Origin of the sequence: Paraburkholderia sediminicola, assembly GCF_046027355.1 — a bacterium.
In the GTDB taxonomy this organism is placed as follows: Bacteria; Pseudomonadota; Gammaproteobacteria; order Burkholderiales; family Burkholderiaceae; genus Paraburkholderia; species Paraburkholderia sediminicola_B.
Window position 1 is genome coordinate 57,672 of record NZ_JAQQEK010000020.1, and the last position, 115,343, is coordinate 173,014.

At 62.6% G+C, this 115,343-nt stretch carries 96 protein-coding genes (2 of these 96 cut by a window edge); 64 read left to right on the plus strand and 32 right to left on the minus strand.

Features of this window, described 5'->3' with window-relative positions:
- The 4 genes in view from PQR42_RS29105 to PQR42_RS29120 are tightly spaced (at most 15 nt apart) and all read left to right on the plus strand, a layout consistent with a single transcriptional unit that may run on beyond the window.
- A protein-coding gene (locus PQR42_RS29105) for an ABC transporter permease (protein WP_408213492.1) crosses the window boundary here: on the plus strand, positions 1–628 show its 3' portion. It extends 89 nt beyond the left edge of the window; only the last 628 of its 717 coding nucleotides appear in the window; its start codon lies off the left edge, out of view; the stop codon is at positions 626–628.
- Positions 625–1,521: a glycine betaine ABC transporter substrate-binding protein gene (locus tag PQR42_RS29110; RefSeq protein ID WP_408389266.1), complete on the plus strand. Its 897-nt coding sequence runs from the start codon at positions 625–627 to the stop codon at positions 1,519–1,521. The genes PQR42_RS29105 and PQR42_RS29110 overlap by 4 nt, the downstream gene beginning before the upstream one ends.
- Positions 1,522–1,536: 15 nt before the next feature.
- Positions 1,537–2,190 (plus strand): ABC transporter permease, encoded by a 654-nt coding sequence (locus PQR42_RS29115; protein WP_408232767.1) that lies wholly within the window; start codon positions 1,537–1,539, stop codon positions 2,188–2,190.
- On the plus strand, positions 2,187–3,389 hold the full coding sequence (locus PQR42_RS29120; protein WP_408389269.1) for an osmoprotectant ABC transporter ATP-binding protein OsmV: 1,203 nt from the start codon (positions 2,187–2,189) through the stop codon (positions 3,387–3,389). Before PQR42_RS29115 ends, PQR42_RS29120 begins: the two co-directional genes overlap by 4 nt.
- 14 nt (positions 3,390–3,403) lie before the next feature.
- Here PQR42_RS29120 and PQR42_RS29125 read toward each other — a convergent pair whose 3' ends face one another.
- On the minus strand, positions 3,404–4,846 hold the full coding sequence (locus PQR42_RS29125) for an MFS transporter (RefSeq protein WP_408389271.1): 1,443 nt from the start codon (positions 4,844–4,846) through the stop codon (positions 3,404–3,406).
- A gap of 128 nt (positions 4,847–4,974) precedes the next feature.
- Here PQR42_RS29125 and PQR42_RS29130 point away from each other — a divergent pair, with 128 nt between their 5' ends.
- Entirely contained in the window at positions 4,975–5,844 is an 870-nt protein-coding gene (locus PQR42_RS29130; protein ID WP_408389293.1) for a LysR family transcriptional regulator, read from the plus strand.
- A gap of 6 nt (positions 5,845–5,850) precedes the next feature.
- Here PQR42_RS29130 and PQR42_RS29135 read toward each other — a convergent pair whose 3' ends face one another.
- Together PQR42_RS29135 and PQR42_RS29140 are read right to left on the minus strand one after the other, a co-directional pair.
- Positions 5,851–6,846 (minus strand): LysR family transcriptional regulator, encoded by a 996-nt coding sequence (locus PQR42_RS29135; RefSeq protein WP_408389273.1) that lies wholly within the window; start codon positions 6,844–6,846, stop codon positions 5,851–5,853.
- Positions 6,843–8,267 (minus strand): MFS transporter, encoded by a 1,425-nt coding sequence (locus PQR42_RS29140; protein ID WP_408389275.1) that lies wholly within the window; start codon positions 8,265–8,267, stop codon positions 6,843–6,845. Before PQR42_RS29140 ends, PQR42_RS29135 begins: the two co-directional genes overlap by 4 nt.
- Before the next feature lie 65 nt (positions 8,268–8,332).
- Here PQR42_RS29140 and PQR42_RS29145 point away from each other — a divergent pair, with 65 nt between their 5' ends.
- The 4 genes from PQR42_RS29145 (at position 8,333) to PQR42_RS29160 (ending at position 12,574) form a co-directional block, all read left to right on the plus strand.
- Positions 8,333–9,019 carry a helix-turn-helix transcriptional regulator gene (locus tag PQR42_RS29145; protein ID WP_408389277.1) on the plus strand — a complete coding sequence of 229 codons (687 nt, stop codon included), beginning with the start codon at positions 8,333–8,335 and terminating at the stop codon, positions 9,017–9,019.
- Positions 9,020–9,231: 212 nt separating this feature from the next.
- A complete protein-coding gene (locus PQR42_RS29150; protein ID WP_408389279.1) occupies positions 9,232–11,415 on the plus strand; it encodes an NHL repeat-containing protein in 2,184 nt (727 codons plus the stop codon).
- Positions 11,416–11,525: 110 nt separating this feature from the next.
- Positions 11,526–11,783 carry a hypothetical protein gene (locus PQR42_RS29155; RefSeq protein WP_132383474.1) on the plus strand — a complete coding sequence of 86 codons (258 nt, stop codon included), beginning with the start codon at positions 11,526–11,528 and terminating at the stop codon, positions 11,781–11,783.
- 191 nt (positions 11,784–11,974) lie between these two features.
- Entirely contained in the window at positions 11,975–12,574 is a 600-nt protein-coding gene (locus PQR42_RS29160; protein WP_408389281.1) for a LysE family translocator, read from the plus strand.
- Positions 12,575–12,594: 20 nt separating this feature from the next.
- Here PQR42_RS29160 and PQR42_RS29165 read toward each other — a convergent pair whose 3' ends face one another.
- The 7 genes from PQR42_RS29165 to PQR42_RS29195 form a co-directional block, all read right to left on the minus strand.
- Positions 12,595–13,830: a winged helix-turn-helix domain-containing protein gene (locus PQR42_RS29165; RefSeq protein ID WP_408213463.1), complete on the minus strand. Its 1,236-nt coding sequence runs from the start codon at positions 13,828–13,830 to the stop codon at positions 12,595–12,597.
- 97 nt (positions 13,831–13,927) lie between these two features.
- Complete coding sequence (locus PQR42_RS29170; RefSeq protein WP_408213460.1) at positions 13,928–14,203, minus strand: hypothetical protein; 276 nt, start codon at positions 14,201–14,203, stop codon at positions 13,928–13,930.
- Between the two features lie 156 nt (positions 14,204–14,359).
- On the minus strand, positions 14,360–16,090 hold the full coding sequence (locus PQR42_RS29175) for an FAD-dependent oxidoreductase (RefSeq protein ID WP_408213457.1): 1,731 nt from the start codon (positions 16,088–16,090) through the stop codon (positions 14,360–14,362).
- Between the two features lie 90 nt (positions 16,091–16,180).
- Positions 16,181–17,173, minus strand: a complete 993-nt coding sequence (locus tag PQR42_RS29180) for a DedA family protein/thiosulfate sulfurtransferase GlpE (RefSeq protein WP_408213454.1) — start codon at positions 17,171–17,173, stop codon at positions 16,181–16,183.
- Between the two features lie 341 nt (positions 17,174–17,514).
- A complete protein-coding gene (locus PQR42_RS29185; RefSeq protein WP_007178686.1) occupies positions 17,515–17,766 on the minus strand; it encodes a hypothetical protein in 252 nt (83 codons plus the stop codon).
- A 307-nt stretch (positions 17,767–18,073) separates the two neighbouring features.
- Positions 18,074–18,682 (minus strand): DinB family protein, encoded by a 609-nt coding sequence (locus PQR42_RS29190; protein ID WP_408389283.1) that lies wholly within the window; start codon positions 18,680–18,682, stop codon positions 18,074–18,076.
- Positions 18,683–19,084: 402 nt separating this feature from the next.
- The gene (locus PQR42_RS29195; RefSeq protein WP_408389285.1) at positions 19,085–20,785 is read right to left on the minus strand and encodes a methyl-accepting chemotaxis protein; all 1,701 of its coding nucleotides are present in this window, start codon (positions 20,783–20,785) and stop codon (positions 19,085–19,087) included.
- 299 nt (positions 20,786–21,084) lie between these two features.
- On the opposite strand from PQR42_RS29195, the gene PQR42_RS29200 reads away from it, so the two are divergent.
- Positions 21,085–24,621 (plus strand): ATP-binding protein, encoded by a 3,537-nt coding sequence (locus PQR42_RS29200; protein WP_408494317.1) that lies wholly within the window; start codon positions 21,085–21,087, stop codon positions 24,619–24,621.
- Positions 24,622–24,643: 22 nt separating this feature from the next.
- On the opposite strand, the gene PQR42_RS29205 is transcribed toward PQR42_RS29200, so the two are convergent.
- Positions 24,644–25,045: a RidA family protein gene (locus tag PQR42_RS29205; RefSeq protein WP_408219444.1), complete on the minus strand. Its 402-nt coding sequence runs from the start codon at positions 25,043–25,045 to the stop codon at positions 24,644–24,646.
- 383 nt (positions 25,046–25,428) lie between these two features.
- Between PQR42_RS29205 and PQR42_RS29210 the strand changes: the two genes are divergently transcribed.
- Positions 25,429–26,406: a chromate resistance protein ChrB domain-containing protein gene (locus PQR42_RS29210; protein ID WP_408387013.1), complete on the plus strand. Its 978-nt coding sequence runs from the start codon at positions 25,429–25,431 to the stop codon at positions 26,404–26,406.
- A gap of 216 nt (positions 26,407–26,622) precedes the next feature.
- Positions 26,623–27,963, plus strand: coding sequence for a chromate efflux transporter (gene chrA, locus PQR42_RS29215; RefSeq protein ID WP_408387018.1), 1,341 nt, complete (start codon positions 26,623–26,625; stop codon positions 27,961–27,963).
- 29 nt (positions 27,964–27,992) lie between these two features.
- Here the strand turns inward: chrA and PQR42_RS29220 are convergent, their stop codons facing one another.
- Positions 27,993–29,048 (minus strand): LacI family DNA-binding transcriptional regulator, encoded by a 1,056-nt coding sequence (locus tag PQR42_RS29220; protein WP_408219450.1) that lies wholly within the window; start codon positions 29,046–29,048, stop codon positions 27,993–27,995.
- Between the two features lie 224 nt (positions 29,049–29,272).
- On the opposite strand from PQR42_RS29220, the gene PQR42_RS29225 reads away from it, so the two are divergent.
- From PQR42_RS29225 to PQR42_RS29250, 6 genes are all read left to right on the plus strand, one after another.
- The gene (locus PQR42_RS29225; protein WP_408219453.1) at positions 29,273–30,265 is read left to right on the plus strand and encodes a substrate-binding domain-containing protein; all 993 of its coding nucleotides are present in this window, start codon (positions 29,273–29,275) and stop codon (positions 30,263–30,265) included.
- 116 nt (positions 30,266–30,381) lie between these two features.
- Positions 30,382–31,950, plus strand: coding sequence for a sugar ABC transporter ATP-binding protein (locus tag PQR42_RS29230; protein ID WP_408387012.1), 1,569 nt, complete (start codon positions 30,382–30,384; stop codon positions 31,948–31,950).
- Entirely contained in the window at positions 31,943–32,956 is a 1,014-nt protein-coding gene (locus tag PQR42_RS29235; protein WP_408387011.1) for an ABC transporter permease, read from the plus strand. The genes PQR42_RS29230 and PQR42_RS29235 overlap by 8 nt, the downstream gene beginning before the upstream one ends.
- The gene (locus tag PQR42_RS29240) at positions 32,953–33,984 is read left to right on the plus strand and encodes an ABC transporter permease (protein ID WP_408219462.1); all 1,032 of its coding nucleotides are present in this window, start codon (positions 32,953–32,955) and stop codon (positions 33,982–33,984) included. The genes PQR42_RS29235 and PQR42_RS29240 overlap by 4 nt, the downstream gene beginning before the upstream one ends.
- Positions 33,981–34,856 carry a sugar phosphate isomerase/epimerase family protein gene (locus PQR42_RS29245; protein WP_408387010.1) on the plus strand — a complete coding sequence of 292 codons (876 nt, stop codon included), beginning with the start codon at positions 33,981–33,983 and terminating at the stop codon, positions 34,854–34,856. Before PQR42_RS29240 ends, PQR42_RS29245 begins: the two co-directional genes overlap by 4 nt.
- A 136-nt stretch (positions 34,857–34,992) precedes the next feature.
- Complete coding sequence (locus PQR42_RS29250; RefSeq protein WP_408387009.1) at positions 34,993–35,619, plus strand: nucleoside/nucleotide kinase family protein; 627 nt, start codon at positions 34,993–34,995, stop codon at positions 35,617–35,619.
- Positions 35,620–36,104: 485 nt separating this feature from the next.
- Here the strand turns inward: PQR42_RS29250 and PQR42_RS29255 are convergent, their stop codons facing one another.
- A complete protein-coding gene (locus PQR42_RS29255) occupies positions 36,105–37,505 on the minus strand; it encodes a GntP family permease (protein WP_408219471.1) in 1,401 nt (466 codons plus the stop codon).
- A 312-nt stretch (positions 37,506–37,817) separates the two neighbouring features.
- Here PQR42_RS29255 and PQR42_RS29260 point away from each other — a divergent pair, with 312 nt between their 5' ends.
- From PQR42_RS29260 to PQR42_RS29330, 15 genes are all read left to right on the plus strand, one after another.
- Positions 37,818–39,299, plus strand: a complete 1,482-nt coding sequence (locus PQR42_RS29260) for a sigma-54 interaction domain-containing protein (RefSeq protein WP_408387008.1) — start codon at positions 37,818–37,820, stop codon at positions 39,297–39,299.
- An 87-nt stretch (positions 39,300–39,386) separates the two neighbouring features.
- Positions 39,387–39,647, plus strand: a complete 261-nt coding sequence (locus tag PQR42_RS29265) for a hypothetical protein (RefSeq protein ID WP_408219477.1) — start codon at positions 39,387–39,389, stop codon at positions 39,645–39,647.
- 226 nt (positions 39,648–39,873) lie between these two features.
- A complete protein-coding gene (locus PQR42_RS29270; protein ID WP_408387007.1) occupies positions 39,874–40,170 on the plus strand; it encodes a hypothetical protein in 297 nt (98 codons plus the stop codon).
- On the plus strand, positions 40,167–40,370 hold the full coding sequence (locus PQR42_RS29275) for a hypothetical protein (RefSeq protein ID WP_408219583.1): 204 nt from the start codon (positions 40,167–40,169) through the stop codon (positions 40,368–40,370). The genes PQR42_RS29270 and PQR42_RS29275 overlap by 4 nt, the downstream gene beginning before the upstream one ends.
- A 247-nt stretch (positions 40,371–40,617) precedes the next feature.
- A complete protein-coding gene (locus PQR42_RS29280; RefSeq protein WP_408387006.1) occupies positions 40,618–41,817 on the plus strand; it encodes a serine hydrolase domain-containing protein in 1,200 nt (399 codons plus the stop codon).
- Positions 41,818–41,952: 135 nt separating this feature from the next.
- Entirely contained in the window at positions 41,953–42,243 is a 291-nt protein-coding gene (locus PQR42_RS29285; RefSeq protein ID WP_408219482.1) for an H-NS histone family protein, read from the plus strand.
- Between the two features lie 614 nt (positions 42,244–42,857).
- Positions 42,858–43,382: a formaldehyde-activating enzyme gene (gene fae, locus PQR42_RS29290; protein WP_408387005.1), complete on the plus strand. Its 525-nt coding sequence runs from the start codon at positions 42,858–42,860 to the stop codon at positions 43,380–43,382.
- An 88-nt stretch (positions 43,383–43,470) separates the two neighbouring features.
- Entirely contained in the window at positions 43,471–44,508 is a 1,038-nt protein-coding gene (locus PQR42_RS29295) for an aldo/keto reductase (protein ID WP_408494323.1), read from the plus strand.
- Positions 44,505–45,944, plus strand: coding sequence for an NAD-dependent succinate-semialdehyde dehydrogenase (locus PQR42_RS29300; RefSeq protein WP_408387003.1), 1,440 nt, complete (start codon positions 44,505–44,507; stop codon positions 45,942–45,944). Before PQR42_RS29295 ends, PQR42_RS29300 begins: the two co-directional genes overlap by 4 nt.
- 121 nt (positions 45,945–46,065) lie before the next feature.
- The gene (locus PQR42_RS29305; protein ID WP_408387002.1) at positions 46,066–47,448 is read left to right on the plus strand and encodes an MFS transporter; all 1,383 of its coding nucleotides are present in this window, start codon (positions 46,066–46,068) and stop codon (positions 47,446–47,448) included.
- A 435-nt stretch (positions 47,449–47,883) separates the two neighbouring features.
- Entirely contained in the window at positions 47,884–48,453 is a 570-nt protein-coding gene (locus tag PQR42_RS29310) for a fimbrial protein (RefSeq protein WP_408387001.1), read from the plus strand.
- A gap of 93 nt (positions 48,454–48,546) precedes the next feature.
- The gene (locus tag PQR42_RS29315; protein WP_408387000.1) at positions 48,547–49,290 is read left to right on the plus strand and encodes a fimbria/pilus periplasmic chaperone; all 744 of its coding nucleotides are present in this window, start codon (positions 48,547–48,549) and stop codon (positions 49,288–49,290) included.
- A gap of 227 nt (positions 49,291–49,517) precedes the next feature.
- Positions 49,518–52,169: a fimbria/pilus outer membrane usher protein gene (locus PQR42_RS29320; RefSeq protein WP_408386999.1), complete on the plus strand. Its 2,652-nt coding sequence runs from the start codon at positions 49,518–49,520 to the stop codon at positions 52,167–52,169.
- 6 nt (positions 52,170–52,175) lie between these two features.
- A complete protein-coding gene (locus tag PQR42_RS29325; protein ID WP_408386998.1) occupies positions 52,176–53,270 on the plus strand; it encodes a fimbrial protein in 1,095 nt (364 codons plus the stop codon).
- A gap of 288 nt (positions 53,271–53,558) precedes the next feature.
- Positions 53,559–55,160, plus strand: coding sequence for a peptide chain release factor 3 (locus tag PQR42_RS29330; RefSeq protein WP_095422018.1), 1,602 nt, complete (start codon positions 53,559–53,561; stop codon positions 55,158–55,160).
- A gap of 106 nt (positions 55,161–55,266) precedes the next feature.
- Here PQR42_RS29330 and PQR42_RS29335 read toward each other — a convergent pair whose 3' ends face one another.
- The gene (locus PQR42_RS29335; protein WP_408386997.1) at positions 55,267–56,142 is read right to left on the minus strand and encodes a LysR substrate-binding domain-containing protein; all 876 of its coding nucleotides are present in this window, start codon (positions 56,140–56,142) and stop codon (positions 55,267–55,269) included.
- A gap of 367 nt (positions 56,143–56,509) precedes the next feature.
- On the opposite strand from PQR42_RS29335, the gene PQR42_RS29340 reads away from it, so the two are divergent.
- Positions 56,510–59,212: a GNAT family N-acetyltransferase gene (locus tag PQR42_RS29340; protein WP_408386996.1), complete on the plus strand. Its 2,703-nt coding sequence runs from the start codon at positions 56,510–56,512 to the stop codon at positions 59,210–59,212.
- A gap of 284 nt (positions 59,213–59,496) precedes the next feature.
- On the opposite strand, the gene PQR42_RS29345 is transcribed toward PQR42_RS29340, so the two are convergent.
- A complete protein-coding gene (locus tag PQR42_RS29345) occupies positions 59,497–60,042 on the minus strand; it encodes a hypothetical protein (RefSeq protein WP_408386995.1) in 546 nt (181 codons plus the stop codon).
- A gap of 131 nt (positions 60,043–60,173) precedes the next feature.
- Positions 60,174–60,962: an IclR family transcriptional regulator gene (locus PQR42_RS29350; RefSeq protein ID WP_168791891.1), complete on the minus strand. Its 789-nt coding sequence runs from the start codon at positions 60,960–60,962 to the stop codon at positions 60,174–60,176.
- Between the two features lie 308 nt (positions 60,963–61,270).
- On the opposite strand from PQR42_RS29350, the gene PQR42_RS29355 reads away from it, so the two are divergent.
- The 9 genes from PQR42_RS29355 (at position 61,271) to PQR42_RS29395 (ending at position 70,529) form a co-directional block, all read left to right on the plus strand.
- The gene (locus tag PQR42_RS29355) at positions 61,271–62,320 is read left to right on the plus strand and encodes a sugar ABC transporter substrate-binding protein (RefSeq protein ID WP_408219518.1); all 1,050 of its coding nucleotides are present in this window, start codon (positions 61,271–61,273) and stop codon (positions 62,318–62,320) included.
- A gap of 8 nt (positions 62,321–62,328) precedes the next feature.
- Complete coding sequence (locus PQR42_RS29360; protein WP_408386994.1) at positions 62,329–63,849, plus strand: sugar ABC transporter ATP-binding protein; 1,521 nt, start codon at positions 62,329–62,331, stop codon at positions 63,847–63,849.
- Entirely contained in the window at positions 63,839–64,894 is a 1,056-nt protein-coding gene (locus PQR42_RS29365) for an ABC transporter permease (RefSeq protein ID WP_408386993.1), read from the plus strand. Before PQR42_RS29360 ends, PQR42_RS29365 begins: the two co-directional genes overlap by 11 nt.
- A 25-nt stretch (positions 64,895–64,919) precedes the next feature.
- Positions 64,920–65,252 (plus strand): UxaA family hydrolase, encoded by a 333-nt coding sequence (locus PQR42_RS29370; protein ID WP_408494328.1) that lies wholly within the window; start codon positions 64,920–64,922, stop codon positions 65,250–65,252.
- 42 nt (positions 65,253–65,294) lie between these two features.
- The gene (locus PQR42_RS29375) at positions 65,295–66,614 is read left to right on the plus strand and encodes a UxaA family hydrolase (RefSeq protein WP_408386991.1); all 1,320 of its coding nucleotides are present in this window, start codon (positions 65,295–65,297) and stop codon (positions 66,612–66,614) included.
- 332 nt (positions 66,615–66,946) lie between these two features.
- Positions 66,947–67,987 (plus strand): aldo/keto reductase, encoded by a 1,041-nt coding sequence (locus tag PQR42_RS29380; RefSeq protein WP_408219534.1) that lies wholly within the window; start codon positions 66,947–66,949, stop codon positions 67,985–67,987.
- Between the two features lie 7 nt (positions 67,988–67,994).
- The gene (locus tag PQR42_RS29385; protein WP_408386990.1) at positions 67,995–68,825 is read left to right on the plus strand and encodes an amidohydrolase family protein; all 831 of its coding nucleotides are present in this window, start codon (positions 67,995–67,997) and stop codon (positions 68,823–68,825) included.
- Between the two features lie 44 nt (positions 68,826–68,869).
- Positions 68,870–69,613 carry an SDR family oxidoreductase gene (locus PQR42_RS29390; protein WP_408219540.1) on the plus strand — a complete coding sequence of 248 codons (744 nt, stop codon included), beginning with the start codon at positions 68,870–68,872 and terminating at the stop codon, positions 69,611–69,613.
- 67 nt (positions 69,614–69,680) lie between these two features.
- Positions 69,681–70,529 carry an ureidoglycolate lyase gene (locus tag PQR42_RS29395; protein WP_012428702.1) on the plus strand — a complete coding sequence of 283 codons (849 nt, stop codon included), beginning with the start codon at positions 69,681–69,683 and terminating at the stop codon, positions 70,527–70,529.
- An 83-nt stretch (positions 70,530–70,612) separates the two neighbouring features.
- On the opposite strand, the gene PQR42_RS29400 is transcribed toward PQR42_RS29395, so the two are convergent.
- The 3 genes from PQR42_RS29400 to PQR42_RS29410 all read right to left on the minus strand — a co-directional run bounded on the left by PQR42_RS29400 (position 70,613) and on the right by PQR42_RS29410 (position 72,881).
- The gene (locus tag PQR42_RS29400) at positions 70,613–71,965 is read right to left on the minus strand and encodes a pyridoxal phosphate-dependent decarboxylase family protein (protein WP_408386989.1); all 1,353 of its coding nucleotides are present in this window, start codon (positions 71,963–71,965) and stop codon (positions 70,613–70,615) included.
- A 58-nt stretch (positions 71,966–72,023) separates the two neighbouring features.
- Complete coding sequence (locus tag PQR42_RS29405; RefSeq protein WP_106281679.1) at positions 72,024–72,326, minus strand: ArsR/SmtB family transcription factor; 303 nt, start codon at positions 72,324–72,326, stop codon at positions 72,024–72,026.
- A 120-nt stretch (positions 72,327–72,446) separates the two neighbouring features.
- Positions 72,447–72,881: a PaaI family thioesterase gene (locus PQR42_RS29410; RefSeq protein WP_408386988.1), complete on the minus strand. Its 435-nt coding sequence runs from the start codon at positions 72,879–72,881 to the stop codon at positions 72,447–72,449.
- 269 nt (positions 72,882–73,150) lie between these two features.
- Here PQR42_RS29410 and PQR42_RS29415 point away from each other — a divergent pair, with 269 nt between their 5' ends.
- Positions 73,151–74,773, plus strand: a complete 1,623-nt coding sequence (locus PQR42_RS29415) for a methyl-accepting chemotaxis protein (RefSeq protein WP_408219553.1) — start codon at positions 73,151–73,153, stop codon at positions 74,771–74,773.
- Positions 74,774–74,885: 112 nt separating this feature from the next.
- On the opposite strand, the gene PQR42_RS29420 is transcribed toward PQR42_RS29415, so the two are convergent.
- The gene (locus PQR42_RS29420) at positions 74,886–75,089 is read right to left on the minus strand and encodes a cold-shock protein (protein WP_007178724.1); all 204 of its coding nucleotides are present in this window, start codon (positions 75,087–75,089) and stop codon (positions 74,886–74,888) included.
- A 218-nt stretch (positions 75,090–75,307) separates the two neighbouring features.
- Here PQR42_RS29420 and PQR42_RS29425 point away from each other — a divergent pair, with 218 nt between their 5' ends.
- Positions 75,308–75,583: a hypothetical protein gene (locus PQR42_RS29425; RefSeq protein WP_132383548.1), complete on the plus strand. Its 276-nt coding sequence runs from the start codon at positions 75,308–75,310 to the stop codon at positions 75,581–75,583.
- A gap of 101 nt (positions 75,584–75,684) precedes the next feature.
- Here PQR42_RS29425 and PQR42_RS29430 read toward each other — a convergent pair whose 3' ends face one another.
- Complete coding sequence (locus tag PQR42_RS29430) at positions 75,685–76,008, minus strand: HNH endonuclease (protein WP_408219559.1); 324 nt, start codon at positions 76,006–76,008, stop codon at positions 75,685–75,687.
- Positions 76,009–76,071: 63 nt separating this feature from the next.
- Positions 76,072–77,181, minus strand: a complete 1,110-nt coding sequence (locus PQR42_RS29435) for an AGE family epimerase/isomerase (protein WP_408387017.1) — start codon at positions 77,179–77,181, stop codon at positions 76,072–76,074.
- Between the two features lie 270 nt (positions 77,182–77,451).
- Between PQR42_RS29435 and PQR42_RS29440 the strand changes: the two genes are divergently transcribed.
- From PQR42_RS29440 to PQR42_RS29460, 5 genes are all read left to right on the plus strand, one after another.
- Positions 77,452–78,138 carry an MgtC/SapB family protein gene (locus tag PQR42_RS29440; RefSeq protein ID WP_408386987.1) on the plus strand — a complete coding sequence of 229 codons (687 nt, stop codon included), beginning with the start codon at positions 77,452–77,454 and terminating at the stop codon, positions 78,136–78,138.
- Positions 78,139–78,270: 132 nt separating this feature from the next.
- Positions 78,271–79,623 (plus strand): hypothetical protein, encoded by a 1,353-nt coding sequence (locus PQR42_RS29445; RefSeq protein WP_408386986.1) that lies wholly within the window; start codon positions 78,271–78,273, stop codon positions 79,621–79,623.
- Between the two features lie 280 nt (positions 79,624–79,903).
- Positions 79,904–80,212 (plus strand): hypothetical protein, encoded by a 309-nt coding sequence (locus PQR42_RS29450; protein WP_408219568.1) that lies wholly within the window; start codon positions 79,904–79,906, stop codon positions 80,210–80,212.
- A 191-nt stretch (positions 80,213–80,403) separates the two neighbouring features.
- Positions 80,404–80,562, plus strand: a complete 159-nt coding sequence (locus tag PQR42_RS29455; protein WP_408219571.1) for a hypothetical protein — start codon at positions 80,404–80,406, stop codon at positions 80,560–80,562.
- 445 nt (positions 80,563–81,007) lie between these two features.
- Positions 81,008–81,307, plus strand: coding sequence for a hypothetical protein (locus PQR42_RS29460; protein ID WP_408386985.1), 300 nt, complete (start codon positions 81,008–81,010; stop codon positions 81,305–81,307).
- Between the two features lie 91 nt (positions 81,308–81,398).
- On the opposite strand, the gene PQR42_RS29465 is transcribed toward PQR42_RS29460, so the two are convergent.
- Positions 81,399–82,307, minus strand: coding sequence for a dihydrodipicolinate synthase family protein (locus PQR42_RS29465; protein ID WP_408386984.1), 909 nt, complete (start codon positions 82,305–82,307; stop codon positions 81,399–81,401).
- Between the two features lie 25 nt (positions 82,308–82,332).
- A complete protein-coding gene (locus tag PQR42_RS29470; protein WP_408386983.1) occupies positions 82,333–84,045 on the minus strand; it encodes an IlvD/Edd family dehydratase in 1,713 nt (570 codons plus the stop codon).
- Positions 84,046–84,347: 302 nt separating this feature from the next.
- On the opposite strand from PQR42_RS29470, the gene PQR42_RS29475 reads away from it, so the two are divergent.
- The 3 genes from PQR42_RS29475 to PQR42_RS29485 all read left to right on the plus strand — a co-directional run bounded on the left by PQR42_RS29475 (position 84,348) and on the right by PQR42_RS29485 (position 86,214).
- Positions 84,348–84,779, plus strand: coding sequence for a hypothetical protein (locus tag PQR42_RS29475; protein ID WP_408205388.1), 432 nt, complete (start codon positions 84,348–84,350; stop codon positions 84,777–84,779).
- Between the two features lie 208 nt (positions 84,780–84,987).
- Entirely contained in the window at positions 84,988–85,599 is a 612-nt protein-coding gene (locus PQR42_RS29480; protein ID WP_408205387.1) for a flavin reductase family protein, read from the plus strand.
- A 180-nt stretch (positions 85,600–85,779) separates the two neighbouring features.
- Positions 85,780–86,214 (plus strand): cupin domain-containing protein, encoded by a 435-nt coding sequence (locus PQR42_RS29485; protein WP_132383565.1) that lies wholly within the window; start codon positions 85,780–85,782, stop codon positions 86,212–86,214.
- Positions 86,215–86,296: 82 nt separating this feature from the next.
- Here the strand turns inward: PQR42_RS29485 and PQR42_RS29490 are convergent, their stop codons facing one another.
- A complete protein-coding gene (locus PQR42_RS29490) occupies positions 86,297–87,760 on the minus strand; it encodes a polyhydroxyalkanoate depolymerase (RefSeq protein ID WP_408386982.1) in 1,464 nt (487 codons plus the stop codon).
- Between the two features lie 219 nt (positions 87,761–87,979).
- Here PQR42_RS29490 and PQR42_RS29495 point away from each other — a divergent pair, with 219 nt between their 5' ends.
- On the plus strand, positions 87,980–88,633 hold the full coding sequence (locus tag PQR42_RS29495) for a glutathione S-transferase family protein (RefSeq protein WP_408205385.1): 654 nt from the start codon (positions 87,980–87,982) through the stop codon (positions 88,631–88,633).
- Positions 88,634–88,717: 84 nt separating this feature from the next.
- Here PQR42_RS29495 and PQR42_RS29500 read toward each other — a convergent pair whose 3' ends face one another.
- From PQR42_RS29500 to PQR42_RS29510, 3 genes are all read right to left on the minus strand, one after another.
- Positions 88,718–90,691: a methyl-accepting chemotaxis protein gene (locus PQR42_RS29500; protein ID WP_408494333.1), complete on the minus strand. Its 1,974-nt coding sequence runs from the start codon at positions 90,689–90,691 to the stop codon at positions 88,718–88,720.
- A 264-nt stretch (positions 90,692–90,955) separates the two neighbouring features.
- Positions 90,956–93,514 carry a heavy metal translocating P-type ATPase gene (locus PQR42_RS29505; RefSeq protein WP_408386980.1) on the minus strand — a complete coding sequence of 853 codons (2,559 nt, stop codon included), beginning with the start codon at positions 93,512–93,514 and terminating at the stop codon, positions 90,956–90,958.
- Between the two features lie 127 nt (positions 93,515–93,641).
- Positions 93,642–94,292 carry an FMN-binding negative transcriptional regulator gene (locus PQR42_RS29510; RefSeq protein WP_408494335.1) on the minus strand — a complete coding sequence of 217 codons (651 nt, stop codon included), beginning with the start codon at positions 94,290–94,292 and terminating at the stop codon, positions 93,642–93,644.
- A 297-nt stretch (positions 94,293–94,589) separates the two neighbouring features.
- On the opposite strand from PQR42_RS29510, the gene PQR42_RS29515 reads away from it, so the two are divergent.
- Complete coding sequence (locus tag PQR42_RS29515; RefSeq protein WP_408386978.1) at positions 94,590–96,008, plus strand: DUF1254 domain-containing protein; 1,419 nt, start codon at positions 94,590–94,592, stop codon at positions 96,006–96,008.
- Between the two features lie 229 nt (positions 96,009–96,237).
- On the plus strand, positions 96,238–99,993 hold the full coding sequence (locus PQR42_RS29520; RefSeq protein ID WP_408386977.1) for a DUF748 domain-containing protein: 3,756 nt from the start codon (positions 96,238–96,240) through the stop codon (positions 99,991–99,993).
- A gap of 141 nt (positions 99,994–100,134) precedes the next feature.
- On the opposite strand, the gene pdxR is transcribed toward PQR42_RS29520, so the two are convergent.
- Positions 100,135–101,682 (minus strand): MocR-like pyridoxine biosynthesis transcription factor PdxR, encoded by a 1,548-nt coding sequence (gene pdxR, locus PQR42_RS29525; protein WP_408205379.1) that lies wholly within the window; start codon positions 101,680–101,682, stop codon positions 100,135–100,137.
- A gap of 129 nt (positions 101,683–101,811) precedes the next feature.
- On the opposite strand from pdxR, the gene PQR42_RS29530 reads away from it, so the two are divergent.
- The 8 genes from PQR42_RS29530 to PQR42_RS29565 all read left to right on the plus strand — a co-directional run bounded on the left by PQR42_RS29530 (position 101,812) and on the right by PQR42_RS29565 (position 110,480).
- Positions 101,812–102,909 (plus strand): ABC transporter ATP-binding protein, encoded by a 1,098-nt coding sequence (locus PQR42_RS29530; protein ID WP_408205378.1) that lies wholly within the window; start codon positions 101,812–101,814, stop codon positions 102,907–102,909.
- Positions 102,910–103,017: 108 nt separating this feature from the next.
- Positions 103,018–104,067: an ABC transporter substrate-binding protein gene (locus PQR42_RS29535; RefSeq protein ID WP_132383583.1), complete on the plus strand. Its 1,050-nt coding sequence runs from the start codon at positions 103,018–103,020 to the stop codon at positions 104,065–104,067.
- A gap of 119 nt (positions 104,068–104,186) precedes the next feature.
- Entirely contained in the window at positions 104,187–105,464 is a 1,278-nt protein-coding gene (locus PQR42_RS29540) for an ABC transporter permease (RefSeq protein WP_408205377.1), read from the plus strand.
- Between the two features lie 15 nt (positions 105,465–105,479).
- Positions 105,480–106,319: an ABC transporter permease gene (locus PQR42_RS29545; protein WP_408205376.1), complete on the plus strand. Its 840-nt coding sequence runs from the start codon at positions 105,480–105,482 to the stop codon at positions 106,317–106,319.
- A gap of 153 nt (positions 106,320–106,472) precedes the next feature.
- Positions 106,473–107,555 (plus strand): OmpA family protein, encoded by a 1,083-nt coding sequence (locus PQR42_RS29550; RefSeq protein WP_408386976.1) that lies wholly within the window; start codon positions 106,473–106,475, stop codon positions 107,553–107,555.
- Between the two features lie 192 nt (positions 107,556–107,747).
- Positions 107,748–108,383 (plus strand): response regulator, encoded by a 636-nt coding sequence (locus PQR42_RS29555; protein ID WP_408205374.1) that lies wholly within the window; start codon positions 107,748–107,750, stop codon positions 108,381–108,383.
- Between the two features lie 16 nt (positions 108,384–108,399).
- A complete protein-coding gene (locus tag PQR42_RS29560) occupies positions 108,400–109,410 on the plus strand; it encodes a histidine kinase (protein WP_408386975.1) in 1,011 nt (336 codons plus the stop codon).
- Positions 109,407–110,480, plus strand: coding sequence for a hypothetical protein (locus PQR42_RS29565; RefSeq protein WP_408386974.1), 1,074 nt, complete (start codon positions 109,407–109,409; stop codon positions 110,478–110,480). Before PQR42_RS29560 ends, PQR42_RS29565 begins: the two co-directional genes overlap by 4 nt.
- A gap of 124 nt (positions 110,481–110,604) precedes the next feature.
- Here the strand turns inward: PQR42_RS29565 and acnA are convergent, their stop codons facing one another.
- The 3 genes in view from acnA to PQR42_RS29580 are tightly spaced (at most 40 nt apart) and all read right to left on the minus strand, a layout consistent with a single transcriptional unit that may run on beyond the window.
- Complete coding sequence (gene acnA, locus PQR42_RS29570; protein ID WP_408205371.1) at positions 110,605–113,322, minus strand: aconitate hydratase AcnA; 2,718 nt, start codon at positions 113,320–113,322, stop codon at positions 110,605–110,607.
- A 40-nt stretch (positions 113,323–113,362) separates the two neighbouring features.
- A complete protein-coding gene (locus tag PQR42_RS29575; protein ID WP_408494340.1) occupies positions 113,363–114,814 on the minus strand; it encodes a bifunctional 2-methylcitrate dehydratase/aconitate hydratase in 1,452 nt (483 codons plus the stop codon).
- A gap of 25 nt (positions 114,815–114,839) precedes the next feature.
- Positions 114,840–115,343: the 3' portion of a hypothetical protein gene (locus PQR42_RS29580; protein WP_408205369.1), read on the minus strand. 3 nt of this gene lie beyond the right edge of the window; only the last 504 of its 507 coding nucleotides appear in the window; its start codon lies beyond the right edge, outside the window — the gene reads right to left on this strand; its stop codon occupies positions 114,840–114,842.

Here is a 115,343-nt window from a genome sequence, read left to right on the forward strand (position 1 = left end):
GCTGCATCAGTACGCGCCCGATCTCGTCTACTACACGAAGCGACACCTGCTGCTCGTCGGCTATTCGATGGCTCTCGCGCTGCTGGTCGGCATTCCCGCCGGCGTATTGCTGAGCCGCCCGTCGTTCGCGCGCCATGCCGAACGCTTCATGCAGATCTTCAACATCGGCAACACGATTCCCTCGCTGGCCGTGCTGGCGATCGCGCTCGGTATCTTCGGCATCGGCGATATTCCGGCGCTTGTGGCGCTGTTTCTCGCGTCGTTGCTGCCGATCACGCGCAATGCCTACGAAGGCATGAAGAACGTCTCGCCAGCGCTGCGCGAAGCGGCGCGCGGTCTCGGCATGACGGGCTGGCAGTCGCTGTTGCGCGTGGAGTTGCCTAATGCCATGCCGATCATCATCGGCGGCGTGCGCACGGCACTCGCGATCAACGTGGGCAGCGCGCCGCTCGCCTATCTGATCGGCGCGGACAGTCTCGGCACGCTGATCTTTCCCGGCATCTATCTGAACAACCAGCAGCAGCTTTTGCTCGGCGCGGCGGCCACCGCGATTCTCGCGCTCGTGCTGGACGGCATCGTCTCGGCCGGCAGCCGCTACCTGCTCGCGCGACGCGGGGTGACGGCATGACGAATCTGTTCAAACGCAGCCGCTGGATCGCCGCCGGCGCATTGCTCATCACGAGTATTCACGCGAGCGCGGCGACACTCGTACTTGGCGGCAAAAATTTCACCGAGCAGTACGTTCTTGCCGAGATCACATCGCAGTATCTGCGAGCGAAGGGCTACACGATCGACGCCCGCACCGGTCTCGGCAGCACGCTGTTGCGCAGCGCGCAGGAGAACGGCCAGGTCGATATCACGTGGGAATACACGGGCACTGCCGCGATCGTCTACAACAAGATCACCGAAAAGCTCGATCCGAAGACAATGTACGAACGCGTGAAAGCGCTCGATGCAAAACGTGGCCTCGTGTGGCTCAATTGCTCGCCGCTGAACAACACATATGCGCTCGGTCTGCCGCAGCAGCTGGCGCAGCAAACCGGCATCCGCACGATTTCGCAGCTCGCCGCGAAGATGGCGGCCGAGCCGAACAAGAAGCACGTGTTCGCGATGGATGCGGAGTTCGCCAATCGTCCGGACGGCCTGAAGCCGCTCGAAGCCGCCTACGGCATGCAGTTCAGCCGCGCGGAAACGCGGCAGATGGACCCGGGCCTCGTCTACACGGCGCTGCATAACAACCAGGTGCCGATCGGGTTGATCTACACGACGGACGGCCGCGTGAAGGGTTTCAACATCGTGCCGCTCGAAGACGACCGCCACTACTTCCCCGCGTACAACGCCACGCCGGTGGTGCGCAAGACGACGCTCGATCAGAACCCGCAACTCGTGCCGCAATTGAACGCGCTGTCCGACGCGCTGAACAACGACACGATGCTGGAAATGAACAAGCAGGTCGACATCGACGGCAAGCCGGTGCGCGAAGTCGCGGCGGAATTCCTGCGCACGCACAAGCTGCCCTGAGCGGAGATCTACTTTATGACTGTATTCGACTATCTATCGGCCAACTGGCCTGAATTGCTGCAACTCACCGCGCAGCACGTGTGGCTGGTGGGGATCGCGGTGGGTTGCGCGATTGCCGTCGGCGTACCCTTGGGCATCCTGATCAATCGGCACGAGTGGCTCGCCGCGCCGCTGCTGAGCATCGCGACGGTGGTGCTGACCTTGCCGTCCATCGCACTGTTCGGCTTGATGATTCCGGTGTTCTCGCGCTTCGGCCAGGGCATCGGCGCGGTGCCGGCGATCACCGCCGTGTTCCTCTATTCGCTGCTGCCGATCATGCGCAATACCTACCTCGCGCTGCGCAACGTCGACGCCGGCATCAAGGAAGCGGGCATCGGCATCGGCATGACGGTGTGGCAACGGCTGCGGCTCGTCGATTTGCCGCTCGCCGTGCCGGTAATTCTTGGCGGCGTGCGCACGGCCGTGGTGATGAACATCGGCGTGATGACGATCGCCGCAGTGATCGGCGCGGGCGGTCTCGGCACGCTGATCATCCGCGCGATCGGCCAGAGCAACATGATGAAACTGTTGGTGGGCGCCGTGCTCGTGAGCGTGCTCGCGATCGTCGCCGACCTGCTGCTGCAAGCGCTGCAACGCTTGCTGACCCCGAAGGGAGTACAAAAGACATGATCGAACTCGACAAACTGACCAAGACGTTTACGCAGAAGGATGGCCAGCAGGTGAAGGCCGTCGACTCGGTGAGCCTGACCGTCGGCGAAGGCGAAATCTGCGTGTTTCTCGGCCCGTCGGGCTGCGGCAAGACCACCACGCTGAAGATGATCAACCGTCTGATCGCGCCGACGTCGGGCCGCGTGCTGATCAACGGCGAGGACACTTCGGGTCTTAACGAAGTCGAATTGCGCCGCCACATCGGCTACGTGATCCAGCAGATCGGCCTGTTCCCGAATATGACGATCGAGGAGAACATCACGGTCGTGCCGCGCCTGCTCGGCTGGGACAAGAAGCGTTGCCGCGAACGGGCCACGGAGTTGATGTCGATGGTCGCGCTCGATCCGAAGCAGTACCTGAAGCGCTATCCGCGTGAACTGTCGGGTGGCCAGCAGCAGCGCATCGGCGTGATTCGCGCGTTGGCCGCCGATCCGCCGGTGCTGCTCATGGACGAGCCGTTCGGCGCGGTCGACCCGATCAATCGCGAGTCGATTCAGAACGAGTTCTTCCAGATGCAGCGCCAACTGAACAAGACCGTGATCATGGTGAGCCACGACATCGACGAGGCGATCAAACTTGGCGACCGCGTCGCCGTATTCCGCCGCGGTCAACTGGTGCAATACGATCATCCGGATACGCTGCTGGCGCATCCGCGCGACGAGTTCGTCGGCGCATTCGTCGGTCAGGACAGCACGTTGAAACGCCTCTTGCTGGTGAAGGCCGGCGACGCCGCCACCCAGCCGGAAACCGCGCATGCCGACATGCCGGTCGCGCGTGCGTTCCAGATGATGGACGACAGCGACAGCCGCTATCTGACCATCGTCGACGACAAGCAGCAGGCGCTCGGCTACGTGACGCGCCGCTCGGCGCGCGTGGGCCAGGGTGTGTGCGGCGATCATCTGTCCGCATTCAAGGCGACGGTCAGCGCGGACGAGCATCTGCGCATCGTGCTGTCGAAGATGTACCAGTTCAACTCGTCATGGATGCCGGTGCTGGATGCGGACGGCCGTTACGTCGGCGAAGTCACGCAAGATTCGATTGCGGATTATCTGAGCTCGGGCCGCTCGCGCCGGCAGACAGGGCAGGCCGCGATCGTGTCACCTGCCGTCGCCGCGGCGGAAGCAGCGGCCGCGCAAGTCGCAGCGGCTCAACACGCGTGATATCGACAGGCTAGTCAAGCTGCACGAGCGCCTTCGCTCCTTCGCGGAGCGAAGGCCGCCAAACCTGCCAGGCCCGCCAGCACCGCCGCGCTTGCGTACGTCACAAAGCCGATCCCCGCGACCCACCACAACGCGGTCGACACACGCGGCGCCAGAATCGTCGCCGCACCCGCCATGGCGACACCGAGCAGCCCGCCCGCTTGCCGCAACGCATTCAACACGCCCGAGGCCACGCCGGCCAATTCGCCGGGCACCTGTTCCAGCACGGTCGAAATCATCGGCGCAACCGACAACGCCGTGCCGCCGCCGAACACCGCCATCGCCGCATACGTGAAGGGCCAGGGCGCGCGCCATTCCAGACTGATGGCCATTGCCGGTACGGCGACAGCCGCGAGCCCGAGTCCCGTGGTCATGAACTGCGTGGCGCTGAAGCGTCCGTGCAGCTTGCCCGACAGCACGTTACCAAGTGACAGGCTGCCGGCGAGCGGCAGCAGCGTGAGGCCGATCTGCCGGGCGTTGAAGCCGAATTCGCCGTGCAGATACAGGCTCAGTACGAACAGCAAGCCGAAATAACCGACGTAGACCAACGTGCCCATCGCATTCATCGCGACGAACACGCGGTTGCTAAACCACGCGACCGGCACCATCGGATCGTGCGCGCGGCGTTCGACGGCGATCAGCGTCAGCGTGGCGAGCACGGCGAGCAGCGCCGCGCCCCACACCTCACGCGATGCGATGCCGCGCGACGGCAACTCGATTGCCGCGTAGCAGAGCGCGCCCAACGCGACGATGCTCGCCAGTTGCCCGCCCCAGTCGAAATGGCGACCGACGCTGCGCGTGGAGTGACGCACCACGACAAAAGCGCCGGCAAAGGCGACCAGGCCGGTCGGCACATTGATCAGAAACGCGCTACGCCAGCCGAACCCTTGCACGAGGATGCCGCCGAGCACCGGCCCGACGGCTGCCGCCACCGAAGCAATGCCCGCCCACACCGCGATTGCGCGGCCGCGTTCGACAGGGTCGTCGAACGTGCTTCGCACGATGGCGAGCGAAGCCGGCAAAAAAAGCGCTGCGCCGCTGCCCTGCACGAAGCGCGCGGCCACCAGCGCGCCGACGTTCGGCGCGAGTCCGCACGCCGCCGACGCCGCCACGAACAGCGCAAGGCCCCACAGATAGACGGCCTTGGCGCCGAAGCGGTCGGACGCGATGCCGCCCGCCAGAATCAGCGCGGCGAAACTCAGTGTGTACGCATCGACGATCCACGCCAGGCCGCCCACGGACGCGCCCAGGCTAGCGTGCATCGCCGGCAAGGCGACATTGACGATGGTGGTGTCGAGCACGGCCATGAACATGCCGCTCGCCACCAGCGCGAGCGTGAGGCGCGCGCGCCTCGCGGCCCGCGGCGCTTCTTCGGCACGTTGCTCAGGCCGGGCGGTTTCAACTGTGCATTCAGTCATCGAGCGTTTCCCTGACAAAGCTGTGAGTCGGTTTAATCGCCGAAGTCTAGTCACCCGCGCGGCTGCAACAAAGCAGTGATTTCGCATGCATCTGATGCAAAATTGCATGACGGAGGGAGCGACCAATGATGAACTGGGACAACGCCAGATTTTTTCTCGCCGTAGCGCGCGCCGGCACATTGCGCGGCGCGGCGCTCAAACTCAATGTCGATCAGGCGACCGTCGGCCGGCGCATCGTCGCGCTCGAAGAGGCGCTGTCGGCCACGCTGTTTCTGCGCACCCCGGCGCTATACGTGCTGACGCCCGCTGGCGAAACGCTAATCGGGCCGGCCGAAACGATGGAGCAGGCGGCTTTGTCGATTGAACGGCGGGTTGCCGGACTCGACGATCAACTGGCCGGCACGATTCGCGTCGCCACCACCGACTCTCTCGGCAAGCGCTTTGTGATGCCGGCCATCGCCAAAATGCGGCGCGCCCATCCGGGCATCGAGATCGTCTGCGTGACGTCCGCGCAGATCACCAATTTGACGCGCCGCGAAGCGGATGTGGCGATCCGCACGCTGCGGCCCGATGCGCCGGATCTGATCGCGCGCAAGCTCGCGCAACTGGAGGTCGGCATTTATGCGTCGCGCGAGTATGTCGCGGCGCGTGGCGAACCGCGCGAAGGCGAGGCTTTTGAAGGTCACGATCTGGCGATGTACCAGCAGCCCGCCTCGCCGTCGGCGTGGGCGGCGCTGTGCGGCGAGCCGACTTCGCGTGGCCGCCTCGTGTTCCAGACGCAATCGACCGCCATGCTGTTCGAAGCGGCGCTGGCCGGCTTCGGTATTGCGGAACTGCCGCGTTTTCGCGCCGACTATGAACCGGAACTGGTGCGTGTCATGCCGCATCGATCCGAACCGTTCGACGTGTGGCTCGTCGCGCACGCCGATCTGTACAAGACCGCGCGGATGCAAGTGCTGATCGCGGCCGTGGCGGACGAGTTCGCGCAGGCGCGTTAGTGCGTGTTAGTGCGCGGTCGTGTCGAGCGCGGCGTCGCGAGTCGAGTCGAGCACCGGCCACGGTGATGAATCGACCGGCGGCGCGGTGGCCGTTCTCACCATGCCGGGCGCGCTTTCAAATACCTCGACGAGCCAGTCGACGAAAGCCCGCACGCGCGGCGAAATCTGGCGGCTCTTCACATACGTCACTGAAACGGGCACCGACGCGGGCCTGCACTTCGGCAACACTTCGACCAACTGTCCCGACGCCAGATACGGCGCGGCAACCGCGCGCCCAGGCTGAATCAGGCCGAGGCCCTCGAGTCCGCAGGCGAGGTAAGTGTGTTCGTCATTCACCTGGATGAAGCTGTCCACTTTCACCTTGCTCGCTCGCGCCGCCACGCTGAAGTCGAAGTCCATGCGGCGGCCGGTTTGCGTCGACAGCCAGTGCACGGCGACGTGATCCGACAGATCGTCGAGATGGCGCGGCTCGCCGAATCGCGCGAGATACGCAGGGCTCGCGCAGGTCACGCGCTCGATCAAACCGAGCCGGCGCGCGAGCAGACGTGAATCCGGCAGCTCGCCTAACTCGATGCTGCAATCCACGCTCTCCCCGACCGGATCGAGCGAGCGGTGATGCACGCCGAGCGCCAGTTCCATATGCGGATGCTGCGCATGAAACGAGGCCAATGCGGGCACCACGATCGACGCCGCGATCATGCCCGGCATCGCCACGCGCAAGCGGCCGCGCAAATTTTCCGGCCGGTTGAAAAGCCCCGATTCGACTTCCTCGATCGCCGCGAGAATCTGCGCGCAGCGTTCGTAATAGGCGGCGCCTTCGGCGGTCAGCGTGACCTTGCGAGTCGTGCGCACCAGAAGTTGCACGCCGAGCAGCGACTCGAGCGCCTGCACGGTAGTCGTCGCGGTGGCGCGCGGCACTTCGAGCGATTCCGCGGCGCGCGTGAAGCTGCTCGTATCGACGATGCGCACGAAAATCCGCATGGCCTGCACGCGATCTATCACGATGCTTCTCCGGTTGGGCGCGGCTGCTGGCGCATCAATCCCGCCGCGAGTAGCGGCGCGATCGCAAAGATCGCGAACAGCCACAGCGCGGTCCGTTGCGCGCCCGGCAGGGCGGCCAGCGTGGTGAGACCCGCGCCGTTCGCGACGAGACCGGCGAGCGCCGAGCCCAGCGCCATCGCGAAGAGTTGAATGGTGGTGATCGAGAGCGATGCCAGGTTCTCCTCGCCGGATCGCGCGGCGGTGAACACGCGCGTCAGCAGATGCGGCCAGCCGATCCCGACACCCAGCCCGACGCCGACGAGCGCCGCGCAGAGTGTCAGCGTTCCGCTTACGCTGTCGAACAGGCCGGCTTGCGGCATCAGCCACGCGAGCGCGGCGAGACCGAGCGCTTCGACGATCGGGCCCGCGCGGCTCAAGCGTTGCGCGGCGACGGCGGAACGTCCGGCGCTGAACATCGAACCGCACGACCAGCCGGCCGCCATCAAAGCGGTCAGATAGCCGGCCGCGAGCGGCGAACGGCCATGAATCGTCTGCAAGAAATACGGCACGAAGATTTCACTGGTCACGCCAATGCCGAGCAGGCTCATACAAGCATATATGCCGCCGATGCGCGTGCGAATCGAATATGAGCCGCTCGGCAACAAGCGCGCACGCGTGCTGTCGCGTTCGAGTTTCGCGAGCAGCCAGACGAAGCCAAGGCCGGCCGAGACGCCGATGGCGTTCCACACAATGCTCTCGCTCAAGGCGGCAAGCGAAATCACCAAAACAGATGCGCTGAGCAGCACCACCTTGAGCAACGGAATGGGCGCCGCCGCGCCGGTCGCGTGCTTGCCATCCACCTCGTGATGCACGATCACGGCGAGCAGCAAGATGGCCGGCAGCAAGACCCAGAACGCGAGCCGCCAGTCACCGAGTTCCGCGAAGACGCCGCCGAGTGCGGGCCCGCACAACGTGGCGACGCCCCACATGCCCGACACCAGTCCCATCGCGCGAGGCCACAGGCGCTCTTCGAACACGACGCGAATCAGCGCATAGCTGAGTGCGAGCAATATGCCGCCGCCGAGGCCTTGCAACGTGCGCCCGGCCAGCATCCACGGCATGGACGGTGCGCTCGCGCAGGCCACCGTGCCCAATGCGAATACGGCGAGCGCGCTGAAGTAAGCGGCGCGGGCGCCGAGCACCGCGAGCAGGCGCACCGACAACACCGAACCCAGAATCGACGCGACCACGAATAAGGTGGTGTTCCACGCATACAGTTCGAGTCCGCCGATGTCGTGCACGACCGAGGGCAGGATCGTCGTCGCGACGTAGACGTTGGTGGCGTGCAGCGCGACGCCGCCGGCCAGACCCAATGCCCGCCAGCCGTTGCTGCCACTGAGAAGATCGCTCCATGCGGGCGCATTCGATTGCAGATTTTTCATGTCGTGGACAGCCGTGCGAGGCTGGCTTATTATGCAAGTATTGACTTGGATAATAATGGCGCTTCATGAGATATGCAAATGAAAGCTTGGAAAATTCACCGGGCGTCGCGTTGCCTGCGGCGACAGCCGCGCCGGTGGATCGCATCCTGAATCTGCTGAAAGTGCAGGGGCCGTTGTCGACGGCATCGATCGCGAGCGAACTCGGCATCACCGTCGAGGCGGCGCGCCAGCAGATCCAGAAGCTGCTGAGCGGCGGATTGGTAGAAGGACGCCAGGCTTCGCAAACGAGACCTGGGCGACCGAGTCAAAGCTGGGCCTTGACGGATGCGGGCAACGCGCGCTTTCCCGACACGCATCCACAATTGACGGTGCAATTACTCGGGTCGATTCGCCAGCTATTCGGCGAAGCGGGACTCGACAAGTTGATCGACCAGCGCGCCGTTGAAACGCGCGCGAATTATCTGGCGGCGCTCAAGCCGGTCAAAGGCCTCAAGGCGCGGCTCGCGAAGCTGGCGGAGATTCGCAGCGCCGAGGGTTACATGGCGGAGTTGCAGAAAGACGGACGCGACTGGCTGCTGCTCGAAAACCATTGCCCAATTTGCGCGGCGGCGCGAACCTGCCAGGGATTTTGCCGCACGGAGCTGCAGCTCTTCGCGGAGATCGTCGGGGAAGACGGATCGATTGAACGCGAGGAGCATGTGCTGGCCGGCGCGCGTCGCTGCGCTTATCGCATCCGCGTGAATAGCAAATAGCACCGCATTTGTGCGCGAGCTTATGCGCTTCGGATTGTTTGGACAATTCAACATTTAGCTAGAATTTTTTATCAATATATTTTTGATTTTTCTATGCGAGGATAAAATGCCAACATTTACGTGTGCGCGATTGCCCATCGATCCGCATGCCTGCGAATGCGCGCCCGACACGCCGACCGTGTGTGCTTCGCACCTTGCAAGGAAATACCGTCGTGACATTGTTCTCTCGCCTGGGCGTGGCAGCTGTTATCTTCCACAGTCTTATTCCGCTGAATGCGTCCGCGCAATCGCAACTCAATTACACCACTTCCTGGATCGGCAATAGCTTTGGTTTCGGCGACGGCAAATGGATGCAGCAGGATATCCAGGCCATCAGCGTCGGTGCCGACGGCACCGTCTACACCAACGCGCCCTGGGACGAAAGCGGAAGCGAAATCGCAGCCTACCGCGCGGGCGACAAGATCGCCGTCGCCGGTTCGACGCATGGCTGGGGCGCGGCCGGTGGCGACGCGGTCGCGGTGAATCACACGTACCTGTATGCGGCGATGTCGATCGGCAACGAGAGTAACGCCCTGGTCGGCGCGGATTATCCGGCAGCCAACCTGACGTGCTACGGCATCACGCGTCGCACACTCGCCAATCTTGCGACCGGCGCGCCGTTCAGCGGCGGCATCGGCAATAGCGCCAATGCGACGAAGAACAGTTTTCTGCCGCTCGATACGGTAGCGACCGGCACCGACGCGAGTATTCGCGGCATGGCCGCCACCGACAGCGAACTGTATGTGGCCGATACCTACGCCAACCGGATCGTCGTGTTTGACGCGAATTCGATGCAGCGCTTGCGCTCGTGGAACGTAACGTCGCCGGGACGCATTGCAGTGGATACCGATTCGACGCTGTGGGTGATGAGCGGTGTCTCTTCTGGAAACCTAACGATTCAGCACTATGCGGCAAATGGCACCGCGCTCGCCGGTACATTGACGCTGCCCGCGGGCGCCGTGCCGGCCGATATCGCGGTTACGCCGGCGGGGCAAATCCTCGTCGCGGACAATGGTCCGTCGCAGCAGATTCTTGTCTTCAACAAGGACGCCAACGGTCAACCGCAAGCCGCCGCGGCGATCGGCACGCGCAACGGCATCTTTCACGCGGTCAAGGGCGTCCCTGGCAATTGGCGTTTCAACGGCATGACGGGCATCGGCGTCGATCCCGCGGGCAATCTATATGTCGCGCAGAACGGCGAAGGGCCGCGACCGGTCGGATCGGCATCGGTTGGACAAGGCGCGGTGCTCGAAAGCTACGTGTACAGTTCGCACGCCTTCAATTGGCGCCTGTACGGCCTGACGTTCGTCGATAGCGCCGCGTTCGATCCCGCCACGCCGAATTCCGTCTACACAGGCTCGAAGCGCTTCACGCTCGATTACAACCAGCCTGTCGGCCACGAATGGTCGTACGCGGGTTTCACGCTCGATCGTTTCGACTATCCGGACGACCCCGCGTTTCATGAGCCGCGCGGCGTGCGTGGCGAGCCGATGGTGCGTCGAATCAACGGCCAGCCGTTTCTCTACACGCTCGATCCGGGCGCGCATTACTTGAACGTTTATCGCTTCGATGCCGCGCACGGTGAAATGGCGATTCCGTCCGGCCTGCTCGCGCAAAATCCGCTGCCGGGCACATGGCCCGCCGCACAGCCCACGTATGGCGAATGGCTGTGGCGCGACAGCAATGGCAACGGCAGCGTCGACGCCAGCGAGATCAGCAGCAATCCGTCGACCGGCAGCACCGTCGGCAATGGTTTCTGGTGGGTCGACACGCCGGGCAATGTCTGGCTCGCCACGCCGTTGAGCGGCATCCGCGAAATGCCGTTGCAGGGTCTCGATTCCGCTGGCAATCCGATCTACACGTACGTCAGTTCGAAGATGTTCGCGATGCCACAACCGTTCACGCGGATAGCGCGGATCGTCTACATCGCGGCGACCGACACCATGTACATCTCCGGCTTCACCAGCGCGATCCCATGGGATGCGACGCATTGGAAAGAGGCGGGCCCGGTGCTCGCGCGTTACGATAACTGGAGCTCCGGCACGCCGACGCAGCAGTACACGATTTCGCTGCCCTGGAACACCCAAAGCAATCCGCAAACGACCACCGTGGGCGTCGCGGTAGCGGGCAACTACATCTTCGTGGCGGAGCTGTACACGCAGAAGGTGGACGTGTACGACGCGCGCACCGGCCAGGCGGTCGGCTACATGACCCCGGGCGCGAGCGTCGGCAACACGAGCGGCTGGGTGGACGTGTATCTTGGTATCAGCGCGGTGCAGCGCGACAATGGCGAGTACGTCGTCCTGCTCGAGGACGACGCCCGCGCGAAAATTCTGATGTATCGATGGACGCCTTAACGCAGGTCGCGTTCGCTCCGTTCACGAATGGACGGCAACGCACGATCGGTATATAACAACATGAAAGGATGGCTTGTTCACCGCTGCATCAACAGGAGCGAAGTTTCATCATGACGCAAGACGTAACGCCTAAGCCACCCACGGGCGACCGGCCCGATCTGGAAAACCTCGACGCAGCGCTCAGTCACGTGGATCAGCAGGTATCGTCGGGCAGCATTGCGTCCGGCGCCGCGAAGGGCATTCTGTATAGCCTGATCGAAACGCTCGGCACGTTTGTCGGCGACCCCGATCTGCCGGAGCATGCACGTTCGGGTTACGAGGGGCTGCTGGAAGCCGCTCGCGAGCTACGCGCGAGGCTGGATCACTAAAGGCATCGGCGCGCTGCCCGTGGGCGGCGCGTTTCGCATCGGCATGCATGCCGATGTCGAACGGCTGTTGCTCCTGTTTGGTGTGACGGCATAACGCGGCTGCGATTCATCATCGCATTCGCCCGCTGCATTTCGGCGCCGCCGCTGTCTATGATAAAAAGGCGCACTGTCTCCAACATTGCGCCTTTTTTATGCTCTCTGCGTCTGCTATCGCGTTGCTGGCCGTCGGCATTGTCGTCGTGCTGATTACGCCCGGCCCCACCAATACACTGCTTGCCGCGGCCGGCTTGCGCCAGGGTGTGCGGCGCTCGCTGCCGCTGATCGCCGCCGAACTGGCCGGCTATCTCGTCTCGATCTCCGTGTGGGGGCATTTCCTTGTCCAGGCGGCGCATGCGCTGCCCTGGTTGCCCTCGCTGTTGCGCGTGGCGGCCGGCTTGTACATCGCGTATCTCGCCGTCGATATGTGGCGCGCGGCGGTCGCCTTGCCCGACTCGGCGCAGCGGGCGAGCGGCATGCGCACGTTATTCGTGGCGACGCTGCTCAATCCGAAGGGCTTGCTGTTCGCCGGCACGATCTTTCCGGCTATCGCTTTCGCGCACCTGCCCGCCTACGCCTTCTCGATGCTGATGTTCGCGTGCCTGCTGGTGCCGATCGCACTCGCGTGGATCGCGTTCGGCGCGGCGCTCGGCAGCGGCAGGCTCACCTGGCTCAATCCGGTGAAGATGCAGCGCGGCGCTTCGATCGTGCTCGGCGTGTTTTCCTTGTCGCTTGCTTGGGCGGCGCTGCATTGAGCGCGGCCCTGATGCGGCGTTCAGGCGGCCACGCTGTCGCCTAAGGCGTCGTCGACGCTTAGCGCGTCGAGCCATTCGGGCGGCGCGGAGGTGATTTGCAGTTGCGGCGTGCCGTGCCAATCCGCGCAGCGCTGCAACGCGCGGCGCAGATCGCCGGCGAGACGGGCGCTCAGACGCACGCCCGGTTCGATGTGCAGCGACTTCAACTCGAACACGCCTTGGGTCCGGTGCGCTTTCGCATCCACGCGGCCGACCAGCCGGCCGCGGCTCAGCAGCGGCAACACGAAGTAACCATATTTGCGCTTCGCCGCCGGCGTATAGCATTCGATCGCGTAGTCGAAGTCGAACAGTGCCGCCGCGCGCTTGCGATCCCACACCACCGGATCGAACGGCGACAACACCGTAGTGACCGTCGACGAGAGCTTGCCGCTTGCGGCATCGTCGAGTATCGCGGCGAAGTCTTGATGCACGTACGTGTCCTGCTTCCAGCCTTCCACGCGCACCGGGATCAGCTCGCCCTGGTCGGCGAGCGCATGCAGTTCGTCGCGGTACGGACGGCGCGGCAGCCGGTAGTAATCGGCGACCCAATCGGCGCGCGCGACGCCGAGCGCGCGGCAGGTGCGGCGTAACACGGCTTCGGTCACGGTGTGCGCGGGCGGCAGATCGCGCGCGTCGTCCCAATCCGGCAGCACGCGCTCGGTCAGATCGTAGACGCGGTGAAAATTGCGCCGCTCGGCCACCATCAGTTGCCCAATCGCGAACAGCACTTCCAGATGGCGTTTCTCCGGCTTCCAGTCCCACCAGCCGTTGCCCTTGCCCGCCTCGCGGGCGAAATCCGCGGAGCGCACCGGACCCGTCGTGCGAATGTGCGCGAGCAGCTTCTCAATGTCCTTGCGATGCTTCTTGTGCCACTCGACCGCGTACTTCCAGCCCATGCCGCTCGGATCGAGCATGCGATGGCGCAGCAGGCCGTAGTCTTCGATCGGCACGAAACAGGCTTCATGCGACCAGTATTCGAACAGCTTGCCTTCGGCGAGATGCTCGTCGAGCCATTGCTGCGGATAGGCGCCAAGCCGGCTGAACAAGACGAGATAGGGACTGCGCGCGACGACGTGAATCGTGTCGATCTGCAATTGCGCCATGCGGCGGATCGTGTCGAGCACGTCGGCCTTGACGGCTTTGCGGCGCGGCGGCGTCAGCAAACCTTGTGCGGCCAGATGCAGGGTGCGTGCGGCGGAAAGCGAAAGAGTCTTCACGCGGGCGTCGATCAGTGAGTGACTGCGATGGGGGCGGACACAAGGCCCGGCCTAGATTAGCAGCCGCTACTGTAGCGTGAAGCGCCCAAACTTGCCTTTACCACCCACGGCCGTGATGCCGATCCCAGCCGCGATGGCGGCCATGATCGTGGTGCCAGTGGCGGCCGCGATAGTAGTCGTCCCGGTAGCCGTAACCGTAGACCGGTTGCGGCGCGTATACGACCGGCGGCGGCGCATAGTAAACCGGCGGCGCCGCGTACACCGGCCCCGGCGTGTTGACGAACACGCCGACGTCCACCCGCGCCGAGGCGGCAGTCGATGCGCAGGCGGCGGCAAGGCCGAAGGCGGCGAAAACGATCGCGCGTTGGATCATGCTTGTCTCCAGTGTCGAAAGAACCGGTCATTCGCTGTCGAATGGCTGACGACAATATTACGAGACAGAAAGCAAGCCAGGTGCAACCAGTTGAAGGCGTGTGTAACAGCAGGTTACCCGCCGGCGGCTGCAAGGCCGGCGGGCGGTTCAGAGCATTCAGGCGCCCAGCGGGACCGCTTCTCCCGCCGACACCGCCAGCAGCTGATGGATCTGCGCGACCACGGCGGCGCCTTCGCCGACGGCCGCCGCCACCCGTTTGGTCGAGCCGGCGCGGGCGTCGCCGATTGCGTACACACCCTCGACCGTCGTCGCGAGATCGCAGACCGACGCGCCGTCGGCGCTCGTGCCGGTCAGCACGAAGCCTTTCTCGTCGAGTTCCACGCCGCACGTACGCAGCCAGTCGGTATTCGGATCCGCACCGGTGAAAAGGAACAGATGGCGCGTGTCGAAATGATCGGTGCCGTCGGGCAACGGCTTTTTCAGGGCGACCGACGACAAACCGCTTTCGTCGGCATCCAGCCGGCCGATCTCCGAGTTCGGATGCACGAACACATTCGGCAGCGAGCGGATCCGGTCGATCAGATAGCGCGACATGGTGGCTTCAAAACCGCTGCGCCGGATCAGCACGTGGACCTTCGCCGCATGCGTCGCCAGATAGACGATCGCCTGACCGGCCGAGTTGCCGCCGCCCACCAGCACGACTTCCTGGCGCTTGCACAGCTTGGCTTCGACCGGCGACGCCCAGTAGTAGACGCCGCGTCCCTCGAAGCGGTCGAGCCCTTCGAGCGCCGGACGCCGGTAGACCGCGCCGCTCGCGATCACAATCGCGCGCGCCGTGATATGGCCGCCGCACTTCAGTTCCAGCCGATGCGGCCGCTCCGCGCAATGCAGCGCCTTCACGTTGACCGGAATCGCGACGTGCGCGCCGAATTTCTGCGCCTGCACGAACGCGCGGCCCGCCAGCGCCTGGCCGGAGATGCCGGTCGGAAAGCCGAGATAGTTTTCGATCCGCGAACTCGCGCCGGCCTGGCCGCCTGGCGCGCGGCTGTCGAGCACGATTACCGACAGGCCTTCGGAGGCCGCGTACACCGCGGTGGCGAGCCCAGCCGGTCCGGCGCCGACGATCGCGACGTCGTATACATGCGCGTCGTCGAGATCGGGCAGCAAGCCGAGGCACGTGGCGAGTTCCGGCATGCTCGGATGACGCAGCACCGAGCCGTCCGGGCAGATGACCAGCGGCATGTCTTCTTTTTGCGCGGCGAATTGCTCGATCAGACGCAATGCGTCTTCGTCGCGTTCGTCGATCACGGAATGCGGATGGCCGTTGCGCGACAGGAAGCCTTGCAGCATGACGAGCCGGGCGTCGCTGCTATTGCCGATCAGGATCGGCCCGCCCGCGCCCTTTTCGATCAGCGACACGCGCCGCAGGATTAGCGCGCGCATGATGCGCTCGCCGAGTTCCGCTTCGGCGACGATCAACGCGCGCAGCCGCTCCGGCGGAATCAGCAACGCTTCCACCGAACCGAGCGCCATGCCGTTGACCAGCGCGGGTCGTCCCGACAATTGACCGACTTCGGCAAGGAAATGCCCGGCGCCATGTTCGTTGATCAGTACTTCGCGCCCGATGCCGTCGCGCTGATACACTTTCACGCGCCCTTCGAGCACCACGAACATGCCGGGACCGGTGAGGCCGGTCTCAAACAACAGTTCACCGGCCTTCCAGTGGCCAATCTCGCCGAACTTGCGCAGACGGCCGATTTCCGCGCAGGTGAGGGCGGGGAACATCTGATGCATGCGCGTCGAGAGCGACGAAAACGGCGCGTCGGCGACGACGTCCTGCTGTTGCCCTACCGCTTGTTGCACTTCAGGTTCTTGAGTCGAAAGCATTGAACCGCTCCTTCGGTGTTCATTGATGGATCGAACGAGAGGCGAAGCGGCGCGGCGCCCGAAGGCGCGAATCCAGGTGCGCTGCTTGCGCTACACGGCCTTCGGCGCGACGTCGTCGACCGCCACGTCGGGCGGCGGCGTGTTGGGCAGCGAATCCACCGCCTTGCCCGAGTCGCGCCAGGCTTCCATGCCGCCGCGCAGCGGCAGCACATCGGAGAAGCCGGCTTCGTTCAATTGCTTGGCCATCCATGCCGCGGAAATCTCATTCGGGCAGGAACAGTAAATCACCACTTTTTGATCGTGCGGATAGGTTGCGACGATCTCGTCGAGTTGCCGCTCGTCGGCGAATTGCGAGCCCGGAATGACGAACGGATCGAGCGCACGCTTCTCGTGCGAACGGATATCGAACAGCACCGGCGTTTTGCCGGCCTTCACGAGCGACGCCAGTTCGTCGACTTCGATGCGCGCGGTGGCGAGCTTCGAAATCAGCTGACGCCGGCGCATCCAACGATATGCGGCATACGCCAGCAGCAGGCCGACGGCGACCAGCGCGGCCGTGCGGCCAAGGCGCCCGGCCATGGCGAACAGCATGTCGATCTGCCTCGCGAACAACGCGCCGATGATCAGGCCGGTGCCGGACCACAACGCCGCGCCAATGCTGTCGTAAGTGAGAAACGTGCGGTAGCGCGTGCCCATGGCGCCCGCCATCGGGATCGACACGATCGACAGTCCCGGCACGAACTTGGCCACGGCCAGCACGCGCACGCCCCAGCGGCCGAAAAAGCGTTCGGTCTTTTTTACGCAGGTGTCACGCGAGAGTGACAGGCGGCAAATCGTTTTCAGCGTATTGCCACCGTACATACGGCCAGCGAAATACCACGCACTGTCGCCGATCAGCGTGGCGAATATCGACAGGATGAGCACCGGCGCCAACTGCGTGCCCACGGAACCGGGATGCATGGCGGCCATCGCCCCGAACAGCACGAGCGACGGCATCGCCGGAACTGGCAGACCGATCGAGGCGGCGAGCACGTTCACGAACACGAGCGCCGGCCCATATTGCTCGACGAGATCATGTAGCATTGGCTTACATCCGCAGCCCTTTCGGGCGCGGCGCAGGTAGGGAATGCGAAGGAGAATGCAAGGATTATGGACGCATTTTCAAGACGTGCAAACGCCCTGAAAAGATGCCCTTTACTTGGGTATGGAAAGCGCTATCTCAAGTACGCTGAACCGCTTGAAAGACGCATTAGTTGCGCGACTTGAACAAAACGGAAAAGGCGTGAATCTCGCGCGGCGTTGCTGAAGCGGAAATAATGCCCGATTGACGTGCGCAGACGCCCGCTCAGCAAGCAATTTGAGGCCGGTGATGCTGAAGCGGCACGCGGCATTCGCACTGAAAGTGCAATGCCGCGTGGCGGATTTCATTGACGATGATTGTGCTGTTCGCCCGGCAATTCGGCGCCGTGTGCGCGAATCGCGGCAATCAGTTCGGCTGGCGTGATTTCGTAGCGCACTTCGCGGTGTATGCCTGGCTTGCGCTCATCGACTTCGATCAAAAGAATGCCTTTGCCGTCTTCTGTCGATTCGAGGCGCAGCGAGCGAAGTTCGCGCGCCGTTGCGTCGTCGTATTCGGTGAGCAGGGCCATTGACCCGGAGGACCCGGTAGTGCGCATCGAAGTTGTCCTTGTTCCGTTGTTGATCGAACCATTGTACGGGCAGGATGGTGCGGCGTCTGTCTCGCCACCGTCACGCTTCAGGCAGTTGCCCGCATGGTTGCCGCGCATTTGCCCGTTCACCTGCCTGCGTGCCTTACGCCGCCAAGCGTGTTGACTGGCGTGGCCCGCCGGGCAACGCATGTTCGTGACGTCCCGCCGTAACAACCAGTTTAACGCGACTCCCGGCAACGACGGATGCATTTTTCGTGCCCCGTGACGGTGCGATTCTTCTTCTTGACTGTCACGCTGCTGACGCGCGCTCCGGTTAGGGGAAATGGGCGGCGCGCGGCGTGGTTCGCGCCTCGCGCATTCTGTCCAGATCGCAGATTTCGGCAACGCGCAGCGGTGCGTCGGCGGCGAGGAAAAACTCGTCGAGCTGCGGCGGGGCGGCCGGTGTGCCGCTCAGCATCGCGTGAACTTGCCCGCGATGATGGATCTGATGGACGAAAACATGCGGCAGTACGCTGCCGACCTGCTCGCGTTGCACGCCGATCGACGGGCCGCGGTCGATCTGGACTTCGCGTTGCAGATCGTCGTCGGTGAGCGATTCACAGAAGGCGAGCAGTTGCTGGTCGCTCCGCGCTTGTGCATCCCACAGGTCGGCTGCGCGCGGATAGGGCAATTCGTTGTCGAAAATGGTGAGGCCCGCGCCGCCGCCGATCAGCGCATCGAAGTAGTAACGGTCCACCAGAAGGATGTGATTCAACGTGAGCTGCAACGACGGGAAGAAGCTCACCCTGAGCTCGGCGAACGCTTCGTCGGTCAATGTGAGGCAGGCGCGGTAGAGGCGCAGGTTCGACCATGCGTTGTTGCGCGCCATGGCGGTGAGGTGCGAAGACAGCGGATTGACGCGTGGCGAGTCGGAAGGGGTCACGTCGGCCTCCGGTGGCGGGAATCGGCAGGAGGGTGCGCTTGCGCGTCGTCGTGGGAACACGTGGCGCGAGAATGGATGCGCTGCCTGTCTAGCGTAGCATCGCTTGGCGCGAGGCATCGACGTGCGGCGAGTTCGTGAAGACGCGCTCCCGTATTCCCTCACCGTTTCACTTATCCGCTGCACGGGCCACGGGCGGCAACGAATGATCCAAGCCAAAACCTCAACCGTCCTCAACTGCGCACATCAGCGTCAGCCCAAAAAAATAGGCCCGTCCACGGAGGGGGCGGGCCGCTAAACGCCGTTGTTACTCGGGTCAGCCTGCCCTTGCAAACAACTGGGCGCTGACGGTGCCATCGTGCTGCGTCAATACTGGACTGTCGAGGTGGGAGTAACGCCGATCTATCAGATCAATGCAGCTTCTTCCTGCTCGACATCGTGTGCGGTGACTGGCGCACGCTGTCGTTTGATCTCAGACGCCGACGTTTGCGCCGCATCAGCGGTGAACGCCTGACGCTTCGTGCCGGCGGCGCGTCGCGCCGGCGCTGCGTCGGCGACGGTGAACAGACGCACCGCTTCATCCAGCACGTCCGCTTGTTCCGCCAGACGCTGCGCGGTGGCCGCCGCCTGCTCGACGAGCGCCGCGTTCTGCTGCGTGGCGCCGTCCAGATGCGAGACCGCCTGGTTGACCTGGCGAATCCCTTCGGCCTGCTCGCTGCTCGCGTTCGCCACGTCGACGATGATCGACGACACGCGGCCTACCGCCTCGTCGATCACGCGCATCTGCGACGTAGTCCGCGCAACCAGTTCGGTGCCGGCCGCGACCTCGGTGGCACTCGCTTCGACCACCGACTTGATTTCCTTCGACGACGCCGCGCAGCGTTGCGCCAGCATGCGCACTTCGCTCGCGACGACCGCGAACGAACGGCCTGCTTCGCCGGCGCGCGCGGCTTCGACCGCGGCATTCAGCGCGAGGATATTGGTCTGGAACGCGATGCCGTCGATCACGCCGGTAATGTCGGCGATACGCCGTGATGCCGCGGTGATGCCGGCCATGGTCTGCTCGACCTGGCCCGCGATCTTGCCGCCGACCGCCGCCGCCGCCTGGGCGTCTCTCGCCAGATCGAGCGCGCGCACGGTCGCGTCGGCGTTGGCCTGCACGGTAGTGGTCAACTCTTCCATGGTCGCCGCGGTTTCTTCAAGCGACGCCGCCTGCAACTCCGTGCGTCTCGCGAGATCGACATTGCCGCTGGAAATTTCGCGCGCGTTGTCGAGCATGCCGGTGATCTGAGCGCGCACGTCGTAGACGATGGCCGCGAGATTCGCCTTCAACTGGTTCAGTGCTTGCAGCACGTCGCCGAGGTCGTCGTGGCGCGCGATCTGCAGATCGGCGGTCAGATCGCCGGCGGCCAGACGCGTGGCGAATCCCGACATGTCGCGGATCGGCGCGGCGAGTTGTCGCGTCAGCACCTGCCACGACACGATACTGACCGCCGTGGTGACGCCGAACGCCATCCAGAACGGCACAGGCGGCGCGCCTTCCCATGCCGCGAGGCCGGTGAGCAGCAGCGCCAGCGGCGTGATCGCGTAACCGATTGCCGCACGCGTGGCGACAGGAAGGCGCATCAGCGCCTGCAGACGCCCGAGTACGCCGGTGCGCACCACCACGCCGCGGCGCAACTGCACGCCGCGCGACTCGCCGCTGCGCATGCGTGCGTACAGCGCTTCGGCGGCACGCACCGCGTCGCGTTCCGGTTTCACGCGCACGCTCAAATAGCCGACGACTGCGCCTTTCTCGACCACCGGCGTGACGTTGGCATGCACCCAGTAGTGATCACCGTTCTTGCGGCGGTTCTTCACCAGCGAGGTCCAGGGACGGCCATCACGGATCGTCGCCCACATGTCGGCGAAGGCTTCGCGCGGCATGTCCGGATGGCGGATCAGGTTGTGCGGCTGGCCGATCAGTTCGTCGCGCGTAAAGCCCGAGACGGCGATGAAGGCCGGATTGCAGTACTCGATGCGGCCGGTCAGGTCGGTCGCGGAAACAAGCATGTGTGACGACGGGAATTCGTACTCGTGCCCGGTGACAGGCTGGTTATTGCGCATGGCTTTCCTTGCTGGTGCTAGCCCGCGCGTGGGCGCGGCGCTTACATGGTTGCAAGGAATATCGGCAATTAACCCCGCAGTCTTGAGGGTTTCCCAGTAAACCACTCAGGTTTAGACCGGATTGAGCCGTTAATGCAGGGTTGTTTGACGCAGCGTGAATGGCTGCATGAAACGGTGCCGGATGCGTCGCGTGATGCGTTCAAAAGGTCTACACTGCGCCCGTATAAGGGCTGCAGACGCATCTCGCCCCTCGATTTCGCAGCGGTCTGCCCGCGCGAATCCGCTACTCACGCGAGCTGATGCAGAAGATCCTCGATCGTACTCAAGAGTCGTTGGCGCAGGCTTTCGCCACGCTCGCGCAGAACGCGAAGCGCCAACAGCGCCTGTATCTGGCGACGATCGGTTCGCTGATGCTGATCGTGCTGATTTTCGCGCTCGTGCTGGTTGTCGTCGCCGGGCTCAAGCAGCTCGACTATCGTCGCACCCTCGCGTCGCAGAATGCCACCGACATCTCCCTGCTCTTGCACCAGGAGGAGTCGTTCCTGCGGCGGGCCGAGTCGACGCTCGACTATTACTATGGCGCGGCCGGCGCGCGGGGCCCCCCCCCCGCCATACAGCAAGCGATTCTGAAGACCGGCGCCGCGCTCGGCAAGATAGATGGCGTCGATTCAGATTTCGACATGGTGGTCGGCGAGGCCACGCGCAACGCGTGGGGCCCGCAATTGGGCGAGAAACTCGGGCGCCTCTACGAATCGGCGCAATCGACGCTAGTGACCCAGCAGGCTTTTGAACTGCGGCAACGGGCGACGCTGATCGGGCTGAACGAAGACTATGCGGCGATCCTGCCTTCGCTGGCGCATCCGCTCGTGGGTCAGGCCGGCAAGCCCGATCAGCCTGCTACCCCTGCGCCGCAATCGACGATCGTGATCTTGCTGCGCGAGACGATCGAGCGCCAGCTTGAGGCGCAAACCGGCAAGCGCGTGCCGGGAAAAGGCGAGCGCGTCTGGCTGGGACCGTACCGCGATCCGCTGCAGAACCGGCCCGTGATTTCCGCGGTGAGCGCCTACTATCACGGCGACACGCCGACCACGCTAATCAGCATGAACATATCGCTGGACGCGCTCGCATCGCGTATCGCGCCACCTGACAACGAGGGCGTGAATCTGGTGATGACGGCGGACCGCCGCATCGCCGTGTCGTCGACGCCGCTCGACGGCCCAATGGTCAACCTGCTGCAACAGTCCGTAGCCGCTACGCCAACCCACGTCTTTCACTACGGCCGCGAAGGCGCGATTTTTCACGTGCCGCTGGGGCCGGGCTTTGGCCTCCTGGTCGGCTACATACCATGGAGCGCGCTGACCGTCGCACTTGGCTGGCAACTGGCAGCGATTGGCAGCCTGACGGCGCTCATCCTGCTGGCGATTGCGCTGATGGCTCGCTATTTCGGCCTGCGGCTGTTACGCAATTCGTTTGCGGAGACGTCGCGCGCGCTGCAAAGCGAAACCCTCAACCATATTCTCGTCAGCGCGACACCGGTTGGGTTGTGCATTGTCCGGCAGAGTGACTATTCAGTCCTGACCACCAACGCGCTTGCAACCGAGTTGCTCGGTATCGAGGCCGACGGCAGTCGGCTCCCGCCGCATATCGTCAGCGAGTTTCTGGCTCGGGCGCCGGAGCAGACGCCGGCCACGGCGTTCGCGCGGGTGGCTGCATTTGTCGCGCCCACGCAGCCGGCGCTGGCGCCGCCGCAGTCTCCGCATCAATCGCAAACGGGGCAGCAGGCGGAGCCGCAGTCGCCGTCAGACAAGGGCGGCGGCGCGCCCTCGCGGTTTCTGCAATTCATTTACGCGCCCGCGCGTTACGCTGGCGAGAACGTGCTGTTCTGCGCGATTCTCGACGTCACCGCGCAGACCATGCTCGAGCAGCAATTGCGGCACGCACAGCAAACATCGGAGGCATTGATGCGTGCGCGTACGAATTTCTTTGCCGCGATGAGCCACGAAATCCGTACCCCGTTGAACGCGCTGCTCGGCAATCTCGAACTATTCGCGCGTACGCCCGGTCTCGAGGCGCATTCGCAACGGCTCGCCACATTGGACCTTGCAGCAGGTGCGCTGCGCCGCGTCGTCAACGACATTCTCGACTTTTCGAAGATCGATGCTGGCGAGATGTTGCTGGTCAGCGAACCGTTTCGTCTCATCGACGATTTCGAAAACATCGCCCTGTCCTATGCACCGATGCACGGCGACCGCGCGATCCGTTTCTATGCGCTCTTGTCGCCGACGCTCGACCAGACCTTGATCGGCGATCGCATGCGTATCGCGCAGATCGTCAACAACCTGCTGAGCAATGCGTTCAAGTTCACCTCGACCGGCAAGATCACGTTACGTGCCGAAGTGACGGACGATCCACCGGACCGCGCAATATTGACCTGTCGGGTCTCCGACTCGGGTGCCGGCATGAACGGGGAAACGCTGGCGCGGCTCTTCAAGCCGTTCGCGCAAGGCGAGCTGGGTGCTTCGCGCGGTGCCGGCGGCACCGGACTCGGCTTGGTGATCTGTGCGCGCTTATGCGAGCTGATGGGCGGCCGGATTGCCGTGGATAGCGTGCCCGGCGTGGGCAGCGCGTTTCGCGTGACGATTCCGCTCGCCAAGCCGCCCGTCGATTCGCTCGCGCCGGCGGCGGTTCCCGAACCGCGTGGGACGGTGCTCGTCCTGTCACAGGAGCAGGAAGCCGGCGAGTTGATGGACCGCTGGCTGAAGCGCGGAGGCTGGGCGGGACATCTGGTGACCTCACCGGCCGTTGCGCAAGCGTGGTTGCGCGTGAATGCTCCCCCTGATCTGTTGATCGTCTCCGGCGAATACGATCTCGAGGTGATTGCCACGCTGCGTGCTTTGCGGCCGGTCGGCGTCGTGTGGATCACGCGTAGCGGCCCGCATCATCCCGAGGCGCGCGGCGACGGCGTGCTCGAGGTGACTGAATTCAGCCGGACGGCGATTCTGTCGGCGATCGAACTGGCGCGCGAGGGCACGTCCGCGACTTCGGCGCCGACCGCCGCATGGGCAGGGGCTGATTCGGTGGGAATCCATCCGACGCTGCGAGGTCTCCCGGTCCTCGTCGCGGAAGACAATCCCTTGATCCAGAATCTGATCGCTGAACAGCTGGTCGAGTTGGGATGCGTGCCCACGATCGCCCATGATGGCAAACACGCGCTGAGGTTGTTCGAACAGACAGGTTTCGAGGTGGTGCTGACCGACGTCCACATGCCGGAGATGGACGGTTACGAACTGCTGGCCGCGCTGCGCAAGTTGCGTGAGACCGTGCAGGTGCTCGCCTTCAGCGCCGTGGCCGAACATGAGGAGGCGCACAACTGGCGCGAGCGCGGCTTTAGCGGGTATGTGGCCAAGCCAGCGTCGTTGAGCGAGTTGCAAGCGGCGTTGCTGGAGGTGGCACCGGCTTCGGCACCACCGCAGGTGGCTCCGGAGAACGTAGCGCCTGCCAAGGCGATGGCTCCCGCTCCCAACGCAGGGAATACGCTCAGCGCGGACGACAAGGCGCGCTACTCAGCGATGCTCAAGGAGCACTTGCAAAAAGATCTGCCGAGGCTGCTCGCCATCGTCGAAGAGGAAGACGTGCAGGCGTTGGCCGGTTGGGCGCATAGCGCGAGCGGCGCGTTTGTCGTCGTGCAGGAGCCGCAGTTCGTCGACCAATGCCGTCGGTTGCAACGGCTATGCAACGACAGCGGACGCTGGATCACCGAGATGGACGAACTCGCGATCTCGTTGCACGAAGCCTTATCCGATCACTATGGACTCGACGAGGAGTCGGCGCATTGACCCGCCATTCTGCTTTGCCGGCTCAACCTGGCCGTTTGACGATGAAATCGATTTCGACCAGCGCGTCGCGCGCCAGAGCGGTGACGCCGATGCAGGTTCGCGCGGGCAGCGCATCGGCGGGGAAGTAGGCGCGATAGATCTCGTTCATCGGCGCGTAATCGCGCTTGAACTCGGTCAGGAAGATGCGTGCGGCCACCACGTTTTGCAGGCCGAGGCCCAGCCCTTGGAGCACCAGCACGAGATTGTCCATCACGCGCTTGGTTTGGGCGACGACACCTTCGGGAAGCGGTGCGGCGTCGTCGGTCGGGGAGGTCGGCATCTGGCCGGTCAGGAAGACCCAGCCATCGGCCTCGGCAGCATGCGAGAACGGGCCGACCGGCGTGGGTGCTGAGGGAATCATCCAGAAAGAAGGAGCTGAGTTCATGGCGGGGTGTGCTGGGCAAGATCGGATGTCGGGATGACAAGGTAACCGATCAAAACTCCCGATGCCGACGCGTTGCCGGCATTGCTGGAGACGCCGACATTGAAGTTTGATACCCCGCGAAAGTTTGGATAATTGCTCGGTGAATTTCCGGGCCTAGCCATCTCCTCGCGATTTGGCGGAAGGGAAGTTTGGCTGGACAAGTTGCCGGAGACACCTCTCTCGGCTGCGGCGTTACATTCGCCGACCACATGCGCAATCTGAAAACACGGATTGGCGGTGCGGGAACTGTGAGCCACCCGTTCCCGCGACGAATGGTAGGCGTGAACCGCGCACAAAGCAAAAATGATTTGTAGCTGACGTAACCGTAATGTAGATTACGTAACATGAACGAAATGACCGACTGGTTACTCCTCGTGCTCACGCTCCCGACCGACAACGCAACCGCGCGCATGCGTTATTGGCGCGCCTTGAAAACCAGAGGCTGCGCCGTCTTGCGGGACGGGGTGTATCTGCTTCCGGACGGAGAAGGCGCGGGTGGCGAGATGGGAGAAATGTGCGAGGGTATTAGCCAGGCGGGGGGCACAGCCTATCTGATGCGGTTCCCAAGCCGCGATGCGGTGCAGGAGCAGGAATTCCGGGGGCTGTTCGACAGAGCCGACGAATATGCGACGCTCCGCCGGTCACTCGACGAAACTCGAAAGTCGCTCGCGAGCCTTGCGCCTGCGGACATCGCCAAGGTCCTGCGAAAAACGCGAAAGGAATTTGAATCACTTTCGGGTATCGATTTCTTTCCGAACGAAGCGACGGCTCGTGCTCAGTCAGCCTGGCAAGACTTCGTCACAGCTGCCGACGCGGTGCTGTCCCCCGGTGAACCCCATCAGACCGAAGGCACGATAAAGCGTTTTAAGCCTAGCGAGTATCAAGGCCGTGTTTGGGCCACCCGTCGGCGGCTGTGGGTCGACCGCGTGGCAAGCGCATGGCTCATCAGGCGGTTCGTCGACCGCGACGCCCGCTTCGAGTGGCTCGCCTCTCCGGATGATTGCCCCCCGGACGCGGTCGGCTTTGATTTTGATGGCGCCACTTTCACGCACATCAATGAACGCGTGACCTTTGAAGTTTTAGCGGCCAGCTTCGGTATCGACGAGGAGCCGGGTGTGGCAGGGCTCGCCAGCATGGTTCACTCGCTCGATGTCGGTGGCATCGCCGTTCCCGAGGCGGCCGGATTTGAGGCAGTGATGACAGGCGCCACACAGCGCGGCCTGAGCGACGACGAACTGCTGAACGAAATGAGCCAAATGCTTGACTCGCTGCTCGCGCATTTTGCTGCGGCGGAAAAGGGAGCAGCCAAGCGACGGAGGTGAACGGGCCTCAGAATGCTTCCGCAGTTGTTTTCTCCGTTTAGTGTCCGTTGCCAATCACCATGGAAAAAGCCAGCGTCACAGTCACCGCCCACGCGACTTACAACAACGGTCTGGGGTGATGCCGCCGTGGTACCGGCACACCGCTGAACATTCAATCGCAAGCTGAAGCATTCGGAGTTTCAAGTGCAACAAAGTCAACTGGCGCAAGATAACGAAATGAGCAATCAGCGCATTCAGGCGGTCGAGTCGGTGACCTTCGGCCAGGCGCTTTGGTACTGGCTCAAGCTAGGCTTTATAAGCTTTGGAGGTCCGGCCGGGCAGATTGCCATCATGCATCAGGACCTGGTCGAGCGAAAACGCTGGATTTCTGAAAAGCGATTCCTGCACGCATTGAACTATTGCATGGTCCTTCCCGGACCAGAGGCGCAGCAGCTTGCCACCTACATCGGTTGGCTGATGCATCGCACTTGGGGTGGCGTAATTGCAGGAGGCCTCTTCGTCCTGCCGTCGCTTTTCATCCTGATAGGACTATCCTGGGTCTACATGGCCTTCGGCAGTGTTCCGGCTGTGGCAGGCGTGCTTTACGGCATCAAGCCGGCGGTCACGGCGATTGTCGTCTTCGCCGCGTACAGGATTGGCTCTCGCGCACTGAAGAACGCGTGGCTATGGCTAATTGCTGCGGCAGCATTCCTTGCTATCTTCGTAGCCAACGTCCCGTTTCCTCTCATCGTTCTGGTGGCCGGCATCATGGGTCACTTTGGAGGTAAGTACGCTCCATCCAGATTCGTAGTTGGCGGAGGACACAAGTCGGGTGACAAGGCGTTTGGTCCCGCACTGCTTGACGACGACACGCCCACCCCGCGACACGCGCTCTTCACATGGAAGCGATTCACTGTCGTGCTTGCGACCTTCATGCTTATATGGCTCGCGGCCATCGCGGCACTTTCACTCACCTACGGCTGGGCAGGAACACTGACGCAAATGGCCTGGTTCTTCACGAAAGCCGCCCTGCTAACTTTCGGCGGCGCGTATGCGGTGTTGCCGTATGTCTACCAGGGTGCCGTCGATAACTACCATTGGCTGACCGGACTGCAGATGATAGACGGCCTGGCGCTCGGAGAGACCACGCCTGGACCGCTCATCATGGTGGTTTCCTTCGTCGGCTTCGTTGGTGGCTGGACCAAGGCAGTGTTCGGACCGGATGCAATATTAGCCTCTGCTGTCGCCGCATCCATCGTCGTGACGTTCTTTACGTTCCTGCCGTCTTTCCTGTTCATTCTGCTCGGCGGTCCCTTCATCGAAACGACCCACGGTAATCTGAAATTTACTGCGCCGTTGACAGCCATCACTTCCGCTGTGGTTGGCGTCATCGTGAACCTCGCCGTGTTTTTCGCCCTACACGTGTTGTGGCCACATGGCATGCAGGGCGGATTCGAATGGCCCTCGCTGCTTATCGGTGTGGCTGCCGGTATCGCACTGTTCCGGTTCAAGGTCGGGGTGATACCAGTCGTGCTTACATGCGGTGTCATCGGACTCGCACTGAGACTGTTTGTTTGACTGTGACCGCAACCATTTCCAGGCCGAAGTTATCGGTCAAACTCCTTCGTTTGCTCGGCTTCTTCAAACTTCTTGCCCAGACCTGTTGGCACGAGAATCAGAGACCGGTCCGTTGGGTCATAGTTTTCGGACAACGTGAACGCTTCAGAAATGATTGTTTGCACGTCCTGCCGCAGCATGGTCACGTCGAAAGGTAGATTTGCCGCGAATGGGTCCCAGTCGAAGCAGCCAACAACCGCGGACTTCCACGCGTCAGGCGACAACGTCGACGTGAACTGAACCACCCCTTCAAAGGCGGTAATCGAATTCATCAGCAAACCGGCTGGAAGTCGCCCAAGTTTTTCATAGCGAATTGTGAGTGCGCGTTTGGCAGCAGCGGCGTTATATCCACAGCAGTCGATTGCATCTGCAGCAGGCGTCATTTGACGAGCTTCGAAAGCGTCTCTGAATCCTGCGATACGCATCTCGGTCGCATATTCATCCGCTACACCTCCTAGCAAGACCAACTCGTCTGGCGCAGCGCCGCGTGCTAGCAGCTTTTCAATCAGCACGCCCGTAATAGCTTGAGCGCCTTTGCGGTTATCGGATACGACCGACGGCGCACCGTCACCAGGCAGGTCCAGATTGATGGAAGGGACACCTGCAGCCGAACAGAGCTCGTTCAACGGTGTTGGGTTTCGCACGCCGGCGATAAATAGCAGTTCAACCCGCTGCGAAAGGAGTGTTTCAGTCACGCTCACCTCGACTGCAGGGTCGCGCTGAGTGCCCACAACTATTGGGCAAAGCCCACGAGTACGAGCCTGCTCTTCGAAGGTCTCGGCGAGTCCCGCAAAAAAACGGTTCCGATAGTGGGGAAGAACCATGCCGACCAGCCCTGAGCGCGACAGCCGCAATCCTCGAGCTTTCATGTTGACGTTATACCCAAGCTGGCGGGCGCTTTCGAGTATTCGGTTCGCAGTCTCCTCTTTGATTCGATAGCGGACCCAACTGCCGTTCAACACCATGCTGACCGTAGCCGTCGAGGAACCTGTCGCCTTTGCGACGTCATAAATCGTGGACTTGCGTCCGGGGTTGCTGCTTGCCATCAAGTTGCTCCGAGGGCATTTGCGCCGTTATGTCCCGAAAAGGTAGCCGTTTCCCGACTGTACCCAATACCAGGGTTTTTCCGGCTCGACCGAACTGCTAAATAGATTCAGCATACACCCACCCGAACTGCTAAATGGATTTAGCAACTTTAGCAAAATACGAAGTCGGGCCTTTTAACACTCATTTCGGGCGTCTGCGTGCCCAGGCGTCTACCGGAGGAGACATGTTCAAGAACATCATCCGCACTTTGGGTGCTGGCGCAGTCGCGCTCGCTTTGACGACGAGTTTTGCATCGGCCTCGCCTGACAAGCCGGTAATCGGTGTTGTTGTGAAGATTGGAGGCATTCCATGGTTCAACGCCATGGAAGCGGGAATCAAGAAGCGCGCAGACCAGCTCGGCGTCAAGGCATTCATGGTCGGGCCAACGAGCGCTGACCCTGCGCTTCAGGTGCGAGCAATCGAGGACTTGATTGCGCAACACGTGGACGTCATCGGCGTCGTGCCGAACGACGCACAGGTTTTGGAACCCGTTCTTCAGCGCGCCAGAGCCGCCGGTATCAAGGTCATCACCCACGAGTCCCCGAAGCAGCAGAACGTGGACTGGGACTTTGAACTGGCCTCGTCCAAAGGGTTCGGCGAAGCCTACGGAAAACGCCTTGGTGGGGCGTTGGGCGGGAAGGGCGAATACGCGGTTTTCGTCGGTTCGCTGACGGTGCCGCTCCATAACGCCTGGGCGGATGCGGCGATCGCCTATATCAAAGCCAACTATCCCGGGATGACCCTCGTTGGGGACCGCTACGGCGTCGCTGAAGACGTGGACGCGTCGCGCAAGACTGCGCTCGACCTGATGCGCGCTCATCCTAACTTGAAGGGCATCCTCGCGTTCGGCAGCCAGGGCCCCATTGGGGCAGCTCGCGCCGTCGCGGAGCAGCAGGCGAAAGGAAAGGTTCTGGTTCTCGGGCCGTTCTCGCCTGGACAAGGCCGAAAGCTCGTCCATGATGGCGTGCTGTCCGGCGGGTACATGTGGAATCCGGAAGTAGCTGGCGAAGTGTTTGTGACGCTGGGTGTGATGCTCGTAAAGGGTCAGCCGATTAAGGACGGCACGAACATCCCAGGTCTGGGCGTTGTTCACCCCGACGGTCACAACCTGATTGTCGACCAACTGGTGGACCTCAACGCCAAAACCGTTGACGACCTCGCAAAGATGGGCCTCTGACCGCAATCCTTTTGCCGAACGGGTGAGCGCAGCTGTAGCGCTGCTCACCCGGAAGTTAACGGTACGACACATCTGGTCTCAAGCCGGTCACGTGCAAGTACCATCGGAGCGTTTCCATGAGTCAGCCAGCTTCCCCAAACCCCCTTCGTTCTCAGCGAGGTGATGCGAACACGGCATCAGCCGCGCGCGATGCCGACCCTACGCCACTGCTCAAGCTCGAGAACATCTCCAAAATCTTCGGCGGCGTTAAGGCGCTGCGGGCCGTGAAGTTCGACATCATGCCCGGCGAAGTACTCTGCCTTGCGGGTGAGAATGGCTGCGGCAAGAGCACCATCATCAAGATTATCAGTGGGGTCTATCAGCCGGAAGCTGGCGCAGTGATGCTCATGGACGGTGAGTCAATCGAAGGTCTCGATCCGGCGAGGGCCCGTGACCTCGGTATTCAGGTCATCTGGCAAGACCTGGCGCTTTTCCCCGAAATGACAGTCGCGGAGAACATCGCTTTCGAGCAGAACCTAGGGTCTCGTCCGCGCATCGTTAGGTACGGAAAGATGAAGGAGGCGGCAGGCCGGATTCTTGAGCGGCTCGGAGTCTCCATCGACCTCAACCGTTCTGTTCGCTCGCTATCAATCGCCCAGCGCCAAGTCGTGGCAATCGCCAGAGCGCTTGTTCGCGACGCACGTCTTGTCTTCATGGACGAGCCGACTGCCTCGCTCAGTCATGCCGAGACCGAAGCTCTGCTGAAAATTGTCCGGCGGCTTTCCGCGGACGGAATTGCCGTGGTGTTCGTCAGCCATCGGCTCGCTGAAGTGCTAGACGTCTGCACCCGCGTGACCGTTTTCCGCGATGGACAGTACGTCGGCACCTTTCCTACCGAAGGGATGACGCAAACTCGCCTCACGGAATTGATGACGGGCCGCACTTTCGACTATGAAGTACGCACGACAGACCTGACGAACGCGCCGGTTGTGCTGGAGGTACAGGGGTTGTCACGAGCCCGTCAATACCACGACGTGTCGTTCAAAGTGCGACGAGGCGAGATTCTCGGCGTCACGGGACGCCTTGGCGCGGGAAGAACGGAAGTAGCATTGTCGCTTTTCGGAATGACGCGCCCAGGTGCGGGTTCCATCCGGCTCGACGGAAAAGTGATTTCGCTGCGCGCAAATCGTGATGCTATCCGCGCAGGTATAGCTTATGTGTCTGAAGACCGCCTCCAACTCGGACTGGTACAGCCGCAATCAATCGGAGATAACACGGTCGCGGCGGTGTTGGACAACCTTTTGGACGGCACTCATCTCATCGCTTCCAAAAAGCGAAACGCGCTGATTCAAGACTGGATTCAGCAACTGGCCGTGAAAATCGGGAAACCGGACGACGCAGTCTCAACACTGTCAGGTGGCAACCAGCAGCGCATCGTGCTCGCCAAGTGGCTGGCAACAAACCCGAAGCTCCTAATCCTGGATTCGCCCACCGTAGGCGTCGACGTCGGCGCCCGTGCTGGCATCTTCGCCATCATCCACAAGCTCGCTGCCGAGGGTATGGCCATCTTGCTTATATCGGACGAAATTCCGGAGGTCTACTTCAACTCCGACCGAATTCTGCATATGCGCGACGGCCGCATTGTTAAAGAGTACGTGCCGGGAACGACAACGATGGAACAAATCGAGCGAGACGTCCATGCCTGATTTTCGCAAACTCGGAATCGGTTCGATTGAGGCCCTGCTGATTCTCGTTATCGCCATCATGGTGATTGGCCTCAGCCTTTCAACCTCAACATTCCTTACTCTTCCAAACCTGTTCGACCTGCTTAATCAGAGTTCCGTCAACATCATTTTCGCAGTCGGGCTACTGGTCGTGCTGATTGCTGGCGGCATTGATATCTCATTCGCCGTCGGCGCATCGGTGGTCCAGTACCTCACTGCCTTGACAGTGATGCGGCTCGGCGGTGGCAACTGGGCGCTCGGCTTCATTGTGTCTGCCTGCTTCGGGTTCCTGCTTGGCTCCATCAACGCGACGATTATCTACAGATTTCGTATCGTCTCGATTGTCGTGACGATTGCCACGTTCAACGTGTTTTTCGGTGGATTGATGTTTCTCACGGGCGGGGTGTCCATCTACGACCTGCCGGACTGGTGGACCAATAGAGTCTCTATCATCCATTTCAACACCGCGAGTGGTAATGCGAATCTCGCACTGCCTGTGGCCGTGATGGTCGTCATGGTCGTAGCAACATGGTTTCTGCTGCGACGCACGACAACAGGTCGACAGCTCTACGCCATGGGCGACAACCCCGAGGCGGCGCGACGCGTGGGGGTCAACATAGGTGCGATGCATTACATCGCCTTTGGCTGGCTCGGCATGATGGCCGGGATTGCCGGACTCATGCAAGCCCACTACGTGCAGGAAGTCGTTCCGAACGCATTTTACGGCCGCGAACTGGATGTGCTCGCTGCTGTGGTGCTCGGTGGTGCAAGGTTAGGCGGTGGGCGCGGCACAATCCTTGGCGCCATCCTTGGCATCCTCCTGACCGCTATCACCGCCAACGGGCTGAACCTGCTCGGCATCTCGCCGTACGCGTTCAAGATGATTATCGGAGCCATCATTCTTATCGCTATTACGTTGTCGAGCGGCGGTTTCGCCAAGCTCGTCGGAGCGCGATTCACGTCACAAAGCGTAAAGGCCTCGTCATGAAAATGTCCTCATCTCAACGCGCGGCCGCGCCGCTCGTACCGGCAGACGTTGCCGGGTTGCTTGGATTTCTCGTCCTGGTCATCGCAATCCTGAGCTTCGCGTCTGACCGCTTTTTCTCGGCAAGCACATTCGTGTCGGTAGCGTTCCAGTTGCCGGAACTCGGGTTCTTTACGCTGGCGATGTTGATGCCCTTGATTTCCGGTGGCTTCAATCTCGCGGTGACTTTCACCGCGAACATATCGGGGTTGGCGATGGCGTGGGTGCTTCATACGTATGGCGGAGCGGACGCCGGCGCCGTAGCCATCATCCTCGGCATTGCTGCCGCGTTGGCCACCGGCTCCGCAGCCGGTTGGGTGATGGGTGCCGTCATTGCGCGCACTGGAGCAAGCCCAATCCTCGTGTCTTTGTCGATGATGATTTTCTTGCGCGGATTGGGGGAGTTCCTCACACGCGGAGGCGACATCTCCGGGTTCCCGCCGTTTGTGCGCGAAATGGGCAACGGTGTCTTCCTCGGCGTACCCATTCCCCTCCTGATTTTTCTCGGCTGCGCACTACTTTGGCACGTTGTCATGACACGGTCGCGGCTAGGCTTCGCCACACGCATGATTGGTTCGAATCTGGAAGCAACGCGATATTCCGGCATCGCGACGACACGCGCCGTCACCCGAATTTACATGCTGTCGGGGCTGATGTGCGGCGTCGCTGGCGTGGTGATGGCGGCCCAGTTCAACTCGGTGCGCGTTGGCCATGGCGAGGCCTTTCTGCTCATCTCCGTGCTTGCGTGCTTCCTGGGTCGCGTCGACCCATTCGGCGGCTTTGGCCGCGTGGTTCCGGTCGTGATTGCACTCGTGATTCTGCAGGTTATCGCTTCTGGCCTCAATTTGCTCGGCGCCAACCAACACCTGGCTACTGCGTTGTGGGGTGTCTTCCTGCTTGCTGTGATGCTCTTCCGTTGGGCATGGGCGAACGGCATTTCGAAAACTTTGGTCCGCAGGCGCGTGACCGCATCTGAAGGAGTGACACAATGAATAAGCTTGGCGTACACGCACTGGTATGGGCTGGCGACCTCACCCCCGAATCGACTCGCAAGGTTTTGAGCCAGACCAAAGCTGCTGGGTTCGACCTGGCTGAACTGTCCTTGCATGGTCCGAAGGTCATGGACCTGGCGCTCACGCGGGATTTGCTGCAAGAGCATGAGCTGGATATCGGTTGCTCGCGCGGTCTCACCTTTGATGCGGACGTGTCCAGCGAGGATTCTGCTACGGTCGCACGCGGAGTTTCGATGCTGGAGGAAGGTATCAGCGTCACGGCCGAGCTGGGTGGAGGCTACTTCGGCGGGATTCTTTACGGCGCGATGGGAAAATACAACGCGCCGGTTACCAGGCAAGGCCGCCGTAACGCGATTGATTCGCTCAAGCGCATTGCCGATTTCGCGTTGAAGAAGAACGTGACGCTTGGGCTTGAAGTGGTAAATCGCTATGAGAGCAATTTGCTGAACACCGCATCGCAGGCGCTTGCCATGATTGACGAAGTCGATGCGCCCAATGTCGTCGTTCATCTCGATACGTATCACATGAACATTGAGGAATCCGATTTCATGCAACCGGTTCTGCAATGTGGCAAGCGTCTTGGCTACGTTCATATCGGGGAAAGCAATCGCGGGTACCTCGGGTCAGGGACTATCGATTTCTCTCAGTTTTTCCATGCACTCGCCATGATTGACTACAAGGGAGTCGTGACTTTTGAGAGCTTCTCGTCGACGGTCGTCAACGAGCAGTTGTCCAATGCGTTGGCAATCTGGCGCAACTTGTGGGACGACGGTATGGACTTGGCCAAACATGCGCGGGAGTTCATCGCGGGTGGCATCAACGCCGCCGCGAAAGCAAAAACGCACCACTAGACGCCTGCCGGGTGAAGTCAGTGTCGCGACAGCACAAAGCGTTGAGAAACGCTGACGCGGGCGGCTCGGCAATCGGTCCTCGGCGAGGATAAGAAGAGTTCTCGCCGACCGTCATTTTTTTGGAATACCTTGGATTATGTCGACGATTGAAGACCGCTACCTCGGTCGCCTGCACCAATTCATTGCTGACGGGCGGCGGCATATCCTCGGTTTGGTTGGTGCGCCGGGCGCCGGAAAATCGACACTGGCGCAAGCAATCCTTGATGCTTTTCCCGGAAAGGCAGTGGTTGTGCCGATGGACGGGTTTCATCTTGCGAATGTCGAACTCGCACGGCTCGGCCGCGCATCCCGCAAAGGTGCGGAAGATACGTTTGACAGTGCGGGGTATATTGCACTTCTGAGGCGCCTGCGTGACCAGCGTCACGACGAAACAATCTACGCCCCCACATTTCGCCGGGAAATTGAAGAACCCATCGCCGGCGCAATCCCTGTGGCGCCAGATATACCGCTTATAATCACTGAAGGGAATTACCTTCTTCTCGAGCATGGCCATTGGAAAGCTGCGCGACCGTTGCTCGACGAAGTTTGGTATGTCAACGTCGACCCAGACCTGCGACGGCAGCGTCTTGTTAGTCGGCATATTGGTTTCGGCCGGGACCAGGCTGCAGTTGAACAGTGGGTTCAGAAAACTGACGAAGTGAACGCGACCTTGATTGATTTAACCAGAGAGCGTGCCGATGTTCAATTCCAGTGGTCATCGTAACGCGCATTCAGGGATTCTATGCACCCCACGAGGCGATGCACCATGCGTTGCCTTCCTCGAGTAACGATGGATTTCCGGTTGAACATCGATAAAACTTCACGATGGAATCAATCAAGCGCTGGACGTTGAAATGGGCACACGGCGAGGCGGAGTTTCAAGCACTTGGTGGAATGCTTGCGCCGGTGCGATTCGACCTTGGAGTCGGACCTTCTGTCTCTCCGCTGCAGGTTGCTCCGACAGACCTTTCGCTGTGCGATAAAAGGCGATGTTGGAGGCGCGTCGAGCTGGGCTCAGGAGTTGAAAAGGGAGCTAAAGCGCGACAGGTTTCGGCCTCCCCTTTGCTGAGGAGGCCAATTTCTGTCGCGGGACGGGGCACATTTTAGATATGTTTTAGTGTGCAGAGGGTGTTTTCCGGACCCTAAAGTCTGACCGCAGCAAACTTAGACTTTGCCGGTGTCAGCACATCTTGCCCAGCTCCCGCCCGATCAGACCAAACCCGTCGCGTAATAAACCGCGATCACAAAGAACACCGCCATCGTCTTGATGACCGTGACCGCGAAGATATCGCGATACGACTGGCGATGCGTCAAGCCCGTGACCGCCAGCAGCGTGATCACCGCACCATTGTGCGGCAGCGTATCCATACCGCCGCTCGCCATGGCGACGACCCGGTGCAGCACTTCCATCGGAATATGCGCGGCTTCCGCACCTTTGATGAACGTGTCGGACATGGCCGCGAGCGCGATGCTCATGCCGCCCGACGCCGAACCCGTGATACCCGCCAGCGAACTCACTGACACGGCTGCATTGACGAGCGGATTGGGAATGCTCTTCAACGCGTCGCTGACCACCAGAAAACCCGGCAACGCTGCGATCACACCGCCAAAACCATATTCCGACGCCGTATTCAACGAAGCCAGCAGCGCGCCCGCCACCGCCGCCTTGGTGCCGATTGCGAAGCGCTCGCGCACGCGGTTGAACGCCGTCACGACGACCATGATGATACCGAGGAGCAGTGCGCCTTCAACGGCCCAGATGGCGACCACGGCCTTGATCGTGGTCGTGACCGGTGCGTGGATCCCCGGCAGGATGTCCGGTGCCACGGTGTACGACGCGCCGTACCAGTTCGGAATCCAGCGGGTCAGCAGGAAGTTCGCGACACCGACCAGAACCAGCGGCGCGACCGCCAGCAACGGATGCGGCAGTTGCTTCGATTCCACGCGCTCCGGCTCGTTGACGAGTTCCGTGCCGTAACCTTCGCCGGTCGCCATCGCCGAGCGGCGGCGCCATTCCAGATACGTGAGGCCGACTACGATGATGAACAGCGAACCGATCACGCCGAGCGCGGGCGCGGCCCACGACGTCGTCTTGAAGAAAGTGGTGGGGATAATGTTCTGGATCTGCGGCGTGCCGGGCAGCGAATCCATGGTGAACGAGAACGCGCCGAGCGCGATCGCGCCAGGCATCAGGCGCTTCGGAATATTGCTCTGGCGGTACAGTTCGGCGGCAAACGGATAGACCGCGAACACCACCACGAACAGCGAGACGCCGCCATAGGTGAGCAGCGCGCATACCGCAACGATCACCGCATTGGCGCGCGAGCGACCGATATAGCGGATTGCGGCGGCCACGATCGATTCCGAGAAGCCCGACAGTTCGATGACCTTACCGAACACGGCGCCCAACAGGAACACCGGGAAGTAGAGCTTCACGAAGCCGACCATCTTCTCCATGAAGATGCCGGTGAAAACCGGCGCGACAGCGGCCGGGTCGGTCAGCAGAACGGCGCCGAGCGCGGCGATCGGCGCAAATAGAATGACGCTGTAGCCGCGATAAGCGGCAAACATCAGAAACGCCAGCGCGGCGAGGACGATGACAAAGGACATTGAGTCTCCAAAGCTTGGTTGTTCTACATGGTCGCCGTCCCGAGGGTGCGACGGCACGGCGCCGGGCAAATGCAGGTTCCGTGCCACGCACACGGCAACGGCCAGCCGCCTGATTTCGCGGACCGAAGGTCGAAACGTGATCGGGCCGATTGTACCCAAACGTCTCTAAAACGGGACGCAAATTGGCCGAAGATAGGCCAAACCGAGGTTAAACCCTTATGCTGCAGGCTTGCTGGCGATCTCGCCAATGAGATAAGCTTGTCTACGAAATGAGACAGGCATAATAAAACGATAGCCGGAGACAGCGACAGCATGATGAACGACTGGGCGGGCCTTCCCGCCACCTACGGCGACGTACTGCGCCGGGCGATGGACTCGCTTTTCCGCACCTTCGAAAATTTCAGCGAAGGCACGTTTATCGTCGATGCCGACGCGCGCGTGGTCTGGATCAACAAGCGCTATGCGGCGCGCTTTGGTTTTTCGGACCCGGAGCAGGCCATCGGCCGCGATTGCGAAGCGGTGATCCCGAACAGCCTGATGCGCGAGGTCGTCAACACCGGCAAACCGATTCTGCTCGATATTCTGGAAACGGACCGCGAACCGCTCGTCGTGACGCGTTTGCCGCTGAAGGACGACGCCGGCGCCACGGTCGGTGCCGTGGGCTTCGCGCTCTTCGATGAACTGAAGGCGCTGACGCCGCTCTTTTCCCACTACTCGCGCGTGCAGGAAGAGTTGATCGCGACGCGCCAGTCGCTCGCGCAGGCGCGGCGGGCCAAATACACGTTCGGCAGTTTCGTCGGCACGAGCGCGGCCAGCCTCGAAGTGAAGCGCCAGGCGCGCCGCGCGGCGCAGCTCGAATCCCCGGTGCTGCTGCTCGGCGAAACCGGCACCGGCAAGGAGTTGCTCGCGCATGCCATCCATGGCGGCTCGGCGCGCGCGAATCAGCCGCTCGTGACGGTCAACGTCGCAGCGATTCCCGACACCTTGCTCGAAGTCGAATTCTTCGGCGCCGCGCCCGGCGCCTACACTGGAGCGGACCGCAAGGGGCGCGTCGGCAAGTTCGAGCTCGCGAACGGCGGCACGCTGTTTCTCGACGAAATCGGCGATATGCCGCTGCCTTTGCAGGGCAAGCTGCTGCGGGTGTTGCAGGACAAGGAGTTCGAACCGCTGGGCTCGAACCGAATCGTGCGCGCTGACGTCCGGATCATCGCGGCGACGTCGGCCGATTTGCCCGCGCTGGTCGCGGCGGGGCGCTTTCGCGCGGACCTGTTCTATCGGCTGAACGTGCTGACGATCCATGCGCCGCCGTTGCGCGAGCGAGCCTCCGATATCGAGGCACTGGCTTACGCGATGCTCGAGGATCTGTCGACGCAGGCGCGCGGCGGCAGTCACTTCGAATTGCAGGACGACGCGCTGCGGCTGCTGTGTTCGTACGGTTGGCCGGGCAATGTGCGTGAATTGCGCAACACGCTGGAGCGCGCCGTGATGCTGTCCGACAGCGAGCGGATCGATGCGCGGGCGCTGGCGCCGTTTATCGGCTCGGCGCACGGCGGCGGGCGTCGTCCGAATTTGGTCTCCACCAACGAGGCGCTTCCGTCGGCGCACGCTGCAGGCGCGCAGGCCGGCACGCCTGAAACGGCGTCGTGGAGCGAGGCGATGGCGACCTTCGAAAAGCGTTTCCTGAGCGACGCCTTGCGCGCCAACGGCGGTCGCGTGATCGAGACGGCGAACCAGATCGGCATGGGTCGCGCGACGCTCTATAAGAAGATCGCGGCCTACGGCATCGACGTGTGACAACGTTCGGCGATGGCGATTGACGCAGCGTAATTGACGCGTGGCACAATCGCGTGATCGAAAAACAAGACGTGATCGGGGTTTCAAATGAAACGCAGTCTCTCCTTCTTCGCGCGCCGGGCCTGCGCCACGCTGGCGGCCGGCGTCATGGTCGCGCTGAGCGGTTGCAGCAGTAGCGCGCCGCTATTTCTGCCGGACGGCCGCGCGACGACGCTGGTGCAGTGCCCCGCCGGTTCCGACTCCTGCTCGCAGCAGGCCAACGCGAGTTGCGGCGGCGCATTCGATGTCGTGCGCCAGTCCACTGAGAACGGCACGCTCAACCTGATTTACGCCTGCCGGGCGAAATAACGGCTCGCCGGCGCAAGGCCGGCGCGACCAACGCCTCAAGCATTCTTCCTTCAGCCCGCGGTTCGACAGCGAATGCGGGCGTCTCGATTCGCCGCACCAATTTCAGTCGCGCTCGGCAAACTGGTTCACGCAACGCTTCAAGGTCGTCACGATAAGCGTATGGCCGTCATAAAGACCTGCGTCTAATGCGGATTCTCTCCGCGTCTATGATGCGCAATGGGTATTAATGCGACGCTTCACATTATTTTTCTTGTCGCCGGGCGCAATTAAAAAACGCCCCAATTTTCACGGTTTAGCCAAGTCGGTGCGGCACCCAACGGAACGCGAAGTTCTGCCGCAGTACTCTCTTGCCAGTGGCTCAAGATTCAAGTGGCAAGCAGGTTTTGCCGGTTTGGTCGACTATGCGGAAAGTGCCAGGAAGGATTTTCCGTTTCAGGCAAAAACCGGGAGTAATTGCGGCACGCTTTATGCTTCGATTTACGCATTGAAAATAGTTCAACGAGTAATCCGGGGAAAGCAATGAATCATCACCAACTCGAAAAAGATATTGAACATCTTGAACACGTAATCTCGCATATCTCCGCGGAAGATCGCATCCCGCTGTCCTATTGGCGAAACCGTATCGATTCCGTTTCCGGCGCGGCACTGGTGCCGTCGCAGGCGACCCGCGTCAAACGGCTCAACGCCGCGCTCTCGGCACTGGAGCGGCGGCAGAAAGCCTGAAAGCGTGCGCAGTGGACGGCTGTGACGTGCCCTTCGATCGGGTAACGTTTTCTGCAAAAATGATGAACGCAACGGCCACGCACCCTGCGCGGCGTAGCGCGTTGTCTCGGCACGGTGCAAGCCGCGTCGTTTGTTGCACACGCGCTAACGGCGCCCAGGCAGCGGATGTCCGCCGACTGCGGACGGAAGGTGCACGTCAGGCAAGGGCGCGCAGGCCGCCACCTCCATCCACTGATTCAGGACAAACATGCAACCAGCAGGACTTTCCGCGTCTCGGCTGACGGCGCTGACCAACGCCATGCAAGGCTATGTGGAACGCGGGGAAGTAGCGGGCGTGGTGTCGATGGTCTGGCGGCGCGGCGAGATCGGCTATTTCGAGCCGCTCGGCTTGCGTGACGAAGCGGCGCAGTTGCCGATGGAGCGCGACACGCTGTTCCGCATTGCCTCCATGACCAAGCCGGTGACCAGCGCAGCGATCCTGATGCTGATCGAAGAAGACCGGCTCGCCCTCGACACGCCGATCTCACTCTGGTTGCCCGAACTGTCCACGCCGCGCGTGCTGCGCGACCCCGCCGGCCCGCTCGACGAAACCGACCCCGCCAGATCGTCGCTCACCGTGCTGGATCTGCTGACGCACCGCGCGGGCTTCGCCTATCACTTCACCGCGACCGGCCCGCTGGCCGAAGCTTACGCAGCCGCCTTCAACGGTTTCGAAGCGCGCATGGGCGGCAACGCCTGGCTTGCCCGCATCGCGGATTTGCCGCTGATGTTCCAACCCGGCTCACGCTGGCACTACGGCATCGCGACCGATGTCCTCGGCGTGCTGATCGAACGCGTGAGCGGGATGCCGCTCGGCGAGTTTTTCCGGACACGCATTTTCGAGCCGCTCGGCATGCGCGATACCGCTTTCTGGGTGCCTGACGCGCAACTCGCGAGGCTGGCCACGGCTTATGGCGTCGAACAGGCCACGCGGCAGCGTATCGTCGAGGACCATCCCTCTGCGAGCCGGTGGGCGGATCCGGACCGCTTCCAGAGCGGCGGCGGCGGGCTGGTTTCGACGGCGCAGAACTATCTGCAATTCGCACAACTGCTGCTCGGTCGCGGACGGGTTGGTACGACGCGTTTGCTGTCGCACCGCTCGGTCGATCTGATGCGCTCGAATTTTCTGACGCGCGACCAACGCCGCGTGTCGGCCTTTGGTCATGCGCTGTGGGCAGGTCAGGGGTTCGGCCTCGGCTTGTCCATCGTCGACGATCCGGCGCAGCAGCTGCCGCTCGGCTATCGTTCGATGGGCTCGTTCGGCTGGCCGGGCGCGTATGGCACGAGCTGGTTTGCCGATCCCGTGGAAGACCTGATCGGTCTGATGCTGATTCAGAGACGTTCCGTCGAACCGTTTTCAATGACAGTGGACTTCGAACGCCGCGTGTACGATGCAATTGACGATTGAGCGAACCGCCCGCGTCCGGGTCGGCGTCTTTTAAGCGTGTTACCCGCTCACGGTGTCGGGCTTCTCTATCCGGCAATTTATTCGTCTGATAGTGTCCGCACTTCAGTTCTCGTCAAAACGATCGGAGCACCTGTCATGGCCTCGTACAAGCAGTTGACTGCCCAGCTCGAAAAACTCCACAAGGAAGTCGCGGCGGCGCGCGAGAAGGAAATTGCGCAGGCGATCGCCGAGATCAAGCAGAAGGTGGCCGAGTACGACCTGACTGCCGAAGAACTGGGTTTCACCAGCAAGGGCACCGCGGCCCGCAAGACGCCCTCGGTCGCCAAGTATCGCAACCCGAAAACCGGCGAGACCTGGAGTGGCCGCGGTCGTTCGCCCGCTTGGCTCGTGGGCAAGAATCGCGAGCGCTTTCTGATCGAAGGTTGAAGTGCTTAAGCGCATGACGTGTCCGTTCGTCGCGCGCCGGATTGTCTAAAGTGATGTCGCGTGCGGTTTTTCTCGCACCTTTCTCACACGGCTGAGCAGGTCCCGAAAACGCTCACCTTTCGCGCGAACCTGGCGCGTGAGTCGTGAGTTCGGCCACGCGGCCAACTCAAAGCCTGGTTGCTTCGGTGAGCCTGGTTTTATCGAATCGCGCACCTTGGGGCAAGCCTGCCGCTGCAGGCCGACGTGACTGACCCACTTCCTCCGAAACCCGCGCCAGCCTTTGCTGGCGGGCGTTCCCAGGCTCTGCGAAGAATCGCTGCGGACAACGCTTGAGTCTCCTTCAGTTGTGTCCGCCGCGTTAAACCGCTGTGCAGAATTCGCTGCGTAGGTGCGCGACCGATCATCGATACGCTCACCTTTGCGGCGATTCAAGCGTGCACGTGCGAGAGTCCCGAAAACCCTCACCTTTGCGCTTTCTGATACCCGCAGGCCACTGTGCTCGGGACTAACCCGGAGTTGAGTTCCTCTCATACCCCGCATCAAAACTCATCGATACATGGTCGCGGATGCCGAACGCCACAATCGGCCATCCACTCAACCTCGACGGAAAGACCATGAGCGCATCGACGGACAAACAACTCTTTATCGGCGAAGGATTCGAAGGCCCCGGCGTCAATCTCGCGCACATCAACGTGCTGGTCGGCCCGCGCAACGGTCCGGCTGGGCAGGCCTTTGCCACCGCATTGGCGACGCCTTCGGCGGGCCATGCGCCGTTCGTCGTGATCGCGCGTCCGGGTGTGCCGACCAAGCCGCTCACGCTCTATGTGAACAAGGCGCAGATTGGCAGCGACTTCCACGGCAACGCGACGTGGGGCGCCTCGCAAGCCGGCATTGCGAAGGCAGTGGCCGAGTCGCTGGAGAACGGCACGCTGCCGCCCGAAGCGGAAAACGACTGGGTGGTGGTGTCGGCGAACTGGGTCAGCCCGTCGACCGATGATCTCGACGCCGTCTTCAAGAACAACTACCGCGCGTGCAAGAACGCGATCCTCGCGGCGATGAAGGGCCTGCCGCACCGCGATGAAGTATTCGCCGCCGCGCGCGACGTATCGAACCCGTTCTACACACCCAAGCAACGTTAATGGCACGCAGCGCGGCTCGGCGCGCGTCCTGGAATGCGCAACTAACTGTCCGCGCTGCCGGATCCCGATCAGGAAGGAGACACGCACTATGGAATACATTCGCCTCGGCCAATCCGGTCTGAAGGTTTCGCGTCTGTGCCTCGGCACGATGAACATGGGCACGCCGCAATGGAAGCCGTGGATTTTCGACGAAGCGCAGAGCGAGCCGATCATTCGTCATGCACTCGAAGCAGGCGTCAACTTCATCGACCTCGCCGATTTCTATTCGACCGGCGTGGGCGAAGAAGTAGTGGGCCGCATTCTGAAGCGTCTCGCGCGTCGCGAGGAAATGGTCGTGGCCACCAAGGTCGGTTATGACATGGGCGCGTATCAGAACGCCGGCGGTCATTCGCGCAAGCACATCATGGACGGCATCGACGGCTCGCTCACGCGTCTCGGCATGGATTACGTCGACATCTACATGCTGCATTTCTTCGACGTGAATACGCCGGTCGAAGAAACCATGGGCGCGCTCAACGATATCGTGCACGCCGGCAAAGCGCGTTATATCGGCGTGTCGACCATGTACACGTGGCAGTTCGCCAAGATCATGCAGGTCTGCGAGCGCAACGGCTGGCACAAGCCGATCAATATGCAATTGCAACTGAATCTGGCGTACCGCGAGGAAGAGCGCGAAATGATTCCGTATTGCCAGGATCAGGGCGTGGGCGTGTCCGTGTTCAGTCCGCTGGCGCGCGGGCTGTTGACGTGCGATCCGAATTCGACGCGCAATCAAACCGACTTCTTCACCGCGCAAATGTATGGCGATGTGGCTTCGCGGGAGATTGCCGCATCGGTGGCGCGCGTGGCCGCGCGGCGTGGCGTTTCCGCTGCGCAGATCGCGCAGGCGTGGGTGCTGGATCACGGCGGCGTCGCGAGCATGCTGGTCGGCGCGGATACGCCGGCGCAGTTCGATAGCGCGCTCGCCGCGCTCGGCACGACGCTCTCAGCGGATGAACTGTTCGAGCTGGAACGCAACTACACGCCGTGCGATCTGATCAACGATTACACCGCGGGCAAACGCATTGCGCGCGAACCGCGCCTTGCGCAGGGCATGTTCGTCGAAACGTTGGAGAAAGCGGCATGAACGAATTTCTCCGCACCGGGCATTACATTGGCGGCGAGTGGTACGAAAGCGCCGACACCTATGACGTGTTGAATCCCGCGACCGGCGAGGTCGTCGCGCAAGTGGCCAAAGGTGGCACGGCGGAAACCGCGCAGGCCATCGCGGCTGCCGAGCGCGCGTTTCCCGCATGGCGTTCGCTGACCGCAAAAGAACGCAGCGCGCGCGTCAAACGCTGGGGCGAGTTGATGCTCGAGAATCGCGACGCGCTCGCTGAACTGCTGACGCTCGAGCAAGGCAAGCCGCTTGCCGAAGCGCGCGGCGAAGTCGGCTACGCGGCGAGCTTCTTCGAATGGTTCGCGGAAGAAGCGAAGCGTGCGTATGGCGACGTCATCCCGAGTCCGAATCCGAACGCGAAGATCATCGTGACGCGCGAACCGGTCGGCGTGGTCGCGGCAATCACGCCGTGGAATTTCCCGCTCGCCATGATCACGCGCAAGGCCGGTCCGGCGCTTGCGGCCGGTTGCACGATGGTGCTCAAGCCATCGGAAGAAACGCCGTTGTCCGCGTTCGCTTTGGCGGTGCTGGCCGGGAGGGCGGGCATTCCGCCTGGCGTGTTCAACATCGTGTCCGGCGATGCCGTAGCGATCGGCGGCGCGCTCACGGAATCCGATGTGGTGCGCAAGCTGTCGTTCACCGGCTCGACGCGCGTCGGCAAGTTGCTGGCGAAGCAGTCGGCGGATACGTTGAAGAAGCTGTCGCTCGAACTCGGCGGCAACGCGCCCTTCATCGTCTTCGACGACGCCGATCTCGACGCCGCTGTGCAAGGCGCAATGGCTTCGAAATTTCGCAACACGGGGCAGACGTGTGTGTGCGTCAACCGCTTCTACGTGCAGGACGGTATCTACGATGCGTTCACGTCCGCGTTGACACAGGCGGTGCGCAAGATGCGCGTCGGCAACGCGTTGCAAGGCGAGGTCGAACAAGGTCCGCTGATCAATCAGGCTGCGCTGAAGAAGGTCGAAACGCACGTGGCCGATGCTTTGCAAAAGGGCGCAAAGGTTTTGACCGGCGGCAAACCGCACGCGCTCGGCGGCACCTTTTACGAGCCGACCGTTCTGGTCGACGCTTCCAGTTCGATGCTGATCGCCGAGGAAGAAACCTTCGGGCCGGTGGCCGCGTGTTTCCGCTTCAAGACCGAAGCGGAAGCGGTCGCCGCGGCCAACGACACACCGTTCGGCTTGTCGGCGTATTTCTACACGCGCGATCTGGCTCGGGCATGGCGCGTAGGCGAAGCGCTGGAAAGCGGCATGGTCGGCATCAACGAAGGAATCGTGTCCACGGAAGTCGCGCCGTTCGGCGGCGTCAAGCAGTCGGGCCTCGGTCGCGAAGGCTCGAAGTACGGACTCGATGAATACACCGAACTGAAGTACATGATGATGGGCGGCCTCGGACGCTGATCTTCACACCGCGCGTCCGTCGGGGCATGCACACACATGCCGCACGGGCGGATGACGCAATCGGACGCGACCGGCCACACGCCAGCCACGCCCGGCGATCCATACTAACGAAGGAGACAGCGTGAGTAATCAGGATATGCAGGCGGCCACTCTCGGCCTCGCCCCCACTTTGCCGGCGGCAGCGGCGTCCTCGCACGGCCCCATTCCTCTCGACGACGTTCCGCTGAACGCCTTTCACGTCAAGATCGCCGGGTTGACGTTCGGCGCGCACTTCACCGAAGGTTTCGCGCTCGGCACGATCGGCTACGCGCTCGCGTCGCTGAACCGGCAGATGCCGCTCGACGCCTTCTGGATGGGCATGATCGGCAGTTCCGCGTTGATGGGCATTTTCATCGGCAGTCTGGTATTCGGCTGGCTGTCCGATCGCTTGGGACGCCAGAAGATTTTTTTGCTGAGCTTTCTGATCATCACAGCGGCCGCGTTTGCGCAGTTCTACGTGCGCTCGCCGCTCGAGTTGTGTTTGCTGCGCGTGTTGATCGGCTTCGGCATGGGTGGCGATTTTGCGGTGGGCCATGCGATCCTCGCGGAGTTCTCGCCGCGCAAACATCGCGGCACCTTGCTCGGATCGTTCAGCGTGGTATGGACGATCGGCTACGTGGTGGCGAATGTGCTCGGCATGCATTACGCCGACGCTTCGCCGGATGCATGGCGCTGGTTGCTGGCGTCGGCGGGTGTGCCGGCGTTGATCGTTCTCGTGTTGCGCATGGGCACGCCGGAGTCGCCGCGCTGGTTGCATGGCAAAGGCCGCACCGCGGAAGCGAAGTCGATCGTGCTGAAGCATTTCGGCGCGAACGTCATTCTGGATGGGGGTCACGACGAGCTTGCGCAATCGGCGGGTGGCTTCATGCGGCTGTTCAAGCCGGATCTGATTCGCCGCACGATTTTTAACTGCGCGTTCTTCGTGTGTCTCGTCATTCCGTATTTTGCGGTTTATACGTTTCTGCCGACCATTCTGAAGGCGATTCATTTGAACAACGATTCGAGCGCGGACTTTCTGCTGAACGGATTTCTCGTGCTCGGCGCGTTGATTGGCATCTGGCTGACCATCAAATTGCCGCGTCGTGTCTTCCTGATCGGCTCGTTCGCGGTGACGTGCGTTTCGCTGATCGCGTTGAGTCTGCTGCCGGAGTCGGCGACGCTCGGCATGATCGTCGCGTTTGGGATTTTCACGCTCACCATGTCGGCGTTCTCGAATCTTGTTGGCGTGTTTCCGCCTGAGTGTTTTCCGACTGAGGTGCGTGCCTGCGGTGTCGGGCTTGCGATTGCGTGCAGCCGTCTTGGGTCGGCGGTGGGGACGTTTCTGCTGCCGGTCGGCATTGTGCATCTGGGCTTCCACATTACGATGATGGTGCTCGCGGCGGTGTTGCTGATCGGCATGGTGGTGTCGATTGCGTGGGCGCCGGAGACGAAGCATTTGACATTGAACGAAGCTAGCGGCGCTTAGTTCGCTAGAACGCTGTAGAAAACCCGCCGCATCGACAACGATGCGGCGGGTTTTTTGTTTTGGACCGCCCGTCAAGGCCTGCGGGGAAAAATCTGCTTGCCATGCGACGCGATGAGCGGCCCGCCGAAGACTAGGATTTTTCTTAATCCGCAGCGCCTGACGCATCGCAAAAAGTCCTGTCGACTCCCGCAAAGCTATACCAGAAGCGGCAAGGATGCCGTGTCGTGCTCTTAACGTTATCCCATTAATTTAAGACTCGTCTGAGCGACTGTCGGGCCGTGTTTTTTTAAGATTCTATTCATGGTGATCAACGCTTCGGTGGATACAGACACGGAGTCAAGCGAAAGCAGCGATAACCTGGGCGGTTCGACGTGACGATACGAAGTGGCCGCTGAATCCGAAACCGTTTAATTGATTGAATCTCAGGAGCTTAAAATGAAACAACGCATGATTTCCGGACTGTTCGTGGCCGCCATGGGTGCAGTCGCCCTGTTTTCGATGAAGGCCCATGCCTCGGACGGCACCATTACGTTCCAGGGCGCTGTCTCGGACACGACCTGCTCGATCAACGGCATGACCTCCGGCACCCCGGCCGATATCGCCGTCACGCTGGCGCCGGTTTCCGCAGGCGCATTGGCAACGTTAGGCGCGACTGCCGGCACGACCAGCGCGGGTGCCATCCAGATGCAGTTGAGCGGCTGCTCCGGCGTGGCCACCAAGGCGATCGCGCACTTCGAAAACGGGTCGACCGTCGATCAATCAACCGGTTACCTAGCCAATCAGTCGATGGTAGCCCCTGCGCAAAACGTCGAAATCCGCTTGCTGAACGCGAATATGCAACCGATCAACATCCTCAGCGGCACCAATAATGACATCGCCACCAACGGCGCGCCGATTGCCGCGGGCAACGCGACGGTGAAGTACTTCGCTCAGTACTTTGCGACCGGCAAGGCGGTAGCAGGCTCGGTGACGTCGTCGGTTCAGTACACGATGCAATATCAATAAGTAGCAAGAAACGGCGTTTGTTGCGGCAAACGCCATTTTTATGGACTAATTTTGAGATTAGTCGTGATCAAGCTTGAAAGAAGAGGAGCGGTGATGAAAGCGATGCGTCGATGGATGGCGGTGGCGGGTCTGGCGGGTGCGTTGTTCGCGGGCGCGGCGCACGCGAGCGTAACGATCGGTGGCACGCGGGTCGTGTATCCGCTGGATCAGCGCGAAGTCACGGTCAAGCTCGAAAACGATAGCCGCAACCCGTCGCTCGTACAGGTGTGGATGGACGACGGCAACGCCGACGCGAAGCCAGGCGAGACTAAGGTGCCGTTCGTGATCACGCCGCCGATCTTCCGGATGGACCCGCAGAAATCGCAGACGCTGCGTGTGATGTACAGCGGCGAAGCGTTACCGCAGGACCGCGAGTCCGTCTACTGGCTGAACGTGCTGGACATTCCGCCCAAGGCCGCGAACACCACCGACGCCAACACGCTCCAGTTCGCGTACCGCACGCGGATCAAGGTGTTCGTGCGGCCGCCGAAGCTGCCGGGCCGGCCCGAAGAGGCGCCGCGTCAACTCGACTGGAAGGTCGTGCCCGCGCCAAACGGCAAAGGGCAGGCGTTGGCGGTGTCCAATCCGGGCGCCTATTACGTGTCGTTCAGCGCGATCGATGTGATGGCGAACGGCCACACGTACAAGAACGACAGCGGCGGCATGGTGGCGCCGCACGGCACGCAGATCATTCCCGTGCCGCAGATGACCGGCGTGCAGGGGAGCGCCAAGGTCCACTACACCGCCATCAGCGATTTCGGCGGCCCCATCGAGGGCGATGCGACGCTGAGCCAATAACGCGAGGCCCGTTCCTCGCGTCATCGCAGAGGGCGGCTTCACGCTGCCCATCTCGTCCCCGTTCAAGCCCGTCGGTATCGCGCAGGCCGCGATACGCGGCGCCCCGCGCGCCTTCATCGCCTATCTCGTAATTCAGACCCGTCCTAGATATTCCTATTTCGTAAATCCATAACATCGACTTGTACCTCATCAAGAGGCCGAAGTTTTCTGCAAGCGGTGTTACGGTCATGAAATCCTCGCGTCAAATTCAATCGAATTCCCACTCCAACGGCGATTGCGGTTCGTTCGGCCTCAAGCCGGTCACTGCTGTCGTGCTTTCGGTATTTGCGGTGTTGGGTTATATGGCGCAGGAAAGCGTCAGTGCAAAGGATGCAGCGCAGGTAGCCAGTGCCGTCACGTTCGACACGACCTTCCTGCAGACCGATGCGAAACAGACCGTCGATGTCTCGCGCTTTGCGCGTGGCAATACCGTGTCGCCCGGCGTGTACTCGGTCGACGTGTTGGTCAATGATGTGCGCGTAGCACACGACAACGTGCGCTTCGTCGCGACGCGCGATGGCGAAAGCGCGCGTGCATGCTTCGATCGCAAAACGCTCGAAGGCTATGGCATCGACTTCGCGAAGGTCGACGCTGAGCGCAACGAAGGCGCGACGAAGTCCGCAGCGAACGATTGCATCGACGTTGCCGCAGCAGTGCCGGAAGCGAGTATCGAGTTCGACTTCACCGAACAGAAGGTTGCGATCACGGTACCGCAGAAATACATGCGCAACTCGGCGCGCGGGTATGTGCCGCCCGAGTTGTGGGAGAACGGCGTGAACGCCGGCTTCGTCAGCTACAACGCGAACGCCTACCAGTCGAATAGCGGCGGCGTGCATTCGACGCAGGAGTATCTCGGCCTGAACGCCGGCGTGAACATCGGAGCGTGGCATTTCCGTCATCAGTCTTCGGTATCGGCGGCGACGGGCCAGGCAATGCAATTCGACAACATCGCTACCTACGTGCAGCACGACGTCGCGAAGCTGCGTTCGCAAGTGACACTCGGCGATGCGCAAACGACAGGTGACGTATTCGACAGCGTGTCGTTTCGCGGCGCGCAGATCGCAACGGACGACCGTATGCTGCCCGAATCGCTGCGCGGTTACGCACCGGTCGTACGAGGCACGGCGGATTCGAATGCGCGCGTGACGGTGCGTCAGAATGGGCAGGTGATCTACGAGACGAGCGTGTCGCCGGGTCCGTTCGAGATCAAGGACCTCTATGCAACCGGTTACGGCGGTAATCTCGACGTGACCGTCACCGAAGCGGACGGCCGCACGAAGAGCTTCACGGTGCCCTACGCAGCGGTCGCGCAATCATTGCGCCCCGGCACGACGCGTTTTGCGGTGACGGCTGGCCAGTTGCGCGACGACTCGCTGCAGACGAAGCCCGGCTTCACACAGTTCACGATGCAGCGCGGCCTCACGAATCTGGTCACGCTGTACGGCGGCGCGATCGCGTCGAGTGGATACGTGGCGGCGAACATGGGCGCGGCGTTGAACACGAAGTACGGTGCGGTTGCCGCCGACATCACGGCCGCACGCACCGAAGTGCCGGGTCACGAATCGTTGCATGGCAACAGCCTGCATATCGGCTACAGTAAGTTCATTGACCCGACGGGGACGAATATTTCGGTGGGCGCTTACCGTTACTCGGACGCTGGTTATCTGAACTTCGCGGACGCTGCGACGTTGCGCGACCTCGCGCAGCACGGCGGGGACGTGAATGCCGCCGACCGTCAACGTGGCCGTTTGCAACTGACGGTGAACCAGAACCTGAGCAACAACCACGGTTCGGTGTTCTTGACGGCGTCGTCGCAGCATTACTGGAACCGGCCCGGCAGCGACGTGTTCTATCAGGCTGGTTATTCGAATGGCTTCAAGTTCGGTACATACAGCGTGACGGCGGGCCGTACGCGCAACTCGGACGGCACGTTGTCGAACGAGATCATGCTCAGCGCGACGATTCCTCTCGGCCACACGCAGCACGCGCCGGTGCTGACGACGAACCTGAACGCGGGTAGCGGCGCAGGCACAATGCAGGCGAATATCAGCGGATCGGCGGGCGATCACAACCAGTACTCGTATAACGCGTACGGGACGGCGGGGCAGGGTTCGTCGTCGGGTGCAAATGTGAACGGCGGTGTGAGCGGTGTTTATCGTGCGCCTTATGCGCAGATGACCGCGTCGGCGAGTGCGGGAAGCAACTCGACGCAGGTCTCGGCGGGCGTGAGCGGCTCGATCGTCGCGCATCCGGGCGGCGTGACGTTCTCGCAAACGGTCGGCGATACGTTCGGCATCGTCGAAGCGCCGGGTGCCGCGGGCGCGACGGTGTCGAGCGCGACGGGGGTGAAGGTTGACCGTCGTGGCTATGCGGTGGTGCCTTATCTCACGCCGTATAGCATGAACACGGTGGATATCGATCCGAAAGGCTCGTCGAGCGACGTTGAGTTTGAGTCGACGTCCGAGCATGCGGTGCCGCGGCTTGGCTCGGTGGTGATGATGAAGTACAAGACAGTGACGGGGCGCGCTGCGTTGATTCGAGCGCCGCGCCTGGGCGGTGAAGCGCTGCCGTTCGGCGCGGATGTGCTCGATGGAAACCAGCGCAGTGTTGGTGTCGTTGCGCAGGATAGCCGCATTTTTGCGCGCGGACTGGAAGACAAGGGCTCGTTGTTTGTGAGGTGGGGTTCGGCTCCGGCCGAGTATTGCAGGATAGATTATGTGTTGCCTAGGAAGGCAGGTAGCCACGAGACGGCATACGTTTCGGTACAAGGACACTGCGTCGGCGATGTGCGCGTGGCCGACGCGGACAGTGAGTCCGAGTTGCGCGGCGTAGCGAATTGAGTGAGGATGAATATGGCCGAATTAATCTATTGCCGCAGTGCGGTGCGGTCTTCTGGGGTCGTTCGCAATCTTTCGATTTTGCGATTCCTCATGGGCATTGCGCTCACGCTGATAGGAGCGGTTTTTTCACCGTCTGCGCACGCAAACATCGCTTGCGAAATTGACAATATTTCCCTGACGCTTTCGGCGGGCACTATTTCTGTGCCCGTTGGCATGTCGGTCGGACAGATACTTGGTAACATCGCGCCCAGCACGTTCCAGATGAGTTGTCACTTCGTGAACCGCGTAAGCACTGTGACTTCGGCGACTAACTATGCCAATTTCGCGACGACGCAACTCGCGCCGGGATTCACAGATGTTTACCAGACGAATATCGCAGGCATTGGCGTCCGCTACACCTTCAATTCGGCCCAATGTAACGCCGCAAGCGTGGTTATGCTAAATGGAAAGGCGCAGGTAGGCTGTTTTTTCAGTGGACCGTTAGATGGTCCATATATGACCGCGAACATAACCGTCACCCCCACGCTTGTTGTCACGGGGGCGCTCGCCCCGGGCACGACGACACTTTCATCCGCGCCAACGGTATCGGTCACGTATACGTCGAGTGATCAAGACACGTCATGGAACAAGGGTTCGCTTTATACGGGGGCGGCAACCGGCTTATTCGTCCACGCCACCTGCTCGGTCACTCAGCCCAGCCTATCCGTTTCCTTGCCCACGGCTAACACGCGGGCATTTTCCTCCGGCATTGGCGCGGTGGCTGCTCCACAACCGTTTCAATTGTCGTTCGCTTGCGCCGCAGGTGCGAAGGTATCGATTACGCTGACCGACAGTGTCAATCCGTCTAACAGGAGCAATACGCTGACGCTAACGGCAGACTCGACCGCGCGGGGAATTGGTCTTCAAGTGCTAAACAGTACTGGCTCTCCCGTCTACTTCGGTCCGGATTCCGCTGCTCCCGGAAATACCAATCAGTGGCTGATTGGCAACTCGCCGGCCGGTGCATTGCTTGTGCCGATGCAGGCACGGTACATCCGGACGGGCGCCGTCTCGCCCGGCTCAGTCAAGGCACTTGCGACGTTCACGATGTCGTATCAATAGTTCGAATCGAGATCCCGTTCATCGGCTTGAGTTGCCTCCAAGGGAGGTCGTTTCCATACGCCGGCCGCCATGACGTGTATCATTCGTTCCCTGCGCTGTTCTGCGCTGGCGATTCCCGTATTGTCGAACGCTCGTTCGTGACCTGTTTCCGACGCGGCTGAATTGCCACTGTGATGCGGGTCGTCGGCCCAATTCCCGCAGCTCGACGCCGCCGCGCATGGCGTGGCACACCGGTGGCCACAAGCCGCCGGGAATCGCCCGAACCCCTATCCGTGACCGCCAGACCCGATGTCAGTCTCCGAACTCAAACGCCGCCGCACGTTCGCGGTCATTTCCCACCCGGATGCGGGTAAGACCACGCTCACGGAAAAGCTGCTGCTGTTCTCGGGCGCGATTCAGATCGCCGGTACCGTGAAGGGCCGCAAGAGCAACCGCTACGCGACGTCCGACTGGATGGAGATCGAAAAGCAGCGGGGCATTTCGGTGGCGAGCTCGGTGATGCAGTTCGAGTACGGCGACGCCGTCATCAACCTGCTCGACACGCCGGGCCACGAAGACTTCTCTGAAGATACCTACCGCGTGCTGACCGCGGTCGACGCCGCCGTCATGGTGATCGACGGCGCGAACGGCGTCGAAGCGCAAACGCTCAAGCTGCTCGAAGTCTGCCGCAGCCGCAAGACGCCGATCGTCACCTTCATCAACAAGCTCGACCGCGAAGTGCGCGAACCGCTCGAACTGCTCGACGAAATCGAGCAGCATCTGGGCGTCGCCGCCGTGCCGTTCACGTGGCCGATCGGCATGGGCAAGGACTTCCAGGGCGTCTACGACATCCAGCGGGATCAGGTGCGCCTGTTCCGCGCCGGGCAGGATAAGGCGGGCGGCGAAGTCGAGACGCTGCAAGCGCTCAGCGACGAAGAAGGCGAACGCCGCTTCGGCCATGCCTGGGTCAAGGCGAAGGAAGAGATCGATCTGATCACCGGCGCGTCGCCGGATTTCGATCGCGAGCAGTTCCTCGCCGGTCAGCAATCGCCAGTGCTGTTCGGCTCGGCGATCAACAATTTCGGCGTGAAGGAAATTCTTGACGCGCTGGTCGACCTGGCGCCGCCACCGTCCATGCGCATGACCGTGCAGCGTCCGGTGATGCCGGACGAGCCGAAGTTCACCGGCGTCGTGTTCAAGGTGCAGGCGAACATGGACCTGGCGCACCGCGACCGCGTGGCGTTCATCCGCGTGTGTTCGGGGCATTTCGAACGCGGCATGGCCGTGAAGGTGACGCGCACGAACAAGACGTTCCGCGCCAACAATGTGGTGACGTTCCTGTCGCAGCGTCGTGAAACGGTGAGCGAGGCGTATCCGGGCGACATCATCGGTATTCCGAATCATGGCACGCTGAGTCTCGGCGATACGCTCACCGAAGGCGAGCAGCTGCAATTCGTCGGCCTGCCGTTCTTCGCACCGGAAATTTTCCAGACCGTGGAAGTGGTCGATCCAATGCGCGCCAAGCAACTCGGCGAGGCGCTCAAGCAACTCGGCGAGGAGGGCGCGATTCAGGTGTTCCGTCCCGAAGTGGGCGGCCTGATGATTCTCGGCGCGGTTGGTCAACTGCAGTTCGAAGTGGTGTCGCACCGTTTGTCGACGGAATACAAGGTCGACGTGCGCATGGCGCCGGCGCGTTACCGTATGTCGCGCTGGGTGACCTGCGACGATGCGGCCGAATTGCGCCGCTTCACCGATTCGTACGCGGCGCGGATCGCGCTCGACGCGTCGGACGCACCGACGTATCTAGCCTCGCATGTATCGGAGATCGAAGTCGCGCAGAAGGCGTGGCCGAAGATCGTGTTCAACGAATTGCGCGAGCATTCGGGCGCGCCGTTCAAGAAGGCGATGTAAATCCGTCGCGCTGGTACGTGAGTGCCGGGTAAAGCAGCGCAAACCGAAAGGCCCCGAAAAAAACGGGGCCTTTTGCGTTATCGGCACTACGACTACCGGCAATTCATCAGCGCGGATCCAACTTCAACACCTCTTCCCGCATCCACCCCGCCAGCGCCTGCACATGTTCGAGCCCAACATGCCGCTGCGGAATATCGAGCCAATAACCAAACGGCCCGCTCACTTCGACATCGGAAAACTGCGCGAGACTGCCGTCCGCCAGTTCCTCGACAATCATGTTGCGGTCGACGATCGCCAGCCCCGCACCTTTGCTCGCCGCGCGAATCGCCTGTTCCAGCGTCGAGAACTCGATGCCGTTGTCCGCATAACGCGCCGGCATGCCCGCCTTCGCCAGCCAATTTGGCCACAACTCGAGCCTGGCGTCGTTGTGCAGCACATGCAGCGCCGGCATGCGTTCGAGCAGCGCGTCGAGCGGTTGAGCGAGCAGGCGCGGCGCGCCGACGAGCACGTGGCGCTCCATCATCAGCAATTCGGAGTGCGCGTCCGGCAGTGCGTGGCGGCCGAAGCGAATCTGGCAGTGAAAGTCGCCGTGCGCCTCAGTGCGAACGGACAGTTCGACGTCGGGCAATTCCACCGCGAGCGAACCCAGCCGTGGCGAAAACCATTGCGTGGCGAAAGTGGGCGGCAGAGCAAGCACGAGACGCCGCCGCCCTTTGCCTGCCGTGATTTGACGAAAGCCGCGCTCGATCGTGTCGAAGGCTTCGGACAGGCATGGCAGCAACTGCAGGCCCGCTTGCGTCAGACGGATGCCTTTGTGGTCGCGCTCGAACAGTTTCGCGCCGAGCGATTCTTCGAGCAGCTTGATTTGCCGGCTCACCGCGCCTTGGGTCACGCACAGCGCAATGGCCGCGCGGTTGAAGCTCATATGACGAGCAGTCTCTTCGAAGAAGCGCAACGCGATCAGCGATGGCAAGCGCCGCATAAATCACCTTCTGTTACTTTTAATCGTGCGCGATTCGGCCGGCAAATGGTCGGACTGCGGACTCTGGTTGCGCTGCGTCGCCAGCCGCGCGTTTGTCTCCTACACGCGCGATCCGAACCGCCATCGGCCAGCGATTTTTCAAGCCAAACCGCCATCGTGGCGGCTTGGCGATTGTCGCATTTGCGCCCGTCGTTTTGCTTGATCTCGATAAGAAATATCCGTTGCGCGTCCTGAACCGTGGGCCTCGATCAGGTGCTTGACTCGTGGTCGAGGAGAAGCGCCGCGCAAGCGCCCAACTTCGCCTATGCTGACGAAGACGCGCGCCCTCCCGCCAGGCCGGCTCGCCCTACCCGTCTTCGGAGCGCCCGTGACCGTTCGCAATCTCGACGCCTTGTTTCGACCCAAATCCGTCGCCGTGATCGGCGCTTCCGAGCGGCCCGGCAGCACCGGTGCGATGGTGTGGGCGCGCGTGCTGGAAGGGGGCTTCGACGGCCCGCTCTGGCCGGTCAATCCGAAGTACGAGACGCTCGGCGGCCACGCCGTGATCGGCGACCCCGGCGATCTGCCGGAAGCACCCACGGTCGCGGTGATCTGCACGCCGCCGGCCACGTGGCCGGGCATCATCCACAAGCTCGGTGGCTTGGGTACGCGCGCGGCGATTATCGTCGGCGAGGTGCGTTGCGATGAGGATCGGCTCGCGCTGCGGCACGCGCTCTCGGCGGCGCGGCCGAATCTGCTACGGATCGTCGGGCCGGGCAGTCTCGGCGTGGTGTCGCCGGCGTTGCGCGCGCATCTGGGCGCGCCGTCGTGCACGGTGAAGGCGGGCGGCGTCGCGTGGGTGTCGCAGTCGAACGCGCTGACCAATGCGGTGCTCGGCTGGGCGCACGCGCGCGGCCTCGGCTTCTCGCACGCCGTGGCGCTCGGCGGCGAAGCGGACGTCGACGCGGGCGACGTGCTCGACTATCTGGCGAGCGACCCCGGCACGCGCGCCATCCTGCTCGAACTGGACAGCGTGCGGGCGGCCCGCAAGTTCATGTCGGCGGCTCGCGCGGCGGCGCGCAACAAGCCGGTGCTGGCGTTGCGCTCCGGCCGCGCCGATCCTGCGGACGGGCTCTACACCGCCGCATTCCGTCGCGCGGGCATGGTGCGCGTGGATGCGCTCGACGACCTGCTCGACGAGATCGAGACGCTCGGCGTCGGCCGCGTGGCGGCGGGCGCCACGGCCACGCTGATCACGAGCGACCGCGGCCTGGCGACGCTCGCCTGCGACGCCTTCGCCGCAGCCGGCGACACGCTCGCGTCGTGGCCGGCTGAGGCGTCGGATGCCTTGAAGCAGACTTTGCCGTACGCGGTCGGCGGCAATCCGCTCCAACTCGGCGACGACGCGCGTCCGGAGCATTTCGGCACGGCCCTCAAACTGCTCGCGGAGCATCGCAGCACCGGGACGGCCTTCGTGGTCCACGCGTCGACGCATGGCGCGCCGGTCGGCGAAGTGGCGCAGGCGTTGATCGCGAATCACCGTTTCGCTTATCGCGGCTTGCTCGCGTGCTTCTTCGGCGGCGTGGATGCCGCCACGCGCGACGCGCTGCACGCGCAGGGCATCCCGGTTCATACGACGCCGCAGCGCCTTGCGCGGGCCTTCGCGCGGCTGGTCGATTACCGGATGGGCCGGGAACTGCTGATGCAGACGCCGGAGGGTTTGCCGGCGCAAATTCCCGAATGCATCGACGCAGCCCAGGCTCAGGCGCGCGCGGCGCTAGCCGCGGGTGAGCACCAACTAACCGGCGAAGCGGCGGCGCGGTTTCTGGGGCGGTTTGGGTTGCGGGTGGAAGCGCGAGGAGGAAGTGCGGGCGAGGGCAGCGCGGGGGAAGTTGCGCAAGACGTCGCGCAGGGATCGGCGCAGGGCGCAGCGGCAGATTCCGCGCGAGGACCGGCGCAGGAACCGGCGGGGGGCGCTACGGAAGGCTTCGCGCAAGGACAGGGGCAGCAGCAGGGCACTACGGCAGGTTTCGCGCAAGGAGAGGGCCAGGAGAAGGGCGCTGCCGCAGGTTCGGCGCAAGGGCAAGGACAACGGCAACGGCAACAGCAAGCGAGCGCACAACGCGCTGTGAAAGCCTCAACGGCAGCTTCGGCTGCACCGCGGGCGTCGGACTGCCCGGAAGCAAGCGCCGACTCGTCTACCAAACCGGTCGTCGACATCGCCGTCGAACTCCACGACGACGACAACTTCGGCCCCGTCTTCCGCTTCACGACACCATCGGCCGACGGCGTGTCCGAGCCGTTGCGCGTCTACGGGTTGCCGCCGCTCAACCCGATGCTTGCGCGCGACATGGTTACGCGCTCGCCGTACGCGCGGCTGGTTGCGCCAGAGCCGGCCCTGGCCGGGCTGACGGCGCTTTCACAAGCCGTGTGCGACGTCAAGGAACTCGTCGGTCTCGCGCTGACGCTTAGGGTGTACCGCGATCGCGTGGCGGTCGTCGACCCCACGCTGAAAATTGCGCCGACGCGCAGCCGCCTCGCAATCGTGCCGTACCCACGCCGCTTCGAAGAAACGCTGGACTGGCAGGGTGCGCGGGTGACGGTGCGGCCGATCCGTCCGGAAGACGAGGCCGCGCATCACGACTTCGTCGAAGCGATGACGCCCGAAGATTTGCGCTTGCGGTTTTTCGGCGCGGTGGGCAGCTTCGACCACTCGCAGCTCGCGCGCATGACGCAGATCGACTACGACCGCGAAATGGCATTGATCGCCACCGTGCAGAGCGAAGAAGGTTTCACGCGGACGCTGGGCGTGGTGCGCGCGGTCGCCGATCCTGATAACGAAACCGCTGAATTCGCGGTGGCGGTTCGCTCGGATCAGAAAGGCCGGCGCCTCGGCCAGTTGCTGATGGACCGGATCATCAAATACGCGCGGGCGCGCGGGATCCATTGGCTGGTCGGCGAGGCGCTGCGCGAAAATACCCCGATGATCGGGCTCGCCAAAGCCAGCGGTTTCACGATTACGCGGACGGAGGATCCGGGCGTGGTCGGGTTCAGAATGGCGTTGGATAAAGCGACAGAGGCAAGCGCTTAGGCGGAGTACTCAAAGCGCTGAATTGCACAGATCAGCGGCGCTCGTCGGCACAGTGGGACGGCGCAGCCAAGGCAGCCAAAGGCTGCCGAGGCGGCGATCGAAGCGCCAAGAGGCGCCGAATGCCTCACGCCGCAGGAAACATGAAGAGCGCTCACCGCGCTAAGTGGGACCGATTGCCGCCGCGCCGCCGGCACAGCGGGCCAAGGCGCTCAAGGCGGTGATCGAAGCGGCGAGAGGCGCTGAAGCCCTCACACCACAAGAAGCCAGAAGGGGCGCGAGCGGCCTCAGGCCGCCAACTTGGCAGCAGCCTCATCGACCTGCGACCGCGTCACCGCCAACTCCTCCAGCCACGCATCCCCATAAACCGCCCCAGTCTCACGCTCCAAACGCGCGATCGTCGCCGCACAACGACCCGCATCCTTCGGCGTCGCAATAAACGACTTCACCGATTCACCCGCCTTGAACGCATCGAACAACGGCACGCGAATATCGTCCGGCAGCGCACGCGTCGTCCACTGATACGGCTTGCCGTTGAACGTGAATTGCGGCGGCAGCATGCGCTCTTTCTTCGCGGCCGGAATCAGGCCGTACGTGCGCGCGGCTTCGCCGATCTGCTCCGGCGAAAACAGTTCGTCCGGGCTGATGTCGAATTGCTGAATGAAGGTCTCGATGCTTTGCATCGCCGCCGCGCGGTCGTCGCGGCGCTTTTGCGCATGAGCGACGATGTCGCGCAGTTCGTCGGCTTCTTCGGGCGTGATCGTGAAGCTCGACTGCTTCTGCTGAAGTTCGGAAAAACGCTGGAATTCGGAATCGGTCAGAAGTTTCGCCATTGCTTGTCGATGAGCGCGCATGAGCGAACCCATGCGGCGTGATTTTTGAGAGGGTCGCCATTCTAAACCATGTGCGCGAGCGGCCGATTTTCGATGGGCCGCCACGAGGGTTCGCTCGCCCGCATGGCGCGTTAGGCGGCGTTCTCGTGAAACATCGACAACGCCTGGACCGTCTCGCGCAAGAGCGCGGTGGCGGCTTCCAGCGTCGGCGCGACGTATTCGTCGATACGCCGCAAATACGGACAGGTGAGCACCGCGATCGCCTGGCCGGACGGACCCTGGATCGGGAACGTGAGGTCGGTCACGCCGAACGTCTGCTGGCTGTCCTTCTGCGAAAAACCCGCCGCGCGAATCCGCTCGCAAGCCTGTTCGAGCGCATCGCGATCGATCGTGACCTCGCCCTTCACCTTGGTGTGTTCGGCCAGCATCTGTTCGCGCTGCTCGATGCTTTGAAACGCGAGCATCACGCGCCCCGAACCCGTGTCGATCAGGCCGACGCGCGAACCGAGCCGCACCGACATGCCCCACGTACCCGGACCATCCACTTGCGCGATCACCAGCAGATTGCCGCGGTCGTACACCACGAGGTGACACGATTGCTCGGCCGCATCGGCAAAGCGCTGCATGAGCGGCAGCGCCTCGGAGATCAGACGGTTCATCGGCGGATGACGGTGCGCGAGCGCATACAGCTTGAGGCTAAGCGAATAGCGGTCTCCGGCCGCCGAGCGCACCACGTACTGACGCGCGACCAGCCGTTCGAGCATGCGATACATCTCGCTCGCGTTGCGTCCGAGCAGCTTGGTGATTTCGGCGCGCGTCAGCCCTTCCTTCTGCTCGGCGAGCAGTTCGAGGATGTCGAGGCCTTTGTCGAGCGCCGGGGCACGGTAGCGGTCGGCGTCGTCTTTGTCGTCTGCGTCCATCGTGAGCGAGGTTCCTTGGGCTGTTCTCATTATGTGGCGCGTGAGTGTAAGTGCGTGGCGAATCTCGTAGAGCCGACGTTCGTCCAGGGAAAACACGGACGCTTGGTGCAGTGCACATAGCTTGACTTAAAAAAGTCCGTATATGAATAATACGTTCATTGGTGAATGAGCGCACGCCAATACTCATAAGAAACGATTAGAAAGCGCAGGACGAAGTGCCGGACTCCAGAGCCGGTTCACGCAGTTCCCACAACATGGGACGAGAGTCAGCGCTAAAGCGCTAGCTCCCGTCGACACAGGAGACAACCATGTCGTTCGCGAAAGGGCCGCACGCGGCCCGCCGTTTGTTCCGCAGTTCGCTCTCCGTCGTAGCCGCCGCTGCGTGCCTCGCCGGACTCGGTGTGACGGGCGTCGCCCAAGCCGCCGACACCGGCAAGATCGGCCTCGGTCTGCCGCTGCTGACATCGCCGTTCTGGCAGTCGTACAACAACTATTTGCCCAAATACGCGAAGGAGAGCGGCCTCGACATCCTCGCGCCGGTCAATTCGAATGGCGATCCCGTCCAGCAGATCACGGACATGAACAACCTGCTGAACCTCGGTGCGAAGGGCATCGTGGTCGGCCCGCTGGATTCGGCGGCGATCAGCCGTGCGCTCGACGCCGCCGCGGCGAAGAACGTGCCGGTAGTCGCCGTCGACGTCGCGCCGACGCAAGGCAAAGTCGCGATGGTGGTGCGCGCCGACAATCACGCATATGGCGAAAAGGCGTGCAAGTACATTGGCGAGCACGTGAAGTCGGGCAAGGTCGTGCAGATCATGGGCGACCTGGCATCGGTCAACGGACGCGACCGGTCCGAAGCGTTCCGCTCGTGCCTGAAGGGCTATCCGGGTTTGTCGCTGCTGGAAATTCCGGCGAGCTGGAAGGGTGACGTCGCGGCCACCGCGCTCGACAGTCTGCTGACCGCCAATCCCGACGTGAAGGCCATCTACATGCAGGCAGGCGGCGTCTATCTGTCGCCGACGCTGCAAACCCTGCGGCGCAAGCAGATGCTGTTTCCCGCAGGTGATGCGAAGCACGTCGTGATCGTCAGCAACGACGGCATTCCTCAGGAATTCGAGGCGATCCGCCGCGGCGATATCGACGCGACCGTGTCGCAGCCCGCCGACTCGTACGCGAAATATGGGCTGTTCTATATCAAGGCGGCGTTGGCAGGTCAGACCTTCAAGCCGGGCCCGACCGATCACGGCAGCAACATCATCCAGTTGGCGCCGGGCATTCTGGAAGATCAATTGCCCGCACCGCTCGTGACGAAATCGAACGTAGACGACAAAGCCTTGTGGGGCAACACGGTCAAATGAGCGGTCAAATGAGCGAACTCACGCCCTCCGTGCCCGTCGTCGAAGCGCTTGAGGTCACCAAACGCTTCGGCTCGACGGCCGCGGTGAAAGACGTGAGCATTCGCGTCATGCCCGGCGAGTCGCATGCGCTCGTCGGGCGCAACGGCGCGGGCAAATCGACGCTGGTGTCGATTCTCACCGGCTTGCGCAAGCCCGACACCGGCGAGGTGCGTTTCAGCGGCGCGGCCGCGCCATCGATCGCGGATCGTGACGCGTGGCGCGAGCGCGTGGCGTGCGTCTATCAGCATTCGACGATCATCCGCGATCTGAGCGTGGCGGAGAATCTGTTCATCAATCGCCAGCCGGTGCGCGGCGGCGTGATCGATTGGCAAGCCATGCGGCGCGACGCGCGCGCGTTGCTCGATCACTGGAAGATCGACGTGCGCGAAGATGCCCGCGCCGGCGATCTGTCGGTGGAAGCGCGGCAACTGGTGGAGATTGCGCGCGCGCTGTCGTACGGCGCGCGCTTCATCATCCTCGACGAACCAACGGCGCAGCTCGACGGTGACGAGATCAAGCGTCTGTTCCGGCGCATCGGCGAGTTGCAGCGCGAAGGCGTGACCTTCCTCTTCATCTCGCATCATCTTCAGGAAGTCTATGAAATCTGCCAGGCCGTGACGGTGTTGCGCGACGCGCGGCATATCGTCAGCGCGCCGGTTTCCGCGTTGCCGCGCGAGCAGTTGATCGAAGCGATGACCGGTGAACGCGGCGGTCTCGCGGTTGCCGATGCGGCGGCGCGCGCCGCATTGCCCGCCGATACGGCGATCGCGCTGGACATTAAAGAGCTCGCGGGCGCCGATTACGAAGGCGTGTCGTTCACTGTGAAGCGCGGCGAAGTCGTCGGCTTGACCGGCGCGACGAGCAGCGGCCGCACGAGCGTGGCCGAAGCGATTGCCGGTCTGCGCGCCGCCAAACGCGGCACGATCAGCGTGGACGGCGCAACCTTGCCACCCGGCGATGTGCCCGCGGCGCTCGCGCACGGCATCGGCTGCGTGCCGAAGGATCGCCATCACGAAGGTCTGGTGCTCACGCAATCGGTCGCGGAAAACGCCTCCATGACGATCGCGCGTTTGCTCGGCAAATTCGGCATCGCGCCGCCCGCGAAGAAGAACGCCTTCGGCCAGAAGATGATCGACGCGCTCGGCATCGTCGCGCAAGGTCCGGAGCATGTCGTGTCGGGTCTGTCCGGCGGCAATCAACAAAAGGTGGTGATGGCGCGCGCGCTCGCCACCAATCCCAACGTGCTCGTGCTGATCGATCCCACCGCGGGCGTCGACGTGAAATCGAAAGAAGCGTTGCTCTCCGTCGTGGATCGCGTGCGCGAAGAGGGTAAGGCCGTGCTGGTCGTGTCCGGCGAGCTCGACGATCTGCGCACCTGTGACCGCGTGCTGGTCATGTTCCGTGGCCGTGTCGCGGCCGAATTTCCCGCGGGTTGGCAGGACCACGACCTGATCGCATCCGTTGAAGGAGTCAGTCTCCATGAAGAATAGTGTGCCCAGTCCTGCATTCGGCACCGCGCAAGCTCCGGCTCAGCCGCAGTTGGCCGCGCAGGCTTCACGCGGCAAACGCGCGCGCTCCGAACTCGCGCGCCTGCGCGAACTGGCATTGTTGCCCGCGCTTGCTTTGCTGATCGTGATCGGCGCGTTTGTCAGCCCGAGCTTTTTGACCAAGGCGAATCTCATCAGCGTGCTGGGCGCGTCTGCGGCGTTGGCGCTCGTCGTGCTCGCCGAGTCGCTGATCGTGCTGACCGGCAAGTTCGACTTGTCGCTCGAATCGACGGTCGGCATCGCGCCCGCCGTGGGCGCGATGCTCGTGATGCCGGCGGCGTCCGCGGGCTTCGGTATGCAATGGCCGGCGGCGGCCGGCTTGCTCGCCATCGTGGTGGTGGGCGCGTTGATCGGCTTCATCAACGGTTTTCTCGTGGTGCGCTTGCGGCTCAATGCGTTCATCGTCACGCTGGCCATGCTGATCGTGTTGCGCGGCATGCTGGTCGGCGCGACCAAGGGCGGCACGCTGTTCGATATGCCGCCGTCGTTCTTCGCGCTCGCGACCACCATCGTGCTCGGCTTGCCTTTGTCCGTGTGGCTCGCGGCGGTGGCGTTCGCGATCGCGGCCTTCATGTTGCGCTATCACCGGCTGGGCCGCGCGTTGTACGCCATCGGCGGCAATCCGGAAGCGGCTCGCGCGGCGGGGATTCGCGTGGAGCGCATCACGTGGGGCGTTTTCGTGCTCGGGAGCATACTTGCCTCGGTGGGCGGTTTGATCGTGACCGGCTATGTCGGCGCGATCAATGCGAACCAGGGCAACGGCATGATCTTCACGGTGTTCGCGGCGGCGGTGATCGGCGGCATTTCACTCGACGGCGGCAAGGGCACCATGTTTGGCGCGCTCACCGGCGTGCTGCTGCTCGGCGTCGTGCAGAACCTGCTGACGCTTGCGCAGGTTCCGTCTTTCTGGATTCAGGCGATTTACGGCGCGATCATCCTGGGCTCGCTGATGGTGGCGCGCCTGGCTAGCGGCGAAGGCCAGAACTGATGCGTACGCACCTCGGAGAACTCATTTGACCAGCCGCTCATTGCCGTTGCAAACGGACCCACGTTTGATCCTGCTCAGCCCAGCTGACAACTGCCTGATCGCGGCGGCGCGTCTCGACGGTGGCACGCAGATCGAGATCGAAGGCGAGCACGTGACGCTCACCAAGACCATCGACCTCGGTCACAAGGTGGCGCGCCATGAACTCGCGAAAGACGACAAGGTGCTGCGCTACGGCGCAGTGATCGGTCACGTGACGGAAGCAGTGGCGCGCGGTGCGCATGTGCATACGCACAATCTCGAAAGCGATTACCTGCCGACGTACACCCACGACGCGGGCCACGAATTCGTCCATCACTGATGTGAGCACAATGACGTGGCCTCGCGCCGCTCTGGAACGATCATGACTGACATTTCCGTAGCATCACCCTCTGCCGCATCGCAGCAGCCCACGTTGCAAGGCTATCTGCGCCGCGACGGCCGCAAGGGCATCCGCAATGTGGTCGCGGTGGCGTATCTGGTCGAGTGCGCGCATCATGTGGCGCGCGAGATCGTCACGCAGTTTCGCGAACCGCTCGATGCGTTCGACGATCCTTCAGCCGAACGCGAACCGCCCGTGCATCTGATCGGCTTTCCCGGCTGCTATCCGAACGGCTATGCCGAAACAATGCTCGAGCGGCTCACCACGCATCCGAACGTCGGCGCGGTGCTGTTCGTATCGCTTGGTTGCGAGAGCATGAACAAGCACTATCTGGTGGACGTAGTGCGCGCGAGCGGCCGTCCCGTCGAAGTGCTGACGATTCAGGAAAAGGGCGGCACGCGTAGCACGATTCAATACGGCGTCGACTGGATTCGCGGTGCGCGCGAACAACTCGCCGCGCAACAGAAAGTGCCGATGGCGCTGAGCGAACTGGTGATCGGCACGATCTGCGGCGGCTCGGACGGCACCAGCGGCATCACCGCGAACCCGGCGGTGGGCCGCGCGTTCGATCATCTGATCGACGCGGGCGCGACGTGCATCTTCGAAGAAACCGGCGAGCTGGTGGGCTGCGAATTCCATATGAAGACGCGCGCGGCGCGCCCGGCGCTCGGCGATGAGATCGTGGCCTGCGTCGCGAAGGCGGCGCGCTATTACTCGATTCTCGGCCACGGCAGTTTCGCGGTCGGCAACGCGGACGGCGGCCTCACCACACAGGAAGAAAAATCGCTGGGTGCGTATGCCAAAAGCGGGGCGTCGCCGATTGTCGGCATTGTCAAACCCGGCGACATTCCGCCGACCGGCGGCCTCTATCTGCTCGACGTGGTGCCGGACGGCGAACCGCGCTTCGGGTTTCCGAACATCAGCGACAACGCGGAGATCGGCGAGCTGATCGCCTGCGGCGCGCATGTGATTCTGTTCACGACCGGGCGCGGCTCGGTGGTCGGCTCGGCGATCTCGCCGGTGATCAAGGTGTGCGCGAATCCCGCGACGTATCGCAATCTCGCGGGCGACATGGATGTCGATGCAGGCCGGATCCTCGAAGGCCGCGGCACGCTCGACGAAGTGGGCCGCGAAGTGTTCGCGCAAACGGTGGCGGTGTCGCGTGGCACGGCGTCGAAGTCGGAGACGCTTGGTCATCAGGAATTCATCCTGACTTACAAGACGTTCGAACCGGTTGGACCGGCTTGCTTGCCGTCGAGCGCCGCAGCGCAGCATCGGGTTGTCGCGATCGAGCCGCATTGAGCGGCGTTGCCGCGCTGACGGCAAGCGGTCCGCACGCGCCGTGGGCAAATCCCGCCCATGCATGGTAAAACACGAATGCGGATGGGACCCGAGTAAGTGCTTTACATGGGACCGGAATAACGCGCAAAGCGCAAACTCCGGTCGACAGCTAAAGCGCTAACTCAGGTCGACATCGCATGGGATCGGAGTAAGTGCTTTGCATGAGACCAGAGTAAGCGCTTTGCATGGGACCGGAATAACGCGCTAAAGCGCGAGCTCCGGTCGACAGCTGAAGCGCCAACTCTGGTCGACAGCTAGAGCGCCAACTCCGATCGACACTGGAGACACGCTCAATGACCGCAACGATCGGATCGAAGATCGGGCAACGGCGCCGCATTGGCCGCGGGCCGTTACAGGTGACCGGATTGGGACTCGGCACGGCGCCGCTTGGCGGCCTCTACCGCGATCTGACCGATGAAGAAGCTCACGCCACCATCGCCGCCGCGTGGGATGCCGGTGTGCGCTATTTCGACACCGCGCCGCATTATGGCAACACGAAAGCCGAGCATCGTCTGGGCGACGCCTTGCGGCGCTATCCGCGCGGCGACTATCTGCTGTCCACCAAAGTGGGCCGCCGTTTCGTGCCGCGCACCACGCCCTTCGACGACAAGGAAGGCTGGCAAAACCCGCTCCCTTTCGAAGCGATTTACGACTACACGCACGACGGCATTCTGCGGTCGTTCGAAGACAGCCAGCAGCGCCTCGGCATCGTCGAAATCGACATTCTGCTGGTGCACGATATCGGCCGTGTCACGCACGGCGACAAACATCCGCATTACTGGCGGCAACTGACCGAAGGCGGCGGTTTTCGCGCGTTGGACAAGCTACGCTCGACGGGCGCGATCAAGGCCGTCGGACTCGGCGTCAATGAAGGCAAAGTCATACTCGACGCAATGGACGAGTTCGATATCGATTGCGCGTTGCTTGCAGGCCGTTATACGCTCCTCGAACAGACCACGCTCGGCGACCTGTTGCCGGCCTGTGAAAAACGCGGCGTCAGCATCCTGTTAGGCGGCGCGTTCAATTCGGGCATTCTGGCGCGCGGCGTCGAAGGCGATCTGAAATTTAACTACGGCGAGGCGCCGCCCGAAGTGATCGAGCGCGTCGCACGGCTGGAAGCGGTGTGCCGTGCGCATGGCGTGCCGTTGGCGGCCGCCGCCTTGCAGTTTCCGTATGCGCATCCGGCGGTCGCCACCGTATTGACCGGCGCGCGCAGTGCCGACGAATTGCGCGAGAACGCCGCGTCGTTCGAGAAGCCGATCCCCGCGGCCTTGTGGTCCGCGTTGCGCGACGAAGGCTTGCTCGACAGCCGCGCACCCGCGCCAGAGGATTGAGTTGACGATGCCTATCGATGCCCACCAGCACTACTGGGATCCCGCTCGCGGCGATTACGAGTGGCTCACGCCGGAACTGAAAATCCTGTACCGGACGTTCGGCCCGGAGGATCTCAAGCCGTTGCGCGAACACGCGGGCATCGAACGGACGGTGGTGGTGCAGGCGGCGCCGACCATCGACGAAACGCGTTATTTGCTGGACCTGGCGCGGCATGAGCCGTCGATTGCCGGCGTGGTCGGCTGGGTGCCGTTGTTGCTGCCCACGGCGCCGGAGGTGATCGAAGCCTTGGCGCATGAGCCGAAGTTCAAGGGCGTGCGGCCGATGCTGCAGGATTTGCCGGACGACACCTGGATCGCGAACCCCGATCTCGCACCGGCGATCGAAGCGCTGATCGCGCACGACCTCGCGTTCGACGCGCTGATTTACGCGCGCCACGTCGAGCCTTTCGAAACCTTCGCGACGCGCTTTCCGGCGCTGCGCATCGTCGTCGATCATGGGGCGAAGCCGCCCATCCGCTATGGACGCGCGGGTTATCAAAGCTGGGCCGACGCAATCACGCGACTCGCGCAATTGCCGCACGTGCATTGCAAGCTGTCGGGCCTCGTCACCGAGGCATCGCCCGGCTGGAGCGAGGAAACGCTGCATCCGTATGTCGATCATCTGTTGAAGTCGTTCGGGCCCGCGCGCTTGATGTGGGGCAGCGACTGGCCCGTGCTCGATCTGAACGGCGACTATCTGCTCTGGCATTCGGTGGCGAACACCTTGCTTACGTCCTTGAGCGAGGGCGAGCGCGAAGCGGTTTTCGGCGGCAATGCCGCCACGTTTTATCGATTGTGATTTCTGGAAGAGACAAGCAACAGCCCATTCAACTGGAGTCGTAGATGACACAAAGACTGGCCGGCAAGACGGCCCTGATCACGGCGGCAGGACAAGGCATCGGACTCGCCACCGCCGAACTCTTCGCACGCGAAGGCGCGCGTGTGATCGCCACGGACATCCGCATCGACGGACTCGCCGGCAAGCCGGTCGAGGCGCGCAAGCTCGACGTGCGCGACGACGCGGCGATCAAGGCGCTGGCCGCTGAAATCGGCGCGGTCGACGTGCTGTTCAACTGCGCGGGCTTCGTGCACGCGGGCAATATTCTCGAATGCAGCGAAGAAGATTGGGACTTCGCCTTCGACCTCAACGTAAAGGCGATGTACCGCATGATCCGCGCGTTCCTGCCCGCCATGCTGGAGCACGGCGGCGGCTCGATCATCAATATGTCATCGGCGGCGTCGAGCGTGAAGGGCGTGCCGAACCGCTTCGCGTATAGCGCCTCCAAGGCCGCGGTGATTGGGCTGACCAAGTCTGTTGCTGCGGACTTCATCACGCGTGGTGTACGCTGTAACGCGATCTGCCCGGGCACGGTGGCGTCGCCGTCGCTCGAACAGCGGATCGTCGCGCAGGCCCAGGCGCAGGGCGCGACGCTGGACGCCGTGCAGGCCGCCTTTGTCGCGCGTCAGCCGATGGGCCGCATCGGCAAGCCGGAAGAGATCGCCGCGTTGGCGCTGTATCTCGGATCCGACGAATCGTCGTTTACCACGGGCCACGCGCATGTGATCGACGGCGGCTGGTCGAACTGATGTACGCCGACGCACGCATGACGCATGCTGAACCACGAACCGAACACCACTGAAAGGAAGTGCCAGGATGAAACTGCTTCGTTATGGGCCGAAAGGCCAGGAAAAGCCGGGCTTGCTCGACGCGCAAGGCAAGATTCGTGATTTGTCGAAAGTGGTCGCCGATATCGACGGCGCCGCGCTGACCGACGAAGGTCTCGCCAAACTGCGCGCGCTCGATCCGGCCTCGCTGCCGCTGGTCGAAGGCAATCCGCGCATGGGTCCGTGCGTCGGCAAGATCGGCAAGTTCATCTGCATCGGGTTGAATTACGCGGATCACGCGGCCGAATCGAATCTGCCGGTGCCCGCCGAGCCGGTCATCTTCAACAAGTGGACGAGCGCGATCAGCGGTCCGAACGACGATGTCGAAATTCCGCGCGGCTCGAAGAAAACTGATTGGGAAGTCGAACTCGGCGTGGTGATCGGCAAGCCGGCGAAATATATCGACGAGGCCAACGCGCTCGATTACGTCGCCGGTTATTGCGTGATCAACGACGTGTCGGAACGCGAATGGCAGATTGAAAAGGGCGGCACTTGGGACAAGGGCAAGGGCTTCGACACGTTCGGCCCGATCGGTCCGTGGGTCGTTACGCGCGATGAAGTCGCCGATCCGCAGAACCTGAGCCTGTGGCTCGAAGTGGACGGCCATCGCTATCAGAACGGCAGCACGAAGACGATGGTGTTCGGCGTCGCGAAACTGGTGTCGTACGTGTCGCAGTGCATGAGCCTGCAGCCGGGCGACGTGATTTCGACCGGCACGCCGCCGGGCGTCGGCATGGGCGTGAAGCCGAATCCGGTGTTCCTGAAGCCGGGTCAGACGATTCGTCTGGGTATCGAAGGGCTGGGCGAGCAAACGCAGAAGACTTACGCAGCGGAGTAACTGGCGCTCGCAAGCTTGACTGCATGAAGAAAGGCGGTTCCTGCATCGACAGGCAGGAACCGTTTTTTTTGCGCCGCTGCTGCTCAGCCGCGCTGTTCGGCGAGCAATCGAGTAAGCAGCGCCACTAACTGATCGATGTGCGTGTCTTCAGTGCGCCACGACGACACGCTGATGCGAAACGCCGGCCGCCCTTGCCAGACAGTCTGGCCGAACCACGTTTCGCCCGACGCCTGCGCCGCTTCGCGAATCGCGACCGTCTGCGCGTCGGTCCTTGCGCGCACCAGCACCTGGTTCAGCACGACGCGGTTCACCACTTCGAAGCCAGCGGCACGCAAACCTTCGGCGATCCGTGAAGCCTGCGCGCAATGCCGGTCGACCATCTCCTGCACGCCGCTCCGCCCAAGCGAACGCAGCGCCGCCCAGATCGGAATGCCACGCGCGCGACGCGAGAATTCGAGGTTCACGTTCTTCTGCGCGTCATGCGCGCCTGTCAGATAGACCGCGTCGCTGTTCATTGCCGCCGACAGCGCCTGCGCGTCGCGGCAGATCGCCATGGCGCCGTCGTAGGGCGTGTTGAGCCACTTGTGGCCGTCGGTGGTCCAACTGTCGGCGCCGTCGATGCCATCGGTCAGTGCCCGTTTCGACGACGCGCGTGCCCACAGACCGAAGGCGCCATCCACGTGAACCCACGCGCCGGCCGCTTTGGCGCGCGGAATCAGATCCGCGAACGGATCGAATTCGCCCGTGTTCACTTCGCCGGCTTGCACGCAGAAGATCGTCATGTCGTCGAGTGGCGGCAATTGCGCGGGGTCGATGCGGCCATGCTCATCCACGGGCGCGCTGATCACGCGCTTCATACCGAAGCCGAGCACGCGTAACGCCTTCTTCACCGTGATGTGGGCCATCTCGGAGATCACGACGCGCACCGGCGGCGCGCCGTCGAGGCCGTCGTTGTCGAAATCCCAACCCTTGCGCGCGAGCAGTGTGCGCCGCGCGGCCGCGATGCAAACGAGCGTGCACGCCGTGGCGCTGGTGCCGAAGCCGATCGCGGATTCGCGCGGCAGATCGAGCGCGTCGAGCACCCAGCGCGCCGCGATCTTTTCGAGTGTGGCCGCGACCGGCGAGTTGTCGAAGGTCGACGCGCACTGGTCCCACGCGCCCATCAGACGCTCGGCCGCCGCGGCGGCCGGCAGCACCGCGCCGATCACGAAGCCGTAATAGCGCGGATCGTTCGACGCGACGGTGCCAGGCGTTCCGTTTTCGTCAAGCAGACGCAGCACGTCGGCGGGCGCGTGGCCGTGTTGCGGGAAGGCTTCGTCGAAAGCGGCGAGTTGCGCGAGCGCGGCTGCGTCCGGAAACACCCGGCGCTTGCCGATGCCGGCAAGGTAAGCGTGCGCGCGCTGGTCGGCGTCGGCGGCGAGTGCAAGTTCGTCCATGTGGCTCCCAGAAGTATCGAGAAAATGACGGCGCGGTTGCCCGAAGAAAACCGCGTGCCTAGAGATTGGCGAGGTCGCGGCCGAGCTTCTGCAACTCGGCGTCGATCCGCTTGTAGTAGGTGAATTTGCCGATCCGCTGCGCGCGCACGAGTCCCGCATCGGCAAGGATGCGCATGTGACGCGTGGTGGTGGCGGGCGCGATGCCGAGCTTGTCGGTGATGAACGTGCAGCACACGCCGACCGTTTCGATATCGGCGTGATCCTGATACGGGAAATGCCGCGTCGGCTCTTTCAGCCAGCGCATGACGGCGAGCCGGCTGGCGTTGGCGAGCGCGTTGATGCGGGTGAGTTCGTCTGTCATGAAGCGGCACGCCGAACGGAGTTAAAGGTCGATAACGTTTCGTATATTAGCTAAATGACGAAGCGTGGACAAGCGCCTTCATGACCGCGCGATGTGCCTTATCCAAGTGACGCGCCGGCGTCAGCCCACGTGTTCGTGCTCGCCGCTCTCGCTGATCCGGTTGACCGTGCCTTGCGCGACGGCAATCAGCTTTTCGCGGTTGCCTTCCATCACATACACGTTGCATTGGCAGGTCGCCTGATGTTGACCCGCGTAGACGACCTTCGCGCGCGCGATCAGCGTGCCGTTGATGGCGGGGCGCAGGTAGTTGATCTTGTATTCCCCGGTGACGACCTTCGGCCCGAGCAGCAGCGCGCCGGCGAAGGTCAGCGCGTTGTCGGCGAGATAGCTGATGACGCCGCCATGCACGAAGCCGTGCTGCTGCCGCAGCTCGTCGCGGATCGGCAGGCTCAGCGTGAGTTCGTTGGTGCCCGTGTGCATCAACTCTGCGCCCAACAGCATGCTGAACGGCTGGGCATGCAGTGCGCCGCGCGCCCGGTCGAGGAGGTCGGTCATTGTGATTCCTTCGGGCGAGGCCCGCGGTGGCAATCTGCACTGGCCTGCGTCGTGCAGTCCCTACCCACTCTAGGAAGCGCGCACGCACCGCGTCAAGGTGAATCGCTAATTTGCGCAGCGCATTGTTGCGAGAATTGATTGCAATAGTGAAGTTGGCCGATGAAAAGGGGGCGTAAGACGATCTTTGATGGAATTGACCTCAAGCGCGGCGCGCTGATGCCGTTAACCCTGACGTAGCTCCCGTCATTCTTTGTCTTCAGGTATTCACGATGTTCAGCAAGATCAAGGTCGCATCCGGCCTGTTGTGTGTTCTGGCCGCGTTCTGCGTTTTCCAGCTTGTCACGGTGGGTTTGGGGTTCTGGTCGCTCACCCGTACTCATGACGACGTGGGTGATCTGTCGAACATCGCCCTGAAGCAGGTGGATGCGGTCAACGAAACGACCCAGCATTTGATGGACGCGCGCATCAACCTCTCGCGCGCCGGGACGCGCATGGTGCGTGGCGGCTCCGAGCCGACCGATATCGTGCAGCACGCCCGCGAACAGTTGACGGCCGCCGACCAGTCGTTCGCGGCCTTCATGAGCGCGCCGAAGACCGGCGACGAAAACGGCGCCCGCGCCGCCGCGCTCGCCGAGCGCTACAAGAAGCTGCACGACGCGCTCGCGGAACTGGTGCAGTTTCTCGATTCGAACAACATCCAGGCCTTCCTCGATCAGCCGACGCAGTCGTTCCAGGACGCGTACCTCGGCGAGTCGCACAACTTCGTGCAGTTCGGCAACGCGGCGAGCCGTGCGTCGCTCGATTCGATCGACACGCGCATGGCGACTTTCCGCGCCGTCAGCATCGTGATCCTGCTGGTGCTGGTGGCCGGCACGTTCGCCGTGTACGCGGCGCTGCGCCGTGGCGTGGTGGCGCCGCTGGAAGAAGCGGGCCGTCACTTCGACCGTATCGCGCAAGGCCGTCTCGATCAGCCGATCGCCGCGCGCGGTACCAACGAAATCGGCCGCCTGTTCTCGGGCCTCGCAAAAATGCAGGCGAGCGTGGCGCGCACGGTGCAGACCGTGCGCGAATCCGCCGACTCGATCCACCTCGGCGCCGATGAAATCGCCACCGGCAACGCCGATCTGTCGGCGCGTACGGAAAACCAGGCTGCGTCCCTCGAAGAAACCGCGTCGAGCATGGAGGAACTGACGGCTACCGTGCGCCAGAACGCCGAGCACGCGCGTGAGGCCAACGCGCTCGCCGAGACCGCGCTCGAAGCGACCTCGCGCGGCAGCGAAGTGGTGAACGAAGTGGTCGACAAGATGCGCGGCATTGCGCAGAGCTCGGACAAGATCGCCGAGATCATTTCGGTGATCGACGGCATTGCGTTCCAGACCAACATTCTCGCGCTGAATGCGGCCGTCGAAGCGGCGCGCGCGGGCGAGCAGGGACGCGGCTTCGCCGTGGTGGCCGGGGAAGTGCGCGGCCTCGCGCAGCGCAGCGCGCAATCGGCGAAGGAAATCAAAACGCTGATCAGCGAATCGGTCGCCGAGATCCAGGGCGGTTCGACGCTGGTCGAGCACGCCGGCGAAGCGATGAGCAACGTCTCCGCCTCGATCTCGCGCGTCACGCAGATGATGGCCGAGATCAGCGCGTCGTCGCTCGAACAGAGCACGGGCATCGAGCAGGTCAATCAGGCGGTGGTGCAGATGGATGAGATGACGCAGCAGAACGCGGCGCTCGTCGAAGAAGCCGCGGCGGCGGCGGCTTCGCTGCATCAGCAGACGCAGCAATTGAAACAGGCTGTTTCCGTGTTCGAAATTTCTGAATCTGTGTTGCGCACGCAACAAATCGACGATGCGCGCGGGCCGTCGGCCGATTTTTCGTTGTCCGGTATGCGCGCAATTTGAACCGCGCAAGCGCTCAAAAAGAAAACGTCAGACAAAGAAAATGGCCCGCCGAAGCGGGCCATTTTGCATTAGACGCAAGCGCCTAAGGGTGCCTCAACGTACCTGACGGTACTTAGGCCGGCTGGATGTTCGCAGCTTGCTTGCCCTTCGGGCCTTGCTTAACTTCAAACGTCACCTTCTGGTTTTCCTGCAGGGACTTGAAGCCGCTGCCTTGAACTTCCGAAAAGTGCGCGAACAGGTCTTCGCCGCCGTCGTCCGGCGTGATGAAGCCAAAGCCCTTTGCATCGTTAAACCACTTCACAGTACCTGTTGCCATTTTTAATCCAGTAAATGTTGTGTGTTGCATTCGCGACCGCTATTTCTCAACACGAGATCGAGCGCGAAGTAGGAGTTGTATCACGTCTTTATGACGGACGCCAATCAACCAGTATTCGGGTATTCCCCGGCTTCGGCCTTTTTGAGGCCTGGAAAGCAATTGGAAGGCTGTTCCCGCGGGTAGGGTAAACTGCTCGTATTACTCTTCCAGGAAAAACATTGACACATTATTTGCAAGAAGAACTTACCTCGTTCTGGAGTCGTTTGACCCCCTATCTGGCGATATTGGAGTCTAAATCACCTCAAGAAGGCGCCCCGGACCCGGTCGGCCGTATCACGGTCGATACCGAAGACCGCCAGGCTTTCGCCCTTCACACAACCGATCAGAAGCCGCACGGCGACACATCGGACACCCCCACCGGCAACAGCGCAACTTATATGCGTTTTAAATCTGCCGACAGCGGCTGGAGCCCCTGGCAGCGCGAAGAGTATTGATCGACCGGGCGGTCGGCTTTTGTGTCCGCGCCCCGTTGTGAGATCGCGGCCGGCGCTCAGCCGGCTTCGCGATCGGTCCGATCCCTAGCCGTTCTTCGGCCTTAGCCTTTGCGCCCACTGCGGCGCGTGCGCTCGTAGAAATCATTCGGCTTGGTGCGAACCCAACGGACGAAGGTGCGTACCGCCTCGTCGCTGAGGAGCGCCTCGATCGTTGCATAGCGCTGCGCCAGTTCGGCTTCCGTGAACAGCGCGTGGAGCTGGCGGTGGCAAATACGGTGTAGGGCGGCGACTTCCTTGCCGCCTTTCGTTTTCGGCACCCAATGATGCAAGTCGCGTTGGCTCACCGGGATCGGGCGACCGCAGAGCGGACAGACTTCGTCAGCCGGCGGCGGTCGATACCAAGGTTCGGCGAGTTTCTTGGCCATGGCCGGATGAATGGCTAGCGGAGTTTCAGGCGTCCGACCGGTGTTTGGCTTAGCCGGCGGCGTTCAGGCCGGCAACGCGTCGTAGGCGGTCGCGAGATGATAAGGCGTGGTCGACGGCATGTCGGCGCGCGCCACTTCACCGCTCGGCGTCTTGCATTCGAACCAGCCTTGCGGACGCAGGAAGCGCTGCTGGAACAGTTCGATCTGCCGGGGCAGCGCGGCGCGCGCCGCCGGTTCGGCGTGGCTTGCCAGCGCGCGCAGATATTCGGTTTGAGCCCAGATCCGCTGGGTCGCGTCCTTGATCCGGCCGGTTTCGTCGAGCGAGGCGTACACGCCGCCTGTTTCCCGATCCACGCCATGTTGCTGCGCGAAGCTGAACGCACGCGGCATGGCTTCGGTGAAACCGGAGCCTTCGAACAGCGCGCCCGCCTGTTTGACCAGCCAGAACCACTCGAACTGGTGACCGGGTTCCAGACGGTTGTCGTCCGCGCCGATCGGCAATTCGGCGATGCAACCCGTGGGCGCGTGCATGAAACGCTGCGCGACCGCGCCGGCAAGACGCCGCAGCGCGGCGTCGAAAGCGTTGTCGTGCGTGGCTTCGCGAGCGGCCAGCCAGGCTTCGGTCAGGTGCATCAAGGGATTCTGGATCGGCGTGCCGGTCACTTTGGCGAAGTCCGAAGTCAGCGCGGCGTTGAACAGGTCGTCTTCCGCGGCGAAGTTCGACTGAATCAGCGCCGACGTGCGATGCACGATTTCCAGCGCGTCGTGATTGCCAGAGCGCCGGGCATACTCCGCGCACGCAAACACCACGAACGCGTGCGTGTACAGGTCTTTGGCGGTGTCGAGCGGTGCGCCTTGCGCATCCACGCTGTAGAACCATCCACCGTTGCGCGTGTCCTGAAAGGTATGCATCAGCGAATCGAACAGCACCTGCGCATGGGCTGCGTCGCCCGCTTGCGAGAACACGAACAATTGCCGCGCGCAGGCCATCGCCCGGTAGCGCTCGGCGGGCAGCGGCTGATGATCCTCGGCGCTGACCGCTTCGTAGGGCAGCTTCAGTGCGGTGTTGAAACCCGGGCCGCGCCAGATCGGCAGCACCACGCCAGTGAAGTGATCGCGCAGACTGGCAGCGAGTGCGACGGTGGAAGCGGCGGGTGGGTTCATGCTCTGCATAGTCAATTGGGTCAAACAGGGTATTTCGAAGCGAAGCGGCCGCGGAGTAGTTCCGTAGCCTAAGTTTCAGTGCGGCGCCGTCGCCGGCAAACCTGCAGGTGAGCGTGGATGCTACCTGCTTTGCAAACCGGCAACCGCAAAATCAAGACAGCGATTGGCCGTGCGACCCGCGTGGCGCGTGCGGCTTAGCATAAAGCAAACGGGTCCCGCTGGCACTGCGGCGCCGGTGCGGAAAACACTTCAAATAATTTCCGATAAGGAGGAAGAACAATGCTGGGGAATCTCGAACTCATCGCCCGTCTGATGGTGGCCGCCGCGCTCGGCAGCGTCATCGGCTTCGAGCGGGAGCGGCTTTCGTGGGCCGCGGGCCTGCGTACGCACATGCTGGTGTGCGTCGGTTCGGCGCTCATCATGATCGTCTCGGCCTATGGTTTCGCCGAAGTGCTGACCGGCGACCACATCGTGCTCGACCCTTCGCGGATGGCCGCGCAGGTAGTGTCGGGCATCGGCTTTCTCGGCGCTGGCTCGATCCTGCTGCGCGGCGAGATCGTGCGTGGACTGACGACGGCGGCGAGCCTCTGGTCGGTCGCCGCCATCGGTCTTGCGGTCGGCGGCGGGCTGTACACGGCGTCGATCGCCGCGACTATCATCATTCTGATTATCCTGGCCGGCATCAAGCCGCTGGAGCGCCGCTTCATCACGGTCAAGCAACGGCGCCAACTGACGATGATCGTCGAGCGCGGCACCATGACGTTCCATTCGCTGCACGACGAACTCGGCGCCGCAAGTCCGCGCGTCAAGCAGTTCGTGATGCAGCAGAGCGAGGACGCGCCCGAGTGCGATGAAGTGGTGATCACCTTGCATCGCGTGTCGAATACGGAATATGAGGCGATCTGCGGCCGCTTGCGTCAGCTGCACGGCGTCAAGCAGTTCCGGCAGGACGACACGACTTCCTGAAAACGGAAAATCCTCGCCGAATGGCTTCGGCGGGCGCGGGCGGCCATGCGACAATGCGGTCTCGAAAAATTCCAACGGCATTGACGAGCGGTGCTCGGCGCCAGCTTTCCGGCGACGACCGCTTTTTTCTCTATGGCAGATTCCGCAGCATCCCCGCAGTCCCGGCCTCAGCGCGCCGCTTCGAAGAAGCGTCGCCAGGCCACCGTCTCGACCGAAACTGAAAACAAGCTGGCGCGCGCCGCGCGCTCGGCACAACGCCTCGCGCAACTGAGCGACGCTTCCCGCGACGACAGCACGCTCGACCTGTTCCCCGACGATCCCACCCGCGCCACGCTGGAAGCGATGAATATCGATATCCGGCAAGGTACGCTGCATGGTTTCGAATTACCCGATGTAGTGTTGGCCGCGGTCGGCGCGATCGATGCGGGCGACAACGCGTTGGTGGACGCGCGGGCAGCGCGCCGCGCGCCACGCGCTGCGAAGTCCGATGACCAGCCGGTGCCGGTTAACGCGCTATTGAGTGGGCTCGAAATCGAGCCGCTGGTGGCGACGGCTTCGGCGGCCGGCGAAGTGGGTTTGGGTGACGCGAAGGCGGCGGACTCGGCCACTGCCATTGAAGAAAAATCAGCGGTATCGGCGCGTGATGCATCGGCGCCGCTTACGCCCGCGATGGCGGCGGCGACCGTGGCGCGCAGCGTGACGGCGCTGCGCCAGGCGTCCGAACCGGGGGCGGCAACTGACGCTGCGACGGCGCCGGCTTCAGGCGGTGGCAAGCTGCCGCAACGCTTCGCGGCGACTTTTGCCAAAGCGGCCTCGGCTTCGGTTTCGGCTTCGCAAGAACCGGCCGCAGTCGCGGCCGGCGTGGCGGACACGACGAGCGCAACGGGTGAAGCCGCGTCCGCACAGTCGGACACTGCTACTGAAGATTCGAAGCCGGGCTTGGCGGCGTCGACGAATTCATCGGCGTCCGCACAGGCTAACGCCGCGTTCGCCACACCGTGGCGGGAAGCCCGACGCGCTGAAGCGGCTGCGGCGGCGCTGCGCGCCGCGCCGGAACTCGATCGCGCGCGCGCAACCGCCTTCGCCGATACCGTCGACGCGCTCTATGGCGTGATCGCCGATCAGCGCCGCGCCGCGACCGATCATTCGCGACGCATGAAATGGATGCTGTCGATCGTAGTGGGCGCGTTGCTGGTGACGGTCGCCATCGGCATCACGCAAACCGTGCTGCTGATGCGCCTCACGCGCGAGACCACCGCCCAGCAGCACCGCATCGAACAGATGATGCAAAACCAGCAGGCGGCGATGGCCAGTTTGCTCGACACCCACATGGCGATGGCGAACGCAGCCGCCGCCAGTGCCGCTTCCGACGCGGCCGCGGCAGCGCCCGCCGCGCCTCAGCAAACCGCCGCCACGCCGGCGCATGCCAGGCGCACCGGGCGAGCGCAGCACGTGCATAAGCCGAAAGTGGTTACCCCGCACTGACAGTCAGTGAGCGCCGCGCCGGCAGCAAGCCGGCCGCGGCGATCCACTCGGCACTCGCCGGCTTGCGTTCCCCGCTTGCCAACGTCCGCTCGCCAACCGTCACTCGCCAACCGCCAACCGGCCGCCAACGCTTCTCCCGCTCCCACTCATTTCGCCGGATAGACGCCGTAAGGCGCCGCGCATTTCCGCCACGCCGCAACGCAAGCCCCGCGTTCTACACTCTCAATGCTGTTGCGAAGCCGGACCGGATACGCCAGCGCATCTTCTGACGGGAGCCACCATGCCGACTAGCCAACACAAATATTCCATCGAGGAGCTGTTGGGCGCACTTCTGCGCGATCAGGGCATCCACGAGGGTCACTGGGCGCTGAACGTCGAGTTTTCAGCGACGGGCGCCGCCGTCAAACCGCAAGACGATCCGGCGCGGACGCTGCCGGGGCTGATCGTGTCGGTGAATAGCGCGACGCTGATGCGCGCGGACAGCACGGCGGCAGGCGCCGTCGACGCCGCCCTGGTCAACCCGCGCAAGGCCGCGGCGAGCCCGAAGCCCATGCGCAGCAGAAAGCCGGTGCCGACCACGCTGCAATAGGCCAGCCCTTTTGACCCTGAAATTAAAAAACAGGGACGTTGTCATGATGCGACGCAACATGTGAAAAATAGCCTGCGACAACGCACCACACCGAAAAATTGCTGCATTGCACTAGCTTTTGCCTAGGGAAAACCCTATACTTCTTCTTAAGGGAAAACCCTAGCAAATGCAGTAACTAACCGGGAGTCGCCATGAGCTTCATTTTTGCATTGTTCCAAAAGGTCAGCGACCTCTTTGCGTCGCCTCATCTGCCGCTGGATGCGGACTACTCGTACGCAGCGCGTAGCCGCGAAGCAGAACGCGTGCGCAGAGCACAAGCTACGTTGTTCGGCGTCAAGCTGAGCGACTAAAAAGCAAAGTCGTACCGGCCTAAGCGCGGAGCAACCGCGCACGGGCGCGCATGTCGCGTGCGCATCGCATCACCATTGAAGCCACAGTTCGCGAAGCGCGTACCGTGGCTTTTTGTTTTTTCGGACGCTTTCCCGTCGCCAGGGCTTGTCTCCGAATATTTCCCAGCCGAAATGAATGTAACGGCGCCTGAAACTTGGCCGTAGAACCCGCGTGCTCCAGTCACGGCGCATGGCTTTGTAGATAGGGCACGACGGGCCAAATGCGCTTTGGCCATCCGTCCCTTTCTATGAAATGTGCGCTTACAAGTGCTCACGTCTTCATGCGGTTTGCGCCGCTAAAGTTGGTCTCAAGCGTACGGCGTCTGGTTCGAGCCTGAAATTGCAGGTTCAGGTCGATCTCGAGTACGGACGCTGGCTTGATACAAAACTTTGATGGGAGGTCACTATGAAAACCTTGAACAAGACATCGCGTTCGATCATCGCAACCTTGCTGGCGGGCGGCGCGTTGCTCGCGGCCGGCAGCGCATTTGCCCAGGAACGCGTGGTCGTGGAAAACGGTCCGGGACCGGCGGTCTACGGCCAGCCGCACATGATGCCGGTGGGCGTGTCGATCAATATCGGCTGGCACGGCGATCGTTACTATGACGGCCATCGCTACTGGGCTCATGACGACTGGATGCGCCATCATCCGCACGACTACGATCCGCATCACCACGACGAACATCGTCCGCCGCAGCGCTATTAATCCGCGCGTGACGACGCCGCAAGACGCGGCGTCGGCGTGAAGTCCACAAAGCCGGTCCTTCCTCGCGGAAGACCGGCTTTGTCACGTTCGTTCAGGCGTAGGCGCCCAGTCGTTGTGCGAAGCGCCGCGCGCATTCAAGGCCGAATGCCGTTGGCGCGATGCCGCGATCGTACTGCACATCAAAGCCCATTCTCCATGCAGCGATCCGTTTGCCGTAGCACGTCAGCGAGTCTAGCGACTGCATGACGAACACAATGGACGGCAGTACTTCTGCATACAGCGCCTCCGCGTGCGCCTCGTCTCCAGCAACAAAAGCTCGCTGGATAGCGACCTGCCTGTCGAAGGTATCCGGTGCAACGATCAGGCCGGCGCAACCCGCGCGCAGATTGTCGATGATCTCCTGACCGCCGCGTCCGTTGAATACGGGCAGGGGTGTCCCGAGTGCGTGTAACTGGTCAATGGTGTGACGGATCGCAATCGCGGGTCCTTCGCCTTTGAGCCATCGGAAATTGTCGCGTTGGCGCGCGAGTTCAACGATCGACTCCGCGGACAGTCCAACGCCGAGATACTCTGGCGCGTTTTGTATTCCAACCGGAGCACGCACGCGCTTCATCACGTCAGCGAAAAAATCGAAATAGAACGATTCGGGCTGATTACGCGCGGAAGGCGGTTGCAGGATCAGCCATGACGCGCCACGCGTCACAGCGTAATCGGCAAGCGCGGCCTGGGCGTCAACGGTGTCGCCCGTGATCGTGACGGCGAGTGGCACGCGCGCATTGATGTCAGTGCTGGCCCAGTCGATCACATGACGCTTCTCTTCGAGCGACATGCGATTCACTTCGGTCGCGAGCCCGAGGATCACAATGCCCGGCGCGCCTGCGCGAATCGTGGTATCGACCTGCGCGCGCATTGCGTTTCGATCGAGCTGATTGCGCGAGTCGAAATACGCGTACAGGACGGGCCAGATCCCGCCGGGAGGAAGTGTATCGTTCGCCGTCATTTGACTGTTTCCTTATCAACGGGCACTAGTGCGAGTCGCGCGGCACAGGTGCGCCGCTCGATCCGACGAGGAAGTCGAGATCCGCGCCCTGATCCGCTTGCAGCACGTGCTCGACGTAGAGCTTGTAGTAGCCGCGTTTGGGCGCCTCCGGTGGCTGCCATGCGGCGCGCCGGCGCGCGAGTTCTTCGTCGGTGACATCCAGATGTAGGCGGCGTGCTTCGACGTCCAGTTCGATCATGTCTCCGGTCTGCACGAACGCGAGCGGCCCGCCCGCAGCCGCTTCCGGCGAGACGTGCAGCACGACCGCGCCATATGCCGTTCCGCTCATGCGGCCGTCCGAGATGCGGACCATGTCGGTGATGCCTTTTTCAAGCACTTTCTTTGGCAGCGGCATGTTACCCACTTCAGCGAAACCCGGGTAACCCTTCGGCCCCGCGCCCTTGAGCACCATGATGCAATGCTCGTCAATATCGAGCGAATCGTCATCGACTTTGGCGTGCAGCTCTTCGACGTTCTCGAACACCACCGCACGACCGCGATGCTTGAGCAACGCCGCTGTGGCCGCCGACGGCTTGATCACCGCGCCGTTCGGCGCAAGATTGCCCTTGAGCACCGCGATGCCGGCCTTCGGCTTGAACGGTTCGGCGAACGTCGTGATGACCTTCTCGTCGTGATTCGGTGCGTTGCGTACGTTGTCCCAGATGGTCTTGCCGTTGACGGTCAACGCTTCTTTATGCAAGAGCCCTTGCTCGCCGAGTTGCTTCAACACGGCGGGCAGACCACCCGCATAGTAAAAGTCCTCCATCAGATATTCGCCCGATGGTTGCAGGTTCACGAGACACGGCACGTTCGAACCCAACTCCCAGTCTTCAAGCGATAACTCCACGCCAATCCGCTTGGCCAGCGCGATCAGGTGAACGACCGCATTGGTCGAGCCGCCGATCGCCGCATTCGTGCGGATCGCGTTTTCAAAGGCCTGGCGCGTGAGGATTTTGTCCATAGTCAGGTCTTCGCGAACCATGTCGACGATGCGCCGTCCGGCGAGATGCGCGAGCACCTGGCGGCGCGCATCGACCGCCGGAATCGCCGCGTTGTGTGGCAAGCCCATGCCGAGCGATTCGACCATCGACGCCATCGTCGACGCCGTGCCCATCGTCATGCAATGACCGCGCGAGCGGTTCATGCACGACTCGGCTTCGGTGAATTCTTCCTGCGTCATCGTGCCGGCGCGCACTTCCTCGGACATCTGCCAGACACCTGTTCCCGAGCCGATGTTTTTGCCACGAAACCGGCCATTAAGCATCGGGCCGCCGGAAACCGCGAGCGCGGGCAGATTGCACGACGCCGCGCCCATTAGCAACGCGGGCGTGGTCTTGTCGCAACCCACAAGCAGAATCACGCCGTCCATGGGATTGCCGCGAATCGACTCCTCGACATCCATCGAGGCCAGATTGCGAAACAGCATCGCGGTAGGGCGCAGATTGGATTCACCAAGTGACATCACCGGAAACTCGAGCGGCAAGCCGCCTGCTTCATGCACGCCTTTCTTCACGTACTCCGCGAGTTCGCGAAAGTGCGCGTTGCACGGCGTGAGTTCCGACCACGTATTGCAGATGCCGATCACCGGACGTCCGTCGAATTCGTCGTGTGGGATGCCCTGATTTTTCATCCACGAGCGGTGGATAAATCCATCCTTGTCGGTCCTGCCGAACCAGCTTTGCGAACGGAGCTTGCGCATGTCCTGTCTCCTGGAAACCTTCGTGATGAGGTTATGCCTTATCTATTGAATCATCCTGGCGCGAGTCATGCTCGTATTCTGAGCTTCATTGGCCGTGTCTTGATGGTAATCAATGAACGGGCATTGCGCAGCCCAAGCCTCGCGATCGCATCTACGGCCGCGCCGACGGCAATCGCAATACAGCCCCTGTCCGGCCAATAGAGACGGTCGGCGTGTCGAGCCAAAATTGACGATAATGTTCCGAAGGACCGATTGCGGGTCGTGCTCCGTCGTCGGAGACGCCGCTGAATCTAAAAGAAAACATGAGACGACTGCTCCTCGCTGCGTTCGCAGCCACCTCTTTCATGACTTGCGTTCATGCGCAAAGCAACGCGTCCGGCCCGCTCGTCACGCCCTCGGGCAACCTGCAATTCGTGCGCGTCGACCACGATTTCGTGGGGATGCTCGACAAGGAGATTTTCGATCGCTTCGGCGCGAACACGCTCACGCATTTCGATGACGTTGGCAGCGCAGATGACACCGTCACGCGCACGCTCGTGCAGACTGATTCCGGCCCGGTGCTGTACGACTTCCGCCACCATCCACCACTTGTGCAGCGCATGGGTAAGCGCATGACGGTCAAGCGCGTGTTCTGGCAAGGCGATGAAGTCGTGATGCAAAGCTCGCAAGGCTGGTTCCGATTCCAACGCGGCGTGCTGACGAAACTCCAGGCATCTACGACGACGTACCATTGATTGCACGCGCACCCCGAACACACGCTCGCCAGCGATGACATCCGTCGCCTCTCGAAGAGAAACACGCCTCGCTCTCGACACCGCTGAGAGTCTGAAAAATCACGTACACCTGGAGCATCGGATGCCGCAGGCGATGCATGCTCAGCGGCCCGCGCCGCTCTGCGGTATAAATGCCGTCTCGCCCCATTCGCAAGGCCCCAAAACCCCCATGCCCCACTACTTCTACGACCCCGCCACCGGCCATGGCCTACCGCACGATCCGTTCAAAGCCATCGTCGCCCCGCGTCTGATCGGCTGGATTTCCTCGCGCGACACCGCAGGCACCTTGAACCTCGCGCCCTATAGTTTCTTCGGCGCGTTCGCTACCTTTCCGGCGATCATCGGCTTCTCCAGCGAAGGCCGTAAAGACAGCGTCGCCAACATCGAAGCCACTGGCGAATTCGTCTGGAACCTCGCTACCAAACCCCTTGCGGAGCAGATGAACCGCTCGTCGGCGCCAGTCCCGCCGCACGTCGACGAATTTGAACTCGCGGGCCTCACGCCCGCGCCGGGCCGCAACGTGGCCGTGCCGCACGTCGCCGAATCGCCGGCGGCGCTCGAATGCAAGCTGCTGCAAGTGGTGCGTCTGCATACGCTCGACGGCACGCCGATGGACAACTACCTGTCGCTCGGGCAGGTAGTCGGCGTGCATATCAACGAGGCGTATCTGAAAGACGGCCTGTTCGACACCCACGCCGCGCAGCCGATCATGCGTGCCGGCTACCGCGCCGACTACGCGGAAATCGGCGACATGTTCCAGATGTTCCGCCCGACCGCATAAACGCTGCGGGGTTTGAACAGCAACATGTCGCGCGGCGCGAGGCGGCGCGACATCCACGGCATCGCCTCCGAATCGCGCCAAAGCAAAAAACAGAGCCCGCACACTGGCCCGCTTGATGCTTGCAACCGACGCTCCAACGCGTCGTTTTCAACTGCCGGCTCACTCGCGAGGAGCGCGATCATGTCCACCGAATTCGCCACGCAATTCAGTCATGTCCGTCCGCAAGACACGTCCTATGAGGATCAGGGCTTACGCGACTTTTTTCTCTACCGCGATTTAGGCATCGCGCAGGCGACCGGCGGCAAGGTGCTCGCGCAACTCGTCAAGGCGAATCACGCACCAGAGCAAGGCACCGGCTGGCACCGTCATGAGGCCGATTTCCACATTGTGATCATGTTGAAGGGCTGGGCGCGCTTCATGTATGGCGACAAGGAGACGCTCGTCGCCGCCGGCGATTGCGTGCATCAGGCGCCGGGCATCGTCCACTATCTGTTCGATTACTCGGAAGATATGGAGTACATCGAAATCGTCTCGCCGGCCGATTTCAAATCGATCGAAGTTGAGGGGCCGTGCGAGGTGCCGGCCGTGACGCCTTGGAAGAGCGTCGCCGCTTAGTAGAAACTGACAGCGGCTGCCTGCTTGAGTAGTGCGAGTACTACGCAATCAAGCAGGCAGCCGCCGCTCGCTTCGGAACAACTCATTGCGCCGCTGGCGGCCGCCTGCGCGGAGCACGCGACGCCTGCGGCTTGATGGCGGCCGTTGAACCCGCGCTCGACGCGGCGCTCGATCCATTCGCCCCGACCGTCGCCGCCGCATCCACTTCCACATCGACCACCGCCGTCGCGGCCGGCGCTGCGGCGGTGACTTCGGCAGCCATCGCTGCAGGCACCGGTTGAATCGTGCGCGCGCGCGAACTCACCAGCACCGCACGCGGTTCGTTGTCGTAGATCACAGCGCGCACGCGCGGATAAATGTGCCGTTCCCAGCGGTGTCCATTGAACACACCGTAATGTCCAACACCGGTCTGTACGTGATGCGTCTTCAGGTACGGCCGCAACTTGTCGCACATGTCCTGCGCGGCGAGCGTCTGTCCGACGGCGCAGATATCGTCCTTCTCGCCTTCCACGGTGAGCAACGCGGTGCGGCGAATCTTCGACGGTTCGACGAGACGCCCTTTCACTTCGAGCGCGTGCAACGGCAGTGCATGACGCTGAAAAACCGTATCGACGGTTTCCAGATAGAAATCGGCCGTCAGGTCCATCGTCGCGAAGTATTCTTCATAGAACGTGCGAATCGTGTCGGCCTTTGCTGGATCGCCTTTGGCGCGCTCGTAATGCATCGTCTCGAACGAGTCGAGATGACGGTTGAGATTCATCGCCATGAACGCGGTCAACTGCATGAAGCCCGGATACACGCGCCGATGCGCGCCCGCAAAACCGAACGGCACCGCGCTGATCAGCTTCTGCTCGAACCACTCGATCGGTTTGCTCTTGGCGAGTTCGTTGACGCGCGTCGGATTGATGCGGGTATCGAGCGGACCGGCCATCAGCGTCATGCTCGCCGGTTGCGCGGGATGATCGTCGGCGGCCATGAGCGCGACCGCGGCCAGCGCGGCGACGGTCGGCTGGCACACGGCCAGCAGATGCGCACCGGGCCCGATCGTTTCGGTGAAGTCGATCACGTGCTGTACGAATTCGTCGAAGCCGAAGCGGCCCTGGCTCAAGGGCACGTCACGCGGGTTGTGCCAGTCGGTGATGTAGACGTCGTGTTCGGCCAGCATGGTGCGCACGGTGCCGCGCAACAGTGTCGCGAAGTGGCCGGACATCGGCGCGATCACCAGCACGCGGGGCTGCGGCGCCGACGGCTGGGTCTCCTTACGGAAATGCAACAGCGAACAGAACGGCGTGTGCGCCGCGACTTCCTCGACGACCGTCACGGATTTGCCTTCCGATATCACGCTGTCGATCTCGAACGGCGGCCGCACGGGCGTGAGTCCGGCCAGCGTCAACAACTCGCAGGCCGCGCGAATCGAGCGTCCATGCGACGTCTCGCCGAACGCAGGCCACGCGTCGAGCGAATGATTCACCAGCGCTGCGCCGTGCCGCATCGGCAGCATCATGTCGGCGAAAGCCTGGTATGTGGGATATGCGAACAGGTTCATAACCTTCGCACGAATGCTGAAAAGGAAGGAACCCAAATAAAGGCAAGTCATGTGCCATGCATGCATACGCACTGGTGCAACCGTGGCCTCACGTTGGCATAGCATTTGCGCGAGTCGGAACCACGGGCCGAATTTGCCGCGCTTTGGTGCGCGCGCGCACGGCAACGTGCACGCATGGCGTCAGGCGTCGACCGAACGCCTCATCTGGAGGAGAATCGTATGGCGAATACCACGCTCACCATCAGCAGCAAGAACTATTCGTCGTGGTCGTTGCGCGGCTGGCTGCTGGCCAAGTTCAGCGGTTTGCCTTTCGAAGAGATCGTGATGCCGATCGACGACCCCGCCGCACGCGCTGAACTCCTGCTGCTGTCGCCGTCGATCCTGGTGCCGTGCCTCGTTCATGACGGCATCAAGGTCTGGGACACGCTGGCGATTGCGGAATATCTGAACGAACTGAAACCGGACGCGAAGCTGCTGCCCGAAGATATTCGCGCCCGCGCGCATTGCCGCTCGATTTGCGGCGAGATGCACTCGGGTTTCGGCTCGCTGCGCTCGGCTCTGCCGATGAACCTTAAAGCGCACTTTCCGGGCTTCAAGGTGTGGGCGCGCGCTCAGTCGGATATCGACCGCATCGTGACGATCTGGAGCGAGTGTCTGAAACAGTACGGCGGGCCGTTTCTGTTCGGCGAGCGCACCGCTGCGGACGCGATGTACGCGCCCGTCGTGACGCGTTTCGTGACCTACGACGTCAAACTCGATCCGGAGATCGTCGAATACGGACAGCGGATCATGGCGCTGCCCGAGATGCAGGAGTGGATCGCCGACGCGCAACAGGAGGTGGAAGAGATCGACGAGCTGGATGTGGAGTTCTGAAGAAGCCATGCGGCAACGCTGCCGCAATAGCGGGCGGCGCGAGCTGCACTAGACAGCATTGCGCCGCGCCGACTCCAAGTGCTCTCAATCGCGCCCGCTTTCCAGTTTGAACACGCTGACCACTTGCGCGAGCCGTGCGGCCTGATCGCGCAACTCGGCCGCCGCGAGTTCGGCCTCGCCGACAATCGTCGCGTTCTGCTGCGTGGCTTCGCCGATCTGCGTGACGGCGAGATTCACCTGCTCGATGCCGCCCGATTGCTCGCGCGAGGCGACGCTGATTTCGCCCATGATCGCGCGCACCTGGCCGACCTGTTGAACGATGCCCTGCATCGTCGAGCTGGCTTCTTCGGCGATCTGGAAACCGCTTCGCACGGTCGCCGTGGACGTCGCGATCAGACTTTCGATCTCCTTCACCGAAGCCGCGCTGCGCTGCGCCAGCGCGCGCACTTCCGAGGCCACGACCGCGAATCCCTTGCCGTGCTCGCCGGCTCGCGCCGCTTCCACCGCTGCGTTCAGCGCAAGGATATTGGTCTGAAATGCGATGCCTTCGATCACGGTCGTGATCTCGGCGATCTTCTGCGACGAGCGGCTGATTTCGCCCATCGTCGACACCACGCGTTCGACCGCGCGCCCGCCTTCGAGCGCGGCGTCGGCGGCGCGCGTGACGAGCGTATTGGCTTGCGCGGCGTGGTCGGCGTTCTGCTGCACCGTCGAGGTGATCTCTTCCATGCTGGCCGCCGTTTCCTCGAGGCTGCTCGCCTGCGTGGCAATCCGCGCGGCGATGTTGCCGCTGCCGGTGGCGATTTTTTCGGTGCCGTGCGACATATCCGTCGATGCATTGCGCACTTGTGAAACGATCCGCGCGAGACCTTCGCCGATGCCGTCGATCGACTGCATCAGGCGGCCGATTTCATCGGCGCGCGCGTTCGCGCCTTTCGCGACGCGTACGCTCAGATCGCCCGAGGCGAAACGTTCGGATGCCTTGGCGGCTTCGTCGAGCGGGCGGCTCACGAGGCGTCGCACCGCGAACAGAAACACGGCTGCGAACACGCCGACGAGCACCAAGCCGAGCAGCAGGAATTCGTTGCGAGTGGTGATGACGTCGGCCATCACCTCGTCGCGCGGCGCGACGCCGCCCACCAGCCACTGCCATTCCGGCACCGTGACGAACGACACGAACTTGTTGCGCGAGTCGCGTTCGCCGAGCGTCGCATCGGCCGAACTGTATTCGAGCTGGCCTTCCTTCATGTCGAGCATCTGCTGATACGGCGCGTTCGCGTTATCGGCGTTCTGGCCGGCGGCGGCCGGATGCACGATCAGCTTGCCGCGATCCGCGCCGTTCGACGCGTTGACGACGAAGTAATAACCGCTGTCGCCTATCTTCAGATTGCGAATGCCGTCCTGGACCGATTGGATCTCCTTGTCCACGTTCACGCCGACGAACAGCGCGCCGATCACGCGGCCGCTTGCGTCCGTGACCGGCCGGTATTGCGTGATCAAACGTTTGCCGAAGAGCGCGGCGAGTCCCGTGTAAGGCTTGTTCGCGAGCAGCAGCGCGTAGGCCGGCGCCTTGCGGTCGAGCAGCGTGCCGATCGCGCGCGAGCCGTCCTGTTTCTTCAGCGACGTCGTGACTCGCACGAAGTCGTCGCCGCTGCGCGCGAAGATGGTGGCCACCGCGCCGCTGCGTTCGAGAAACAGATCGGGGATGGAAAAGTCCATGTTCAGGACTTTGTCGCCCGCCTTGATGGTCGGCGTGGCGACGCCGCCGATGTCGACCTTCTGGGTTTCGTCGAGCGTGTAGCCGGTGGGCAGGAAACTCGCGAACAGCGACATCGAGCGATCGACCTCGTTCGACAAGGCTTTGTCGAACAGCTTGATCATCGCGGCGATCGAACGGTCTTTATCGGCGATACGTTCGAGGACCTGATCGCTGATCTGCTTGCCGGCGGTGCGGGTGAGCGCCCACGTGAACGCGGCGAAAATCAACGCCACCAGCACGCACGAAAGTACGGCGAGCCGCGCGCCGACGCTGGCGCGGCGCAAAGAGAGAAATTCCATGGACGTTTGCAGAGTAAAGGAGGACAGGCGAGGCGCGAGCCATGCGTAGGCATGCCCGGCATCGATGGCTTGTTTACGGCTGCGGCGTCCGTTTTCTTTAGAATTTTGAAAGCACTTCGTAATTGGCCCTGCTGCCAGCGGAGCGTTTCGATACGCGGCGTGCTCAGTCCGCCGAACTGCGCTGCGCGCAGCAATAGCGCGTTGGTGACGATGCCGTAAATAGGACCCGCCGCGTGCAGGGTATTTCTAATCGCGTTCGCTCGCTCAGCGCGCCGAACGATCCTGCGCGCCGCGCCATGTGCGCAGCAGCAGCGCGTTGGTGACGACGCTCACGCTCGAAAACGCCATCGCCGCGCCGGCGAGCATCGGGTTCAGCAAGCCGAAGGCCGCCAGCGGAATGCCGATCAGGTTATAGACGAACGCCCAGAACAGGTTCTGCTGGATCTTGCGCCACGTTTTGCGCGAGATGTCGATGGCGTCGGCCACGAGCGCCGGATCGCCGCGCATCAGCGTGATGCCGGCCGCGTGCATGGCGACGTCGGTGCCGGTCGCCATCGCGATGCCGATGTCGGCGGCGGCGAGTGCGGGGGCGTCGTTGATGCCGTCGCCCGCCATCGCCACGATGCCGGCGCTGCGGATTTTCAGGTCGCGGATTACGCGGGCCTTGTCGTCGGGCAGCACTTCCGCATGGAATTCGTCGATGCCGAGCGCTTTGGCCACGCTCGCCGCGCTGCCGCGATTGTCGCCGGTGACGAGCACGCTCTCGATGCCCATTTGCGCCAGCCGTTCGACGGCGGCGCGTGCGGTCGGTTTGACGGTGTCGCCGAAAGCGATCAAGGCGAGTGCCACGGGCGCTTGCGGATCGCGCTGCATGAGCCAGGAAACGGTGTTGCCCGCGGCTTCGAGTTCGTGAGCGCGTGCGGTGAGCGCCGGCGGCAACCGAATGCCGAGTTCGTTGAGCCAACGCGTGCTGCCCAGCGCGAGGGTGCGTCCGTCGACGTCCGCTTCGACACCGCGCCCTGCGACCGCGCGCGCGGCGCTCGCCTGGCGGGCAAGAGTTTGAATGGATGCGTCCGCTCCGTCGCCGTTCGTGTCCGCCGCTTCATACGCCTTGACCACCGCGCGCGCCAAGGGATGATCGCTATGGCGCTGCACCGCCGCGGCAAGCGCCAGCGCTTCGTCGCGGCTGATGCCGCCGATCGGCTCGAACGCGGTCACCGACGGCCGGCCGAGCGTCAGCGTGCCGGTTTTATCGAACGCGACGATCGTCACGCGATGCGCGGTCTCCAGCGCTTCGGCGTCCTTGATCAGCACGCCGTGCCGCGCCGCGACGCCGGTGCCGGCCATGATGGCCGCCGGCGTGGCCAATCCGAGCGCGCACGGGCACGCGATCACCAGCACGGCGACCGCGTTCAGAATCGCGGTTTCGCCGCCGGCGCCTGCGATCAACCAGCCAACGAGCGTCAGCGCGGCAATCGCCAGAATCGCCGGCACGAAGATTTCGCTGACCCGGTCGACGAGGCGCTGGATCGGCGCCTTCTCGGCCTGCGCGCTTTCCACGAGGCGGATGATTCGCGCGAGCGTCGTTTCCGCGCCGATCGCGGTGGTCGTCACGGCAATCGCGCCTTCGCCGTTGATCGAGCCGGCCGTGACCGCGTCGGCCACCTGCTTCGGCACCGGCAGGCTTTCACCGGTGATCAGCGATTCGTCGATATGGGTGCGGCCTTCGAGCACCGCGCCGTCGACCGGCACACGTTCGCCGGGACGCACGATCACCACCGTGCCGACGCGCACTTGCGCGAGCGGCACGTCGCGCTCTTCGCCGCCGATGCGAATGCGCGCACGGTCGGGACGCAGCGCGTTGAGGGCGCGGATGGCGTCCGTGGTCTGGCGCTTGGCGCGCGCTTCGAGCCACTTGCCGAAGCGCACCAGCGTAATCACGACCGCCGACGCCTCGAAATACAGATGCATCATGTCGCCCGGATGGGTCGCCAGTTCGTAGACGCTGATGCCATACGCCGCCGACGTGCCGAGCGCCACCAGCAAGTCCATGTTGCCCGCGCCGGCCCGCACGGCGCGATAGGCCGCGCGATAGAAGCGCGCGCCGAACACGAACTGCACGATCGAGGCGAGCGCGAGTTGCAGCCACGGCGAGAGCATCGCGTGCAGGCCGAACCATTCTCCGACCATCGGCGCGACGAGCGGCAGTGTCAGCCCGGCGGAGGCGAGTACGGCGGCCAGTTCGCGGCGGGTCTGGTCGCGCTTGCGGTCGGCGGGCGCGGCATGGCCGGCGTGGTCGGTCGCCGCCGATGTGTCCGGCGGCACGATCAACGTCGCTTCGTAGCCGGCTTTCTTGACGGCGGCAATCAGCGCGTCCGGCGCGGCGGTCACGCCATCCAGATTGACGGTTGCGGTTTCGGTCGCCAGATTCACCGACGCGCCGACGACGCCCGGCACCTTCGCCAGCGCCTTTTCGACGCGCATCGCGCATGAGGCGCAAGTCATGCCGCCGATTGCCAGTTCCGTCGGCTGCAGCGCCAGGAGCGGCGCGGCGTCCGTGGAGGCGGACGGCGTGGCGTCATAGCCCGCCTTGCGCACGGCGTCGGCGAGCGTGTCGGGATCGACGCTGGCGTCACTTTCGATGCGCGCTCGCTCCGTGGCGAGATTCACCGACGCACGCGTGACGCCTGGCACTTTGGCGAGCGCCTTCTCGACGCGCAGCGCGCACGAGGCGCAAGTCATTCCGCCGATGTCGAGTTCGGCGGTCCGGGCGGAAGGGGTGGCAGCGTCCGCGGGGCGCTGTGGGTTGGCAAGTTCGGTCATGGTAGGCAAGGCTCGTGACGGCATCGGGCCGCATCATGAACCCAGTATTGACCTTCCCATGATGGGAAGGTCAAGGACGAATTGCAGGACGCGCTTCAGCGCGCCGAAACCTCGCCGAAACGCCCGCTCAGAAGGCCGGCGGCGCGTCCAGCATGGCCTGGCCGACGGCTTGCTGTTCGTCGCTCGAGCGCGCCAGCAGGGTTTCGGCCGCGCCGCGACGGTCGTCCGCAGCCTTGTTCTGGCCAAGCTTCCACTTGCCGACCAGCCGCGTCACCTCGATCTCGATACCGACGATCGCGCCGAGCATCTGGGAGATGAAGTCGGCGGGCGCGTCGCCCATCTTCCACGGCGCCGGTTCGCTGGCTTCCATCTTGCGGGTCAGGCGCGCGACCAGGCCGCGCACGAACGACTCGTCGTCGCGCACGGCGATCCGGCCGTGAGCGTGCACCACCATATAGTTATAAGTCGGCACCTGCCGATGCGCCTCCTGCTTGCTCGGATACCAGTTCGGCGAGATATAGGCGGCCGGACCCTGGAAGATCACGAGCGCATCCGGATTCGCGACGGCTTCCTGCCACACAGGGTTCGCGCGGGCGACGTGAGCGCGCAGGATGCCGTGCGTTTCACCGGCCGCGGACGGGACTTCGAACTCGAACGGCACATGGTTCGCGTCGAGCCCGTTCGGCCCGTTGGTGATCAGCGCGCCGAAAGGCTGCTCGGCGATCAGGCGATGGAGAACCTCTGGGCGGTTCTCTTCAAAATGGGCGGGCATGTACATGAAGCGCTCCGGATACGAGGGGGCAAAAGAGCAGCGATGAAAGGTCGCCCAAAGCGTGGGGCGCCAGGGCGGATGTCACAAAAAACGTCAACCGTACCGCAAAAGGACGGCCTGCGCGCGCGAACCCGCGCTATTCCTGCCTTTGCGCTTGCCTGGTGAACAAGGATACGATACAACCCGATGTTGTCGGCATCGCGAATCGCGGACTGCCTGCGTTGGGCTTTGGGAGGCCGCGCAAGCAGGGTTCGTTGCACGCCGGCGTCTCCCTTAGGACCACACGTTCCGCCACCTGAACGAATGATAAAAAATCGCCGCGAATTGTTTTCGATTCACTGGACCTGCGCATCGTTCGCAGGCCTCGCATTTCTGGCCGGTTGCGCGTCGACGCCCACCGCGACACATAAATCCACCGGCTGGATCAAGGACGAAGTCGCCGACTCGTACGTATTCGGCTACCCGCTGGTGCTAATGGGCGTCGCGCGCGACGCGGCGGTCGGCACCGATCCGGGCCAGGCGCCGCTCAATACGCTGCGCCACGCGCAGGCATTGCCGCCGATCGGCGCGTCCAATCCGATGCAGCCGAGTCTCGATACGTTCGACTCGACGGGCTGGCTGGACGTCGGCAGCGAACCGGTGATCGTTTCACTGCCCGATTCGCACGGCCGCTATGTCGACGCCCGCGTGCTCGACATGTGGACCAACGTGGTGTGGTCGACGAGTTCGCAGTTCGCCACGCGCGCGGCGGGCATCAAGGCGCAGGCGATCGCCTTCGTCGGTCCGGGCTGGCAGGGCGATTTGCCCAAGGGTGTGACGCGCGTCGACGTGACGACCCGCAACGCATGGGTGAGCGTGCGTATCCAGTCGAACGGCACGCGCGATCTGACGGCAGTCCGTAAGCTGCAGCGCGCCATTCGCGTCGCGCCGCTGAGCGTCTACGCGGGCGACGCCCGCTCCGCCTCAATCACGCCGCCGCGCAGCAATGCCGCCGACGCCGCAGCGAGCGCTTCCGGCACGCCGGCCGCGCAAGTCGCCGCGCTCGACGCGAACGGCTTCTTTACGCAACTCGCGCAGGCTTTGCCTGATAATCCGCCGACGCCGGCCGATCCGCACGCGCTCAAATTCCTTTCGGACCTCGGTGTGACGCCCGGCGAGCCGGTCAAGCTGCCGAACGCACCGGACGCCATCGCGGCCGGTCTCGCCGACGGTCATGAGCGCGTCGTCACGCCGCCGTCCAATCTGCTGAACGGTAACGGCTGGAGTTGGTTCGGCGACGGCGTGGGCAACTACGGCCCCGACTACGCGATGCGCGCCTATGCCGCTTACGCGCAACCCGGCATCGGCACAAAAGACGATGAAGTTCGCGCAGTCGCCACCCAGGACAGCGATGGTCATGTGCTCAACGGCGCGAACCGTTACGTGATCCACTTCGCGCCGTATCAGTTGCCGCCGGTGCGCGGTTTCTGGTCGATCACCGCCTACACGAAGGACGGCGCGCTCGGTGAAAGCGCGCCGGCGCGTCTGGCGGTCGGCGACCGCAATGGCGCGCGCCGCAATCGCGACGGCTCGCTCGACGTGACGGTGTCGTCCGCTCGCGGCAAGAGCGGCAACTGGCTGCCGGCGCCGCGCGCCGATCTGCAACTCGTGCTGCGTCTGTACGCACCCAAGCCACAAGCCACCGACGGTAGTTGGCAACCACCGGCCGTTGTGCGTCAGTGATACCTGCGTGTCCGTGACGTGACAGCCGCGCTTCAGTGACGAGCGGTTAACGCATCGAGAAAACGCATGTCTGCCGCATCAACCCGGCGGACATGCGACGCCATCGCGCGGAGGAATGTGTAAGCCCCGCCTTACATTTATATCCGACGAAAGATTCACGACTTATACTGCCGCTTGCGGGATTTTCGTTTTCGCGGCGGGCTTGCCGCCGCATTACCCAAAACCGAGCATGGCAAGCCTCAATAAAGCATCACTAGCCTCGTCCATGCAGACCGTGCGCGATGTCGCGCAGTCACGCCGTACCCGGCGTGTCATTACTGGTCTGCTGATCTTCGTTGTACTGTTTGGTCTGCTGGGTTTCTTCGCGGCGCCGCCGCTGATTCGCCACATTGCCGAGCAACAGCTCAGCAAACAACTCGACCGCCCTGCAACAATCGGCCGTATTGCGCTCAATCCGTACACGCTCAAGCTCGAAGCCGATCGTGTGCATATCGGCGAGCGCGGCGGCGCGGGCGACTTCGTGGATATCTCGCGGCTCATCGTGCAGCCGTCATGGAGTTCGCTGTTTCGCGCGGCGCCGATCATCGACGAAGTGCAGCTCGATTCGCCGCGCTTTCACATTGTTCGCTACGATGCGCAGCGCTTCAATTTCACCGACCTGATCGAGAAATTCGCGAAGCAGCCGGCCAAGCCCGATAGCAAGCCGACGCTGTTCTCCGTCTCGAACATTCGCCTGGAAAACGGCCAGATCACGTTCGACGACAAACTGCTCGGCGCGACGCATGTGATCGATCAATGGAAGCTCGGCATTCCGTTCATCGCCACGCTGCCGTCGAAAACCGATATCTTCGTCGAGCCTTTGCTGCGTGCGCGGATCGACGGCAGTCCGCTTGCCATCGACGGTAAGACCAAGCCGTTTGCCGCGTCGCGCGAGTCGGAAGTGTCGTTGCGCTTCGACGGGCTCGACGTGCCGCGCCTCATATCCTACGTGCCGACCAAGCTGCCGGTGATCGTGCAGTCCGGCAAGCTGTCCACCGATCTCAAGCTTAACTTCGTCGTCTCCAACGACGCGCCTTCGCTGCGCGTGGCGGGCACCGTCGATATGAACGACGTGGACGTGCAGGATCAGAGCAAGGCGCCGTTCTTCGCGGCGCGCGCGGTGCATGTGGCCGCCGCCACGCTCGAACCGTTGAAGAGCCTCTATCACTTCGACGAGATCCGCATCGACGCGCCCACTGCCAATCTTGCGCGCGATAAAGACGGCGTGGTGAGCGTCGAGAAGATGTTCGCGCCCGCGTCCGCGTCGGCATCCGAGGCGGCTGCGGCGCAACCGGCCGCGAGCGCGCCGCTTGCGGCATCCGGTTCGAATGCCACGGAAAAGACGGCGCCACCGCTGGATCTGTCGATCAAACGCTTCGTGCTCAATGACGGCACCGTGAATGTCCACGACGCCGCCGCCTCACGCCCCATCGACGTCGGCCTGCAAAAACTGGCCGTGACGCTGACCGATTTCTCGACGCTCGCCACCGCGCCCGCGCACTACACGCTGAACACCGATTTCAAGGACGCCGGCGGCTCGCTCGGCGTGGCCGGCGCGTTCGGCCTCGTCGCGAAGACGGCGAGCGCGAAGCTCGATCTGAAGTCGTTGAAGCTGCCGCTGCTGCAACCGTATATCGACACCGCGACCGTGGCGCAAATCACGGACGGTGCGCTGACCGCCACCGCCAATGTCGGCGCGAACTGGTCGAAGTCGCCGGTAGCGGTGATGGTCACCGATTCGCAACTGGACCTGCAATCGCTGAAAGTCGCGACGCGCGCCAGCAAGGATCCGCTGATCTCGCTGGCGCAAGGCAGCGTCAAACTCAGGCAGGTGGACGTGGCGGCGCGCACCGCCGAGATCGCCAGCGTCGACACGACCGGCCTCGCGGTCGACGCGCAGCGTCTGAAAGACGGCAGCATCAACCTCGCCGCGCTTGCCGGCCAGCATGAAGCCGCGCCGCAGCGCACCGCGATTCACGCGGTCAAGAAGGCGCAGGCGGAAGGGCCCGCATGGCACTACAAGATCGGCGAGCTGACCCTGAAGGACGCGACCGCCAATTTCACGGACAACACCACGCCGCAGCCGGTGAAACTGAACATCACGCCGCTGCAACTGAAGGTGCAGAACATCAGCGACGACCTGAGCCGGCCGCTGCCGGTCGATCTGCAGGCCACGCTGAACAAGAAGGGCACGCTCGGTGTCAAGGGCGACGTCACGGCGACGCCACTCAAGGTGGCCGTCAAGGTGAATGCCAACCGGCTCGACGCGGCGGCCTTCGAACCGTACTTCGGCAGCAAGCTGAATGCGGTGATCGCGAGCGCGCTGCTCAATGCGAACGGCGACCTCGCGTTGAATCAGGCGAAGTCGCTGAAAGCGACCTATCGCGGCGACGTGGCGCTCGTCGAAGTCCGTATGCTCGACAAGGCGACCTCCGATCCGTTCGCGGGATGGGGGTCGCTCGCGTTGTCCAACCTGAAAGCCGATTACGACGAGCATGGCACGGTGGTCGACGCGGGCCGCGTCACGTTCACGAAGTTCTATGGACGCGTGCTGCTCGACGCGCAGGGCAAGCTCAACCTGAAGGACGTCGTCGCGCATGAAAGCGGTGCGCCGCAATCGCTGACCCGCGACAAGAGCGGTGCTGACCCCGTGCCGTTGACGCCCCAAGCGGCATCGACGGTCGCGGCGGCGCCCGCGCCGGCTTCGTCGTCGGCGCCGCCCGCTACGGTCACCGCTGCTACTCCGCCGCAAAGCCCGGTCAAACTGCACTTCGGTCAACTGGTCCTGCAACAAGGCCGCGTGACGTACACGGACAACTTCATCAAGCCGAATTTCACGGCGAACCTGGTCGGCATTCAGGGTACGGTCGGCGCGTTCGGCACGCAATCGACCACGGCCGCGCCGGTCGACATCGCCGCGAAACTGGCGGCCAATGGTCCGTTGTCGATTCGCGGCACGGTCAATCCGCTGATTGCGAAGCCGGCGCTCGATCTGACGGCGGTCGCGCACGATATCGAACTGACCAATCTCACGCCGTATTCGGCGAAATATGCCGGCTATCCGATCACCAAGGGCAAGCTGAACGTCGATCTGCACTACAAGCTGGCGAACGATCAGCTGGACGCGAATAACCACATCTTCATCGACCAGCTCACGTTCGGCGATCACGTCGATAACGATACGGCGACCAAGCTGCCCGTGCGTCTCGCGATCTCGCTGCTGAAGAACTCGCGCGGCGAAATCGACGTGAACCTGCCGGTGTCGGGCTCGCTGTCGAATCCCGAGTTCAGTATTGGCGGCCTGATCTGGCATGCCGTGCTCAATCTGCTGCAGAAGGCGGTGACCGCGCCGTTCTCGCTGATCGCCAACGCGTTCGGCGGCAAGGGCGAGGAGTTGGGCTATGTCGAATTCGAACCCGGCTCGGCGAAGCTCACGGACGCCGACACCCAGAAACTCGACACCATCGTGAAGGCGCTGAGCGACAAACCGTCGATCCGCATAGACCTGATCGGCCGCGTCGATCCGGCTGTCGACGAACCCGCGTTGCGCACCGGCTATGTGGACCGCCTCGTCAAGCAGCAGAAGATCAAGGACGTGGTGGGCAACGGCGAGAGCGTCGACTTGTCGACCGTCACCGTCGACCCAAAGGACTACGACAAGTATCTGAGCAAGGCGTACAAGTCGGCGGACTTCAAGAAGCCGCGCAATTTTGTCGGCTTGACCAAGAGCTTGCCGGACGACGACATGAAGAGCGCACTCGCCGCCAACGCCCCGATCGACGACGCCAGCCTGCGCCAGCTCGCACAGCAGCGGGCGCAGAGCGTGCAGCAGTATCTGGACGGCAAGATCGACAGCAGCCGCGTGTTTATCGTCGCACCGAAGCTGGATGCCGACGGTATCAAGGATAAGGGCGCGACGACGCGGGTCGACTTCGGCTTGAAGTGAGCGTGTTCAAGCCTGGCGCTTCGCGCGTCAGGCAAAACCCGGCGTTTTTTGAGCGTACGCCGTTGAACATCGAACATCGAACATCGAACATCGAACGTTGAGCGCACCGCCGCCAGCCGCACATGCTCGCGGCGGCATTGCTCAAGCGGCGCGCGTCGGCGCCTTCAACGCGGTTTGCTCGATCACACGCGCCAGAGTATCGAACGCGGGACCGATCTTGTCGTTCGGCACGCACGCGTAACCGAGCAGCAGTCCACGCCGCGCGGGCGTGTCGCTGCTGTAGTAGCTCGCGAGCGGGCGCACGATCACCCCGGCGTCGTAAGCGGCGGCCGTCACCGCGCGATCGTTCGCGTGATCCGGCAAGCCGAGCACCAGATGCAGGCCGGCCTCGTCGCCCATCACCGGCAGTTCGTTGCCGAAACGCGCGGTGATCGCGTCGATCAGAATCTGCCGGCGCTCCCCGTATAGCGCACGCATGCGCCGAACGTGCGACGTGAGGTGCCCGTCCATGATGAAATCGGTCATCACCGCCTGCTGCATCAACTGACCTTCGCGATACAACTCGGCGACGCCCGTGCGGAACGTGTCCACCAGATGCTCCGGCGCGATCATGTAGCCGATCCGCAAGCCAGGGAACAGCATCTTCCCCAGGCTGCCGACGTAGATCACCTGGCCGGCGTCGTCGAGTCCTTGCAGCGACGCGAGCGGACGGCTGCCGTAGCGGAACTCGCTGTCGTAGTCGTCCTCGATGATCCACACGTTGTGCTGGCGCGCGTATTCGAGCAGCGTGCGACGGCGCGCGAGGCTCATCACCATGCCGAGCGGATACTGATGCGACGGCGTGACGAGCGCGAGCCGCGGCGGCTGCTGCAGATCCTGTTCGCGCGGATTCAGGCCTTCGTCATCCACCGGCACCGGCACAAGGGTAATCCCCGATGACTGCAGCACGCTGCGTGCGCCCCAATAGCACGGTTCTTCCACCCACGCGCGGTCGCCGACATCGGTCAGCAGACGCACTGCCAGATCGATCGATTGATGAATGCCCGTGGTGATGATGATCTGATCCGGCGTGCAATTCACCGAGCGCGCCACGCGCAGGTAATCCGACAACGCCCGCCGCAACGGCCGGTAGCCGCCGCCGGGCGCGTAGGTGAGCAGATCGGGATTGGCTTCCTTCCATAAGCGCGCCTGCAGGCGGCTCCACGTGCGCGCCGGAAATTCCGCGACGTCGGGCACGCCCGGCATGAACGCGCCCCACTGTTTGGCGGAAACGCCGGCTTTGTCGATCAGACGCCGTCCGCGAGTCGACAGATCGCTGAGGTCGCGTTTCGGCGGCTTGGGGGTTTCCCTGGCTGTGCTGTCTTCTTTGTCGACGCTCGCCACTGCCGGCTTCCTGCGCATATTCACGGCGGCCGTGTCCGGCCGCGTGTCGGCGACATAGGTACCGCTGCCGGTGGTCGAGATCACATAGCCTTCGGCGGTCAACTGGTCGTAGACGTGCAGCACCGTGTTGCGCGCGATGCCAAGGTCTTCGGCGAGCGTGCGCGAGCTGGGCAGCTTGGTGCCCGGCGGCAGCTGGCCGGTCAGAATGGCCTGCTGCATGAGCCGCAACGTCTGCCGGTAGACCGGTTCGGCGGCCGTGCGGTCGAGTCGCGCGGCGAGCCAATCCGACAAAATCACGGTGTCCAAGTGGTTCTATCCGGAATAATGAAATGGTTCCATATTGTAGAACCGTAACGGTCTATAGTGAGCCACGCAATTGCTGCAATCCCGCTGCTTTGCACGGGTGCCAGCCGGACCGCAGAGGAGACTTGGACGATGAAAACCGAAGACGTGATCGTCAGCTTTCGAGGTGTGCGCAAGACCTACGACGGCGAAACGCTGGTCGTCAAACAGCTCGATCTGGATATCTACCAGGGCGAATTTCTGACGCTGCTCGGGCCGTCCGGTTCGGGCAAGACCACCTGTCTGATGATGCTGGCGGGCTTCGAATTTCCCACCGGCGGCGAAATCTGGCTGGATGGCACGCTGCTCAATACGGTGCCGCCGCATAAGCGCAACATCGGCATGGTGTTTCAGAACTACGCGCTGTTTCCGCATCTGACGGTCGAGCAGAACGTCGCGTATCCGCTGACCGTGCGCAAGATTTCGGCGGAAGAGCGCGCGCATCGCACGAATAACGCGCTCAAGATGGTGCGCATGGAGAGCTTCGCAAAGCGCTATCCGGCGCAGCTTTCCGGCGGCCAGCAGCAGCGTATCGCGCTCGCCCGTGCGCTGGTGTTCGAACCGAAGCTCGTGCTGATGGATGAACCGCTCGGCGCGCTGGACAAACAGTTGCGCGAACACATGCAGTACGAACTTAAATCACTGCACGAGAAACTCGGCGTCACGTTCGTGTACGTCACACACGATCAGGGCGAAGCGCTGACCATGTCCGATCGCGTCGCCGTGTTCGACAAAGGCATCGTGCAGCAACTCGATACCGTGGATCGTCTGTACGAATCGCCGTGTAATGAGTTCGTGGCGAACTTCATCGGCGACAGCAACAAGCTGCGCGGCACGATCGCGAATGTCGACGGTGAGTATTGCGAATTTCATTTGATCGACGGCACGCGCCTCACTGGCCGCAATATCGGCGGCGCGCGTGCGGGCACGCCGGCAGTCGCGTGCATCCGGCCCGAGCGCATGAAGCTTGCCAACGGTCTGTCGCGGCCGGGCGCCAATGCGCTCGCCGGTGAAGCGCGCGGGCTGATCTATTTCGGCGACCACGTGCGCATGCGTTGTGGTCTGCCGCAACAGGACGAGTGCTTCGTGAAGGTGCCGCTCGGCACCGGCGTGCTCGACACCTTCGCGCCCGGCGCACCGGTCGCACTCGAATTCGCACCCGAGCATCTGCGGATTTTCGCAGGGGCGTGAACGCGTCGAACGCGCGATGTGTTCGACGCAGGCAGGTCAGGAAAAGCAGCACATAACAAAGTCGCACTGAACGTACTGAAGCACACCACCAAAGGAGAGCAACACACCATGAGCAAGATCGGGAAATCGCGCTGCGCCATCGCTGTCGGTGCTGTGGCGCTCGCGCTGGGCGCCGCGCAAGTCAATGCGGCCGAATTGACGGTCGTCAATTTCGGCGGCGCGAATGGCGACGCGCAAAAGGTTGCATTCAACCAACCGTTCGAAAAAGAGACCAGCAATAAAGTCACCGCCGTCGAATACAACGGCGAGCAGGCCAAAGTGAAGGCGATGGTCGAGGCCAAGCATGTGAACTGGGATGTGGTGGAAGTCGAATCGGGCGATATCGGCCGTGGTTGTGATGAAGGGCTGTACGAGAAACTCGACTGGTCGAAGATCGGCAAGAAAGCGGATCTGATTCCCGAAGCGCCGCAAACTTGTGGCGTGGGCTTCTTCGTGTGGTCGACGGCGCTTGCGTACAACGCCGACAAGCTGAAAACGGCGCCGGCCGGCTGGGCCGATTTCTGGGACGTCAAGAAATTCCCGGGCAAGCGTGCGATGCGCAAGGGCGCGCGCTACAACCTCGAATTCGCGTTGATGGCCGACGGCGTGCCGCCGAAGGACGTCTACAAGGTGCTCGCCACCAAGGAAGGCCAGGACCGCGCGTTCAAGAAGCTCGACGAACTGAAGCCGAATATCCAGTGGTGGGAAGCGGGCGCGCAGCCGCCGCAGTTTCTCGTCGCGGGTGATGTGGTGATGTCGACTGCGTACAACGGCCGGATCGATGCTGCGCAGAAGGAAGGCAAGAACCTGAAGGTGGTGTGGAACGGCAGCATCTACGACCTCGACTACTGGGCGATTCCGAAGGGCACGCCGAACAAGGCGCTGGCTGAGAAGTACATCGCCTATTCGATTTCGTCGAAGCCGCAACAGGACTATGCGCACAACATCGCGTACGGCCCGGTGAATGTGGCGGCGATCAAGGCGCTCGATCCGAAGACGCTCGCGAATCTGCCGAACTCGCCGGCTAATGGGAAGAATGCGGTGCTGCAGAACCTCGCGTTCTGGACCGATCATGGCGATGAACTGGAGCAACGGTTTTCGTCGTGGGCTTCGAAGTAGTTAGTGTTGTGTGGGAGGGCGTGGCGGGTTGAGTGAGGTCGCGCCTTCGAAGTTTGAAATGAGGCGCGCACATCCTGCACGGATGTGCGCGCGGTTCCAAGGTAAAGCTGGAGACAGGTGTGACTACGATGACGATCGCTGCCGATTCGACGCCTGAATCAAGTGGCCGGCTCAAGCGCGAGCTGAAGGCCGCGGAAGCCAGAAAGCGGGCCATGGCCCTGCTGCTGATCGCGCCGCTCGCGATTTTTCTGCTGCTGATTTTTGTCGTGCCGATCGGCGCGCTGCTCACGCGCGCCGCGCAAAATCCCGAAGTCGTCAACGCGCTGCCGCATACGCTGGCGTCGTTGAGCGCGTGGGATCGCAAGACGCCGCCGCCGGATACCGCGTATGCCGCACTGGCTGTCGACCTCGCCGCGATCGCCGACAGCGACGGCATGGGCGCACTCGCACGACGCCTGAACGTGGAGATTCCGGGCTACCGTTCGCTGGTCGCCAAGTCAGCGCACGCCATGCCGTTCGTCGACGACAACAGCAAGCCCTTGCAACTGACGCCCGCCCAGATTCACGCGAAGTTCGCCGAACTGGACGAACGCTGGAACGACATCGCGTACTGGCAAGCCATTGCGAAAAATTCCGGCGCGTATTCGCCGTTCTATCTGCTGGCTTCGCTCGACCACAAGCAGGACGCGTTCGGCCACATCATTCCGACCGATCCGGATCAACAGATTTATCTCGCCGTGTTCAGCCGCACCTTTGTGATCGGCGCGGCGGTGACGTTCTTCGCGCTGTTGCTCGGCTATCCGCTGGCCTATTGGATTTCGACGCTTTCCGAGCGTCGCGCGAATCTGGTGATGATTCTCGTGCTGATTCCGTTCTGGACCTCGATCCTCGTACGCGTCGCGGCATGGATCGTGATTCTGCAAAGCGAAGGGCTGGTGAACAAGGCGCTGGTCGGCAGCGGGCTGTTGCACGATCCGCTGTCGCTGCTGTTCAACCGCACCGGCGTCTACATCTCGATGACGCATATTCTGCTGCCGTTCATGATCCTGCCGCTCTATAGCGTGATGAAGTCGATCCCGCCGACCTATCAGCGCGCCGCGATCTCGCTCGGCAGTCATCCGTTCGCCGCGTTCTGGCGCGTGTATGTACCGCAAACCTATCCGGGCATCGGCGCGGGCGCGTTGCTGGTGTTCATTCTGGCGATCGGCTACTACATCACGCCGGCCTTGCTCGGCGGACCGAACGATCAGATGGTCAGCTACTACGTCGCGTACTTCACCAACGTGACGATCAACTGGGGCATGGCGTGCGCGCTCGGCGGTCTGCTGCTCGCCGCGACGCTCGTGCTGTACGTCATTTACGGGCGCTTCACGCGTTCGTCACTGAGCCTCGGCTGAACGGAGTCTATTGCGATGAAACTTGCCAAGCCTTTGTTCGCGCCGCATACGTCATGGGTCGAGCGCGTGTGGTATTTCGCGCTGCGCGGTCTCGCCGTGCTCACGCTGCTGTATCTCATCTTGCCGGTGTTGGCGATCGTGCCGCTGTCGTTTTCGTCGAGCACGTTTCTGGTGTATCCCATTCCGGGTTGGTCGTTGCGCTGGTATCAGAATCTGATTGCGTCCGATGAATGGCGCATGGCCGCTAAGAACAGCTTTATCGTCGCGCCTTCGGCGACGGTGGTCGCAACCGTGCTCGGCACCTTGGCGGCAATCGGACTGACCAAGGCGAACTTCCGCGGCAAAGGGCTGCTCATGGCGATCCTGATCTCGCCGATGATCGTGCCGGTGGTGGTGGTCGGCGTCGGCATGTACCTGTTCTTTGCGCCGCTTGGGTTGGCCAATACCTACATCGGCCTGATTCTCGCGCATGCGTCGCTCGGCGTGCCCTTTGTCGTGACGACGGTGGCGGCGACTTTGCAGGGTTTCAACTACAACCTGGTGCGGGCGAGTTTGTCGCTGGGTGCGAATCCGGTGAAGACGTTTTTCCGCATCACGTTGCCGGTGATCGCGCCGGGCGTGATTTCGGGTGCGCTGTTCGCATTCGCGACTTCATTTGATGAAGTCGTCGTGACGCTGTTCCTGGCGGGCGCGGATCAGACTACGCTGCCCCGACAGATGTTTACCGGTATCCGCGAAAATATCAGCCCGACCATCGCCGCGCTGGCGACAATTCTGATTGTTTTTTCCACCAGTCTGTTGCTGGCGCTCGAGTGGCTGCGTGGGCGAAATGCAGCGCGGGCGGTTAAGGTTTGAGTATCTGCCCAAACGGATGACAGCTTTTATTTGAGACGCATGACTATCAACAATTTTCTGACTCTAATCTAAGATTGTTCCCATTCCCTGTGCATCAGTGTCTCTTCATACTCATGTCCCTTGACAAGAAGATGCGCTCGACGCGGGGAATCAATGAAGCACCAGCTAACGCTGCTAGTGTGCGCGCTCGCCTTGACAGCTTGTGCGGACCACGCTGCGCGTGACCGACTTGGCGTCGAAGACGCCACCTTGCTGCAAAGCGGTTTCGGCACCACTCAAGACGAAGCCGCAGGCGCGGTCAACCCGCAATGGGTCAGCACTTACGCGCTGGTCGTGAGCAGTAGCACGACACTCGCTTTACTGCAGACCCAGCTCGATCGTTTGCCAGAAAATAAGAACGGCTATTTTCACGCCAAGGCACAATGCTGGATCAATGCCGCCCAACAGGCGCGGCAAGCTAACGACCACTGGGGCTTCGTCGAAGAAGCGATCGGCCAGGCGGCCATGATCACGATTAGCCTGGAGAACGGCACGCCGTTATCCGCCGTCAATCCCGCGCTACGCACCGTGTCCACGGTGCGCCCCGATCTGTGGAAGATCGTCAACACCATCAAGTCGGATCCCGCTGTTGCGAAGTGTCCGCAGGCGCAGCCGCCGGTCGCCTGCGCCGAAGTCGAGCTGATGCAAGCGGGGCATGACGCATGGCGACGCAGTTTCTCCGCCGCCGAAAAACGCTTGCCTGAAGTGCAGGATAACTTGCGCCAGTCGGCGGAAACAGCGCTGCAATGCAAGCAGGCGATGCAAACACCTGCGGCCACTCCGGTGCCGGCTACTTCTGCTTCTACGGCCATGGCGCCGCGAAAGATCACGCTAAGGGCCGATTCTCTTTTCCGATTCAACGGTGGCGACGAGGCCGCGATACTGCCCGCCGGCAAGCGCCAGTTGGATGACATGGCAATCGGTCTGAAGACGGTTTCCGCGATGCATGAGCTGAAGATCACCGGCTACGCTGACCGCCTCGGTGGCAAGTCACACAATCTTGCTTTGTCCACGCAACGCGCGCGCACGGTCGAGCGATATCTGCGCGCGCACGACGTGAACGTGCCGATCACTGTGCGGGGCAGGGGCAGTGCGAACCCGTTGGTCGACTGCCGGCAAACGAAGCACGAAGTGTTGATGCAATGCCTCGCGCCGAACCGCCGCGTCGAAATTGAACTTGTGGCGGCCGGTTCCTAGCGGGCTGTTGCATCGAAAGCGATCTTAGGTGCCGACGAACTGCCGCAGCACGCGGCAGGTCGGTCGTTTCGGATTGCCCGTGTCGTATCCATATTCGTCACGAGCAATTTGCCGCACACATTCACGTGTATTGAAGCTCGACACTGGCAGTAACCGGCGTCGCAAGGCGTGTGTTCAGGAGGATTAAGAAATATGTCGACTATTCTGGTTATCGATGATCATCCGGCTTTCCGTATGGTCATCAAAATGCAGCTCATGCAGTTGCTTGGCGTTGAAGATGTGATCGAGGCCGATAACGGTCAGTCTGCTGTGGAATTGGCCCGGGTGCACACCCCTGAACTCGTCATACTGGACCTCGATATTCCGCGCATCAGTGGACTCGACGTGATTCCCCGTCTCAAGCTCGTTCATCCGCCGGTCCGCGTGATGGTGTTGTCGGGCCACGATCCGGCCACGTTCGCGCCGCGTGCGATGCGCTCGGGTGTCCATGGTTTCGTCGGCAAGTCGCAGGAAATGAAGGAGATCATGCGCGGCGTGGAGGCGGTGCTTGCCGGCTACACCGTGTTTCCCGTGACGGCCAGTGGCGGTGGCATGGCGCTCGCTGCCGGAGTGGGAGGGGAAGAGACAAGGATCGGGCTGCTGTCGGATAAAGAGCTTGTGATTCTGCAGATGCTCTCGAAAGGCATGTCGAATAAGGCGATTGGGGATGCTTTGTTTATGAGCGACAAAACCGTCAGCACATACAAGGGCCGTATTCAGGAAAAACTCGGTCTTTCGTCCTTGGCCGGGCTGATTGAATTCGCGACGTTGCACCGTTTGATCGACTAGTTTGCGGGCTATGAATATGATGAACTTGTCCCGTTACTCTGCGTGCACATGGCGTCAAACGCTTAACGATTTGCTGGATACCTCGCCATTAGAATCTCGCGCGTTCGTGTTCAACGAGAGCGTGACGAACCTGCGGGAACTCATCGACGGTGTAATCGCATTGCTCGTCCCATTTGCATCTCGGCGCGATTTGCGCCTGCGCGCGAGCGTCGGTCGAACGGTGGCCGAAACGATTCGCGCCGATAGTGCCCGGTTAGGCCAGATCATTTTCCATTTGCTCAACCGAACGATCCGGCTCGGCACGCAGGGAGAGATTTCGCTCGTCGTGTGGGCGCAGGATTTGAATTCGGGCACGCAACGTGTCTTTATCAGCGTGGTCGACGCGGCTGAAAATGTAGTGCCTGCCGCGCGGTCACAATTGTCCAGTCCAATCACTGATGATCCAGAGGTGGCTAAACGGCTCGGTGACGCCAACGCGTGTTTGCCACTCTGCCGGCTACTGGTGCAACGCATGCGCGGCGAGCTCTCTATCACGAGCGGTTTAGAGAGGGGGCCTCGCGCAACCTTCACCGCGTTGTTCGCCGTCGAACAACGGGAGACATCTGCGGGAACGGTTAGCGGCAGCACACAGGTGCCTCTTTTCTCCAGCGCCACGCAGGCACGGGATACCTCCGCAAGCCCCTCGTTTGAGCCCTTTGAAAGTCGTTACCTCGACGCATTGTCTGAAGAGGGTGTCGATCTTCACGCGTTTCTCAACAACTGGCGTCAGTCAGTGAATGACGACCTCGCGCGCCTCAACGCCTTGCTTCGCGAAGACGGCTTCGAGCATTTCCATGATGTTCTGCATCGTTTGAGCGGAGCAATGGGTCTCGTCGGCGCACGCAGTCTGATGGAGGCGTTGCGGCGCGCAAGCACGTCGCCACTGGCGCACAACACCGGATCAATCGGCACGCTAACGGCGCGCGCCAGAACCCTCGTCACGCAACTCGAAGCAACGTCGCGCGCGTACCGGAGCACCTCGCAATGAACCGACCGCTGGCCTTGATTGAAGGCGATCTGGCGCTTCCAATTCCGCGGCCGTTTGAAGCCTTGCCGCCGCCTTTCGGTTCACGGCGACGGCAGGCCCAGACCATCGCGCAGCGCGAACCGCAACCCGTGCCACTCACCGCTGCGCAACAGGCAATCCAGGATGCGGTACAACACCCGTCACTGCCAGCACGTCGTGGACCGTTGCCACCCGGCGTGAAGTTTCTGTTTTTCTACAAACTGCCGGCGCAACCCGACCATTCTCATCGGTTTGCGGAGCAGTTGGCGGAAGCCGGGTACTACCTGAAAATGGGTCAAGTGCGCCCGAGGTCGACCCGTTCGGATCACGTCCTTGGAGCGGCGATCTTCGCGGGCTGCAGCATTGCACTGGCCTGGCTACTGGCCACCTGCACGACGCACGATGCCGACAGGACGACAGCCACGACCACGGCTACGGCCAGGTCAATCACGCAGCCGGTTGCATCGGCAGACGGTAGTGCGATGTCGCTTCATCCACGCGAGCGTGCCCAACCGGCACAGCCGCCGGTCGAATTCGCCCGCACGATCGCGCGCAGCGCACCTTTGGCCGCTACTTCGCCGCAGGCGACGGCTCCCACCGCTGCTCCTACGCCAAACACAGCGAAGGCGAGCGCAGTTTCTCCCGATACGCCGAAGCCGCAGCATGTCGAACGCCTTGCGCCGCATCCAACCACACGAGTGTCTACGCATCAGGACGTGGCAACCCAACCCGCAAAGCCCTATCACCGGGTCCCAATCACACACCTCAGCAAACCGCGAGCGGACGAACGCCTGGCACTAAGCCGCACGGCCAAGCCGTCCAGACAACCGTCCACGTCGCAACAACCCGATTGGACCGTGCGCTCTTCGTCCGCAACAGACACAGCCGAGCGCGCCGCATTGCTCGACTGGGCCACCCAGCAACGGCGCGCGAACATCACGACGCGCGCCCGCATCCCAGTGCCGAAAGATACCGACTGGAGTGCCCACCTAACGCAGCGCCGGATCACCGACAATCCTGAAGCCTTCGGCACAAGCGGCGCCGACAAATAGCGCCCAAAAGTAAACAGCCAAAAAAAAGCCCGACCACTGGTCGGGCTTCAAAGTCAGCTGCGTCCTCCACAGGACGCAGCCCCTGCAAAACAGCTCGCAGTTACCGCTCAGGCAAGCGAATGCCTTAAGCAGCCAGCAGCGAACGCAGCACGAACGGCAGAATCCCGCCGTGCTTGTAGTAGTCGACTTCGATCGGTGTGTCGATACGCAGCAGCACGGGCACGCGCTTTTCCTTGCCGTCCTTGCCGCGAATCACCAGCGTCACTTCCTGTTGCGGCTTGAAGTCCGCGCCCAGGCCTTCGATGTCGTACGTTTCTTCGCCGGTGATGCCGAGCGATTGCACGCTATCCGAGCCCTTGAACTGCAGCGGCAGAACGCCCATGCCGACCAGGTTCGAACGGTGAATCCGCTCGAAGCTGCGTGCGACCACAACCTTCACGCCCAACAATTGCGTACCCTTCGCAGCCCAGTCACGCGACGAGCCCGTGCCGTACTCTTCGCCCGCGAACACGACGGTCGGCGTGCCGGCGTCGATGTACTTCATCGCTGCGTCGTAGATCGACAGTTGTTCGCCGCTCGGCTGGTGAATCGTCAGGCCGCCTTCCACACGCGAGCCGTCTGCCTTCGTCGGGATCATCAGGTTCTTGATCCGGACATTCGCGAACGTGCCGCGCATCATCACGTCGTGGTTGCCGCGGCGCGAGCCGTAGCTGTTGAAGTCGGCCTTCTGCACGCCGTTTTCCTTCAGCCACTTGCCTGCCGGCGAGTCTTCCTTGATCGAGCCAGCGGGGCTGATGTGGTCGGTCGTGACCGAGTCACCGAAAATGCCCAGCGCGCGCGCGTTCTTCACAGCAGCGATGCTGTCGGCCGGCGTCATCGAGAAGTCCTTGCCGAAGAACGGCGGCTCAGCGATGTAGGTCGACTTCGGCCAGTCGTAGACTTGACCTTCTTCGCCTTCGATCTTGCTCCACAGGTCGCCCTTCTTGGTCAGCGACGCGTAGTTCTTACGGAACGCGTCGGCATCCAGTGCGAACTTGAGCAGCGCGTCGACTTCTTCGCTGGTCGGCCAAATGTCGCCCAGGTAGATGTCCTTGCCGCCCTTGCCCTTGCCGACCGGTTCGGTCATCAGGTCGCGCGTAATGTTGCCGGCGATCGCGTAAGCGACGACCAGCGGCGGCGAGGCCAGGAAGTTGGCGCGGATGTTCGGGTGAATACGCGCTTCGAAGTTACGGTTGCCCGACAGAACCGCTGCCGCGACGATGTCGTTCTTCGTGATCGCTTCGTTCAGTTCCGGCGTCAGATCGCCCGCGTTGCCGATACAGGTCGTGCAACCGTATGCGGCCAGCGTGAAGCCGAGCTTGTCGAGGTACTTCATCAAGTCGGTCTTCGTCAGGTATTCCGTGACGATGCGCGATCCCGGCGCCAGCGAGGTTTTGATATGCGGCGCGACGGTCAGGCCGGCTTCCACGGCCTTCTTTGCCAGCAAGCCCGCAGCCAGTAGCACGCTCGGGTTCGACGTGTTCGTGCACGACGTGATCGCCGCGATCAGGATGTCGCCGTTCTTCACGTCGACGCCGTTGCTCGTCGTGTATTGCGCGTCGAGATCTTCCGACTTCTTCGCAAAGCCGTTTTCTGCAACCGGCTTCGAGAACAGGTCGCTGAAGGTCGACTTCACATGACCGATTTCGATACGGTCTTGCGGGCGCTTCGGACCTGCCAGCGACGGCGTCACCGTACCGAGATCCAGCGTGACGACCTTGGTGTAGTCGATCTGGCCAGCCTTCGGAATACCGAACAGACCTTGCGCCTTGAAGTAGTTTTCGAAGGCGGAGATTTCTGCGTCGGTGCGGCCCGTGCCCTTGAAGTAGTCGATGGTTTTTTCGTCGACCGGGAAGAAGCCCATGGTCGCGCCGTATTCCGGCGCCATGTTGCCGATCGTCGCGCGATCCGGCAGCGACAGCGACTTGGTGCCTTCGCCGAAGAACTCGACGAACTTGCCGACCACCTTTTCCTTACGCAGCAGTTCGGTGACGGTCAGGACCAGGTCGGTCGCCGTCAGCCCTTCGCGCAGTTTGCCCTTCAGTTCGACGCCGACCACGTCCGGCGTCAGGAAGTACACCGGCTGGCCGAGCATGCCCGCTTCCGCTTCGATACCGCCCACGCCCCAGCCCACCACGCCGATGCCGTTGATCATGGTCGTGTGGCTGTCGGTGCCGACCAGCGAGTCCGGGTAGTACACCGTGTCCGCGCCTTCAGCCTTCTTGTGCACGCCGCGTGCGAGGTATTCCAGGTTCACCTGGTGAACGATACCGACGCCCGGCGGCACGACCTTGAACGTGTCGAATGCCTGCATGCCCCACTTCATGAACTGGTAGCGCTCGTTGTTGCGCTGGAATTCCAGTTTCATGTTCAGGTCGAGCGCGTTCTTTTCGCGGAAGTGATCGATCTGCACCGAGTGATCGACGACCAGATCGACCGGGACCAGCGGTTCGATCGACTTCGGATCCTTGCCCATGTGTTTCGCGACACCGCGCATGGCAGCGATGTCGGCGAGCAGCGGCACGCCGGTAAAGTCTTGCAGCACGACGCGCGACACGACGAACGGGATTTCATCGACGCGCGCGGCGGTCGGCTTCCAGTTGGCGAGTTGCTCGATGTGTTCTTCGGCGATTTTCTTGCCGTCGTAGTTACGCAGCACCGATTCCAGCACGATTCGGATCGAAACCGGCAGGCGGTCGATCTTGATGTTCAGTGCCTTGCCGAGTTGCGGCAGGGAGTAGAACTTGCCTTTGCCGGAACCGCTGTCGAATTCCTTGAGCGTTTTGTGGAGGTTGTGGGCCATGGTGTTTTCCTTGGTTTGATCGCGGAACTACAGTACTTAACTAGATGACGTACAGATCGACGTATTCATTGACCGGCATGGCTTCGAGCCTTGCCTGATCCAGCGACACGTCGAGAATCGCCAGTTGTTGCTTGACCGGAAAGCGGCGCGCGAGGTTGGTCTTGAACTTCTCGACCAGCAACGGAATCCCGTCTTCGCGACGACGCTTATGACCGATCGGGTATTCGACTACGACTTCGTCGAATGTCGAACCGTCGTTGAATTCGATCGTCAGTGCATTGGCGATCGAACGCTTCTCCGGATCGTGGTAATCCTTCGTGAACTGCGCGTCTTCGACACATTCCATCTTCGCGCGCAGCACATCGATGCGCGCGTCCTGCGCGATCGAATCTTCATAATCCGCGGCCGTCAGGCGGCCGTGGATCAGCGGCACGGCGATCATGTACTGAATGCAATGATCGCGGTCGGCCGGATTGTTCAGCGGACCTTTTTTATCGATGATGCGAATCGCGGCTTCGTGCGTGCGGATCGTGATCTTGCTGATGTCGTCCACGCTCCTTCCCGCAGCGTTGAGTTGCGCGTGCAACTTCATCGCGGCTTCCACCGCCGTTTGCGCATGGAATTCTGCCGGAAAAGAAATCTTGAAGAGCACGTTTTCCATCACGTACGAACCGTACGGACGCTGGAACCGGAATGCGTTGCCCTTGAAGAGCACGTCGTAAAAGCCCCACGTCTTCGCCGTCAGCACCGACGGATAGCCCATCTCGCCGGTCTTCGCGATCAGCGCGAGACGCACGGCGCGCGACGTCGCATCGCCCGCGGCCCACGACTTGCGCGAGCCGGTATTCGGCGCGTGGCGGTACGTGCGCAGCGCATGCCCATCGACAAACGCCTGCGACACCGCGTTGATCAGTTCGTCGCGCGTGAGTCCGATCAACTGGCCGACCACCGCGGTCGACGCCAGTTTCACCAGCAATACATGATCGAGCCCGACCTTGTTGAAGGAGTTTTCGAGCGCGATACAGCCTTGAATTTCGTGCGCCTTGATCATGGCGATCAACACGTCTTTCATCGCCAGCGGCGCTTTGCCCGCCGCGATGGCACTGCGTGAGAGCCAGTCGGCCGTCGCCAGAATTCCGCCGAGATTATCCGACGGATGCCCCCATTCGGCGGCAAGCCAGGTGTCGTTGAAGTCGAGCCAGCGAATCATGGCGCCGATGTTGAAGGCGGCCTGAACCGGGTCCAACTGGAACGACGTGCCCGGCACCTTCGCGCCGTTGGGGACGATCGTGCCCGGCACGATCGGTCCCATCAGCTTGGTGCAGGCCGGGTAGGTGAGCGCCTCGAGTCCGCAGCCGAGCGTATCGATCAGGCAATGCCGCGCGGTTTCCAGCGCGAGCGTGCTGTCGATCTGATAATCCAGAACGTAGTCGACGATATCGGCCAGGACTGGGTCCGGGTCGGGTCGCACGTTGGAAATCGGAGCGGACATCGGGGAGCTTTCCTGATGACGATATTTAGTTGCTGGTCTTGTCGATCGCGTTCGATTGCGTCGGAGCCGGCGCGCCTTGCTGCATGGCTGCCGTCTTGCACTCGTCGGCCAGACGCGAGCTGTCCTTATCCGAGAACAACATCGCCTTCGTCGGGATCACGACCAGGTCCATACCCGTTGCGGCGTCGTGGAAGCGGTCTGCGCCCGTGGTGGTCGCTTCGCGCGGCAGATTGTAATTTTTGTTAGCCCAGTGAACCGTGACGATCTGGTCACGCTTCATGTCGCCCTTCAGTTCGAAAGCCAGGCCTTCGTTGCACGACCACTTTTCCGCGCCTTCCGGCACCGGATCGACCTTCGCTTCCTTGGCCGGGTTCGCTTTGCGCTTGATCAGGCGCTTCGGCTGCGGTTTTTTCGGCGCAGCGTTGGCAGCCGGCTTCGTGGTGGTCGCCGTTTGCGCGGCGGCGTCAGTCGCGACGGACAGCATCGTCGTGGACAGGGCGCCAATCACGGCGGCGATCATCAGCTTTTT

Bases quoted from the DNA above. Each gene is read 5' to 3' on its own strand.
- PQR42_RS29110 (WP_408389266.1), top strand. From the start codon at position 625: ATGACGAATCTGTTCAAACGCAGCCGCTGGATCGCCGCCGGCGCATTG.
- PQR42_RS29115 (WP_408232767.1), top strand. From the start codon at position 1,537: ATGACTGTATTCGACTATCTATCGGCCAACTGGCCTGAATTGCTGCAA.
- PQR42_RS29120 (WP_408389269.1), top strand. From the start codon at position 2,187: ATGATCGAACTCGACAAACTGACCAAGACGTTTACGCAGAAGGATGGC.
- PQR42_RS29125 (WP_408389271.1), bottom strand. From the start codon at position 4,846: ATGACTGAATGCACAGTTGAAACCGCCCGGCCTGAGCAACGTGCCGAA.
- PQR42_RS29130 (WP_408389293.1), top strand. From the start codon at position 4,975: ATGAACTGGGACAACGCCAGATTTTTTCTCGCCGTAGCGCGCGCCGGC.
- PQR42_RS29140 (WP_408389275.1), bottom strand. From the start codon at position 8,267: ATGAAAAATCTGCAATCGAATGCGCCCGCATGGAGCGATCTTCTCAGT.
- PQR42_RS29145 (WP_408389277.1), top strand. From the start codon at position 8,333: ATGAGATATGCAAATGAAAGCTTGGAAAATTCACCGGGCGTCGCGTTG.
- PQR42_RS29155 (WP_132383474.1), top strand. From the start codon at position 11,526: ATGACGCAAGACGTAACGCCTAAGCCACCCACGGGCGACCGGCCCGAT.
- PQR42_RS29160 (WP_408389281.1), top strand. From the start codon at position 11,975: ATGCTCTCTGCGTCTGCTATCGCGTTGCTGGCCGTCGGCATTGTCGTC.
- PQR42_RS29170 (WP_408213460.1), bottom strand. From the start codon at position 14,203: ATGATCCAACGCGCGATCGTTTTCGCCGCCTTCGGCCTTGCCGCCGCC.
- PQR42_RS29175 (WP_408213457.1), bottom strand. From the start codon at position 16,090: ATGCTTTCGACTCAAGAACCTGAAGTGCAACAAGCGGTAGGGCAACAG.
- PQR42_RS29180 (WP_408213454.1), bottom strand. From the start codon at position 17,173: ATGCTACATGATCTCGTCGAGCAATATGGGCCGGCGCTCGTGTTCGTG.
- PQR42_RS29185 (WP_007178686.1), bottom strand. From the start codon at position 17,766: ATGCGCACTACCGGGTCCTCCGGGTCAATGGCCCTGCTCACCGAATAC.
- PQR42_RS29195 (WP_408389285.1), bottom strand. From the start codon at position 20,785: ATGCGCAATAACCAGCCTGTCACCGGGCACGAGTACGAATTCCCGTCG.
- PQR42_RS29200 (WP_408494317.1), top strand. From the start codon at position 21,085: ATGCAGAAGATCCTCGATCGTACTCAAGAGTCGTTGGCGCAGGCTTTC.
- PQR42_RS29205 (WP_408219444.1), bottom strand. From the start codon at position 25,045: ATGAACTCAGCTCCTTCTTTCTGGATGATTCCCTCAGCACCCACGCCG.
- PQR42_RS29210 (WP_408387013.1), top strand. From the start codon at position 25,429: ATGAACGAAATGACCGACTGGTTACTCCTCGTGCTCACGCTCCCGACC.
- chrA (WP_408387018.1), top strand. From the start codon at position 26,623: ATGAGCAATCAGCGCATTCAGGCGGTCGAGTCGGTGACCTTCGGCCAG.
- PQR42_RS29220 (WP_408219450.1), bottom strand. From the start codon at position 29,048: ATGGCAAGCAGCAACCCCGGACGCAAGTCCACGATTTATGACGTCGCA.
- PQR42_RS29225 (WP_408219453.1), top strand. From the start codon at position 29,273: ATGTTCAAGAACATCATCCGCACTTTGGGTGCTGGCGCAGTCGCGCTC.
- PQR42_RS29230 (WP_408387012.1), top strand. From the start codon at position 30,382: ATGAGTCAGCCAGCTTCCCCAAACCCCCTTCGTTCTCAGCGAGGTGAT.
- PQR42_RS29235 (WP_408387011.1), top strand. From the start codon at position 31,943: ATGCCTGATTTTCGCAAACTCGGAATCGGTTCGATTGAGGCCCTGCTG.
- PQR42_RS29240 (WP_408219462.1), top strand. From the start codon at position 32,953: ATGAAAATGTCCTCATCTCAACGCGCGGCCGCGCCGCTCGTACCGGCA.
- PQR42_RS29245 (WP_408387010.1), top strand. From the start codon at position 33,981: ATGAATAAGCTTGGCGTACACGCACTGGTATGGGCTGGCGACCTCACC.
- PQR42_RS29250 (WP_408387009.1), top strand. From the start codon at position 34,993: ATGTCGACGATTGAAGACCGCTACCTCGGTCGCCTGCACCAATTCATT.
- PQR42_RS29255 (WP_408219471.1), bottom strand. From the start codon at position 37,505: ATGTCCTTTGTCATCGTCCTCGCCGCGCTGGCGTTTCTGATGTTTGCC.
- PQR42_RS29260 (WP_408387008.1), top strand. From the start codon at position 37,818: ATGATGAACGACTGGGCGGGCCTTCCCGCCACCTACGGCGACGTACTG.
- PQR42_RS29265 (WP_408219477.1), top strand. From the start codon at position 39,387: ATGAAACGCAGTCTCTCCTTCTTCGCGCGCCGGGCCTGCGCCACGCTG.
- PQR42_RS29270 (WP_408387007.1), top strand. From the start codon at position 39,874: ATGCGACGCTTCACATTATTTTTCTTGTCGCCGGGCGCAATTAAAAAA.
- PQR42_RS29275 (WP_408219583.1), top strand. From the start codon at position 40,167: ATGAATCATCACCAACTCGAAAAAGATATTGAACATCTTGAACACGTA.
- PQR42_RS29280 (WP_408387006.1), top strand. From the start codon at position 40,618: ATGCAACCAGCAGGACTTTCCGCGTCTCGGCTGACGGCGCTGACCAAC.
- PQR42_RS29285 (WP_408219482.1), top strand. From the start codon at position 41,953: ATGGCCTCGTACAAGCAGTTGACTGCCCAGCTCGAAAAACTCCACAAG.
- fae (WP_408387005.1), top strand. From the start codon at position 42,858: ATGAGCGCATCGACGGACAAACAACTCTTTATCGGCGAAGGATTCGAA.
- PQR42_RS29295 (WP_408494323.1), top strand. From the start codon at position 43,471: ATGGAATACATTCGCCTCGGCCAATCCGGTCTGAAGGTTTCGCGTCTG.
- PQR42_RS29300 (WP_408387003.1), top strand. From the start codon at position 44,505: ATGAACGAATTTCTCCGCACCGGGCATTACATTGGCGGCGAGTGGTAC.
- PQR42_RS29310 (WP_408387001.1), top strand. From the start codon at position 47,884: ATGAAACAACGCATGATTTCCGGACTGTTCGTGGCCGCCATGGGTGCA.
- PQR42_RS29315 (WP_408387000.1), top strand. From the start codon at position 48,547: ATGAAAGCGATGCGTCGATGGATGGCGGTGGCGGGTCTGGCGGGTGCG.
- PQR42_RS29320 (WP_408386999.1), top strand. From the start codon at position 49,518: ATGAAATCCTCGCGTCAAATTCAATCGAATTCCCACTCCAACGGCGAT.
- PQR42_RS29325 (WP_408386998.1), top strand. From the start codon at position 52,176: ATGAATATGGCCGAATTAATCTATTGCCGCAGTGCGGTGCGGTCTTCT.
- PQR42_RS29330 (WP_095422018.1), top strand. From the start codon at position 53,559: ATGTCAGTCTCCGAACTCAAACGCCGCCGCACGTTCGCGGTCATTTCC.
- PQR42_RS29335 (WP_408386997.1), bottom strand. From the start codon at position 56,142: ATGCGGCGCTTGCCATCGCTGATCGCGTTGCGCTTCTTCGAAGAGACT.
- PQR42_RS29345 (WP_408386995.1), bottom strand. From the start codon at position 60,042: ATGGCGAAACTTCTGACCGATTCCGAATTCCAGCGTTTTTCCGAACTT.
- PQR42_RS29350 (WP_168791891.1), bottom strand. From the start codon at position 60,962: ATGGACGCAGACGACAAAGACGACGCCGACCGCTACCGTGCCCCGGCG.
- PQR42_RS29355 (WP_408219518.1), top strand. From the start codon at position 61,271: ATGTCGTTCGCGAAAGGGCCGCACGCGGCCCGCCGTTTGTTCCGCAGT.
- PQR42_RS29360 (WP_408386994.1), top strand. From the start codon at position 62,329: ATGAGCGAACTCACGCCCTCCGTGCCCGTCGTCGAAGCGCTTGAGGTC.
- PQR42_RS29365 (WP_408386993.1), top strand. From the start codon at position 63,839: ATGAAGAATAGTGTGCCCAGTCCTGCATTCGGCACCGCGCAAGCTCCG.
- PQR42_RS29375 (WP_408386991.1), top strand. From the start codon at position 65,295: ATGACTGACATTTCCGTAGCATCACCCTCTGCCGCATCGCAGCAGCCC.
- PQR42_RS29380 (WP_408219534.1), top strand. From the start codon at position 66,947: ATGACCGCAACGATCGGATCGAAGATCGGGCAACGGCGCCGCATTGGC.
- PQR42_RS29385 (WP_408386990.1), top strand. From the start codon at position 67,995: ATGCCTATCGATGCCCACCAGCACTACTGGGATCCCGCTCGCGGCGAT.
- PQR42_RS29390 (WP_408219540.1), top strand. From the start codon at position 68,870: ATGACACAAAGACTGGCCGGCAAGACGGCCCTGATCACGGCGGCAGGA.
- PQR42_RS29395 (WP_012428702.1), top strand. From the start codon at position 69,681: ATGAAACTGCTTCGTTATGGGCCGAAAGGCCAGGAAAAGCCGGGCTTG.
- PQR42_RS29400 (WP_408386989.1), bottom strand. From the start codon at position 71,965: ATGGACGAACTTGCACTCGCCGCCGACGCCGACCAGCGCGCGCACGCT.
- PQR42_RS29405 (WP_106281679.1), bottom strand. From the start codon at position 72,326: ATGACAGACGAACTCACCCGCATCAACGCGCTCGCCAACGCCAGCCGG.
- PQR42_RS29410 (WP_408386988.1), bottom strand. From the start codon at position 72,881: ATGACCGACCTCCTCGACCGGGCGCGCGGCGCACTGCATGCCCAGCCG.
- PQR42_RS29415 (WP_408219553.1), top strand. From the start codon at position 73,151: ATGTTCAGCAAGATCAAGGTCGCATCCGGCCTGTTGTGTGTTCTGGCC.
- PQR42_RS29420 (WP_007178724.1), bottom strand. From the start codon at position 75,089: ATGGCAACAGGTACTGTGAAGTGGTTTAACGATGCAAAGGGCTTTGGC.
- PQR42_RS29430 (WP_408219559.1), bottom strand. From the start codon at position 76,008: ATGGCCAAGAAACTCGCCGAACCTTGGTATCGACCGCCGCCGGCTGAC.
- PQR42_RS29435 (WP_408387017.1), bottom strand. From the start codon at position 77,181: ATGCAGAGCATGAACCCACCCGCCGCTTCCACCGTCGCACTCGCTGCC.
- PQR42_RS29440 (WP_408386987.1), top strand. From the start codon at position 77,452: ATGCTGGGGAATCTCGAACTCATCGCCCGTCTGATGGTGGCCGCCGCG.
- PQR42_RS29445 (WP_408386986.1), top strand. From the start codon at position 78,271: ATGGCAGATTCCGCAGCATCCCCGCAGTCCCGGCCTCAGCGCGCCGCT.
- PQR42_RS29450 (WP_408219568.1), top strand. From the start codon at position 79,904: ATGCCGACTAGCCAACACAAATATTCCATCGAGGAGCTGTTGGGCGCA.
- PQR42_RS29455 (WP_408219571.1), top strand. From the start codon at position 80,404: ATGAGCTTCATTTTTGCATTGTTCCAAAAGGTCAGCGACCTCTTTGCG.
- PQR42_RS29460 (WP_408386985.1), top strand. From the start codon at position 81,008: ATGAAAACCTTGAACAAGACATCGCGTTCGATCATCGCAACCTTGCTG.
- PQR42_RS29465 (WP_408386984.1), bottom strand. From the start codon at position 82,307: ATGACGGCGAACGATACACTTCCTCCCGGCGGGATCTGGCCCGTCCTG.
- PQR42_RS29470 (WP_408386983.1), bottom strand. From the start codon at position 84,045: ATGCGCAAGCTCCGTTCGCAAAGCTGGTTCGGCAGGACCGACAAGGAT.
- PQR42_RS29475 (WP_408205388.1), top strand. From the start codon at position 84,348: ATGAGACGACTGCTCCTCGCTGCGTTCGCAGCCACCTCTTTCATGACT.
- PQR42_RS29480 (WP_408205387.1), top strand. From the start codon at position 84,988: ATGCCCCACTACTTCTACGACCCCGCCACCGGCCATGGCCTACCGCAC.
- PQR42_RS29485 (WP_132383565.1), top strand. From the start codon at position 85,780: ATGTCCACCGAATTCGCCACGCAATTCAGTCATGTCCGTCCGCAAGAC.
- PQR42_RS29490 (WP_408386982.1), bottom strand. From the start codon at position 87,760: ATGAACCTGTTCGCATATCCCACATACCAGGCTTTCGCCGACATGATG.
- PQR42_RS29495 (WP_408205385.1), top strand. From the start codon at position 87,980: ATGGCGAATACCACGCTCACCATCAGCAGCAAGAACTATTCGTCGTGG.
- PQR42_RS29500 (WP_408494333.1), bottom strand. From the start codon at position 90,691: ATGGAATTTCTCTCTTTGCGCCGCGCCAGCGTCGGCGCGCGGCTCGCC.
- PQR42_RS29505 (WP_408386980.1), bottom strand. From the start codon at position 93,514: ATGACCGAACTTGCCAACCCACAGCGCCCCGCGGACGCTGCCACCCCT.
- PQR42_RS29510 (WP_408494335.1), bottom strand. From the start codon at position 94,292: ATGTACATGCCCGCCCATTTTGAAGAGAACCGCCCAGAGGTTCTCCAT.
- PQR42_RS29515 (WP_408386978.1), top strand. From the start codon at position 94,590: ATGATAAAAAATCGCCGCGAATTGTTTTCGATTCACTGGACCTGCGCA.
- PQR42_RS29520 (WP_408386977.1), top strand. From the start codon at position 96,238: ATGGCAAGCCTCAATAAAGCATCACTAGCCTCGTCCATGCAGACCGTG.
- PQR42_RS29530 (WP_408205378.1), top strand. From the start codon at position 101,812: ATGAAAACCGAAGACGTGATCGTCAGCTTTCGAGGTGTGCGCAAGACC.
- PQR42_RS29535 (WP_132383583.1), top strand. From the start codon at position 103,018: ATGAGCAAGATCGGGAAATCGCGCTGCGCCATCGCTGTCGGTGCTGTG.
- PQR42_RS29545 (WP_408205376.1), top strand. From the start codon at position 105,480: ATGAAACTTGCCAAGCCTTTGTTCGCGCCGCATACGTCATGGGTCGAG.
- PQR42_RS29550 (WP_408386976.1), top strand. From the start codon at position 106,473: ATGAAGCACCAGCTAACGCTGCTAGTGTGCGCGCTCGCCTTGACAGCT.
- PQR42_RS29555 (WP_408205374.1), top strand. From the start codon at position 107,748: ATGTCGACTATTCTGGTTATCGATGATCATCCGGCTTTCCGTATGGTC.
- PQR42_RS29560 (WP_408386975.1), top strand. From the start codon at position 108,400: ATGATGAACTTGTCCCGTTACTCTGCGTGCACATGGCGTCAAACGCTT.
- PQR42_RS29565 (WP_408386974.1), top strand. From the start codon at position 109,407: ATGAACCGACCGCTGGCCTTGATTGAAGGCGATCTGGCGCTTCCAATT.
- acnA (WP_408205371.1), bottom strand. From the start codon at position 113,322: ATGGCCCACAACCTCCACAAAACGCTCAAGGAATTCGACAGCGGTTCC.
- PQR42_RS29575 (WP_408494340.1), bottom strand. From the start codon at position 114,814: ATGTCCGCTCCGATTTCCAACGTGCGACCCGACCCGGACCCAGTCCTG.